Below are 113,803 nucleotides of genomic sequence, written 5' to 3' on the forward strand. Positions count from 1 at the left end.
GACGTGGCGCTCATCACGAACAACGTCACGTCGTCGATCAACGTCTTCCACGCCGCTCGTCAGGCGCGCATCAAGAACGTGGTGTGGGCGTCGAGCGAGACCCTGCTCGGCATCCCGATGGGCGAACACCACCCGCCGTACCTGCCGGTCGACGAGGAGTTCCCGGTCCGCCCGCAGTCCTCGTACTCGCTCGGCAAGGCCGTCGAGGAGGAGATGGCCCGCCACTTCACCCGGTGGGACCCGGAGCTCAAGATGATCGGCCTGCGGTTCTCGAACGTGATGGACGAGACCGACTACCCGTCCTTCCCGTGGGACGCCACCCCGGAAGCGAAGACCTTCAACCTGTGGTCGTACATCGACTCACGGGACGGCGCCCAGGCGGTCCGCCGTGCGCTCGAGGCCGACCTGACCGGGTTCGAGGCGTTCGTCATCGCGAACACCGACACCGTGATGGACACCCCGACCATCGAGCTCGTCGAGCGGTTCGTCCCGGACATCGAGCGCCGGAGCGACATCGACGGCGTCAGCTCGCTGCTGTCGAGCGAGAAGGCCCGCGAGTTGCTCGGCTTCGTGCCCGAGCACAGCTGGCGCGACCACCGCGCCTGAGCCGCCGGCCGCTCGGTTCGGACACGCCGGGCGGGTCCCGACGATCGGCCGAGCTCCGGCGGCCCGCCGGGTCAGGCCGGCAGCAGCAGCCCGTCGAGGACGAGGTCCCGCGCCCGCGGCAGCAGGTCCGCCGTGAGCGCGGCCTCGTCGACGCCGGTGATCTGGGCGATCGCGCCGACGATGGCCGCGACCGAGAGTTCGCCGTCGCACGCCCCGACGAACGCGGCGAGCGCCGTGTCCGCGTCGACCCGACGGCCGAACCCACCACCCTGCACGAGGGTCATCACGGTCGGGTCGTCGTTGCCGGGCCAGTAGGCGCGCTCCTCGGTCACGTCGCCCGCGACCCGGAGGTGCGCCGCGGCGAGCGCGGCGTCGTCGTGCACGGCGAGCCAGGCGGCCGCGTCGAGGGCGCGCGCCACGGTGGCGCCGAGCCCGGCGGGGTTGGACCCGAGCGTCTCGGGGACGCGTTCGAAGCGGCGGAGGTGGGGTGTGCCTCCCGGCACGTCGGTGTCGTGCGGAGCACGGCGCACCACGACGTAGCCGAAGCCGACCCCCGTGACCCGACGGTCCCGGAAGTCGTCGAGCCAGGCGTCGACGAGCTGGTCGAACTCGGCCGTGCCGGGCTTCGTCCCGCCGTCGCGGATCCACGTCTCCGCGTAGGCGGGCGGGTCCTCGCGCTCCCGCTCGACCACCCACGCGTCCAGGTCGGTGTCGGCGAACCAGGACCGCACCCGGTCGAGGCCGTCGGAGCCCCAGCGGTACTCCCAGTTGCCGAGGAGCTGCGCGGTCCCACCGGGCTCGAGGTGCTCCCCCAGGCCGCGCAGGACGGTCTCGACGAGGGCGTCGCCGACCATCCCGCCGTCCCGGTACTCGTACGACGGGACGCCCTCGCGTCGCGGCGTGATGACGAACGGCGGGTTCGACACGATCCGGTCGAACCGCTCCCCCGCGACCGGCTCGAAGAGCGACCCGTGGCGCAGTTCGATGCCGTCGAGCCCGTTCAGGGCGACGTTGAACCGGGCGATGTCGAGCGCGCGGTGGGAGATGTCGGTGGCGACGACCTGGTCGGCGAACCGGCGGGCGTGCATCGCCTGGATGCCGCAGCCGGTCCCGAGGTCGAGCACGCGGTGGACCCGCACGGGGAGCTGCAGGCCGGACAGGGTCGTCGTGGCGCCCCCGATGCCGAGCACGTGCTCCTCGCCGAGCGCCGTGCCGAGGGCGAGCTCGCCGAGGTCGGACACGATCCACCAGCTGCCCGCGCCGAGGTCGTCGACGAACGCGTAGGGGCGGAGGTCGACCGTCGGGTGGACGAGCACGTCCGCGACGTCGAGCGGGAGCCCGGAGTCATCGGAGCTCGTCGGGTCGAGCCGCAGGAGTCCCGCGGCGACGACCCGGTCGACACCGGCCGTCGGGAACGCGGCGTCGGCGTGGGCACGCGAGACGGGCAGCCCGAGGACGAAGAGCGTGGCGAGCGTGGCGAGCGGCGACGACTCGCGCGACGCCAGTGCACGCAGCGCGGCCACCCGCGATCCGCGGTGGAGCGACGCGGCGGCCTCGGCGCCCCAGAGCGAGTCGAGCCGCTCGACCGTGAAGCCCGCGGCGTCGAGGTCGGCGGCGATCGCGGTCACTCCGGGCTCGGTCGCGATCGTGGGCAGACGGTGGGTCGTACGCGGCTGGCGGGGCGACGGACCGACCGGGCTCCCGTGGCTCGTGGGGCTCCCCTGGCTCCCGTGGCTCGCCGGGCTCCCCTGGGTCGCCGGGGTCACGGGGCGACGTCCTCGCGCATGAGGGCGGCGGGGACCTCCCACGCGACCACGAGGTCGAGCAGGCCGGGGAACCGCTCCTGCACGTCCTCGATGCGCGCACGGCTGGACCGGACCAGACCCTCCTGGTGCTGTTCGAGCAGCCCGGCCTCGCGCAGGACGCGGAAGTGGTGCGTCAGCGTGGACTTCGGCCGGTCGACGCCGACCCAGCCGCAGCTCCGCACGCCGCCGGCCGCGTCGACGAGGTACCGGTGGAGGATCGCGAGCCGGATGGGGTCGCTGAGGGCGTCGAGCACGACGGGCAGGTCCATCTCGGCGACGGTCGGCTGGGGCAGCCGCTCCGGGGCATCGACGTTCGCGGGCATGCACGAGACGGTAGCACCGTTCCCCTCCCTGTACGACTTGCATCGTACAGACGGCTGCGGTACGAATGCAGTCGTACAAGACCTCCTCGGAAGGGTGCTCATGCAGCAGTCAGCTCGCTCGGTCGCCGGGTTCTGGATCCTGGCCGCGGTGCTCCTCGCCGCGATGGCGTCGTCCTCGGTCCCGTCGCCCATCTACCCCGTCTACGCGGCCGAGTGGCACCTCACGCCGCTCATGCTCACCGCGGTGTTCGCGATCTACGTCGCCGGGCTCCTCGTGACCATGCTCGTCGCCGGGCGGCTCTCGGACCACGTCGGCCGGAAGCCGGTGCTGTTCGCCGGCGGCCTGCTGCTCGTGCTGTCGCTCGGGCTCTTCACCGGCGCCGACGGCCTCGGCGCGCTCGTCCTCGACCGCATCGTGCAGGGCGTCGCGGTCGGTCTGCTGATCGGCGCGCTCGGTGCCGCGCTCATCGACCACTCGCTCGAGCGCTTCCCCGCGCTCGCGGGCGTCCTCAACGGAGCCGTCCCGCCGTTCGCCCTCGCGACCGGCGCACTGTCGAGCGGCGCCCTCGTCGAGTGGGGCCCCGCACCCGAGCAGCTCGTCTACGTCGTGTTCGGCGCGCTCCTCCTCGTGCTCGTGGTGGCGCTCGTCGTCGTCCCCGAGCGGGTGACCCGCCGCCCCGGGGCACTCCGGTCGCTCCGACCCACGGTGTCCGTGCCGCGGGCGTCGCGCACCCTGTTCCGGAGCGTGGCCGGCTCGCTCGTCGCCAGCTGGGCGCTCGGCGGCCTCTTCCTGTCCCTCGTGCCGTCGGCACTCCGCAGCGTGTTCGGCATCGAGGACCACTTCGCCGCCGGTGCCCTCATCGCGGTCGTCACCGGCGTCGGCGGGCTCACGGGCCTGGCGATCCAGCGGCTCGACACCCGCCGGAGCCTGCTCCTCGGGCTCGTCGCGCTCATCATCGGTCCGGTCGTCACCGTGTCGTTCGTCTTCGCGCACTCGCTGCCCGGCCTCGTCGTCGGCAGCGCGATCGCCGGCGTCGGGTTCGGCGCCGGCTTCCAGGCCCCGCTCCGCATGCTCCTCGCGACCGCCGCCCCGACGCACCGCGCCGGCCTGCTGTCCACCGTCTACATCGTCAGCTACCTGGCGTTCGGGCTCCCCGCGGTCGTCGCCGGGCTCCTCGAGCCGACGTTCGGGTTCGTGCCCGTGCTCGCCGGGTACGGCGCCTTCATCGTGCTCGCCGCGGCGGTCGCCCTCGTGCTGCAGCTCGGCTCACGCCGGCGTGCGGCGGTCGAGGAGCAGGCCGCCGAGGTCGTCGAGCGGACCGCCACCGGCTCCGTCCGGACGTGCCCGGACCGGGGCGCCGCGACCGCCGACTGAGCTCGCCGCCCGTCGGGCCGCTCAGTGCCCGGGGCGGGGGTGCTTCGGGGCGCGGGCCTGCATGCCCATGTTGCGGTGGGCGTCCGCGTGGGCGGCGTCCACGTCGGCCTTGCCCCGGTCGGCCGCCTTGCGGAGCCACCGCGGGCCCCGGGCCTTCGCCCAGTCCCAGAACCGGTGCAGCCGGGCCCGGAGCCACGTGATGATCCGGTGGAAGAAGTGGAACTCGCTGGCGAGGATCGTCAGGCCGATGAACACCACGAGCCAGCCGGGCCCGGGCAGCGGCACGAGGATGAGCCCGATGACGACCACGAGTCCGCCCACGACCCCGACGAGCACCTTGTAGACGAGGTGCACGTGCGGGCGCGCGTGGATCCACGCGCGGAGGTCGCGGAACCACTGGAAGCGGTGCCGGGCCGTCGCGGGCTCGACGGCGCCGGGCTGCTCGGCAGCGTCGGGTCGCTCGTCGGGTGTGCGGTCCATGTCGGCAAAGTAGGGCCCGCGGCTGGGAAAGTGCGCCGTGGCGGACGGCAGGGACCTGGACGGCGCACCACGGGCCTCCCGGCCCGCGTCGTCGTCAGCGCCCGCCCGGGAGGCCCGTCACGCGTGCGCGACGCAGGTCGCCGCCCACGGGACGGCGGCCAGGCGCGCCTCGGGGATCGGCTCCCCACCGACCGCGCAGCGGCCGTAGGTCCCGGCGTCGAGCCGCGCGAGCGCGGCGTCCACCAGCCGGATCCGTTCGCGGGCGTCGTCCCGGACCGCGCCGAGCGAGCCGCGCTCCCACGCGAGCGTCGCTCCCTCGGGGTCGTGCTCGTCGTCGGAGTTCGCGTCCTGCCGGGAGTCGCTGACGTCGCGCATGCTCTGCTCCACGCCGGCGAGGAGGCGCTCGTTGCGGTGCCGCTCGGCAGTGAGCGCGGCGCGTGGGTCGTCCATGGCGGACCACCGTAGTCCGGCCGGAATGGTCTCGCGCTCGGATGCGTTCGCATCGACATGACCAAGATCGGGTTCCTGTCGTTCGGACACTGGCGTGACGTGCCGGGGTCCAAGGTGCGCAGCGCGCGCGAAGCTCTCGTGCAGGCGATCGACCTCGCCGTCGCCGCGGAGGAGGTCGGAGTCGACGGCGCCTACTTCCGCGTGCACCACTTCGCGCCCCAGCAGGCCGCACCGTTCCCCCTGCTGTCCGCGATCGCCGCAAGGACCAGCCGCATCGAGATCGGCACCGGTGTGATCGACATGCGGTACGAGAACCCGCTCTACATGGCCGAGGAGGCCGCTGCCGCCGACCTCATCTCCGGCGGCCGGCTGCAGCTCGGCGTCTCCCGGGGGTCACCCGAGACCGCTCTCGCCGGTTACCAGCAGTTCGGCTACGTGCCCGACGCGGCCGACACGAACGGCGGGGACCTCGCCCGGTCGCACACGAACGTCTTCCGCCGCGCGATTGCCGGGGAGCCGATGGCGAACGCGAACCCGCAGATGACCGGCACGACCGGCTCGCTCCCGGTGTTCCCCCTGTCGGACACGCTGCCCGACCGCATCTGGTGGGGTGCCGGCACCCGGGCCACCGCCGAGTGGACCGCCGAGCAGGGCATGAACCTCATGTCGTCGACGCTCCTCACCGAGGACACCGGTGTGCCGTTCGACGAGCTGCAGGCCGAGCAGATCGAGCGCTTCCGGTCGACGTGGGAGCAGATGGGGTGGGAGCGCACCCCGCGGGTCTCGGTCTCCCGGAGCATCATCCCGATCGTCGACGACGAGTCGCGGCACTACTTCGGCGTCCGCGCGCAGGTCGAGGGACAGGACCAGGTCGGGCACCTCGACGGTGGGCTCGCTCGCTTCGGCCGCTCGTACATCGGATCGCCGGAGGAGCTCGTGGCCGAGCTCGCCGCCGACCGGGCCGTCCGTGCTGCCGACACCGTGCTCGTCACCGTGCCGAACCAGTTGGGCGTCGACTTCAACGCTCGGCTGCTCGCGGCGGTGAAGGACGTCGTCACGGAGGTGGACGCGGCGCCGGTCCCGGCCTGAGCGCAGTGGTCCCCCTTGTTGCCGACACCCGCTTTGGGCGTGCCTGCGGTCCGTGGCCTGCCGTAGCGTCGAGGAGCACCATCCGAACTCCGTCTCCTCGAGGAGGACCCCGTGACGCTCCCGGCCGCTGGCTGGTTCCCCGACCCGCAGGACGCATCCCGTCTGCGGTGGTGGGATGGGCGCACCTGGGGTGAGGGGACGCGTGCCCTGCCCGCCCGGGCCGAGGCGGTCCTGCCCGTGGCTGTGGCCCCGGTCGGGCCGTCGTTCTCGGTGGGGACCGCCGCCGTCCGCACCCGCCCGTGGGCGTCCGGCGCCGGCACCGCCCGTCGACTCTGCGCAGTCACGCTCGTCGCCGCGATCGCCGCCGTGGCGTCCGTCGTCGTCAACCCGTTCGGGCTGTGCAGTCTCGTCGCGCTGCTCGCCGGCCTGTTCGCGGTGATCGCGCCGCGGGCCACCGGTGGCTGGCGGGTGCTGTCGCGGAGCATCGCGGCGAGCGCCCTCGTGGTCGCGGTGGCCACGGCCGCGGTCGCCGCGTCGGCGCAGTTCCGCCTGTTCTGAGGGGCCGCGCGCCGACCGCGCTCCCGGCGCCGACCGCGCTCCCGTTCACGGCGCCGACCGCGCCCCCGGCTCCGACGTCGTTCGCGCCGACGTCGACCGCGCCCCCGTTCACGGCGCCGACCGCGCCCCCGGCGCCGACCGCGCCCCCGGCGCCGACGTCGTTCGCACAACCGAAGACCATCGGCACCGCGCGCTTCCGCGGTGCCGACGGACTCCGGTTGGGCGCTGACCCTCCACACAACGCAACGCAACGCGCGGGGTGCACGGGCGCCCGGCCGCGCGCCCCGCGCGCCCGCTACCCCCGCCGCGCCCGCGGGTGCGCCGTCTGGTACACGTCCCGGAGCATGTCCGCCGTCACCATCGTGTAGATCTGGGTCGTCGCCACACTCGCGTGTCCCAACAGCTCCTGCACGACCCGCACGTCCGCACCACCCTCGAGCAGGTGCGTCGCGAACGAGTGCCGGAACGTGTGCGGCGACACGTGCGCCTCGAGCTCCGCCGTCGCCGCTGCCGCCTGGATCACGAGCCACGCACTCTGCCGGGACAGCCTGGCCCCACGAGCGCCGAGGAACAGCGCCGGCGTCGACGGACCCCGCGCGGCGAACACCGGCCGCGCCCGCACCAGGTACGCGTCGATCGCTGCCCGGGCGAAGCTCCCGAGCGGAACGATCCGCTGCTTGTTGCCCTTGCCCGTCACGCGCACGACGGAGACCCCGGACTCGTCCTCCGTCTGCACGTCGTCCACGGACAGCCCCACCGCCTCGGAGATGCGCGCCCCCGTGGCGTACAGCAGCTCGAGCAGTGCCCGGTCCCGCAGCTGCACCGGATCGTCCCCGACGACCGCGCCGAGCAGCCGCTCCATGTCGTGCACGGAGATCGCCTTCGGCAGCCGCATCGGGGCCTTCGGCGGGCGGACGGCGGTGCCCGGGTCGAGCGGTAGCCACCCCTCCCCCGCCGCGAACGCCGTGAAGGACCGCACGGAGCTGAGCATCCGGGCGATCGACCGCGCCGCGAGCGGTTCCGGACGGGTCGCGAGGTGCTCGACGAACCCGGCGACGTCCGCCCGGGCCAGCCGTCCGACGTCGTCGACCGCAGCAGCTCCCCCGGCTCGGTCCGCGCCCGCGGAGTCGACGACCGGAGCGTCCGCCAACCACGTGGCGAACACCGCGAGGTCGCGACGGTAGGCGGCCACCGTGTGCTGCGACAGCCCGCGCTCGATGGCGACGTGTCGCAGGTACGACTCCGTGGCCTGGTCGAGCGCGATCACCCGGTCACCGTGACGATGCGCACGCTACCGCCGGGCTGCGGCGTCCGCGGCCAGCACCGCCACGACGAGCCCGGAGTTGTGCAGCCGTCCGTCGAGGATCGCGGCGACGAGCTCCTCGCGGGGCACCCACCGCTTCACGATGTCGGCCTCCTCGGCCTCACGCTCGAACGCCGACGCGGTCGCACGGATCCCCCGCGCACGGTAGACCTCGAGGAACTCGTCGCTGCCGCCCGAGGACGTGTTGTACGTGACGAGGTGCTCCCACTCGTCGGCCTCGACGTCGGCCTCTTCGGCGAGCTCGCGCTTCGCCGCGACGAGGTGGTCCTCGCCCGGGTGGTCGAGGAGTCCCGCGGGTAGCTCCCAGTCACGCACCCGCACCGGGTGCCGGTACTGCTGGATGACGAGGACGCGCCCCTCGTCGTCCTCGGCGTACACGGCGACCGCGCCGGTGTGGTCGATGTACTCGCGCACCATCGAGCCGTCGCCGTACGCGACGGTGTCCCGCTTGACGTTCCACACGACACCCTCGTACACGACCTCGGAGTCGGTGACGTCGAAGGAGATGGGCTCGTCTGCGATGGGTGCGTCGGTCACGTGGTCAATCCAAGCACGCCCGTCCGGCAGGGACGCAACCCCGCAACGGACGGGAGGCGCGGTGCCGGCCGGCACCGTCTTCCCTCGCAGGCTCGGTCGGCGCGCCCCGCGCGACGCTTCGCGTCGCCGTCGAGCGGGGCGCGCCCGTCCGCTCGTGGCTACGTCAGGCAGCCGACTCCTGCGGGTCGAACAGGCTCGAGGCACCCGCACGCTCGATCGCCGCACCGACGAGCCCGGCGAACAGCGGGTGCGCGTTCGTCGGACGCGAGCGGAGCTCCGGGTGCGCCTGCGTGGCGATGTAGAACGGGTGCACCTCGCGGGGCAGCTCCACGTACTCGACGAGCGTGCCGTCGGGCGAGGTGCCCGAGAACACCAGGCCGGCGTCCGCGATCTGCTCGCGGTACTTGTTGCTCACCTCGTAGCGGTGACGGTGCCGCTCGGACGCCTCCGGGGCACCGTACAGCTCGGCCGCCAGCGACCCCTCGGTGAACTTCGCCGGGTACAGGCCGAGGCGCATCGTGCCGCCGAGGTCGCCACCGGCGATGATGTCCACCTGCTCGGCCATGGTCGCGATGACCGGCGTCGTGGTCTCCGGGTCGAACTCGGTGCTCGACGCGTCGGTCAGGCCGGCCTCGTGGCGGGCGTACTCGATGACCATGCACTGCAGGCCGAGGCAGAGGCCGAGCGTCGGGATCTGCTGCTCACGCGCGAAGCGGAGCGCGCCGAGCTTGCCCTCGATGCCCCGCACGCCGAAGCCACCCGGCACGCAGATGCCGTCGACGTCGCCGAGGTGCTTCGCGGCGCCCTCGGGCGTGGTGCAGTCGTCGGACACGACCCACTTGAGCTTCACGCGGGCGTTGTGGGCGAACCCACCGGCACGGAGGGCCTCGGTGACCGACAGGTACGCGTCCGGGAGGTCGATGTACTTCCCGACGAGGGCGATCGTGACCTCCTTCTTCGGCTCGTGCACCGCGTCGAGGACCGGCTTCCACGCGGTCCAGTCGACGTCGTGCGCCTCGAGGCGGAGGGCGTCGATGATCACCTGGTCGAGCCCCTGGTCGTGCAGCAGGCCCGGGAGGTCGTAGATCGAGGGCACGTCGACCGCGTTCACCACGGCGTCCTCGTCCACGTCGCACATCAGCGCGATCTTGCGCTTGTTCGAGTCCGAGACGGGCCGGTCGCTGCGGAGGACGAGCGCATCCGGCTGGATGCCGATCGAGCGCAGGGCCGCGACGCTGTGCTGCGTCGGCTTGGTCTTCTGCTCGCCGGACGCGTTCATGAACGGCACGAGCGAGACGTGCACGAAGAAGACGTTGTTCCGGCCGAGCTCGTGCCGGACCTGGCGCGCCGACTCGATGAACGGCTGCGACTCGATGTCGCCGACCGTGCCGCCGACCTCGGTGATGATGACGTCGGGCTGCGGGTCGTTCTCGGCCTGCTCGCGCATCCGACGCTTGATCTCGTCGGTGATGTGCGGGATGACCTGGACCGTGTCGCCGAGGTACTCGCCGCGACGCTCCTTGGCGATGACGCTCGAGTAGACCTGCCCGGTGGTGACGTTCGCCGCCTGCGAGAGGTTGATGTCGAGGAAGCGCTCGTAGTGCCCGATGTCGAGGTCCGTCTCGGCGCCGTCGTCGGTCACGAAGACCTCGCCGTGCTGGAACGGGTTCATCGTGCCCGGGTCCACGTTGAGGTAGGGGTCGAGCTTCTGCATGACGACCTTGAGGCCGCGCGCCGTGAGCAGGTTGCCGAGGCTCGCCGCAGTCAGGCCCTTGCCGAGAGACGAGACGACCCCGCCGGTCACGAAGATCTGCTTCGTCACCTTCGGGGTCTCGTTCGAAGATTGTGTTCCGCCGCTGTAAGTGTCCGCCACGGGCTTCCATCTTACGTCAGATCGGACGGGAGGCGCGACCCGCGTTCGCCGCGGGCGTTGCGCGGGTGGATGGCCGGTGGCCGGCCCGCCACGTGGCGCGACCGGCGAGGCAGGCCAGCCACGGGCCTCCAGGCCGCGGTCAGGCGGACTGCCCGGCCACCTCGAGGAGTTCGCGCGCGTGCTCCATGCCGCTCGTACTGTCGCCGAGGCCGGACAACAGGCGCGCCATCTCCTGCAGCCGTTCTTCGCCCTCCAGCCGACGCACGCTCGACGAGGTCACCGCCCCGCTGGCGTCCTTCACGACGTTGAGGTGGTTGTTGGCGAAGGCCGCGACCTGCGCGAGGTGCGTCACGACGATCACCTGCGTCCGCTCCGCGAGCTGCGCCAACCGTCGACCGATCTCGATCGCCGCGGCACCGCCGACACCGGCGTCGACCTCGTCGAAGACGAACGTCGGCACCGTGGTGCTGCCGGCCATCACGACCTCGATCGCGAGCATCACGCGGGAGAGCTCGCCGCCGGACGCCCCCTTGCCGATCGGTCGCGGGTCGGTGCCCGAGTGCGGCTGGAGCAGGATCGCGACCTGGTCACGTCCGTGCCGGCGGTACTCGCCCGCGTCGGTGACCTCGACCACGAGGGTCGCACCGGCCATCGCGAGCGACTTCAGCTCGGCCGTCACACGCTTCGCGAGGTCTCCCGCGGCCTTCGTGCGTGCGGTCGTCAGTGCGGCGGCGGCGTCGGCGAGCCGTTGTTCGTCCTGCTCGACCGCCTGCTGCAACGCGGCGATCCGGTCGTCGTCGCCGTCGAGCTCGAGGAGTCGCTCCCCGGCGCGCTGCCCGTAGGCGATGACGTCGTCGACGGTCTCGCCGTACTTGCGGGTGAGCCCGGCCAGCAGTGCCCGGCGTTCGTTGATGAGCTCGAGGTCGTGCCCCGCGTCCGGCTCGAGCGATCCGAGGTAGCTCGACAGGCTCGCCGAGGCCTCGGTCGCCTGGATGCTCAGCTCGGTCAGCTGCTCGAGCACGGGTTGCAGCGCAGCGTCGGACGCCGCGACCCGCTCGATCGCACGCCGGGCGGACTCGACGAGCCCGACGACGTCCGGGGCGCCCTCGAGCGACTCGCTCGACAGGGCCTCGTGCGCGAGTCCCGCCGAGAGCCGGAGCTCCTCGAGGTTCCCGAGGCGTTCGGCGCGCTCGGCGAGTTCGGCGTCCTCGCCCGGCTGGGGGTCGGCTGCCTCGATCTCGTCCGACGCGGCACGGATCCGTTCGGCCTCGGCGACCCGGTCGTCGCGGTCCCGGGTGAGCGTCTCGAGCTCGCCGGCGTGCTGTTGCCAGGCGTCGTAGGCGGCGATGTAGGCGCCGAGCGCCTTCTGCAGCTTCGGGCCACCGAACCCGTCGAGCGCGGCGCGCTGTGCCGCAGCGGAGGTCAGGCGGATCTGGTCCGACTGCCCGTGCACGGTGACGAGCTGGTCGGCGAGCTCGCCGAGGACCGCGACCGGAGCACCGCGGCCGCCGACCGTCGCACGGCTGCGCCCCTCGGCCGACACCGTGCGGGTCAGGATGAGTTCGCCGTCCTCGACGGCACCCCCGGCGTCCTCGACGCGTTCGGCGACGGCGTCGAGGTCGGGGACGTGCCAACGGCCCTCGACGACCGCGGACGACGCACCCCGGCGGACGGCACCGGCGTCGGCACGGGCACCGAGGAGCAGTCCGAGCGCGGTGACGATCATCGTCTTCCCGGCGCCTGTCTCGCCAGTCACGACGGTGAAGCCGGGACCGAGCTCGAGCGTCGCTCCGCCGATGACGCCGAGGTCGCTGATCGAGATCTCCTCGATCACCGGTCGACCTCGTCCTCGCGCTGCGGGCCACGCCACCCCGTGACGGGGAGCCGGAACTTGGCGACCAGGCGATCGGTGAACGGGGCGTCCTTGAGCCGTGCGACCCGGACGGGCTCCGGCGATCGGTGCACCTCGACGCGGGCGCCCGGCGGGAGGTCGTGCGCCCGGCGGCCGTCGCACCAGAGGACGCCGACGCCGCTGGTCCGGCGGAGCACCTCGACGGCGAGGGTGCAGTCCGGGCCGACGACGATCGGACGCGAGAACAGGGCGTGGGCGCTCAGCGGCACCATGAGGATCGCGTCGACGTCGGGCCACACGATCGGGCCGCCGCCGGAGAACGAGTACGCGGTCGAGCCGGTCGGGGTCGAGATGACCACGCCGTCGCACCCGAAGGACGACAGCGGACGGCCGTCCACCTCGGTGACGACCTCGAGCATCCGCTCCCGCGACGCCTTCTCGATGGTGGCCTCGTTGAGCGCCCAGGAGGAGTAGACGGTCTCCTGGCCAACGACGACGTCCACCTGCAGCGCCACGCGTTCCTCGACGTGGTACTCGCCGCGGAGGGTGCGCTGGACGGTCTCCTCGAGGTCCGGTCGCTCGCTCTCGGCCAGGAAGCCGACGTGCCCGAGGTTCACCCCGACGATCGCGGCGCGGGTGCCGCGGACGAGCTCCGCCGCCCGGAGGATCGTGCCGTCGCCGCCGAGGACGATGACGATCTCGAGCTGCTCCGCCTGCACGTCGACGCCGAGGATGTCGACCTGCCCGACCGAGGCTTCGGCCCGTCGCACGTCGGCGTACTCGTCGAACGGCATCACGGGGTTGAGGCCGGCCGCGTGCAGGATGTCGCAGACCTCGACCGCTGCGTCGATGGAGTCCTGCCGCCCGGTGTGCGAGACGAGCAGGATGTGCCGTTCGTCGCTCATGCCACCCCTTCCGCCAGGTCCGTCGCCCGGTCGATCCATTCTGTCGGATTGGTACCGACACCACGCTGGAAGCGCGCCAGGTACTCGTGGTTGCCGTGCGTCCCGACGATCGGCGAGGCGGCGAGCCCGGAGGTACCGAGCCCGACGTCCCAGGCCGCCCAGAGCACGTTCATGAGCGCGTCGTTCCGGAGTCCAGGGTCGTGCACGATGCCTTCGCGCACCCCGCCCCGACCGACCTCGAATTGCGGCTTGACCAGGAGCACGAAGTCGTCGGAGGGCACGGCCTCGGCGAGCGCGGGCAGGACGATCCGCAGCGAGATGAACGACAGGTCACCGACCACGAGCGAGGTCTCCCCCGCCGCCGGGTCGAGCGCCGCGTACGACTCGGCCGTCAGGTTCCGGGCATTGCACCCCTCGACCACGGCAACGCGGTCGTCGAGCGCCACCACCGGGTCGAGTTGGCCGTGTCCGACGTCGAGCGCGACAACGCGGCGCGCACCGCGGGCGAGGAGCACCTGGGTGAACCCGCCGGTGCTCGCGCCGACGTCGAGGGCGACCCGGCCGGCGGGGTCGACCCCGAACGCGTCGAGCGCACCGACGAGCTTGCGGGCGGCGCGGGACACCCACTCGTCGCCGGAGTCGACGACCACGGCCGCGTCTGGACGGGTGGGGTGCGACGGCTTGACCACCGCGGTCCCGCCGACCGTCACCCGACCGTCCTGGATGAGCTTCGCGGCCGCCGTGCGGGAACGCGCGAGTCCGCGCTCGGCGACGAGCGCATCGAGACGGACGGTGCCGCCGCGTGCGTCCACGGGTGCACCGGTGGCGTCAGGCACTCGCCGTGCCGCCGCTCTCGAGCCGGGTGCGGAGTTCGTCGTGCAACGCGGCGAAGGCGTCCGCGCGGTCCGTGAGCTCGAGCCCTTCGGCCGCCGCGGTCCGTGCGGCGAAGTCCTCGTGGTCCCGCTCGGACGTCGGCGTCCCGACCACGCCGCCGGGCCGCGGCCGTGGCGTGACGTCGCCGGGCTGCGGCGGCGTCGGGCGGTCCTCGTTCGGCACGTCCGTCACGCTACTCGCCGCCGTACAGCTTCGGGTCCACGTCGAGGCCGTAGATCGCGAGCCCGGACTCCCAGATGATGGTCGCGCCGGCACGCAGCCGGTCGATGTCGTCCCCGTCGTCGAGCACGCGGACCACGTGGCCCCGCATCGCGACCGTCGCACCGCCGACCGTGACGTACCGGGTGCCGTCCTCGTCCTCGCGCCGGACCGTGCGCGGGTACGGGCTCGACAGCCCACGGAGGTCGTCGAGGATGTACGTCGGCCGCGACTTTTGGTCGGCCGCGAGGACCTGCTTGGCCTGGTCGATGCCCGTCAGGACGAGCACGCTCGGGATGCCGGCGTCGTTGGCGCCCTTGATGTCGGTGTCGAGCCGGTCACCGATGAACAGCGGGTGCTCGCCGCCGAACCGGGCGAGGGCGGCGTCGAAGATCGGCCGCTCGGGCTTGCCCGCGACGACCGGCATCCGGCCGACGGCCTGGTGCACGGCGGACACGAGCGTCCCGTTGCCGGGCGCGATACCGCGCTCGACGGGGATCGACCAGTCCATGTTCGTCGCCACCCAGGGCACGGACGGGTCGGCCAGGGCGAAGGACGCCTCGGCCAGCTCCGTCCACCCGAGGTCGGGCGAGAAGCCCTGGATGACCGCGGCCGGCGAGTCCTCCGCGCTGTTCGTCACGGTGAACCCGGCTTCCTCGACGATGCTCGTCAAGCCGAGCCCCCCGGTCACGAGGACCGTGGAGCCGGCGGGCACGAGCGTCGACAGGAGGCGGACGCCGGCCTGGGACGAGGTCACGACGTCGTCGGCCGAGACCTCGAGCCCGAACGCCTCGAGGTGCTCCGCCACGTCGACCGGACGACGGGAGGCGTTGTTCGTGATGTACCCGACCCGGGCGCCGAGGGACGCCCGGGTGAGCGACTCGACGGCGTGCGGGATCGCGTGGCGACCGCGGTACACGACGCCGTCGAGGTCGGTCAGGACCAGGTCGACGCCGTGCGTGGGTGGGACGGGGACGTCAGTCGGCTGCTGATCCGTCGACGTCGACGGGGTTGTCGTCGTCGATCTCGCCGGGTTCGTCCGCGGGTCCGGGCTCGTCGAGGGGTGCGGGGTCGTCGGCTGGCTCGAGTTCGTCGTCGGCGTCCTGCTCGACCGCGGGCTCGTCGAGCTGCTCGTCGTCCCTGTCGCCTGCGCCGTCTCGGTCGTCGTACTCGTCGACTTCGATCGCTTCCTCGACCACATCCACCGTCTCCCAAGCATCCTCGTCAGCGGCCTCGGCGAGTGCCGCGGTCGCGTGATCGACACGGGCCCACCACTCGTCGGCCTCGTCCTGACGGCCGAGCTCCTCGAGCGTGGCCGCGTAAGCACTGTAGAGCGCCGGCGACCAGCTGTAGGCCGTGGACGGGTCGAGCTGTGGAATCTCCAGCTCACCCAACGCCGCCTGTGCATTCCCGAGGTCGAGCCGAGCGCCCGACATCGCGATCGCGAGCTCGACCTGCACCGGGGTGTCCAGGGCAGCACGGTCGACGGAGCGTCCGAGCTCGAGCGCGCGTTCCGGTCGTCCGAGGCCACGCTCGCAGTCGACCATCATCGGGAGCTGGTCGTTCTTGCCGGCGATGCGCCGGTAGGTCCGGAGCTCGCGGAGCGCCGTCGCGAAGTCACCCAGCCGGTACGCGGTGATCGCGGCGGTCTCGCGCACGACGGCCACACGACCGGCTCGACGGGCGGCGCTCAGGGCGTGCTGGTTCGCCGTCTCCGGGTCGACGTCGACGAGGAGGGCAGCGGACACGAGGTGCTTCGCCACCCAGTCGGCGTTGTCCTTGCTCAGGGTCTTGAGCTCGGAACGAGCCGCGGGATCGAGGTCCCGTGCCTGCACCCCGTCCGGGATCTCCGGGTCCTCGTGACGCGGGCGGATCGACTTGGTGCCGTAGGGGTCGCGGTCTTCCCAGTCGTCACGAGCGGCCTCGCCGAAACGGGCTCCCGCGTGTCGGGTGCCGTCCCCGAACCGGCGGCGCTCCTCGCCGTCACGAGCCGGACGGGCGGAGCCACCGCGGAAGGGGCGGTCGCCGTCACGACGGTCGGGGCGATCCGAGCCACCACGGAACGGGCGATCTCCGTCACGACGCTCCGGACGGTCGGAACCACCACGGAACGGACGGTCACCGTCGCGACGAGCGGGGCGGTCTGAGCCACCACGGAACGGACGATCCCCGTCACGACGCTCCGGACGGTCGGAACCGCCACGGAACGGACGGTCCGATCCACCTCGGTACGGGCGATCTCCGTCACGACGCTCCGGACGGTCGGAACCACCCCGGAACGGACGATCCCCGTCACGACGCTCCGGACGGTCCGAGCCACCACGGAACGGACGGTCTCCATCGCGAGCCGGACGGTCAGACCCACCCCGGAACGGACGATCAGAGCCACCCCGGAACGGACGATCCCCGTCACGACGCTTCGTACGATCGGAACCACCCCGGAACGGACGGTCAGAGCCACCCCGGAACGGACGGTCACCGTCACGACGCTCCGGACGGTCAGAGCCACCCCGGAACGGACGGTCACCGTCACGACGCTCCGGACGGTCCGAACCACCACGGAACGGACGGTCAGAGCCACCCCGGAACGGACGATCCCCGTCACGCTGGGGACGGCCGGCGCCCCGAGGTCCGTCACCACGAGGCGGACGACCGCCCGCGGAGCGGTCGTCCCGCCACGCCGGTCGGTCCCCGCGCTGCGAACCATCACGGAAGGAACGGTCGCCACCGCGGGCACCGCCGTCGCGACGCTCGCCCTCGCGGCGTTCGAAGTCGCGCGGGCCGGACGACCAGCGGCCGCCCTGGCCACCGTCCCGACGAGGCCCACGGTCTCCGTCTCGACGCTGCCGGTCCGAGCGGCCTTCGCCATCCCGTCGCTGTTCGTCGTCGTTCGCCACCGTCGCTCCTCGTCTGCGCGCCCGGTCTCCCGAGCTGTCGTCCACTGTGTCGTTGTTGTTGGATGCCGTCCGCGAGCACGACACCGACCCAGTCCATCACGAACCGAGCCGGACGTCGAGGCGCGACGGCCGAAAACAGAAATGGCCACTGGCCGCCGCGAGAGACAGGTTTCCCTGCTCTCGACGGAGGGCCAGTGGCCACGTCTTCTTGCAAAATAAGTCCGGCGGCGTCCTACTCTCCCACAAGGTCCCCCTTGCAGTACCATCGGCGCTGAGAGGCTTAGCTTCCGGGTTCGGAATGTGACCGGGCGTTTCCCTCTCGCTATGACCACCGGAACACCTTCGACCCAGATCCTGGATCAAAACCATTCCTTCAGATCTCGCTGAAGTATTCAGTTTCGTTCCCGATCGTCTGTCGGGAACCACAAAGTGGACGCGAGCCCGTGACACGAAGGCCACGGAAATCAGTGTGTTGTCAAGTCTTCGGCTTATTAGTACCGGTCAGCTCCACGGGTCGTTAGTCCCCGCTTCCACATCCGGCCTATCAACCCAGTAGTCTGCTGGGAGCCTCTCACACTCAAGGTGCATGGAAATCTCATCTCGAAGACGGCTTCCCGCTTAGATGCTTTCAGCGGTTATCCGGTCCGAACGTAGCTAATCAGCGGTGCCCTTGGCAGAACAACTGACACACCAGAGGTTCGTCCATCCCGGTCCTCTCGTACTAGGGATAGATCTTCTCAAATTTCCAACGCGCGCAGCGGATAGGGACCGAACTGTCTCACGACGTTCTAAACCCAGCTCGCGTACCGCTTTAATGGGCGAACAGCCCAACCCTTGGGACCTACTCCAGCCCCAGGATGCGACGAGCCGACATCGAGGTGCCAAACCATGCCGTCGATATGGACTCTTGGGCAAGATCAGCCTGTTATCCCCGAGGTACCTTTTATCCGTTGAGCGACAGCGCTTCCACAAGCCACTGCCGGATCACTAGTCCCGACTTTCGTCCCTGCTCGACCTGTCAGTCTCACAGTCAAGCTCCCTTGTGCACTTACACTCGCCACCTGATTGCCAACCAGGTTGAGGGAACCTTTGGGCGCCTCCGTTACTCTTTGGGAGGCAACCGCCCCAGTTAAACTACCCACCAGGCACTGTCCATGAACCCGATCAGGGTCCTACGTTAGACATCCAGAGTGACCAGAGTGGTATTTCAACAACGACTCCACGAACACTAGCGTGCCCGCTTCACAGTCTCCCACCTATCCTACACAAGCCACACCGAACACCAATACCAAGCTGTAGTAAAGGTCACGGGGTCTTTCCGTCCTGCTGCGCGTAACGAGCATCTTTACTCGTAGTGCAATTTCGCCGAGTTCGCGGTTGAGACAGCTGGGAAGTCGTTACGCCATTCGTGCAGGTCGGAACTTACCCGACAAGGAATTTCGCTACCTTAGGATGGTTATAGTTACCACCGCCGTTTACTGGGGCTTAAATTCAGAGCTTCGCCCAAAGGCTAACCCTTCCTCTTAACCTTCCAGCACCGGGCAGGCGTCAGTCCGTATACATCGTCTTGCGACTTCGCACGGACCTGTGTTTTTAGTAAACAGTCGCTTCCCACTGGTCTCTGCGGCCTTCACCGCTCACGGAGCAAGTCCGGTCACGGTTCCGGCCCCCCTTCTCCCGAAGTTACGGGGGCATTTTGCCGAGTTCCTTAACCACGATTCTCTCGATCTCCTTGGTATTCTCTACCTGACCACCTGAGTCGGTTTCGGGTACGGGCGGCTGCAACCTCGCGTCGATGCTTTTCTCGGCAGCATAGGATCACTGATTTCCCCTCACGGGTACGCGTCGGATCTCAGGCATACAGACGACGGATTTGCCTATCGTCAGCCCTACATCCTTACACCAGGTTCACCTTACGGATACCATCGCCTGGCTCAGCTACCTTCCTGCGTCACACCTGTTCATACGCTAGCCGCACCAGCATGGGGTCGAGCGTTAGACCGGCCCGCATCACCCCGAAGGGATCCGCTGGTCCGGGTTAGGACTCTTAGCACCACTGGATTAACTTGGGCGGTTGTTCGCCGGTACGGGAATATCAACCCGTTGTCCATCGACTACGCCTGTCGGCCTCGCCTTAGGTCCCGACTTACCCAGGGCGGATTAACCTGGCCCTGGAACCCTTGGTCTTTCGGAGGACGGGTTTCTCACCCGTCTTTCGCTACTCATGCCTGCATTCTCACTCGTGTGGCGTCCACGGCTGGATTACTCCGCCGCTTCACTCGCCACACGACGCTCTCCTACCACTCCGCACGACTGAACCACGAAGGCTTATCGAGTGTGCGAAATCTACAACTTCGGCGGTGTGCTTGAGCCCCGTTACATTGTCGGCGCGGAATCACTTGACCAGTGAGCTATTACGCACTCTTTCAAGGGTGGCTGCTTCTAAGCCAACCTCCTGGTTGTCTGTGCAACTCCACATCCTTTCCCACTTAGCACACGCTTAGGGGCCTTAGTTGGTAGTCTGGGTTGTTTCCCTCTCGACGATGAAGCTTATCCCCCACCGTCTCACTGCTGCGCTCTCACTCACCGGCATTCGGAGTTTGGCTGACGTCAGTAACCTGTTGAGGCCCATCGGCCATCCAGTAGCTCTACCTCCGGCGAGAAACACGCAACGCTGCACCTAAATGCATTTCGGAGAGAACCAGCTATCACGAAGTTTGATTGGCCTTTCACCCCTATCCACAGCTCATCCCCTCCATTTTCAACTGAAGTGGGTTCGGTCCTCCACGACGTCTTACCGTCGCTTCAACCTGGCCATGGATAGATCACTTCGCTTCGGGTCTAGGACATGCGACTGAATCGCCCTATTCAGACTCGCTTTCGCTACGGCTTCCCCACACGGGTTAACCTCGCCACATATCACTAACTCGCAGGCTCATTCTTCAAAAGGCACGCCGTCACCCCTACAAGGAGGCTCCGACGGTTTGTAAGCAAACGGTTTCAGGTACTATTTCACTCCCCTCCCGGGGTACTTTTCACCTTTCCCTCACGGTACTTGTCCGCTATCGGTCATCTGGGAGTATTTAGGCTTATCAGGTGGTCCTGACAGATTCACACGGGATTTCTCGGGCCCCGTGCTACTTGGGATACACATCCGGCCATAACACCATTTCGTCTACGGGGCTGGCACCCACTACGGCCCGGCTTTCAAACCGGTTCGACTATGATGCGCTGTAACCGTCCCAGTCCGGCAGAACTGAGCGACGTGTCCCACAACCCCGACCATGCAACGCCCGCCGGCTATCACACATGATCGGTTTAGCCTCATCCGCTTTCGCTCGCCACTACTCACGGAATCACATGTTGTTTTCTCTTCCTGTGGGTACTGAGATGTTTCACTTCCCCACGTTCCCTCTACCCGCCCTATATATTCAGGCGGGAGTCACCAGGTCGACAAGTCGCCTGGCGGGGTTTCCCCATTCGGAAATCCTCGGCTCACAGCTCGATTATCAGCTCCCCGAGGCTTATCGCAGATTTCTACGTCCTTCTTCGGCTCCAGATGCCAAGGCATCCACCGTTTGCTCTTAGAAACTTGACCACAAAGATTAAAATTGCGATCGACTCGAACAACAACCAAGCCCGAAAGCTTCGTCATCGTCACGAGCGATCTAAGATGCTCGCGTCCACTGTGTAGTTCTCAACATACGATCGGCACCACACTCCCCCAACACGAACCGTGTCAGCTTCATGCAGCCCACCGAAGAACCCGACCAGAACCCCCATCACAGGAACCCCAGTCACGGCCCACCCCCACCAACCGGCAGGGACCCCGACCATCACAGCCGGGAAGCCTGGTCCCTCAGGACCCAACAACGTGCACCAGTCACCCCGCTTCCCCACCAACCCGTTCCTGACCCGCAAGCAGGCCGTACTAGAGTCGGCAGACGCGCCGACGACTGCACTGTCAATGTTCCACCCATGAGCTACCGGCAACCACGTTCGGGTTGCATCGGCGCCTGGACCCACCCACCCCGAAGGATGAACTGAGCCAGATGCTCCTTAGAAAGGAGGTGATCCAGCCGCACCTTCCGGTACGGCTACCTTGTTACGACTTAGTCCTAATCACCGATCCCACCTTCGACGGCTCCTTCCACAAGGGTTAGGCCACCGGCTTCGGGTGTTACCGACTTTCATGACTTGACGGGCGGTGTGTACAAGGCCCGGGAACGTATTCACCGCAGCGTTGCTGATCTGCGATTACTAGCGACTCCGACTTCATGAGGTCGAGTTGCAGACCTCAATCCGAACTGAGACCGGCTTTTTGGGATTCGCTCCACCTTACGGTATCGCAGCCCTTTGTACCGGCCATTGTAGCATGCGTGAAGCCCAAGACATAAGGGGCATGATGATTTGACGTCATCCCCACCTTCCTCCGAGTTGACCCCGGCAGTCTCCTATGAGTCCCCGCCATAACGCGCTGGCAACATAGAACGAGGGTTGCGCTCGTTGCGGGACTTAACCCAACATCTCACGACACGAGCTGACGACAACCATGCACCACCTGTACACCGACCACAAGGGGGCGACCATCTCTGGCCGTTTCCGGTGTATGTCAAGCCTTGGTAAGGTTCTTCGCGTTGCATCGAATTAATCCGCATGCTCCGCCGCTTGTGCGGGCCCCCGTCAATTCCTTTGAGTTTTAGCCTTGCGGCCGTACTCCCCAGGCGGGGCGCTTAATGCGTTAGCTACGACACAGAAACCGTGGAAAGGTCCCTACATCTAGCGCCCAACGTTTACGGCGTGGACTACCAGGGTATCTAATCCTGTTCGCTCCCCACGCTTTCGCTCCTCAGCGTCAGTTACGGCCCAGAGATCTGCCTTCGCCATCGGTGTTCCTCCTGATATCTGCGCATTCCACCGCTACACCAGGAATTCCAATCTCCCCTACCGCACTCTAGTCTGCCCGTACCCACTGCAAGCCCGAGGTTGAGCCTCGGGATTTCACAGCAGACGCGACAAACCGCCTACGAGCTCTTTACGCCCAATAATTCCGGACAACGCTTGCACCCTACGTATTACCGCGGCTGCTGGCACGTAGTTAGCCGGTGCTTTTTCTGCAGGTACCGTCACTTTCGCTTCTTCCCTACTAAAAGAGGTTTACAACCCGAAGGCCGTCATCCCTCACGCGGCGTTGCTGCATCAGGCTTTCGCCCATTGTGCAATATTCCCCACTGCTGCCTCCCGTAGGAGTCTGGGCCGTGTCTCAGTCCCAGTGTGGCCGGTCACCCTCTCAGGCCGGCTACCCGTCGTCGCCTTGGTGAGCCATTACCTCACCAACAAGCTGATAGGCCGCGAGTCCATCCCCAACCAAAAAATCTTTCCACCACCAGGCCATGCGACCAGTAGTCATATCCAGTATTAGACGTCGTTTCCAACGCTTATCCCAGAGTCAGGGGCAGGTTACTCACGTGTTACTCACCCGTTCGCCACTAATCCACCCAGCAAGCTGGGCTTCATCGTTCGACTTGCATGTGTTAAGCACGCCGCCAGCGTTCGTCCTGAGCCAGGATCAAACTCTCCGTAAAAAATTACAACCAACACCGAAGTGTCAGCGAGTTGATACTGACAAAAAGAACTGTCAACTGACAATTCTGTCTATCCAAAAGGAATTGTCTCCGGACTCACCATCAGATGAGCCACGGGGTCAATAAATTGGCATTGACAATGTGCACGCTGTTGAGTTCTCAAGGACCAGACGCACTCCCCACTCGACCCCGAACACGAGGTTCCGCCAGAGAGGCTTTCGTTCTTGGCTTGACCACCAGCCAGGTCGTGTGACCTGCGTCGGACCAGATGGTCCAGTGGCTCATCCCTGATCGGGAGAGAACCGGTGGAGTAGTCATCCTAGGCGTCGAAGCGATCCAGCGCAAGGCCGGTTCGGAACTTCAGTGCAGGATGGTCCCGCTTGAGGCCGGCAGGCTCTGGGCTCTCGCTCCAGCCGCTCCGCCGCACCTTTGGGGTGACGAGTAAGAACTCTACGTGCGGACCGGGGGGAGCGCCAACCCACTGCACTTCCCGGGCGTGTCGCGTTCTGCAACACAGGCTCCCGGAACGCAGCGACGCCCGGCTCCCACAGGGGAACCGGGCGTCGACGAGCGAGCTCGATCAGGCCAGCGTCACGCCGGCGAGCGTCTTCTTCCCGCGGCGGAGGACGACCACTCCCCCGGGCAGTGCGAGGTCCGACAGCCGTGCGGCCGCGTCCTCGACCCGGACGTTGTTCACGGACACGCCGCCCTGGTCGACCGCACGACGGGCCTCCCCGAGCGACTTCACGAGTCCGGTCTCGACGAGCGCCTTCGCCACGTCGGCGTCGCCGGGCAGCGTCGCGGAGCCCGGCAGCTCGGCGATCGCCGACCGGAGGGTCCGCTCGTCGAGGCTCGTCAGGTCTCCGTTGCCGAACAGTGCCGCCCCCGCGTCGATCGCGGCCTGCGTGGCCTCGACCCCGTGGACCACCGCCGTGACCTCGAACGCGAGGGTCCGCTGGGCCTCACGTCGGAAGGGTTCGTCCGCGACGGCCTGCTCCAACCGCTCGATCTCGGCGCGCGTCAGGAACGTGAACTGCCGCAACCGCTCGACCACGTCGGCGTCCGAGGTGTTGAGCCAGAACTGGTAGAACGCGTAGGGCGACGTCATGTCCGCATCGAGCCAGATCGCGTTGCCCTCGCTCTTGCCGAACTTCGTGCCGTCGGAGTTCACGATGAGCGGGGTCCCGAGCGCATGCACGGACGCCCCCTCGGTGCGACGGATGAGCTCCGTCCCCGAGGTCAGGTTGCCCCACTGGTCGGAGCCACCCGTCTGCAGCGTGCACCCGTACTGCAGGAAGAGCTCGCGGTAGTCGAGGCCCTGCAGGATCTGGTAGCTGAACTCGGTGTAGCTGATGCCGGCATCGGAGTTGAGCCGCGCAGCGACCGCGTCCTTCTTGAGCATCGAGTTGACTCGGAAGTACTTGCCGATGTCCCGGAGGAAGTCGATCGCGGACAGCGGTGCCGTCCAGTCGAGGTTGTTCACGAGCCGGACGCCGTTCTCGCCGTCCGGGCTGAGGAACCTCGACACCTGCGCGCGGAGCCGGTCGACCCAGTCGGCGACGGTCTCGGGCGTGTTCAGCGTGCGCTCGGCCGTCGGCCGCGGGTCCCCGATCAACCCGGTCGAACCGCCTACGAGCGCGAGGGGCTTGTGCCCGGCGAGCTGGATCCGCCGCAGGGTCAGCAGCTGCAGCAGGTTGCCGCAGTGCAAGGACGGCGCGGTCGGGTCGAAGCCGCAGTAGTACGTGATCGGCTCGCCGTCGAGGGCCTCCTTGAGTGCGGTCTCGTCGGTCGAGACGTGCACCAGACCACGCCAGCGCAGTTCGTCCCACACCGAGGCGAAGGTGGGATCGTTCTGCTGGCGCGTCAGGACATCGAGCGCGGTATCACTGGACACCAGGCAATCGTAGCGGCCGGGAGGCGCGGGTCGCCCCCGCTAGTCCAGGGCACCCTTGTGCCGTCGGTACGTCGAGACCGTCGGGTCGCCGGTCAGCCAGAACCGCCAGGGGAACCCCGCGCCGCCGGCGATGCCGCCGACGCCGGTGCGCGGTCCGCGCGAGATGCGCGGGACGTCGTCCACGCCGGTCTCGGCGAGGAGTTCCTCGACGACCGCGGCCGGCGGGGCGGAAGCGAGCCGTGCCTCCAGGCCGGGTGCCAGGGTGAGCACGAACGGGCCGGACCCGTCGAGGAGCGACGTGCCGTCGTCGGTGCCGAGCGCGGCGCCCAGAGCCACACCGATGTTCCCCGGTCCGCGGGCGAGCGCGACGTCCGCGGGTCGGGGGCCGCGACGATCGCGCGCTGTGGCCAGCCCGTCGACGACCTCACCGCCGCGGAGGAGCGTCCCGGCCGAGACGCCCTCGGGGCCGCTCACGACGTTGACGCAGGTGTGGATGCCGTACGAGCGGTAGGCGTAGAGCGTCCCCGGCGGACCGAACAGGTGGCGGTTGCGCTCGGTCATGCCCCGATGTCCGTGCGAGCCGGGATCGGTGGGCCCGTGGTAGGCCTCGACCTCGGTGATCCGGATGCTGACGCCGCGCCCGGTGATGGTCGCGCCGAGGAGTGCCGGCGCGGACACGGGCGCCGGCTCCGCCAAGAGCCGCCGGATCGCGTCCGTCATCGCGTCCGTCATCGCGTGAAGGGCGCGCCCTCCGCCAGCTCGCGGACGCGCTGCGTCAGGGAGGTCAGCTGCTCGGCGACGCGGTCGGGAGCGGTCCCGCCGGCACCGGAGCGAGATGCCACACTGCCCTCGATCGTGAGGACCGAACGCACTTCCGGCGTGAGGTGCTCGGACACCGCTCGGTACTCGTCGTCGGTCGGGTCGTCGAGCTCGATGCCGCGCTCCTCGCAGTGGCGGACGAGAGCACCGGAGACCTCGTGGGCGTCGCGGAAGGGCACGCCCTGGCGGACGAGCCACTCGGCCACGTCGGTCGCGAGCGAGAAACCCTGCGGCGCGAGCTCGGCCATGCGCTCGGTGTCGAACGTCAGCGTCGCGACCATGCCCGTGAAGGCCGGCAGCAGGACCTCGAGCTGCTCGACCGAGTCGAAGACGGGCTCCTTGTCCTCCTGCAGGTCGCGGTTGTACGCCAGGGGCAGGCCCTTGAAGGTCGCGAGGAGGCCGGTGAGGTTGCCGAGCAGTCGACCGGACTTGCCACGGGCGAGTTCGGCGATGTCCGGGTTCTTCTTCTGCGGCATGATGCTCGACCCCGTGGAGAACGCGTCGTGGAGCCGGACGAAGCCGAACTCCTTCGTGTTCCAGAGGATGACCTCCTCCGCGAGGCGCGAGACGTCGATGCCGATCTGCGCGAGGACGAAGGCGAACTCCGCCACCACGTCACGGCCGGCGGTCGCGTCGATCGAGTTGTCCGCGGGCCGGGCGAAGCCGAGCTCGAGGGCGATCGCCGTCGGGTCGAGCCCGAGCGAGCTGCCGGCGAGGGCACCGGCACCGTACGGGCTGACGCTCGCGCGGGTCGACCAGTCGCGGAGGCGCTCGAGGTCGCGCACGAGCGGCCACGCGTGGGCGAGCAGGTGGTGTGCGAGGAGCACGGGCTGCGCGTGCTGCAGGTGCGTACGGCCCGGCATGATCGCGCCGGGGTGCTCGTTCGCCTGCTGGCTGAGCGCGTCCACGAGGTCGATGACGAGGTGCCCGATGCGCCGCGCGTGGTCGAGCATGTGCATGCGGCCGAGCGTGGCGATCTGGTCGTTGCGGCTCCGGCCGGCGCGGAGCTTGCCGCCGAGCTCGGGTCCGACGTCGGCGATGAGCAGGCGTTCGAGGGCACCGTGGACGTCCTCGTCGGAGTCGTCCGGCTGCAACTCGCCGGTGGCGTGGGCGTCGGCCAGCCGATCGAGCCCCGCGAGCATCCGCTCCAGCTCGTCCTCGGTCAGGTATCCGGCAGCGTTGAGCGCGCGCGCGTGCGCGCGGGAGCCGGCGATGTCGTAGGGCGCGAGCTGCCAGTCGAAGTGCGTCGACTTGGAGAGGGCGGCGAGCTCGGCGCTCGGGCCGTCCGCGAAGCGGCCGCCCCAGAGGGCGCCGGTGTTGGTGGCGTCGGTCTTGGCGGGCGGGGTCGCGTCGGTCATGTCGTCCTGCTGGGGTGTCGGCGGTCGTGCGGTGCGTGGCGGGGGCGGGTCGCGCCTCCCGGCCGGTCCGCGGTCAGGCGGACGCGGTGGCGGGTCGTGCCTCCTGGCCGGTCCGCGGTGGGGCGGGACCGACCGGTCCCGCCCCACCGCGGGCGACTAGTTGGCGGCGTCGCGGCGTGCCGAGATCTTGCTCGGCAGCGACCACAGCTCGATGAAGCCCTTCGACAGGGACTGGTCGAACGTGTCGCCGGTGTCGTACGTCGCGAGGTCGAAGTCGTAGAGGCTCTGCTCCGACTTGCGCCCCGTGACCGTCGCGCGACCGCCGTGCAGCTGCAGGCGGATGTCACCGGAGACGTGCTGCTGGGTGTGGTCGATGAACGCGTCGAGGCTGCGCTTGAGACCGCCGAACCAGAGGCCGTCGTAGACCAGGTCGGCCCACTCGGACTCGATGCCGCGCTTGTAGCGGTTGACGTCACGCTCGAGGGTGAGGCTCTCGAGCTCCTCGTGCGCGGCGATCAGCGCGATCGCGGCCGGGGCCTCGTAGACCTCGCGCGACTTGATGCCGACGAGGCGGTCCTCCACGACGTCGATGCGGCCGACTCCGTGCTTGCCGGCGAGGGCGTTGAGCTCCTGCACGATGCGGAGCACGCTGAAGCGCTGTCCGTCGATCGCGACGGGGACGCCCTGCTCGAACGTGATCGTGACCTCGTCGGCGTCCCGCGGGACCGTGGGGTCCTGCGTGTACGAGTAGAGGTCCTCGATCGGGGCGTTCCACGGGTCCTCGAGGAACCCGGTCTCGACCGCGCGGCCCCAGACGTTCTGGTCGACCGAGTACGGCGACTTCTTCGACTGCTCGATCGGCAGGTTGTGCTCGTTCGCGTAGACGATCGCCTTGTCGCGGGTGAGCGCGAGGTCGCGGACCGGGGCGACGCTCGTCAGGTCGGGCGCGATCGCGGCGACCGCGGCCTCGAAGCGGACCTGGTCGTTGCCCTTGCCGGTGCAGCCGTGCGCGACGCTGTCGGCGCCGAGCTGCTTCGCGGTGAGGGCCAGGTGCTTCGCGATGAGCGGGCGGCTCAGCGCGGACACGAGCGGGTAGCGCTTCTGGTACAGCGCGTTCGCCTTGAGGGCGGGCACGAGGTAGTCGTCGGCGAACTCGTCCTTCGCGTCGACGACGACCGACTCCACCGCGCCGCAGTCGAGCGCGCGCTGACGGATGGCGTCCATGTCCTCGCCGCCCTGGCCGACGTCGACCGCCAGTGCGACGACGTCCTTGCCGGTGGCGTCCTTGAGCCAGCCGATGCCGACGGAGGTGTCGAGGCCTCCGGAGTACGCCAGTACGACGCGGTCTGCCATGTGGTTTCTCCTTGGGGTGGGGGTGTCAGTTGGTGGTGGCCGGCTCGGCCGTGGCCTCGGCCGGTTCGGCTGCGTTCGATGCAAGGAGCCAGGCGAGGAGCGCCTTCTGGGCGTGGAGACGGTTCTCTGCCTCGTCCCAGATGATGCTGCGCGGGCCGTCGATGACCTCGGCCGTGACCTCGTAGCCACGGTCGGCCGGCAGGCAGTGCATGAACACGGCGTCGTCGGCGGCGTGCGCCATCAGCTCGTCGTCCACGCGGTACCCGGCGAAGGTGTCCAGCCGTGCCTGCTTCTCGTCCTCCTTGCCCATCGACACCCACGTGTCGGTGACGACGACGTCGGCGCCGGCGACCGCGGCGACCGGATCGGTGACGACGAGGACCGAACCACCGGTCAGCGCTGCGCGGTCCTCGGCGTCGGTGACGACCCGGGCCGCCGGCGCGAAGGACTCGGGTGCGGCGACGCGGACGTGCATGCCCGCGGTCGCGCCGGCGAGCAGGTAGGACTGCGCCATGTTGCTGGCGCCGTCGCCGACGAACGCCACGGTCTGCCCGGCGAGCGTGCCGCGGTGCTCTCGGATGGTGAGCAGGTCCGCGAGGAGCTGGCACGGGTGGAAGTCGTCCGACAGGGCGTTGACGACGGGGACCCGCGTACCGGCGGCCATCTCCTCGAGGCCCGACTGGGCGTAGGTGCGCCAGACGATCGCCGACACCATGCGCTCCAGGACCCGGGCGGTGTCCGAGGGGGTCTCCTTGCCGCCGAGCTGGCTGTTCGCCGTCGTGATGACGAGCGGGCTGCCGCCGAGGTCGGAGATGCCGACGTGGAAGGACACCCGGGTCCGTGTCGAGGACTTGTCGAAGATCACCGCGACGGACTGCGGGCCCGCGAGGGGCTTCGATCCCCAGCGGTCGGCCTTCATCTGCGCCGCGAGGTCGAGGATCGCGGACTGCTCGGCCTGGCTCAGGTCGTCGTCGCGGAGGAAGTGGCGGGTCATGCGGACGTCTCCTGGGTGGTGGTGCCCTGCGCGGCCGCGACCGCTGCGAGGCTCTCGCCGAGGATCGACACGAACTCGTCGATCTCGGCGTCGGACACGATGAGCGGCGGCGCGATGCGCAGGCTCGACTCGTTCGGTGCGTTGATGATGAGGCCGCGCTCGAGGGCGGCCTGGTTGACGGCGGGGCCGACCGCTGCGGTCAGACCGACGCCGATCAGGAGTCCCGTGCCGCGGACCTCCGCCACGAGCGGGGAGCCGAGCGACGCGATGCCCGCACGGATCCGCTCGCCCTTGACGACCGCGCCGGTGACGAGGCCGGCCCGTTCGATCTCCTCGAGGACGGCGTTCGCGACACGGGTGCCGAGCGGGTTGCCGCCGAAGGTCGAACCGTGCTGGCCCGCCGAGAACAGGTCGGACGCCCATCCGAAGGTCACGAGGGCACCGATCGGGAAGCCGCCCGCGATGCCCTTCGCGATCGTGATGGCGTCCGGCGTGAACCCGTGGCCCTGGTAGGTGAACCAGTTGCCCGTGCGCCCGACACCGGTCTGGATCTCGTCGAGGATCAGCAACGCCCCGTGCTCCTCGGTCAGGCGCCGAGCAGCGAGCAGGAAGCCCTCGGGGAGGTCGACCACGCCGGCCTCGCCCTTGATCGGCTCGAGGATGAGCGCCGCCACGTGGTCGTCGAACGCCGCCTCGAGCGCCTCGAGCGTGGAGTCGACGTGCTCGACTCCTGGGACCATCGGCAGGAAGTCCTCCTGCAGGGCCGGCTTGCCGGTGAGCGCGAGCGCTCCCATCGTCCGGCCGTGGAACCCCTGCTTGAGCGCGAGGATGCGGGTCTTGCCGCCGTCCGCGCCCTTGTTCAGGCGCGCGAGCTTGAACGCGGCCTCGTTCGCCTCGGCGCCGGAGTTGCCGAAGTACACACGACCGGCGTCGCCGGCACCGGTGATGCGCTTGAGCCGCTCGGCGAGCTCGAGCTGCGGCGGCGTCGCGAAGTAGTTCGAGACGTGCACGAGCTTCGCGGCCTGGTCGGACACCGCGTCGACGAGGGCCGGGTGCGCGTGCCCGAGCGAGTTGACGGCGATGCCGGCGAGGAAGTCGAGGTACTCGTTACCGTCGACGTCCCAGACGCGGCAGCCCTGCCCGCGCTCGAGCATGATCTTCGGCGGGGTCAGCGATCGCATGAGCGACGCCCCGAACCGGTCGTTCCAGGTCTGGGTCTGCGTCTCGGTGCTCACTGCTCGTGCCCCTTCTCGATCGTGGCTTCGTGCTTGCCGGTGGTGACGGCGTGCCCCGCCGCGCTGGCCGAGGCCGACGCTGCGACCCGACGGCCGATCTCCGCGTGGGTCATCTGGTTCTCGGTCCGGCGGCTCGGGTCCGGGATCACCTCGGTGCCCGCACCGCGGAGGGTGAAGACCTCGAGGAGGATCGAGTGCGGGATCCGGCCGTCGATGATCGTCGCCCCGCCGACCCCGCCGACCACGGCGTCGAGGCACGCGGTCATCTTCGGGATCATCCCCGACTCGAGCGACGGGAGGAGTTCGCGCAGTTCCTCGACGGCGATGAGGTCGACGATGGAGTCGCGGTCCGGCCAGTTGCGGTACAGCCCGGGGACGTCCGTCAGCATCATCAGCTTCGCGGCCTTCAAGGCGATCGCGAGGGCGCCGGCCGCGGCGTCGGCGTTCACGTTGAGCGCCTGGTCGGGGTGCGCGTCGTCGATCGCGATGCTCGACACGACCGGGATCCGGCCGGCCTCGATCGCCGCGAGCACCCCGGACGGGTCGACGTGCGTGATGTCGCCGACGTGTCCGAGGTCGAAGTGCTCGCCGTCGACGACGACGCCCTTCTTCTCACCGGTGAACAGCGAGCCGCCGTCGCCGAAGACGCCGACCGCGAGGCCGTCGCCGTGCTCGTTGACGAGGTCGACGATCTCTCGGTTGACCTCGCCGGCCAGGACGTCACGGACGACCGTGATCGCCTCGGTCGTGGTCACCCGGTAGCCGCCACGGAACTCGGACTCGATGCCCTGCTCCTTGAGGGCGGCCGAGATCTGCGGCCCACCGCCGTGCACGACGACCGGGTGCAGGCCCGCGTAGCGCAGGTAGACCATGTCCTCCGCGAACGCCCGCTTGAGGTCCTCGTTGATCATCGCGTTGCCGCCGAACTTGACGACGACGACCTTGCCCGAGAACCGTTTCAGCCAGGGCAGGGACTCGATGAGCGTCGCGGCCTTCACGGCGGCGAGCTCGTGCTCTTCTTCCTTGGTCAGGTCGTGATCGCTCATCAGCTGGAGTACGCGCTGTTCTCGTGGACGTAGTCGTGCGTGAGGTCGTTCGTCAGGATCGTGGCTGCGTGCGGTCCGACCCCGAGGTCGATGAGCACGTGGGTCTCACGTCCGGTCAGGTCGACCGCGTCGCTCGGCTCGTCCGGCGCGCCGGCGTGGCAGACCCGGACGCCGTTCATGCTGACGTCGACCGCGTACGGGTCGAACTCGGCGTCGGTCGTGCCGATCGCCGCGAGCACCCGGCCCCAGTTGGGGTCGTTCCCGAACACGGCGGCCTTGAAGAGGTTGTTGCGGGCGACGCTCCGGCCCACGGCGACCGCGTCGTCCTCGCTCACGGCACCGACGACCTCGATCGCGATGTCGTGGCTCGCCCCCTCGGCGTCCTGCTGGAGCTGCTTGGCGAGGTCGGCGCAGACGGCGGTCAGGGCCTCCTGGAAGTCGCCGACCTCCGGCGTGGTGCCGCTCGCACCGGAGGACATCAGGACGACCGTGTCGTTCGTCGACATGCATCCGTCCGAGTCGACGCGGTCGAAGGTCACCCGGGTCGCCGCGCGGAGCGCCTGGTCGAGTTCGTCGGACGTGAGGAGCGCGTCGGTCGTGATGACGACGAGCATCGTCGCGAGACCCGGTGCGAGCATGCCCGCACCCTTCGCCATGCCGCCGACGGTCCAGCCGTCCTCCGTCACGACGGACTGCTTCGGCTTGGTGTCGGTCGTCATGATCGCCGTCGCGGCGTCTGGACCACCGGTCGGGGACAGCGCCGCGGACGCGAGGCCGACGCCCTTGAGGACGTTGTCCCGGAAGGTCTGGTCGCCGACCCCGATCAGCCCGGTCGAGCACACGACCACGTCGCCGGCACCGACGCCGAGCGCGTCCGCGACCGCCTCGGCCGTGAGGTGGGTCGTCTGGAACCCGAACGGACCCGTGAAGCAGTTCGCGCCTCCCGAGTTGAGGACGACGGCGCGCGCGATCCCGTCGCCGACGACCTGGCGGGACCAGATGACGGGGTGCGCCTGCGCGCGGTTGCTCGTGAAGACGGCGGCGACCGCCGCCTCGGGGCCGTCGTTGACCACGAGGGCCACGTCCGGCTTGCCGCTCGTCTTGAGTCCGGCGGTGACGCCCGCGGCACGGAACCCCGCTGCTGCGGTGACCCCCTGCGCGGTCGTCCCGGCCTGGAGGCCCGCCCCGGCTCCGTCGTGCTGGCTCGCGTCGTGCTGGCTCGCGTCGTGCTGGTCCGCGTCGTGCTGGTCCGCGTCGGTCACGGTGCGACTCCGTCCACGCTCAGGCCCAGGGTCTCGGGGAAGCCCAGGGCGATGTTGGTGGACTGGACCGCTGCCCCGGCGGTGCCCTTCACGAGGTTGTCGAGCACGCTCACCGCGACGACCCGGCCCGCGGCCTCGTCGACCGCGATGCCGACCAGGCAGGTGTTCGCGCCGGTGGTGTCCGCCACCCGGGGGAACTCGCCCTCGGGGAGGAGGTGCACGAACGGCTCGTCCGCGTACGCCTGCTCCCACGCGAGGCGGACGTCGCGGGCGCTGACGCCCGGCGTGAGCTTGGCGGTCGTCGTCGCGAGGATGCCCCGCGACATCGGCACGAGGACCGGCGTGAAGGAGATCGTGACGTCCGCCGCGCCCGCGACCGCGAGGTTCTGCTGGATCTCGGGGACGTGCCGGTGGGTCCCACCGACGGCGTAGGCGCTCGCGGACCCCATGATCTCGGAGGCGAGGTAGGTCGTCGCGAGCTTCTTGCCGGCGCCGCTCGGACCGACGGCCAGCACGGCCACGATGTCGTCCGACTCGACGAGTCCGGCCTGGATCCCCGGTTGGATGCCGAGCGTGACGGCCGTCACGTTGCAGCCGGGCACCGCGATCCGCTTCGTGCCGACGAGTTCGGACCGCTGCCGACCCTGCGCCTGGATGTCGTCCTCGTCGCGCCACTCCTCCGCCGACCCCGGCTTCGGGGCCGCGTGCAGCAGTTCCGGCAGGCCGTAGGTCCACGCGCCGTGGTACTCGCCGCCGTAGAAGGCTTCCCACGCGGCCGGGTCGGTCAGCCGGTGGTCCGCGCCGCAGTCGACGACGAGTGCTTCGTCGCCGAGCTCGGCGGTGATCGCACCGGACTGGCCGTGCGGCAGCGCCAGGAACACCACGTCGTGTCCGCGGAGGTTCTCCGCCGTCGTCGCCACGAGGGTCAGGTGGGCCAGCGAGCGCAGGTGCGGTTGCATGGCGACCAACGGCTGTCCGGCGTTCGAGAACGCCGTCACCGTCCTGACGTCGAACTCGGGATGGGCGGAGAGCACGCGCAGGAGCTCACCACCCGCGTAGCCGGAGGCTCCCGCCACGGCGACGGATACGGACATGGGATTCCACCTTAGGTCGGACTGGTCGTCGAGAGAGTCGGAGGCGGCGGCCCCGGGCGGTGATCCTGGAGGATCAGTCGCGCAGGGTCGCCCCGAATCGCTCGCCGGCACGTCGGACAGCGCCGTCACGGGCCTCGGAGGCCTCGGCAGCGGTCAGCGTGCGGTCCGTGGCACGGAAGCGCAGCGCGAACGTCAGGGACTTCTGTCCCTCGTCCACGCCGGTGCCCCGGTAGTCGTCCACGAGCCGAGCATACTCCAGGAGCTCTCCGGCACCAGTCCGGACGGCGTCGAGGACGTCACCGGCGGGGACCCCGGCGTCGACCACGAGCGACAGGTCCTGCGTCGCGGCCGGGTACGACTCGATCGGTGCGACCGACACGAGCTCCGGTGCAGCGGCGACCAGGGCGTCGAGGTCGAGCTCGACCACGGCGACGACGCGCGGGAGCACCGCGGCCTCGCTGAGCTCGGGCAGCAGCTCACCGGCGATGCCGACGACCGCACCGCCGACGAGGAGCGACGCCGCGCGCCCCGGGTGCAGGGACGGGTGCGTCGTCTGCACCACGGTCAGCTCGACACCGACCGCCCACGCGATCTCGCGCGCGACGTCGAGCGCGTCCGCGATGCCGTACGGCTCCGCGGCGACGCCCGGCTGCTTCAGGACCCGGTGGCCGGTCAGGAGCGCCGAGACGTGGAACGGCTGCGGCGGCAGCGAGACGTCCAGGGCGGCGAGGGTCGCACGGTCGGGCAGCGCGGCGCCCGCGGGGACGTCGGCCGTGCCGAGCTCGTGACCGGTCGCCGGCAGGAAGACCCGGGAGGTCTCGTACACGGCGACGTCGACGAGTCCGCGGGAGACGTTGCGCCGTGCGACCTCGACGAGCGCCGGCAGACCGCTGCGGCGGAGTCGGTTCTGCTCGCTGTCGAGGGCGTTGGCGAGCACGACGCTCGGACCGCCGTCGCCGTCGATGCCCGGGTAGGCCGCCTGCGTCGCGGCGGACACGAACGGCGCGGTGACCACCTCGACCAGACCGGCGGCCGCGAGGGCGTCGGCGACACGGCGACGGGCACGCTGGTGTCCGGTCAGTCCGCGTCCGGGCGGGGCCACGGGGAGCACGCTCGGGATCCGGCCGTAGCCGACGATGCGCGCGATCTCCTCGACGAGCGTGGTGTCGTCGACGAGGTCCGGACGCCAGGTCGGCGGCGTCACCGAGAGCAGACCGCCGTCGACGTCCACCGTGGCACCGATCGCGCGCAGGGTGTCGACGACCTCGGCGTCGGTGTACTCGACGCCGATGAGTTCGGCGGGACGGCCGATCCGCATGGCGACAGCGGGACGCGGGGTCGTGTCGACCACGGTCGAGCCGAGCGCGTCGGCCGTGCCCCCGGCGAGCTCGACCAGGAGCTCGACGGCGCGGTTCGCCGCGGCTTCGGACACGAGCGGGTCGACACCGCGCTCGAAGCGTCGGGACGCCTCGCTCGGCAGTTTGTGGCGACGGGCGGTCCGGGCGATCGACACCTGGTCGAAGACCGCGGCCTCGATGAGGACGTCGGTCGTGGTGGCGCTGATCTCGGTCCGGGCCCCACCCATCACCCCGGCGAGGCCGACCGGGCCGTCACCGTCGGTGATGACGAGGTCTTCCGGGTCGAGCTTCCGGGTGACGTCGTCGAGCGTGACGAGGGTCTCCCCCGCCGCCGCCCGGCGCACGCCGAGCCCGCCGACGACCTTCGCGAGGTCGTACCCGTGGAGCGGCTGGCCGAGCTCGAACATGACGTAGTTGGTGATGTCGACCGGCAGCGAGATCGAGCGCACCCCTGCGAGCGCCAGCCGTGACACCATCCAGGCCGGTGTCTTCACGGTCGGGTCGATGCCGCGGACGACACGGGTCACGAAGGTGGTCGCACCCTGGCGACCACGGATCGGCGCCCGGTCGTCGATCGTGACGGAGAAGCCGTCCGCATCGCGTGGGGCGACCCGCGCGGCCGGGTCGTGGAAGCTCGCGCCGGTGGCGTGGGCGTACTCGCGGGCGACGCCGCGCATGCTCAGGGCGTAGCCGCGGTCCGGCGTGACGTTGATCTCCACCGCAGCGTCGTCGAGGCCGAGCAGGGCGATGGCGTCGGCGCCCACCTCCGGCTCCATGCCGAGGTCGGCGAAGCGCAGGATGCCGTCGTGCTCGTCACCGAGTCCGAGCTCGCGCGCCGAGGCGATCATGCCGTCCGACACGTGTCCGTAGGTCTTCCGGGCGGCGATCGGGAACGGACCGGGGAGCACCGCTCCGGGGAGGGTCACGACGACGAGGTCGCCCGCGACGAAGTTGTGGGCACCGCAGACGATGCCGCGGGGCTCCGGCTCGCCGACGTCGACCTGGCACCAGTTGATCGTCTTGCCGTTCTTCTGCGGCTCGGGCTCGAGCGACAGGACGCGACCGACGACGATGGGCCCGGTGAGGTCGTAGGTGTGGACGTCTTCTTCCTCGAAGCCCACCGACACGAGTGCCGCGTGGACGTGCTCGAGGGTGACGTCCTCGGGGAGGTCGACGGACTCGCCGAGCCAGCGGAGTGGGACGCGCATCAGACCACCGTTCCGAACTGCTGCGAGAAGCGGATGTCGCCCTCGAGGAAGTCACGCATGTCGTTCAGGCCGTTGCGGAACTGCAGCGTCCGCTCGATGCCCATGCCGAAGGCGAAGCCCTGGTACTCGTCCGGGTCGATGCCGGCGGCACGCAGGACGTTCGGGTTCACCATGCCGCAGCCGCCCCACTCGACCCACCGGGCGCCGCCCTTGGCGTTCGGCTGCCAGACGTCCATCTCGGCACTCGGCTCGGTGAACGGGAAGTAGTTCGGGCGCAGGCGGATCTGCGCTTCGTCGCCGAACATCTGGCGCGCGAAGTGCTCGAGCGTGCCGCGCAGGTGCGCCATCGTCAGGCCCTTGTCGATCGCGATGCCCTCGACCTGGGTGAAGACCGGCAGGTGCGTCGCGTCGAGTTCGTCCGCCCGGTACACGCGCCCGGGGGCGATGACGTAGAGCGGGAGGTCGCGGCTCAGCAGGGAGCGGACCTGCACGGGCGACGTGTGCGTCCGCATGAGCAGGTGGCGGTCGACCGGCTCGACGAAGACGGTGTCGGCCATGGCGCGCGCCGGGTGGTCCTGGTCGAAGTTCAGGGCGTCGAAGTTGAACCACTCGTGCTCGAGCTCGGGGCCCTCTGCGACCTCCCACCCCATGCCGACGAAGATGTCGGCGACGGCGTCGTTCAGCAGCGAGAGCGGGTGGCGCGACCCGGGGGTGCGGCGGGACGGCAGGGCGGTGACGTCGACGCGCTCGGCCTCGAGGCGCGCACGCTCCTCGGCCACGGCCAGGACGGACTCCTGCGCTGCGATCGCCTGGTTCACGGTGCCGCGCGCCTGCCCGACGAGCTTGCCCGCTGCGGCCTTCTGCTCCGGCGGCACGCTGCGCATCGACGCGTTCATGCGCGCGAGCGGCGACTGCTCACCGGTGTGCTCGGCCCTGGCCTGCTTCAGCTCGGCGACGGTCGTCGTGGCGCGGACGGCCGCGAGGGCGGCGTCCACGGCGGCGGCGACGGCCGGTTCGCTGATCTCGAGGTGTTCTGACACGAGGCCCAAGCCTACCGGCCCGTGGGATACCGCCGTCCTGTACCCGTCGGACGGTGGAGGGACGCGGGCCGTCAGCCGGCTGTGGAGGAGGCGGCGGCCCGCTGTGCGAAGGCGCTCTCGTACAGGCACACCGAGGCCGCGGTCGCGAGGTTCATCGACTCGGCCTGCCCGTAGATCGGCACCTTCACCGCGCGGTCGACGAGCGCGAGGTCCTCGTCGGTCAGCCCGCGGGCCTCGTTGCCGAAGACCCACGCCGTCGGCCCGTCGAGCATCCCGTCCGCCCGGACCGCCGGGAGGTCGTCGCCCGACACGTCGGCGGCGAGCACCGTGTAGCCGAGTGCCTTCGCCCGGGAGACCGCGTCGGCCAAGGTCACGCCGACCGACACCGGCACGTGGAACAGCGACCCGGTGGTCGAGCGGACGACCTTCGGGTTGTACGGGTCCACCGAACGCCCGGTGAGCACCACGGCGTCGGCACCGGCGGAGTCCGCGGCGCGGATGATCGTGCCGGCGTTGCCGGGGTCGCGCACCTGCTCCAGGATCGCGACCAACCCGGGGAGCGAGCCCTCCGAGGCGGACGCGTCCCGCGCCTCCAGGCCGTCTGCACCGGGATCGGGGAAGACCGCCCGGACCGACGTCGGGAACTGCTGGCAGACGGCGACGACACCCTGCGGCGTCACCGTGTCGGCCATCGTGTCGAGCACCTGCTCGGTCACGAACCAGGTGTCGACGGGCGCGTCGTCGAGCGCGTAGCGGGCGGCCGCGGTCGGCGTGACGTACAGCTCGCGGAGCAGCTCCGGGCGGTACTCGAGCGCCTCCCGCACGGCCTGCGGCCCCTCGAGCAGGAACAGTCCGGTGTCGGCACGGACGTCCTTCTTCGCCAGGGCTGCGACGGCGCGGACCCGGCCGGCCTTCGGGTTCTCGAGGAGATCGCTCACGGACACCAGTCTAGGAACGCGACGAAGCCCCCGCTCCGCGGACGGAACGGGGGCTTCGGGTGCAGCAGGCGTGACTACGCGGCCTTCGGGGCCGAGGTGTCGGCCGGCAGGGCCTTCTTGGCGGTCTCGACGAGCGCCGCGAACGTTTCGGGGTTGTTCACCGCGAGGTCCGCGAGGATGCGACGGTCGACCTCGACGCCGGCGAGGCCGAGGCCCTGGATGAGGCGGTTGTAGGTCAGGCCGTTCGCACGCGACGCAGCGTTGATGCGCTGGATCCAGAGGCGACGGAACTCGCCCTTCTTGGCGTGACGGTCCCGGTAGGCGTAGACGAGGGAGTGGGTGACCTGCTCCTTCGCCTTGCGGTACAGACGCGAACGCTGACCGCGGTAGCCCTCGGCGCGCTCGAGAACGACGCGGCGCTTCTTGGCGGCGTTGACCGCCCTCTTTACTCGTGCCATTGATCTATTCCTTTACGTTCCGCCGGCTCAGTGGCCGAGAAGCTTCTTGACGTTCTTCGCGTCGGCCTTCGCGAGGACCTGGTCCTCGTTGAGGCGGGCCTTGCGCTTGGCGCTCTTGACCTCGAGGTTGTGACGCATACCGGCCTGCTGCTTCATGATCTTGCCGCTGCCGGTGACCTTGAAGCGCTTCTTCGACCCGGAGTGGGTCTTCTGCTTGGGCATGGAGGTGCCTTTCCGTGGGATGGGGATTGGGGGCCGCGCCGTTGCGGTGGTGCGCACTGCGCGGGGTCGGTCGCGGGGACCTACTCGGCCGGTGCGGCCTGCTGCTCGGAGCCGGCGGCGGGGGTCTCGTCGCCGGACTTCGCAGCGTGCTCCGATGCGCGACGCTCGGCCTTCTGCGCAGCACGCTTGGCGTTCTGCTCGCCCTTGACGTCGGACTTGTTCTTCAGCGGAGCGATGATCATCGTCATGTTGCGGCCGTCCTGGGTCGGACGGGACTCGACGACGCCGAACTCGGCGATCTCCTCGGCGAACCGCTGCAGGAGGCGGACGCCCTGCTCCGGACGCGACTGCTCGCGACCACGGAAGAGGATCATGGCCTTCACCTTGTCGCCACCGAGGAGGAAGCCCTCGGCGCGCTTGCGCTTGGTCTCGTAGTCGTGCTTGTCGATCTTCAGGCGGAACCGGACCTCCTTCAGGTCCGTGTTCACCTGGTTGCGACGCGCTTCCTTGGCCTTCTGCGCAGCCTCGTACTTGAACTTGCCGTAGTCCATGATCTTGGCCACGGGCGGCTTCGAGTTCGGGGCGACCTCGACCAGATCCAGTTCGGCTTCCTGCGCGAGACGCAGGGCCATGGCGATCGGGACAACGCCGACCTGCTCACCCTGGGGGCCGACGAGTCGGACCTCGGGAACGCGGATTCGGTCGTTGGTGCGGGGATCGGTGATGCGGAGCTCCTTCAATCAGGTGGTCTGCCGTCCGGGACATCTGCCCTGGACGACGGCACGAGAGAGGAGTTCTGACGCACGGATCACGACCCGCTCGACAGCCGCCCGACACCGGACCCGCAGGTCTGGTCGACCGGCGCGGACGCCGGCGGAGCGGTTGGGACCCGGTAGCCTGGTGGTGCACGGCCGCGGGTGGGAGAGACTCCTCTTTCACGATGAGTCCGACCGCCCGAAGGCGCACGGATGCATCTGCCGCGACAGAGTCTAGCAGAGGAGCACCGTGACCGACACCCCGCCGAACGAGCCCACCGGCGCCGACGAGGCCCGCGACATCGCCGAGGTGCCGGCCGTCGAGCTCATCAACACCGTCGCGGTGCACCTGCTCAGCGCCGCCGCCGTCAAGGTCGGGCTGGCCGACGACCCCCAGGAGCAGACCGACCTCGACGAGGCCCGGAAGCTCATCACCGCGCTCGCCGGCCTGGTCACGGCGGCCGCGACGGAGATCGGTGACCACCACGCCCGGCCGCTGCGCGACGGGCTCCGGTCGGTGCAGCTCGCGTTCCGCGAGGCCTCGTCGATCCCGGACGCCCCGGGCAGGGGCCCCGGGGAGAAGTACACCGGCCCCGTCAACTGACCCGCGGGTCGCGGACGCGACCCGACGACGGCCGGGAGGCCCGTGGCGGCGCCGTCACGGGCCTCCCGGCCGTCACGTGGCCGCGGCAGGCCGCGCTGGGCGGGCGGTCCTCTGAGCCCACGGCACGCGTGCGGACCCGTCAGGCGGCGCTGCGCGCCGCGAGCCGCGAGACGGCCGCAAGCGGGATGGCCACCCAACCCGGGCGGTTCCGCGTCTCGTAGACGACCTCGTACACAGCCTTGTCGAGCTCGAACGCGTCGAGGACCTCGCGGTGGGCGTGGAGGTCCGCGCCGATCCCCTCCTCGTACCCGGCGAGGAACGCCACGCGCGCGTCGTGCGCCCAGGTGCCGGTGTCGACCGGGTCGGCGTCGCGGGCGAGCGCACCGGCGACGTAGTCGAAGGACCGCAGCATCCCGGCGACGTCGCGCAGGGGGACGTCGGGGACGGAGCGTTCGGTCAGGGGGCGGAGCGGCTCACCCTCGAAGTCCAGGAAGACCCAGCCACGCTCCCCCGGCACGGCGAGCACCTGTCCGAGGTGCAGGTCGCCGTGGACGCGCTGCAGGTCGGGCCACACGGCCTCGGCTGCGCGTGCGTACACGGCCCGGACGGCCTCCGCGTGCTCCGCCACCGCCGGCGCCTCGCGCTCCGCCGCGGCGAGCCGGGCGTGCATCGTCGCGAGGGCCTCCCGACGGCGCTCGTCGGTCGCCGGGGTGGTCGGCAGGACCTCGGCCAGCGTGCGGTGCACCTCGGCGAGCGCCGACCCGAGCCGCCGCGCGTCGTCGGCGAACGCCACGCCGGCGCGGGCGTCGTCGAGGGCCACGCGCCAGGCGTCGCGGGTCCCCGGCAGGAACTCCTGCGCGACGGCGAGGTGTCCGGAGGCGGTGCCCTCCCGGCGCCCGCTGTCCGGCCAGCTGCCCCGGAGCGCCCCGTACACCGCCGGCACCCGGCTGCTGCCCGCGGCCGAGAGGGCCAGCTGGGTGGTCACGTCGGGGTTGTCGCCGTGGTGCAGGACGCGGAACACCTTCACGATGACCTGCTCGCCGGCCTCGGTGTCGCAGATGACCGAGGTGTTCGACTGCTCGCCGGAGAGCACGCGGGCGGCCGTCACGGTGCCGATCGGTCGGAGCGACTCCGGGTCGGCGTCGATCCGGGCGGCGAGTCCGCGGACCCAGTCGAGGTCGCCGGTGGCGTCGGTCACGGTGCCGTCCCGGACCACGACGGGTGCCTGGTAGAGGACCGCCCCCGTGGCTGCGTCGTCGAGCACCAGCCGGGTGTCGTCATCGGTCGACAGCGTCCGGAGGGTCGGGCCCGAACCGCCCTTGGCGGCGTACCAGCGCTGTGCGGCGATCCACGGGGCGAGGTCGTGGTCGGTCGGAGCGTCGCTCATGCCGCGGAGGCTACGCGCCCGGCGCTGGGGAGGTGGGGGACGGGGGTGCAGTCGCGGTGCCGGGACCGCTCCTGCCCGTGGGCGGGGTGGATCCGTGCGGTGCGAGGATGGCACGGTGCCGCACTACCTCGAGGACCTCGCCGCCGGACAGACGTTCACCACCCCCGGGCGCACGATCACGGAGGCCGACGTCGTCTCCTTCGCCTCGTGGACGAACGACAACAACCAGGTGCACACCGACGTCGAGTTCGCCGCACGGACCCGCTACGGGCAGCGGGTCGTGCACGGCCTGCTCGGCACGTCGCTGTGCCTCGGGCTCATCGCGCGGACCGGGGTCTTCGAGGGCTCGGCCGTGGCGCTGCTCGGCATCGACCGGTGGCGCTTCGTCGCCCCGGTGTTCATCGGCGACACCGTCACCTGCGAGGTGGAGATCCTCTCGACGCGGCTGACGAGCTCCGGGACGACGGGCATCGTCGAACGGACGGTCACGCTGCGCAACCAGCGCGGCGAGGTCGTGCAGCAGGGACGCATGGACGTGATGGTCCTGACCCGTGACGCTGCCATCGCTTGAAGGCGGCGTGCTCCCGATCCTCGACCGCGCCCTCTTTACAACGATGTACGCGACGGTCCAGCATGGACGCATGAGCACGCTCGCCGGCAACGACGCCGCCCCCACCGCCCTCCCCGTCGCGACCGAGCAGGACGGCACGTACCCGCGCCCGCAACTCCTCCGGTCCGCATGGGCCGACCTCGACGGGACGTGGGCGTTCCGGAACGACGGGGACGACCCCGCGTGGCGCGCCGGGTTCCCGGACGCGCGGGACATCACCGTGCCGTTCCCGCCGGAGTCGGTCGCCTCGGGCATCGACGAGCCGGGCTTCCACCCCGTCGTCTGGTACGCGCGGGAACTCACGGCCGACGACCTCGCGGCGGCCGGGTACTCCCCGTCGCAGCCGCGCCTGGTACTGCACTTCGGCGCGGTCGACCACCGCGCTCGGGTCTGGATCGACGGGCAGTTCGTGGGCGAGCACGAGGGCGGGCACACCCCCTTCTCGTTCGATGTGACCGAGGTACTGGGGGCCGACCCGGAAGCCGCGCACACCCTCGTCGTCCGGGCCGAGGACGACCCGCTCGACGTCACGCAGCCCCGCGGCAAGCAGGACTGGCACGAGGAACCGCACGCCATCTGGTACCGCCGGACCACGGGCATCTGGCAGACGGTCTGGCTCGAAGCCGTGCCGACCGTGTCGATCGCGGCCCTGCGGTGGACGAACGTCGACCACGCCACGGTCCGGCTCACCGTCCGGCTCGCCGGCGTCCGATCCGGCGGCGAGCGCCTCCGCGTCGAGGCGTGGTGGGCCGAGGAGCACCTCGCCACCGTCGAGACGAACCTGCCGGACGCCGGACGGTCGAGCGCGATCGACAGCGAGGTCGACGTCGTGCTGCCGATCACCCGGCAGACCAACGGGCAGGCCGAGGACGAGCTCGTCTGGACGCCCGAGACCCCGCGGCTCGTCGATGCCACCGTCACGCTGCTCGACACCGACGGCTCGGCGGTGGACGCGGTCGCGAGCTACTTCGGGCTCCGCACGACGGGCACCGGGCAGGGGGCGTTCCTGCTGAACGGCCGTTCGTACGACGTGCGCAGCGTCCTCAACCAGGGCTACTGGCCCGAGTCGCACCTCGCCGCGCCGTCGCGTGCGGCCCTCCGCCGCGAGGTCGAGCTCATCAAGGAGCTCGGCTTCAACGCCGCGCGCAACCACCAGAAGGTCGAGGACCCGCGCTTCCTCTGGTGGGCGGACAAGCTCGGGCTGCTCGTGTGGGGCGAGATGCCCGGCGCGTACGCGTTCTCCCCGCTCGCGGTGCAGCGGCTCGTGCGGGAGTGGATGGACGCGGTCGAGCGCGATGCCTCCCACCCGTCGGTAGTGACCTGGGTGCCCGCGAACGAGAGCTGGGGCGTGCAGCACATCGCCGTCGACCCCGCGCAGCAGGCGTACGCCCGTGCGCTCGCCGACGTCGCCCGCGCGCTCGACCCCACCCGACCCGTGATCTCGAACGACGGCTGGGAGCACCCCGCGTCGGACATCATCACGATCCACGACTACGAGGGCGACGGCGCCGTGCTGGCCCGCACCTACGCCGACGACGAGGCCCGCGCGGCCCTGTTGCGCGGGACGGGTCCGGCGGACCGGCGGATCCTCGTCGGCGGGGCGGTCGACGAGGGGCAGCCCGTGATGCTCACCGAGTTCGGCGGCGTGAACTACCAGCCCGGCGTCCAACGCGAGGACGGGTGGGGCTACACGTCGGCATCCGACGGCGACGACTGGATCGCCCGCATCACGGGGCTCTACGACGCGATCCGCGCCAGCACGTTCCTCGCCGGCTCGTGCTACACGCAGCTCACCGACACGATGCAGGAGACGAACGGACTGCTGAACGCCGACCGCACGCCGAAGGTGCCGATCGAGCAGATCCGGCGGGCGGTCACCGGACGGTGACCGCGGCCGCCCGGCGGGCGGGGGCGGCCCGCCCGACGGCGACGACCGCGCTGCGGCGCCGTGGGAGGATCGTGCGGTGACCGACGTGGCGGAGGCGAGCCGTGCCTCCCGGCTGCGATCCGTCCTGGAGGCACGCCACAGCGCGTGGTCCGCTCCCCTCCTGCTGTGGCTGGCATCGCGTGCGTTCAGCACGCTGCTGCTCGGCACGCTCTTCGCGCTCGCGACCGCGAACGGCTGGCCGTTCGCGTCGTACCGGCGCGACCCGTCGTTCTTCAGCTTCTCCGGCTCGTGGGACGCGTCGTTCTACCGGACCATCGCCGAGCACGGCTACCCGGCGACGATCCCGGTCGACGAGGCCGGGCACGTGCTGCCGAACGCATGGGCGTTCCTGCCGGTGTTCCCGTGGGTCGCCCGTGCCGTGGAGCCGCTCGTCGGCGGCTCGTTCTGGGTGGCCGGGGTCCTCGTCGCGACCGCAGCCGGTGCCGGGGCGTGCGTCGTCCTGTACCGGCTCATCCGGGCCGTCCGCGATGACCGGGCGGCCCGCTGGGCGACGGCGCTGTTCGCCTTCGGGCCGACGGGGTTCCTGCTGCAGGTCGCCTACGCCGAGAGCCTGTTCCTGCTGCTGGTGCTCGGGGCGCTCCTCGCGCTCGTCCGCCGGCGGTACTGGGTGGTCGCGCCCCTCGGGGTCGTCGCGGCGTTCACGAAACCCGGCGTGCTGGCACTCGCCGTCGCCCTCGCGGTGCACCTCGTCGTGCGGTGGGTGCAGGACGGGCCGCGTTTCCGGTGGCGTGACCGCGTCGTGGTCGTGGTGTCCGGGTTGCTCGTCGCGGCGGCAGGGCTGGCGTGGCCGGTGCTCGCCTCCGGCGTGACCGGGCGTCCCGACGCGTACCTCGACACCGAGCTGTCGTGGTGGGTCGGGTTCGTCGGCCGCCAGCACTTCGTCCCGTTGACGCCCTGGTTCACCATGGCCGGGACGTGGCTCGGCCCGGCGGGGATCGTGCTCGTGGTGGCGGTGCTCGCCGGGGCCGTCTGGTTCTGGGGCCGGCGGAGCGTGCGGGCACTGGGCGTCGACGTGTGGTCGTTCACGGCGGCGTACGCGCTGTACCTGGTGGCGGTCTTCCTGCCGCAGCAGTCACTCCCGCGGTTGCTCATGCCGACCGCACCGCTGCTCGGGTCGGGCGTGTTCGTGGGGTCGCGGCGGCGGGCGGTGACGTGGCTCGTCGTCGGGATGTGCCTGCAACCGGTCGCGGTCGTGCTGCTCTGGTTCCTCGGGTACCCCTGACGGCGCAGCGGCGGGCGGGGCGGTGCTGTGCAGGATGGGGGTGCGGTGCGGTGCACGATGGGGTGCGGTGCGCAGTGCTGGCTGCGTCCGCACAACCAAAGGCCGTTCGAACCACGCGATTCCCCGGTGCGGACGGACTTTGGTTGTGCGCAGGCACGATGCGCCGCGCGGCGGCCTGCCGACTAGCCGCGGATGGGCCTGCCGTTAGGCGTCGAAGGTGTGAAACCAGGCCGTGCCGCCCGGGTGCTGCACCGTGATCATCTCGTCGAGGTCGCGGTACGGGCCGTCCTGGTTGTGGCTCGCCGACTTGATGCGCACGGTGCCGTCCGGCTCGGTGAAGACCTCCGACACGATCGTGGTGTGGTCCGGCGAGTCGTTGTCGTTCCAGTCGAAGAACACGATGTCGCCGACCCGCACCTTGTCGCGCTCCTCGAGCGATCGCCGGGTGAGCCCGAACTCCGACGCGTGCTCGCTCAGCCACGGGTCCATCGCGGGGCAGTACGTCCACGTGGCGGAGTGCGCGGCTCCGGCGTCGCGGCTGTACCAGTCGTCGCGCTGCTCCCAGCCCCGGGCGACGAGCGTCTGGCTCACGTAGTTGGCGCAGTCGCCACCGATCGGGTTCATCGTGCCGTACTCGGCGAGGTTGTAGTCCTTCCAGTAGCGCATCGCGTACTGGAGCTGCCGGTCGACCGCGGTGAGGGCCGCGTACGCCAGGGAGGTCGTCGCGACCGCCGCGGAGGCGTCCGGCGTCGGCGCCGTCGTGGGCGTCGGGGTGGCACTCGCGGAGTCCTGCGTCGCGCCGGACTGTCCGTCGTTGGCGTTGCTGCCGTTGCCGTCGGAGGACTGGTTCGCGGACGGGGACGGCTCGACCGACTCGGTGAACAGTGCGACGTCGGCGTCACCCGCGGTGTACATCGCCTGGTGCGGCGCGGTGAAGGTGACCTTCGTCGCAGTGGCCCGGACGTCGCGTGCCGCGATCCCGCCGACGGTCACGCCCCTGACGGCCGCGAGACCGGCCCCGCTGACCGTCACCGTGACCCCGCCGGCGAGGGGGACCTGCGCCGGCTCGACCCCGGAGGCCTTCGGCTTCGCGGTCGGTGTCGCGGAGCCGCCCGAGCGCCCGGTCGCGGACGGCTTCGCCGGGTCGCCGGACGAGCATGCGGCGACCGCGAGTCCCACACCGGCGACACCGGCGAGCGAGAACAGGGTGCGGCGGGTGTACGAGGCAGTCATGACACCTCCAGGGTAGGCGACACCCCCGACCGACGGCCCGGTGCCCCGCTGCGCGCCCGGCGAACCGGCAGGATCGAGCCAGGAGCAGTCGATCGAGAGGACCCCGCATGCCCGCGAGCCACGACTTCTTCGTCGCCAGCGATCCCGGCACGGCTCGAATCCGGACCGCGGACGCACTCGTCCGTCTGGGCTACGCGGTCGACGGTGCCGAACAGGGCGGGCTCCGCGCCACGCGCGGGAGCTTGGCGCTGACGCTGCTCCTTCGGGCATGGGCGTGCGGCCGCTCCTTCCACACCCGTCTCGACGTGCAGGTGATGGTGACCCGGGACGGCCGGTCCGTCGTCCGCCTGCTGCAGAGTTCGGGACCCATGATGGTCACGGGCGGGTTGGTCGGCCTGGCGCGGAGCAACCGGGCCTTCACGGAGGCCGCCAACGCGATCCACTCGGTGTTCGCACAGGCCGGGGAGCTCATGGCGAGCGTGCCGAGTTGACGCGCTGCGCGGGATGACGGACAGCGCGCCGCGCGGAATGACGGACGGGAGGCACGGTGCGGGTCCGCACCGTGCCTCCCGTCCTTCAGCGCGTCAGCTGCAGGACCAGTCGCGGTCGATGTCCCCCGACCCGAACGCCGTCACGTACTGCGTCATGGCGACCTTCCCGCCCGCGAAGCCCGCGCTCGAACACGCAGCCTGCGCCTGGTCGAGCCGCCCCGGACCGATCGCCAGCCAGCTCGGCAGGCCACGAGCCGGGCTCCCCGAGGGCACGGTCCCCATGATCTCCGGGAAGTTGCTCGGCGTCGAGTAGATCCCGACACGGGTGACCCCTGCAGCGCGCACCGCCGCGATCATGCCCTCGAGTGCCGCGAGGTTGTAGGAGGTGGTGCGGGTGTGCGAGAGACCGGTCTCGACGTCGAGCCACCAGCGGTACTGCGAAGGATCGGTCACCCCGCGCTGCGTTGTCGCCTCGTACGCGCGGGCGTACCCGTAGACGTACGAGCAGGCGTTCGTGGTCACCCACGTCGACTGCGCGGAACCCGACTTCTGCGGCTTGCACGTGCCGTACGCGGCGGACGGTGCCACCACTCCGGACGCGACCGTGTTCGACTGCGGCCAGACCGACGCCTTCGTCGCCCCCGGGTTGGTGAACAGGGAGTACAGCTGGACGGTCGGCTGTACGGTCCCGCCCGCGGAGGACTGCGCCCACGCGAGTTCCTGCGCGAAGCAGCTGTTGTCGGTGTTGGCGAGGGCCCCGTTGACCCCGACGACCGCGAAGGACTGGTCCGTCGGGACCCGGCTGGCGGCGAAGTTCGGCGAGCCCGCCGCCGCGCACTGCGGGTAGGAGACGTCGACCCCCGTCCCCGACCCGGAGCTCCCGTCGAGGAAGTACCCGACGACGTCGACGTACGCCGTCGCCGTCCCCGCGGAGACCTTCGCCGAGATCCGTCCGCCGGACGACAGGGGTGCGATGAGCGCGTTGCCGATCGTCTGCCCCTTCGCGTACACCTGCGTCGGCACGCTGCTCGCGAGTCCCGCACCCACGACGCGCAGCGATCCGCCGACGCTCCCCTTGCCGACCTTGGCGTTGATCACGGCCGCGGTCGCGTTCCGCGGCACCCCCGCGGTGCCCGCGACCGTGATGTCCTTCGCCGTGGTGGTCGTCGCCACGGTCGCGGCGCGGACCGGGTAGCTCGGGACGAACACCGAGCCGGAGTCGTCCGGCGCGTAGTACCCGACGACGTCGGCGAGCGACCGGGCCGTCCCGGTGGAGACGACCGCCTGCACGGCGCCGCCCGAGAGCCCCACGGTCACGGTGTTCGCGATCGTGGTGCCCTTCGAGTACATCAACGAGACCACGCCGGCGGTGTTGCCCGCCGGCGTGATGCGCATGCGGCCGCTCGTGGCCGGGCGTGAGACGTCGGCCTGCAGCACGACGGCGGTCGCGTTCTCGGGAACCCCGGCGACCCCGGCGATCGGGATGCGGGTCGGCGTGGTGCTCAGCGTGCCGTCGAGCACGTTGGTCGGCGCCAACGGCGTGTAGGTCGAGCCGGTGGAGGACGTGCCGTACCAGCCGGCGACGTCGAGGGAAACCGTGGCCGAGCCGGCCGAGACCTTCACCTGCGCCTTGCCCGAGGTCAGTCCGACCGTCGTCGTGCCGGAGATCGGCTGGCCCTTCGCGAAGTTCTGGATCGCCGGACTGGAAGCGCTGCCGGCGGGCGCGACGCTGACGTAGCCGGCGGCGGTCGGAGATCCGACGGTGGCGGTGAGCACCACCGCCGTGGCGGTCGACGGGATGCCGTTCCGACCGCCGAGCGTCACCGTGGTGGCCTTCGACGTCGCGGTCCCGGACCAGGCCCGTGCCGGCGCCACCGGGGTGAACCGGCCCGTGGTGGGCGCCGCTGCGGACGCGCTCTGGACGGGTCCGGCGGTCACGACCCCCGCGACCACCGCCAGTGCCAGTCCGATCGACATGACAGCGTTCCTCGTGCGCATCCGTCCCCCTCGTTCATCGCGCCGGTGCGTGCACGGGGAGTCTAGGGGCACCCGTTGCACGACGCACCACCCCTGTGGAGAACGACGGACGACCCTCGGCGGGTGGCCGCCCGGCAGCAACGACGAAGGGCCACCCGATCAGGTGGCCCTTCGTGTCTGGTGGAGCTAAGGGGATTCGAACCCCTGACCTTCTCATTGCGAACGAGACGCGCTACCAACTGCGCCATAGCCCCAAGGACTCGACAACCCTAGCACCACGGCCCTCGGGAACAGAAATCCTCCGCGCCGGTCCGGGCGTGCCGCACCGACGTCAGACCGCGCGCCGCCGACGCATGATCGCGTCGAGGTCGGCCTGCTGGTAGTCGTCCTCCGCGATGACGCCCATGCCCGCCCACTTGCTCGGCGGAGCGGGCTCGACGGGCGCGGCCGGGACGGACGCCTCGGAGACCGACTCGGCGGAAGCGGAAGCGGAAGCAGGTGCGGGCGCCGGTGCACGGAGCCCCAGCCGTTCGGCGAGCCGACCCTGGTCGTGCGAGGACAACGACGCGGCGGCCTCCTCGACGTCGGGGCGCATCCGTGAGACGGTCGCGAGCGACGGGTCGGTCTCCCCCGCACGGATGGCCGCTGCCTCCGCGTCGGCCTCGGCCTTCGCCTCGGCGACACGCTCGCGGAGCCGCGCCGCCAGCGTCGCGGACGACTCCGGGCTCGCCTTCGGCGCGGCCGGGCGCTCGACGTAGAGCGGCTTCGGCACGTGGTTCGGGGTCCAGCCCCGGTCGCGCGCGGCCTCCGCCGGTGCGTCGGTGGGAAGCGGAGGCGCCGGGTCGACCCACGCGGTCGTCGGCCGGGAGGCGCGGCTCGCGTCCGGCACGGCGGCTGCGGCACGCGCCTTCCGTGCTTTCGCGACCTGGTGCAGCTGGGCGAGGACGGCCGCGGACCCACCGGCGGCGACGAGTCCGGCCACGGCGATGAGCCAGAGTGCGGGCGCGGCCACGAGGACCACGAGGGCGACGACCAGCCCGAGCGTGCCGAGCAGCGTCGCGCCGAGTCGGGATCGGCGCATCCGCATCGCGGTGAGTGCCGGGACGCTCGAGGCCCGCTCGAGCACGGGCGCCTGCTCGGCGAGTCGACGCGTGATCTCCCGCTGGCGGGCGGCCTCGTGCGCGCGGACGATCGCGGTGCGCTTGGCCTCCTCGGAACGGGCGACCCGCTGCGCCTCGGCGAGGGACTTCGCGTTCATCTCGACACGGACCTCCTCCGGCAGCTCGGCGGTCTGCGCGAGGATCCGGAGGGTCTGCTGCAGTCGGATGGCGTTCCGCTCGGTGGCGAGGTACTGCCGTCGCGCCGCCCACGAGGGCATCAGGTAGACGAGCCAGAGCACCGCGGCCAGGAGCAGCACGATGCCGCCGCCCCAGGAGCCGATACCTGCCATGCGCCAACGGTAGGGGCCGCGGAACGCGCGGTCCGTGATTGCCGGACGCGTGTTGCGCGTGTCGTGGCCGAATCCGCCGGGGCCGAGCCGTGCCTCCAGGCCGACCAGACCGGGCTGTGTACCGGCGGCGACCCGATCAGAGGCGGGGTGTGGTGTGGATCGGCATCGCGGCTTCGTCGCGGGCGGCGAGCGGCACGCTGCCGACACCCGGCGGGACGCGTCCCTGGACCCAGCGCTCGAGGACGCCCTCGCGGACCTCCTCGGCGACGAGCGCGAAGCAGAAGTGGTCGCGCCAGTCACCGTTGATGTGGATGTAGCGACGACGGAGCCCCTCGTACCGGAACCCGAGCTTCTCGACGACGCGGAGGCTCGGGGCGTTCTCGGGGCGGATGCAGATCTCGATGCGGTGCACGCCGACCTGCCGGAAGCAGTGGTCGACGGCGAGGGCGACCGAGATCGGGGTGACGTTGTGTCCGGCGGCGTCCTCGACGACCCAGTAGCCGATCGACGCGCTCGCGAGCGACCCGTAGGTGATGCCGGACACGTTGAGCTGGCCGACGAACCGACCGTCGAGCTCCATCGCGAAGGGGAGCCCGAGCCCGGCCCGGGCGTTCGCCTGCAGGGCACGGATGCTGCCGCGGACATCGGTCGAGACGTGACCGGAGGGGTTGGTGGCCTCCCACGTCCGCAGCCAGCCGCGGTTGGAGGCGAGGGCGACGTCGAGGTCGCGGGTGTCCCGGAGCCGGAGCGGCCGGATGGTGACCCGCCCGTGGGACAGGGTCGGGATCGTCGTCATCGGTGTGGTTCCTCCGGATGCGCCGAACGGGCCCGGGGGAATCCCCCGGACCCGTTCCGCGACGGGTCGACTATTCGCCCGCGTTGAACTCCTTGAGCCAGGACTTGAGGTCCGGCCCGAGGTCATCGCGGTCCGAGGCGAGCTGCACGATCGCCTTGATGTAGTCGAGTTTGTCACCGGTGTCGTACCGACGTCCACGGAACACGACGCCGTACACGCCGCCCGTCCATTCCTCGGCGCCGGCCATCTTCATGAGGGCGTCGGTGAGCTGGATCTCGCCGCCCTTGCCGGGCTCCTGCTTCTCGAGGACGTCGAAGACCTCGGGGCGGATGACGTAGCGGCCGATGATGGCGAGGTTCGAGGGGGCTTCGCCCTGCGGGGGCTTCTCGACCAGGCCGGTGATCTTCACGACGTCGTCGGTGTCGGTCGGCTCGACCGTCGCGATGCCGTACATGTGGGTCTGCGACTCGGGGACCTCGAGCAGCGCGACGATGGTGGCGTTCTTCTGACCCTGGACCTCGATCATGCGCTTGAGCAGCGGGTCGCGGGCGTCGATGATGTCGTCGCCGAGGAGGACGGCGAACGGCTCACGGCCGACGTGCATCTTGGCGCGGAGCACCGCGTGGCCGAGGCCGAGCGGGTCGCCCTGGCGGACGTAGTGCATGTCGGCGAGGTCCGTGGACTGGTTCACCTTCTGCAGCTTCTCGTGGTCGCCCTTCTTCTTCAGGGTCTCCTCGAGCTCGGCGACGTGGTCGAAGTGGTTCTCGAGCGCGTTCTTGTTGCGGCCCGTGATCATCAGGACGTCGGTCAGCCCGGCGTCGACGGCCTCCTCCACCACGTACTGGATGGCCGGCTTGTCGACGACCGGGAGCATCTCCTTCGGCATCGCCTTGGTGGCGGGGAGGAAGCGCGTGCCCAGGCCGGCGGCGGGGATCACGGCTTTCGAAATCTGGAAGCCCATGCCTGTGAACGTACCGGACGACCCATGGAAGGCACATGTCGTCGCTGTGGAGGACACGGCATCGCGCGCGCCGCGGCGGGAAGCCGCAACGGGGCCCTCGGTAGACTCCCCGGCATGATCCCCGACCGAGGTGTCGAGAAGCGTGCGCTGCGGGCCGAGCTCCGGCAGCGACGGCGCACCAGGACCACCACCGAACGCGACGCCGACAGGGCCGCCCTCACCGGGACGCTCCAGCGCTTCGTGGAGGAACGGCAGGTCGAGTCCATCGCGCTGTACCTCTCCGCCCCCGACGAGCCGGACGTCCGGCCGTTCCTCGACTGGGCGCACGAGCGGGGCATCCGCGTCCTCCTGCCGATCACCCGCGAGGACGGCCTGCTCGACTGGGCGGTCGGCGACGGGGCCTCGGAGCGGGAGGGCCTGTTCGGGATGCCGGAGGTCGTCGGCGAGGTGCTCTCCCCGCTCGCGCTCGGTGACGTCGACGCGATCCTCGCCCCGGCTGCGGCGGTCGGGCACGACGGCGTCCGGATGGGCTGGGGTCGCGGCTACTACGACAAGACCCTCGGGTCCATGGCGAACCGTCCGCCCGTCTATGCTGTGATCTTCGACGCGGAGTACCTCGACGAGGTCCCGCGCGAGCCCCACGACGAACCCGTCGACGGCATCATCACGCCGTCGCGCATCATCACCTTCCGGAGCTAGCGTGCCCACCTACTCGTACCGCTGCACCGAGTGCGACAACGCCTTCGACATCAAGCAGTCCTTCTCGGACGACGCCCTCACCGAGTGCCCGGTGTGCGGCGGAGCGCTCCGCAAGGTGTTCTCGCCCGTCGGCGTGACGTTCAACGGCGGCGGGTTCTACCGCACGGACTCGCGGGCGAAGCCTGCGGGCAGCGGCTCCGGCGGCGGTTCGTCCGACTCCGGCTCGTCGTCGTCCGGCTCCTCCGGCTCGTCGTCGTCCGGCTCCTCCGGCTCGTCGTCGTCCGGCTCGTCGTCGAGCGCTCCGGCGAAGTCCGAGTCGAAGAAGCCGGCCGCGTCCTGACGAACGCTCGCCCTCCTCGGTAGCGTTGGGGTCCATCGACCCCGACCCGGAAGGAGGCCCACGTGAAGGGCTTCAAGGAGTTCCTGCTCCGCGGCAACGTCATCGACCTGGCCGTCGCAGTCGTCATCGGCGCCGCGTTCACCGCGATCGTCACCGTCATCGTCAACTCGATCATCAACCCGGCGATCGGCGCGGTGTTCAACGCGTCGAGCCTCGACGACGCGCTCAAGGTCGACATCCCGACCGTGGCCGGGGGCAAGCCGGCGACCCTCCTGTTCGGCGCGGTCATCGGCGCCGTCATCAACTTCGTCATCGTCGCGGCTGTCGTGTACTTCGCGCTCGTCCTCCCGGTGAACCACCTCAAGAAGGTGGCGTTCGAGCGGGTCAAGAAGAACGAGGAGCAGACGCCGCAGGACGTCCCGCCGACGGACGTCGAGGTGCTGCTCGAGATCCGCGACCTGCTCCGTTCCCAGGGCGGTGCCGCGCTGCCGGCCGGCGGTGGAGCCCACGTGGCGCCGTCCGACGCTCCCGAGGGCCCGGGGATCGCCGGCTCGACGAAGCTGTAGCGGGTGCGCCTGCGGAGCACCGCACCGCTCCGCTCCGCACCGCACCGCACCGCACAACCAAAGTCCGTCCGAACCACCCTTGCACGTGGTTCGGACGGACTTTGGTTGTGCGCAGACGAACGGCACCGAGGCGCGTACCCGCCCGTCGAGTCGCCTGGCGCCCGCCGCGCGGCGGCTCAGGCTGCGGCGACCGCGCGACGCTTCCGGACCATCGCGACGGCGTACTGCGCCCCCGCGAGCACGTGCCCGACGGTCCCGAGGTACACGAACACGAGGGCGACGGACCGCACCCACGGCGCGTTCTCGTCGACGGTGTGCACCGCTGAGAAGAGCAGCACGGGCAGGCCGACGAAGAGCAGCGCCGAGCGGATCTTGCCCGTCCACGTGACGTCGAGGTCCGGGTTGCCGTGGAACAGCACGCTCGAGAGCACCACGAGCACCAGGTCGACCGCGACGACGACGATCACGACGAACAGCGGCAGCAGCCCGGTGAGGACGAGTGCCAGCACGATCGCGATGATCGCGAGCCGGTCGGCGACGGGGTCGATGGCCTTGCCGAGCTTCGAGCCCTGGTCGTAGCGGCGGGCGATGAAGCCGTCCGCCCAGTCGCTCACCCCGATGACGACGAGCGACACGAGCGCCCAGCCGGGGTGACGGGCGACGACGAGCCCGACGAACACCGGGATCAGCAGCAGGCGGAACAGCGTGATGAGGTTCGGCCACGTCTGCCAGTCGGGGCGCTGTCGCGCGGTGTCAGTCATCGCGTGCAAGGCTACCCGGCCTCACCAGTGCGGTGGGACGTCCCGTCGGAGCTGCTCGTCGTTCTCCCCGTCGCGGTGCCGCGCCGGTTCCGGCGGCGCGGCCGGGTCGTAGCCCGGCACCGGCTGGGTGGTGACGCGCCTGCGGCGGCGGGGCGTGCCTCCCGGCTGCTCGTCGGTCGCGTCGTCCGCGGTGGCCGCGGGACGGACGGGAGGCGCGGCAGCCGACACGTCGTCGGCTCGCGTCCACGCCCCCACCAGTTGGTCCGTCCCGGGCGTGACCGGCCCCGCGGGCCGGCTCGCCCGACGGCTCATCGGCGGGCGGGGCCCGTCGTGGGCACGCGGGGATGGCGATCGTGCGTGCTCATCGGCGGGCGGGGCCCGTCGTGGGCACGCTGGGACGGCGATCGTGCGTGCTCATCGGCGGGCGGGGATCGGTGGGATCGAGATCTCCTGCGTGGCACCGCGGTCGACGCCGAGCACCGCTGCAACGGTGTCGGCCACCCGGTCCGGGTCGGAGAACAGCTGGAACGCGTGCACGCGCACGTAGTGCCACCCGAGCCGCCGGAGCACCTCGGGCCGGAGCCGCAGCGACTCGCGCAGCGAGCCCTTCACGAGCGATGCGTCGGTCTCGATGGTGACGCACACCCCGCCGTGGGCCGCGACGAGCCCGAGCTTGCCGCGGTGGCCGAGCGCGACCGGGATGCCGCGCATCTCGAGCCGGCGGGCGAGGTCCACGAGCAGCGGGTCGGAGTCGTCCGGCACGTACTCGGCGCTGGTGCGGGCGCGCACCTCGGCGAGGATCTCCGCGAGCGCGACGGTGCCGTGGCCCATCCGCTCGGCCTCGATGTCCGACGGCTGGAAGCACGTGACGATGACCATCGATCGGCGGGCGCGGGTCATCGCGACCGCGAGCAGGCGCTCCCCGCCGGGCTTCCCGAGCGGACCGAAGTCGCGGAGGACACGACCGTGCGGGGTCCGGCCGTAGCCGATCGAGAAGACCACCCGGTCGCGGCTCTGCGCGACCGACTGCTCGAGGGTGGCGACGATGAACGGCTCGGCGCGGTCGCCGATGACGAACTCGGTGAGGTCCTTGTGCCCCTGGGCCGCGGTGAGCACGGCCTGCTCGACGCGGACGGCGTGCTTCGCGGACGCGGTGATGACCATGAGCGACTCGGTGGGGCGGGTGCGCGCGTGCTCCATGACGAGCCGCACGACGCGGTCCACTTCGGCGTCGACGCTCTCGACGGCGCCGGAGTCGGGGTCCGGCACGGCCTTGCCGTCGCTGACGTAGTCGAGCGCGATCGATCCGTGCCCGAGGAACGAACCGGCCCAGGGCAGCGACTCGATCCGGCCGCCGTAGAAGCGGCGGTTCACGAGCTCGGCGAGGTCCTCGCCACCGGCCCGGTACGAGCGGGTGAGCGACAGCGTCGGCAGGAGGGTCGACAGCTTCGCCAGCGCCGAGTCGGCGTGGAAGGCATCGAGGGTCTGCTCGTCGACCTGGAGCGCACGGTGGTCGGGGTCCACGGCGATGCGGAACGGCGAGGGCGTCTGCGTCACCGGGTCACCGAACACGACCGTCTGGCGGGCACGGCGGACCGCACCGACCGTCTCGGCGATCGTCACGGCACCGGCGTCGACGAGGATCACCGTGTCGAACGGCATCGTGTCGGCGATCTCGGCCACCTCGTACGGGCTCGCGAGCCACACGGGCGCGATCGACCGGGACAGGTGCGGGGCCGAGTCCTGCAGCAGCCGCGAGGTGATCGCGCCGTCCTTGAGCTGCGTCTTCAGCGCGCTGGCCTCGTCCGGCCAGTCGACGAGTCCGACCTTCCAGTTCTCGGCGAGCTGCCACGCGAGGCCCTGCGAGACGCCGGCCGCGTGGGCGTCGTCGACGAGTCGGAAGTCGGCCTCCACCCGGTCGAGCATGTCGGTGTTCGCGCCGAGGAGCGCCCGGTCCGACTCGAGCATCGACTCGAGGGCGGACTGCCACCATGCGAGCTCCAGCTCGGCGGGCACCTGGGTGTCCGGCACGTGCCGGTTCGCGAGGTCGGTGATGAGCGGCTCGAGCTGCAGGTCGCGGAGTGTCTGCATGAGCTCGGTCCGCTCCTGCAGGTTGTGCAGGACGTCGGACTCGGCGGCGAGCTCGTGGACCGTCGGGACGAGCTGGTCGACCGGGAGGTTCGCGAGCTGGTCCTCGCGGGCGGTGCGCCCCAGGGGCTCGTCGAGGCGCGCGAGGTCCTCGACGACGTTCGAGAAGAGCACCTGCACGTCCGCGATGCCCGTGGGCACCTCGGGGTTCACACCGGCCGCGACGTAGCGCTGCCAGAGGACGCGCTGCTGCTGCACGCGGGTCAGGGCCTCGTGCAGGTCGGACACGTGCACGCCCGGGCGGACGTACTCGCGCGCGAGCTTCTTCAGGCGCCGGCGGTTGGTCGACGACATGGGTGCGCCCTCACCGCGCGGGGCGGTCGCGGCGACGAGCTCGGACACCGAGCGGTCGAAGACGACGGGCAGGAAGCGGTCGAGGGTGTCCCGGATCTCGGTGAGCAGGCGGAGGTAGATGCCCAGCTCGTTGATCGTCGTGAACTGCCGCATGTGGGTGGTCGCGACGAGGTCGTGCGCGCGGCGGAGCAGCGTGGGCAGGCCGTCGGTGTCGAGGTCCTTCGCGGTCTTGTGCGCCCGCTGCGCACCGTCGCTCGAGGCGAACTTCGCGCCGTACCAGGGCGAGTCGTCGGGGCCGTAGCGGAACTCGCCCAGGTTCGCCGCGCTGACCATGGTCTCGGCGACGCGGGAGCGCCCCTCCACCATCGACGCGACCGACGCCTTCGACAGCCTGGCGGTCGTCGACGGCGGCACCGGCAGGAGCGAGAGTCGCGAGAGCTCGACCAGGCAGTCGAGCACGGACACCCGGAACGACGGATCCACGCGCGTGAGCGCACCGCGGTAGTCGATGAGGACCTTGCGGAGCCGGACGAGCGCGTCGTCGACCTCGCGGAGGTTCGGGCGCTGGGCCTTCTCGTTGCGCGCGATGCCCCGGACGACGTCGCGGCGCAGCGTCGCCGGCGTGACCGCGACCCCGGGCAGCTGCACCTCGCCGAAGCGGGCGGCGATCCCGCGCAGGGTCGCGCGGCGCGGGCTCACCACGAGCACGCGCTTGTTCGCGGCGACGAGGCCGCCGAGCGCGTTGACGATCGTCTGCGTGCCACCGGTGCCCGGCAGGGTCTTCACCACGATCGAGTTGCCGGCCGTGATCTGGGCGATCACGTTCTCCTGCTCGTCGTCGGCGTCGAGGAGGAGGGTGTCCGTCTCGGGGCTGCGCTCGTCGGACGGCGTCTGCTCGACCGGCCGGTAGGACTGCTCGACCTGCCACTTCGCGCTCGGGTTGCCGGCGAGGGCGTCGAGCACCGGGTGCGACAGGTCGCCGGTGTCCTCGACCATGCCGGTGGCGACCTCGGCGAACGTCGACACGACGAGCCGGGCGTGCACGGAGAAGCACGGGATGTGCGCAGTCAGGCCGCGGAGCCGGTCGATGACGGGGTTCGGCGTGAACGAGCCGTCCTGCTGCGCCAGCGCCACGAAGGACTGCGCATCGAGGATGACGCCGTACTGCTCGTGGAGCGCGTCGGCCAGGCCCGGGTTGAGCACGGGCTCACCGAGCAGCCGGACCTCGAAGTCGCGCCCGTGACGGCGGATCGCGAGCGGTCGGAGCAGCACCGGACCGCGGAACTGCTCGTCGCCGTGCTTCCAGTCGGCCATGCCGATGCCGAGCTTCACGGCGTCGATGCCGCGCACCGTCGCGAGCTCGGTGCCCTTCGCCTCGACGTGCGCGGCGGCGATGCGGGCCGCGCGGAGGGCGACCTCGTCGCGGATCAGGCTCGACAGGAGGGTCGTCTTGCCCGTGATGAACTGTGCGAGACCGCCCGGGTGCGTCGTCGACAGCTCGATGCGTGCGCGCGGGTGGTCGGAGAAGTGCGTGAGCGGGCTGGTCCCGCCGACCCCGGTGAGCTGCTTCCGCCATGCGTCCCACGCGGGCTCCGCCGCGTTGCCGGCCTGGAGGCGCGGATCGCCGAGACTGATCGCCTGCGGGCTCGTGAGCTGCAGTTCCGGTCGCAGGGTCCGGTCCGGCGCATCCGCGTCGGCTCCCTCGACGGGTCGACCGACACCGGTCGTCCGGCCGTCACGCCCGGGCGCCGCCCGGTCATGCCCGGGTGCCGCGTCCGACTCCTGCTGCTCGTCTTGCGGGCGCGCGTCGGCACCCTCGACGGGGACGTCGTCGTTCACGTCGTCCCCACCGTCGGTCACCCTGTCCGCTCGCCACACATCGGACACTGTAGGCGGAACCGGACCCAGCCTCCTGCAATGAACCGGAGGTTTCCGGATTCACCGCCCGAGACACGCGGGCCGGAGGTCACGGTGTGGTACCAACGTGGACATGGCCATCGACGACCGAACCGCTCCGCACGCCCCCGCTCCGTCCCGTCGTCGGGTGGTGGCTCCGGACATCTCGAGGTCGTGGCTCCTCGTCTCCGGCAACCACGCGGACCGGTTCGACCGGGCGCAGCGGTCGCGGGCGGACCAGATCATCCTCGACATCGAGGACGCGGTCGACCCCGCGGCGAAGCCGGGTGCCCGTGCGACCGTGGCCGCCTGGCTCGCGGGCGGCGGCGAGGCCTGGGTGCGCATCAACGACGTCACGACCGACTTCTGGGCCGACGACGTCGAGGAGCTCCGAGGGCTCCCCGGGCTGCAGGGCGTCATGCTCGCGAAGACCGAGTCGCCCGCACAGGTCACCGACACGTGGCACCGGCTCGGCGGGCAGACCCCGGTGATCGCACTCGTCGAGTCGGCACTCGGCATCGAGGAGGCGACGAGCATCGCGAAGGCACAGGGGGCGTTCCGGCTCGCCTTCGGCTCCGGCGACTACCGCCGCGACACCGGCACGAGTGCGGACACCCTCGCGATGGCGTACCCGCGGTCCCGGCTCGTCGTCGCCTCGCGCGTCGGGGACCTCCCAGGCCCGATCGACGGCCCGACCGTCGGGTCGGCACACGCCATCCTCCGCGAGCAGTCGCAGATCGCGGTGTCGCTCGGCCTGACGGGCAAGCTCTGCCTCGACACCGAGCAGCTCCCCGTCATCAACGAGGTCATCTCCCCCACCCCGACGGACGTCGCGTGGGCACAGGACTTCCTCGACGACTTCGAGGCCCGCGGCCGCGTCATCCGCGACGGTTCGGACCTGCCGCGCCTCGGCCGGGCGCAGAAGATCCAGAAGCTCGCCCAGGCGTTCGGCGTCGAGGCGCGGTAGGACTGGTGCCATGACCTGGTCGAACGTGCCCGGAGGGCCGCCGGCGCCCACTCCCGGCGAGCAGCAGCGCGCCGCGACGTGGGAGCGTGGCGGGACGACCCTGTTCCCCGCGGGACGCATCGCCGACCGGGTGTCGACGGTGCTCCTGCTCGCGTTCGGCGCCCTGATGACCGTCGTCGCGGCGGTCGTCGGCGTGATCGCGGTGGTCTCGGCGACGGTGTCCTGCGACGCCGCGGCCGGCTGCACCCCGGGCGGCTACGTCGGGGGCGTGGCGATCGCGGTCGGCGGGTCCTTCGTCGTCGGCGTCCTGACGGTCGTGCTCGCGGTCCGTGCCTGGCTCCGACGACGGTCCTCCTGGTGGATCGCCGCGATCGGGTTCGTCCTCGCGGTCGCCTGCCTCACCTGGGGCGGGGTCGTGTTCACGCAGGCCGCCGACGCGACGACCGGGTCCTCGTCCGTCGGGACCGCCTGACGGGCCGCAGCCGGCGCACCGGGACGGCACCGCGCCTCCCGGCCGGGTGTCCGTCGCCGGGCGTAGCGTCCGCACCATGGTGACCACACGGCGGACCACCGCGGCGGTGGTGGGCGGCGGCCCCGCGGGCGTCGTCCTCGGGCTGCTGCTCGCTCGCGCCGGTCTCGACGTCGAGGTCGTCGAACGCCACGACGACTTCAACCGTGACTTCCGGGGCGACACCGTCCACGCTTCCACCATCCGGCTGCTCGACGAACTCGGGCTCGGCGACGCGTTCCGGGCGCTGCCGCAGTCCCGCCTCGACGACTTCTCGCTGCCGATGCCCGACGGCTCCCGGCTCCTGCTCGGCGACTTCTCCCGGCTGACCCCGCCGTACGACCACGTCGCGATGGTGCCGCAGTGGGACCTCCTCGACATGCTCGTCACCGCGGCCCGGGCGGAGCCGTCGTTCGCGATCACGATGGGTGCGGCCGCGACCGGGCTGATCGTGGAGAACGGCGTGGTGGCCGGGGTGCACCTCGCTCCACGGCACGACGACGGCAGCGACCCGGGCGAGCGCACCGAACTGCGGGCCGACGTGGTGGTCGCCTGCGACGGACGGGGCTCGACGCTCCGCGCCGCTGCCGGACTCCGGCCCGCCGCGACCCCGGTGCCGTTCGACACGTGGTGGTTCCGGCTGCCGCGGCACGAGGGCGACACGGCGAGCGCGCTCGTCCCCGCCTTCACCGGGCACGACGTGCTGCTGAGCTTCCCGCGGCCGGACTACCACCAGGTCGCCTACTTCGCGCCGAAGGGTTCGGACGCGCGGCTCCGGGCCGAGGGCGTGGAGGCGTTCCGTGTCCGCGTCGCACGACTCCGGCCGGACTTCGCGGACCGGGTGGGCGCCATCGGCTCGATGGACGACGTGCACGTGCTCGACGTCCGGATGGACCGGCTGCGGCGGTGGTGGCGACCGGGCCTGCTCTGCATCGGGGACGCCGCGCACGCGATGTCCCCGGCGGGCGGGGTCGGCATCAACCTCGCCGTCCAGGACGCCGTCGCGACCGCGGCCGTGCTCGCGCCGGCGCTGCGGGCAGGTCGGCGTGGTGCCGCACTCGACCACGACCTCGCTCGGGTGCAGCGCCGCCGCACGCCGCCCGCGGTGGTCGTCCAGGCAGCGCAGGCGGTGCTGCACCGGGTCGTGTTCGAGCGGGCGTTCGCCGGGAGGTTGCAGGACGGGCCGCCGTTGCTGCCGGTGCTGCTCGCGCGGTACGTGCCCCCGGTGCGCGGGCTGTACGCGCGCGGGATCGCGTTCGGGCCGTTGCCGGAACACGCGCCGGGGTGGGCGCGGCGCTGATCGCGGTGGCTGCTCCGGCGGCGGTGCTCCGGCGGCCGTGCGCCGGCGGCCGTGCCGCTGTGACACGACGTCGCCGCTGTCGTGCGACAACGAGGACGTCGTCCTGCACCGACGCCTCGGCGGCTCAGTCGTAGCCGAGCACCACGATCGCCGAGGTGCTGGTCGTCGGAGCCGGTTCGGCGCGGGCCGCCGCTCGGTCGGCGCGACGTCCCGGAGCACCGCCGCGCCCGACGCCCCGCTGCTCGGCGGCCCCGGATCCTGACCCGCCCCCGAGGTTGGACCCGTGCTGGGCAGTCCGGGCGGTCACGACGCGCTCGTCAGGTCGTAGAGGGTGACGCCGTCCACCGACCGGGACGCGAAGTGGGCGGTGACCCACGCCGTGATCTGCTCGGCGCTCGTCCCCGAGCTGCTGGTGCCCCCGCCGGTGGACCCCGCGATGAACCAGTGCACCTTGCCCGCGGCGACGAGGGCCTTGAACGCGGCGAGCGTCGGTGCCGGGTCGGTGCCGTTGTACCCGCCGATGGCCATCACCGGGTCGCGGCTGGCCAACTGGTAGCTCGCCGCGCTGTTCGACCCGACCGTCGCGGCCACCCAGGTGTACTCGCCGGAGTCGGCGGTCAGCAGGGACACGACCTCGTCCGACACCGCGGTGGAACCACCGAGGAGGGAAGCGCCGCCGCCACCGGGCGCTGCGGCCTGACCGCCGGCCGTGGCTCCCGGCGCGCCGGCCTGTCCGCCGGTCGTGGTGGCACTGCCGTTCGAGGCGTTCCCCGGCCCGACCGCGTTGCCCTGTCCACCCCCCTGGGTGCCCGGGCCGCCCGCCTGGCCGCCCGTGCCGCCCGCCTGCCCGCCCGGGCCGCCGCCACCGGGGCCGGTCCGGGTGGTCTGGGGACCGGCCGACGGCAGTGCCCCGGTGTGCGCGACCGTCGTCGTCTGCACCGAGAAGGCCGTCGGTCCGAGGAGCGCGGCCACGAGGACCACGGCGACCGTCGCCCCGGAGCGGAGCCTGCCCCGCGGCGGCAGGAGCACGAGGACCGTCCCGACGGCCGTCGCGGCGAGGACGACCCAGCGGATCCACGGCTGCCAGGACGACACGTCCGCGAGCAGCTCGAACGCCCACGCCCCGGTGCCCGCCACGACGACCGCGGCCACGATGCGCCAGGCCAACGCTCCGCTGCGGGCCCGGAGGAGCCCTGCGCCGATGCCGACGAGGCCGGCGATGTACGGAGCGAGCGCGACCGTGTAGTACGGATGGAAGATCCCGCCCATGAAGCTGAACACGAGGCCCGTGACGAGGAGCGACCCCCCGAGCACCAGGACCGTCGCCAGACGTGGATCGGTGCGTCGGCGCAGGCCCACGAGGACGAGCGAGACGACGAGCAGCACCAGCGCCGTCGGCAGGAGCCAGGTGATCTGCGAGGCGAACTCGGAGCCGAACAACCGGGTCAGCCCGGTCGACCCCCAGGAACCCGCTCCCGTCGTGGTGCCACCACCCGGGACGACGCTGCCGGTCTCGTCGCCCGTGACCCGACCGAGCCCGTTGTAGCCGAAGGTGAGCTCGAGGAAGCTGTTCGTCTGGGACCCGCCCACGTACGGTCGCGCCGATGCCGGGACGAGCTCGACGATGGCGACCCACCACCCCGCCGACACGACGACCGCGACGGCTGCCGCCACCAGGTGCCCGAGGCGTCGGGCGAACGGACGGGGCGATGCGACGAGGTACACCCCGACCAGCGGGGGCAGGACGAGGAACGCCTGGAGCTGCTTCGTCAGGAAGCCGAACCCGATGAGCACCCCGGCCCAGACCACCCACCGCATCCGGCCGGACTCGACCCCGCGGAGCGTCAGCGCGATCGCCCCGACGGTGAGCAGCACGAGCAGCGCGTCCGGGTTGTCGTAGCGGAACATCAGGGTCGCGACCGGTGTGGTCGCGAGCACCGCCCCGGCGACGAGGGCGGACCCCGCCGAGAAGCGCCGCCGCACGGTCCGGTACAGGATCGCCACCGACGCCACACCCATCAGGGCCTGCGGCACGAGGATCGCCCAGGAGTTCAGCCCGAACAGGCGCACGGAGATGCCGATCACCCAGAGGAACGCTGGCGGCTTGTCGACGGTGATCGCGTTCGCCGCGTCGGACGATCCGTAGAAGAAGGCCTCCCAGCTCTGGCTCCCGGCCTGCACGGCCGCCGAGTAGAACGCGTTGGCCCACCCGTTCACCCCGAGGTTCGCCACGTAGAGCACGCCGGTCAGGAGCAGGAGCCCGAGGAACGCCGGACGCTCCCACGCCGCCGTGGTACTGCGACCCCGGACGAGTCGGACGAGGCCGTCGACGACCAGCCGCCTTAGGCCGCGGGGTGTCCGTGGTCCGGTCGAGGGTCCGGTGAGCACGCTCGGGGACGCGTGCGGCGCTGGAGTGGTCATCCGACCAGCGTGCGGACGGCACATCCAGGGTCCCCCTGTCGTCGCTGTGGCTGCCCTAAGCGATCGGTCACCGCGCCGAGCACGCGCTGGACGCGCAGCCGGAGTCCCGGAGCATGCTGGGCCGATGAAGCAACGAGTCATCGGAGACCAGTCCGTCAGCGCGATCGGCCTCGGCGGCATGCCGATGTCCATCGAGGGCCGACCCGACGAGCGCCAGGCGGTCGCCACGATCCACGCCGCGCTCGAGGCCGGCGTCACCCTCATCGACACCGCCGACGCCTACCACCTCGCCGCGCACGACGAGGTCGGCCACAACGAGTCCCTCATCGCCAAGGCGGTCCGCGAGTTCCACGGCGCGACCGACGACGTCCTCATCGCGACGAAGGGCGGCCACCTGCGCCCCGAGCCCGGCGCCTGGGCGCAGAACGGCAACCCGGAGTACCTCAAGGAGGCGGCGAAGGCATCGGCGAAGCGCCTCGGCGTCGAGGCGATCGGCCTGTACCAGTTCCACCGTCCGGACCCGGCCGTCCCGTACGCGGACTCGGTCGGTGCCCTCGCGGACCTCCTCGACGAGGGCGTGATCCGGATGGCGGGCATCTCGAACGCCGACCCCGACCAGATCAGGACCGCCAACGAGGTCCTCGGCGGCCGACTGGTCTCGGTCCAGAACCAGTACTCGCCGCGCTTCCGGTCGAGCGAGCCGGAGCTCGAACTGTGCGACGAACTCGGCATCGCGTTCCTGCCCTGGAGTCCGCTCGGCGGCATCACGAACGCGGCTGACCTCGGCACCGCCTCCGAGGACTTCGCGACCGTCGCCCGGGACCACGGCGTGAGCCCGCAGGTCGTCGCACTCGCGTGGGAGTTGGCGAAGAGCGACGTGGTGATCCCGATCCCCGGGGCGTCGCGACCGCAGTCGATCCTGGACTCGGTGACCGCCGCGACGGTGAAGCTGCGACCCGAGGAGGTCGCACGGCTCGACGCCGCACAGCCGGCAGCCTGACCGATCCCGATCCGGGCGCGGGGCCGACGATGCTGTGCGTCGTCGGCCCCGCGTCTCACTTCGCGGGGCAGTCCGCCGAGATCGCGGTGAGGGACTGCTGGACCTTCGCCTCTGCGGCCGTGACCGCGTCGGACGTCGTGCTGCCGCTGCTCTCGAGCGCGTCCGCGTAGCCCTTCGCCGCCTTCGTGAACGCCTCGAAGTCGGTCTTGACCTCGGCGTTGCCGACCTTCGGGAGTGCGGCGTCGATCCGGTCGGTGAAGCCGTCGACGACCTCGGCGCGACTCTTCGGGTCAGCCGGTGCCGACGTGGACATCTGCTCGCTGACGAACGACCGCAGTGCGTCCTCGAGTTGGTCGCACGCTTCCTGCTTCGTCTGCGACGGCGCTGCCTGCGCGGTCTTCGTGGCGGCGGTGTCCGTCGCCGCCCCACCGCCCCCGTCCCCCGACCCCCCGCCGGAGCAGCCGGCGAGGAGTGTGACGGCGATCACCGCGGTCGTGATGGTCGTGATGGTCGTGATGTGCTTGCGCATGCTGCGTTTCCCCCTTCGACGTCCGCACGCCCCCGTGGGTGCGGACCGCGTCCGAGCGTACCGTCGAGGACATGCGAGCGATCTCACACGACGACGGCACCCTGACCCTGCGCGAACTGCCCGACCCGGAGCCCGGTGCCGGCGAGGTCCTCGTCGAGGTCACTGCCGCCGGGGTGAACAACGCCGACCGCCAGCAGGTCGCCGGGAACTACCCGCCGCCGCCCGGCGCTTCCCCGATCCTCGGGCTGGAGGTCTCGGGCACCGTCCGCGCACTCGGGCCCGGCGTCACCGACTGGTCGGTCGGCGACCGCGTCTGCGCTCTGCTGGCCGGGGGCGGCTACGCCTCCCTCGCGGTCGTGCCGGCGACGCAGGTGCTGCCCGTGCCGGAGTCGCTCGACCTCGTCTCCGCGGCTGCGCTGCCCGAAGCCGCCTGCACGGTGTTCTCGAACGTCGGGATGCTGGCCGGACTCCGTCCTGGGCAGACCCTCCTCGTGCACGGCGGGACCGGCGGGATGGGCTCGCATGCCGTCCTGTGGGCCAAGGCCCTCGGCGCGACGGTGATCACGACGAGCGGTGGCGCACGGAAGGTCCAGGCGTCACGGGACCTCGGCGCGGACCTCGCGATCGACCACCGCACCGAGGACTTCGTCGCCGCCGTCCGCGAGTACACCGGCGGTCGCGGCGTCGACGTGGTGCTCGACGTCGTGGGTGCCGACTACCTCGGTCGGAACCTCGAAGCCCTCGCGCCGAACGGGCACGTCGCGGTGATCTCGTCGAGCAGCGGCCGGGTCGGCGAACTCGACCTCGGCGCGATGATGGCGAAGCGCGCGACGATCAGCGCGACGACCCTGCGCGCCCGACCGCTCGACGAGAAGGCCGCGATCGTCGCCGCCGTCCGCGCCGACGTCTGGCCGTTCGTCGAGGACGGTCGCGTCCGTCCGGTCGTGGACTCGGTCCTGCCGCTCGCCGAGGCCGCGGAGGCACACCGCCGGATGGCCGACGGCGAGCTCATCGGCAAGGTGCTGCTGACGCCCTGACCGGCAGGTCGCGCTGCGCGCACTCCCGGAACCCGCCCCGGACGCCCCACTCGCCCCCGCCGCGCCGCCGCGCCGGCACTCAGGCACGCCGGCACGCCGGCACGCCGGCACGCCGGCACGCCCTGCGCACAACCAAAGTCGTCCCGAACCACGGCGCCCCGCGGTTCGGGACGACTTTGGTTGTGCGGAAGCGAACGGCACCGCCTCGCACGAACGGATCGCGTGCGGTGCGGAAGCGAACGGCACCGCCTCGCACGAACGGATCGCGTGCGGTGCGGACCGTGCCGTCCGGGGTCAGGCGTGCACGCGGGCGAGGAACTCGACGAGCGCCGGGTGCGTCGGACGGTCGAGGACGTCGGCCGGTGCGCCCTGCTCGACGACCTCGCCCCGGTGCAGGAACACGATCCGGTCGGCCACGTTCCGCGCGAAGGACATCTCGTGCGTCGTCATCAGGATCGTCGAGCCCTGTCGCTTCAGCTCGGTGACGAGGTCGAGCACCTCCCCGACGAGCATCGGGTCGAGGGCGCTCGTGACCTCGTCGAGCAGGAGCAGCTCGGGGTCGGAGGCGATGGCCCGGACGATCGCGACGCGCTGCTGCTGGCCACCGGAGAGCCGGTCCGGGTAGGCGCCGGCGAAGTCCGCGAGGCCGATGCGGTCGAGCAGGCGCTTCGCCGTCGCCTCGGCTTCAGCCCGTCCGATGCCGTGCACCCGCCGCGACGCGAGGGTCACGTTGTCGAGCACGCTCATGTGCGGGAAGAGGTTGAACTGCTGGAAGACGACACCGATCCGCGCACGCGTGGCGTCGACGTCGGTCCGCGGGTCGGCGATGTCGGTGCCCTGGAGCAGGACCTCGCCGTCGTCGATCCCCTCGAGGAGGTTCACCGTCTTGAGGAGCGTCGACTTCCCGGAGCCGGACGCCCCGATGACGCAGATGACCTCGTGGCGGTGCACCGTCAGGTCGATGCCGCGGAGGACCTCGTGCTCGCCGAACGACTTGCGCAGGCCGCGCAGCTCCAGGACCGGAGCCGACGTCGGCGGCTTGCGCCGTGCCTCCTGGCCGTCGTCCTGCCTGGAGGCGCGACCCGCGCCCGCCCCGCTGCCACCGTTCCGTGCGACGTCGCTCACACCGTGCCCCCGATCTGCTCGCGCTGCTGCTGCCGGCGCGCGATCGCGTCGGTGACCCGGATCAGCGGCAGGCTGATGACCACGAACAGCAGACCCGCGACGAAGTACGGCGTGAAGTTGTAGCTCTCCGCTTGCGCGATCTGCGCCGACCGGACCGCGTCGACGGCGCCGAGGATCGAGACCAGCCCGACGTCCTTCTGCATCGAGACGAAGTCGTTCATGAGCGCTGGGGTGACCTTGCGGATCGCCTGCGGCAGCACGACGAGACGCAGGGTCTTCGCGTGCGAGAGGCCGAGCGACCGGGCGGCGAGGCGCTGCGAGGGGTGCACCGCCTCCATGCCGGCGCGCAGGACCTCCGCGACGTACGACGAGTACGTCAGCACGATCGCGATCGTGCCCCAGAACTCCGCGGGGAGCCGTGGGAACACCCCGAGTCCGGGGATGCCGTAGCCCACGAGGTACAGCACGATGATGAGCGGGAGCCCGCGGAACAGGTCCGTGTACCCGGTGGCCAGTACCCGGAGCGGGAAGAACACCGGGCTCCGCAGGCCCCGGACGACGGCGAGGAGCGTGCCGAACACCGCGACGCCGATGCTCGCGAAGAACAGGATCCGGACGTTCAGCCACAGTCCGGCGAGGATCGCGGGGAACGACTCGACGGCGGTCTGCGGGTCGAAGAACGACTGCTGGACGGCGGCCCAGCCCGGGGTGTTGACCACACCGAAGTAGAGCAGCGCCACGACGACGAGCGTCGACACGATCGACACGGCGGTCGAGCGGCGTCCGCGCTGCCGGCGGTACCGGCGCCGCTCCAGCTCCACCTGACTCGGCGCACCGGCGACCACGGGGGTGCCGGCGCCTGCGGGGACGGTCACGCGCGCTACTTCAGGACCGGGGTGCCGGTCTCGGACGAGAGCCACTTCGTCTGCAGGCGCTCCAGGGTGCCGTCGTCCTCGAGCTTCCCGAGCGCGGTGTCGACCTTGCTCGTCAGTGCGGAGCCCTTCGGCAGCACGAAGCCGAACTGGTCGCCCGAGCCGTCGGCCGGGAACTGGGCCGAGACCGCGCCGTCGTCGAGCTGCGCGGAGGCCATGTAGAACGCGGTCGGCAGGTCGGTGACGATCGCGTCGATCTGGCCGGACTCGAGGGCGAGCACCGCGTCGTCGTTCGAGTTGAACACCTGCGGGGTGACGCCGAGGACGTCCTTGACGCTCTGGATGCTCGTCGACCCCGCCGCGACGCCGATCGCGTCCTGCTTCAGGGCGCTGATCGTGGTGGCGTCGGCGGCCTTCGAGGACTTCGTCGTCACGACGGCCTGGGTCGTCGTGTAGTACGCGGTCGACATGTCGACCGCCTTCTTGCGCTTGGCGTCGATCGAGAACTGCTGGATGTTGAGGTCCCAGTCCTTCGGGCCCGGTGCGATCGCGCTGTCGAACGTGCTGCGCTTCCAGACGACGTCGGACTTCGCGTAGCCCATCTCCTTCGCGACCGCGTAGGCGACGGCGGCCTCGAACCCCTTGCCGGACTGCGGCTTGTCGTCCTCCACCCACGGCGCGTACGCCGGCTGGCCGGTCGCGATCGTCAGCTTGCCGTCCGTGACGGTGCCGTCGGCGCTGCTGCTGCCGGCCGAGCAGGCGCTCAGGGCGAGCGCGGCGACGGCTGCGGTGGCGACGGCGAGGGTGAGGCGGAGGGATCGGGTCACGGGCGGGCCTTCGCTCGAGGGGTGGGGGCGATCAGATCGTACGCGGAACTGGTACACCACCGCGAGTCAGCGCGACCCGCTCCGTCACGGTGGCGGACGGGAGCCGGATGCGAGACGGGTCCGGGCCGGAAGCGATCCGGGTCCGAGCCGGATGCGGCTCGGTGCGGCGCGGTGCGAAAGCCGCAATCGATGGACACGAATCGGTCACGACGGCCTCGCCGGCGTGTTCTTCGTGCATGATCGGTCCCGCAGCACGTTGCTCCGGCGGCGGGTGGCGGACAACGGCGTCCGTCACCCGCCCCGGCAATGCTGCCAGCGGGGCCGCGAGGCGCGCGCCGATGCTGTCCGGGGCCGCGAGGCACGCCGATGCCGGCCGGCCGCCGCCGCGAGCCGCCTCAGTCGGCCAGCGAGAAGTCCTCGAACGAGAACCCGGGCGACACGAGGCAGCTCAGCAGCACCTCGCCGTCCTGCGGGAGCGTCCGCTGCCAGACGCCACCGCGGACGAACGCCTGCGCGTCGTTCACCCGGTCGCGCCCGGCATCGGGTCCGAGCGTGATCGTCGCGCCGGGCACCGGCTCGTCCCCGTCGCCCCCGAGCTGGAGCTCCACCGCGTCGGGCCCGTGCCACATCCAGATCTCGTCGTTGACCACGCGGTGCCAGGCCGAGGCCTCGCCCGGCGGGAGCAGGAAGTGGATGAGCGTGGCCGCGGGACGGTCACCGGCCGGGGTCGACACCGTCGCCGGCGAGGTCCACGTCCGGACGTACCAGCCGCCCTCGGGGTGCGGTTCCATGCCGAGGGCCACGGCGCGCTTCGGGACGTCGAGCCACTCGACGAGCTCGCCGTCCACGCTGCGTCGGGCGGCCATGCCGGGTCGGGGTGCGGTCTCGGTCATGCGGGTTCCTCCAAGTGGGCGGACGACGGGCGGGATGACGGGTGGGGCGACGGGTGGGGCGACCGGTCTGACGGATGGTCGGACGACGGGTCGGGCGAGGGACCGGACGAGCGACCGGACGATCGGGAGTCGTGCGACGTGGCCGGCTCGACGACGGCGCCGTCCAGCGCCCGGACCCGACCGCGCACGATCGTGGCGACGGCCCGTCCGGAGCCGTCCTCCACCAGTTCGGCGAGCGCGTCCGGCACCGTGCGCGCGTCGACGTCGAAGACCGCGAGGTCCGCCCGGGCACCGACGGCGAGGTGCCCGGTGCGGTCCGGCCCGACCGCGAGCCCCATCGCGTGGGCGCCGCCGAGGGTCGCCGCCGCGAGGAGCCGCTCGTGCAGGTCGTGGCCGCGGTACCCCTGCGCCCGGGCGATGCGGTGCAGCGCGGTGACGTCGGCCATCAGGTCGAGCGACGGCGACGAGGACAGCGAGTCGGTGCCGATGGCGATCGGGCTGCCCTCGCGGAGGTAGTCGGCGACGGGCGGCGGGTCGAGTCCGATGACCGCGTTCGACCTCGGGCAGAGCGCGACGGCCGTGCCCCGGGCGCGCAGCAGTGCCCGGTCGGCCGCGGTCATGTACACCCCGTGCGCGATGTGGCAGTCCGGCCCGAGCACGCCGAGCCGGTCGACGAACGAGGTCGCGCTCGCGCCGAAGCCCAGGGCCCGCATCGCGCGGAAGGACGGCACGTTCGCGAGGTGCCAGTCCGCTCCGTGCCCCACGCCGACGACGCCGTCGAGCCCGGGGACGGGTTCGAGCGCGGTCCGCTCCCCCTCGAACGCGGCCTCGCCGAGGTGCAGGTGCAGGCGGAGTCCGCGCTGCCGCACGATGTCCGGCAGTTCCAGGAGCGGCGCGACCTCGAGCGAGTACGGGGCGTGCGGGGACAACCCCGCGCCGGGCGCCGCCGGGATGCGGGCGAGCTCGCCGAGCACCTGGTCGCGCCCGTGCTCCTGCCAGGCCGCGTTCTCCCAGTCCATCACCTCCCAGTAGGCGATCCCGCCGAGTCCGTGGTCCTCGAGCGCGGTGGCGGCCTCGATGTCCGTCACCACGTCCGCGACGCTCGTGACACCGGCGGCCAGCGATGCCCGTGCCCCCGCCGCGGCTTCGGCGGCCCAGTCGTGCGGCTGGGCGTAGTCGGTGTTGAACGCTGCGGCCCAGTCCTCGAATCCCCCGTACTGACCGCGGCCGACACTGGCCATGCCGGTGTACTGCAAGTGGGTGTGCGCGTTGACGAGGCCGGGCAGGAGCGCGCCGCGCCACCGTCGCTCGGTGAACGGCACACCGTTCGCCGACAGTTGGTCGACGACCCACGTGCGGTCGCCGACGTGGAGGATCCGGCCGTCGCGGACCGCGACGGCGCCGTCCGCGATCGGCGGCGCCGTCATCGGGACGACGACCCGGGCTGCGTGGACGACGACGCCGCTCACGACGGGTCCCCGAAGCGGTGCGTCCGGACGTCGGGCTCGCGGTCCGCCGGCTGCTCGGCGACACGGCCGGGAGGCGCGGCTCGGCTCCCGAACGCGGCGAGCGCCGCGCGGGCGGTCGCGTCGTCCACCGCGGGGTCGATCGGCACGACGCCACGGTCGAGCTCGTCGCCCCGCTCGAGGAGCATCCGCACGGCGCCGAGCTGCGCCGCGAAGGAGAGGTCCATGATCTCCACCGGGTTGCCCTCGGCGGCGGTGACGTTGATGCAGCCGCCGCGGTCGAGCACGACGACGTGGTGCCCGTCCGGGAACGTGAAGCGCTCGACCGCCGCGGCCTCGGCGGTGGGGACGGCTCCGGCGGCGAGGGCGTCGTCCACCGCGACCTCCTGCTCGACGCCGCCCGCGACCGACACGACCGCGCCCGCCGCGGCCGCCCGGAGGACCTCGAGCGAGATCGTGTCCCGCACACCGGTCGCGCTGACCACGAGGTCGGCGTCGCGGACGGCGTCGACCAGCGGTGCGACGGCGTGGCCGGCGAAGACGGCCTGCAGCGAGCGGACCGGGTCGATCTCGGCGACCACGACCCCGAAGCCGAGCGCGCGGAGGACCATCGCGACCCCCTCGCCGACCGGACCGAACCCGGCGACGACGGCCGTGCCTCCCGGGCGGACCCGGTGCGCGCCGGACGCGAGCCGGTCGACCAGGTCGAGCGTCGCGAACACGGTGGACTGTCCGGTGCCGTACCGGTTGTCGAAGAAGGTCTTGGTGCGGGCGTCGTTCACGGCGACGACCGGGATCCCGAGGGTGCCGCGCTCGGCCATCGCGCGCAGGGGTCGGAGGCCGCTCGTGGTCTCCTCCGCGGCTCCGAGCATCGTCGGGAGGAGGTCCGGGCGCTCCTGGTGCACGAGCCGGATGACGTGCGCGCCGTCGTCGAGGACGATGTGCGGCGCCGTGTCGAGCATCGCCAGCGCGAGCTCCTTCTGCTCCGCGAGGGTCACGCCCGCGCGGGCGAAGACCCGCAGGCCGGCAGCGCGCAGGACATCGGCGACGGCGTCGTCGGTCTCGTCGCCGTGGGCGTAGACGACGACCTCGGCCCCGGCGTCGCGGAGCAGCAGGGCGAGCACCGCGGTCTTCGGCTCGAGCACCATGGCGACCGCGATCCGGCTGCCGCGGAGGAGCCCGCCGGCCCCGAGCTCGCCGGCGACCGAGCGGCACACGGGCATCCAGCGGCGTGCCCAGCGGACGCGGGCCTCGGCGGCGGGATCGGTCTCCGGGTCGCGCCCGGTCGACACCAGGTGCACGTCGTCGGACAGCAGCGGGACCCCGAGCACGCCGGGCCGGACGGGGGCGACCGGCCCGAAGGCGTCCTCGTCGACGGCGGGGACGTGGCGGCCGGCGTCGACCACGACGAGCGCGGCACCGCGGGGTCGGTCGGCCTCGCGTTCGATCGCGGGCGTGGTCTCGGCCGGGTCGCCGAGGCACCAGAGGTGGTCGACGGGTTCCTGTTCTCCCGCCGGCCGGGCGCCGAGACCGGTCAGCAGGGCGTGGAGCACGGCGACGTCGGCTGGGTCGCCTCCCACGATGCGGAACCGGCGTGCGGCGACGAGCAGGTTCGTGGCCGCGGCGAAGCGACGGACCGCGGCGGAGGCCCAGGCGGCCCGGGCGGGGTCGGGTCGCTGCGGCATGGGGACATCGTAGAGCGCGGGGGCGACGGGCCGGTGCCGCGTCCGGGTCGGTGCCGGGGGCGGGTCAGTGCGCGTGCGGAGGTGGCGTCCGCTCCCAGGTGGAACTGTCGGTCCGGGCGTCGTCCGCGCCGACGAGCCATGCGGGTGGCACGACGCGCTGCGGATCGGCCTCGACGGCAGCGGCGAGCGCCCGGTCGGTCCGCCGGTGCCGCACGAGGACGCTCACGAGCACGGCGACGCCGATCGCGGTCACCACGGCGAGGCCAACGACGTAGAGGGTCGTCGAGAGCGTCGCGACGTCCGCGGGCACGAACTGCCCACGCGCGGCGGAGAAGGGCGTCCCGGTGAACACGAAGGCGAGCAGCGTCGCCAACGTCGAGTTGCTGTCCCAGAGGCCGTGCAGGAGCGACACCCCGACGTAGGCCACGAGCACCGTCCACGACCAGCGCAGCCGCACCCCGCCGCGGGCGGCACCGAACAGGACCGCCCCGAGGACCGCCGTCCAGAGCACGTGCCCGACCGGGGAGAGGATCGCCCGCACCACCTCGGTCTGGAGCAGCGAGACGAGGTCGATGCCCCGCGAGGTGATCGCCGCGTTGAAGGCGTAGCCGGCGGACTCGAACGCCGCGAAGCCCGCACCGACCGTGGCGCCGAGGAGTGCACCCTGCCGTGCCGACTTCGGCCGGACCCGCCAGGCGACGACGACGAGCAGCACGCCCTTGACGAACTCCTCGACGAAGCCGACCGCGATGTACAGCAGCGCGTCCTGCCGCAGGTTCGCCTCGAGCAGCGAGGCGCCGAGCACGCCGAGGATGCCGCCGACGAAGAACGCCGTGACGAGCTGCATCGTGCTGATCGTGCCGGTCACGCGCTCGATCACGAAGAGGACGACGGTGAAGGGGACGAGGAAGCTCCCGAGCAGGATGATCGTCGGGACGAGGTTCGTGTTCTGCGTCACCACGGTCACGACGATCGTGACGACCCAGAGGAGGAACCCGGAGAGCAGCGTCTTCCACCACCACCCGTGACGGTGGTGGGGGTGGACCGCGGCGACGTGGAGGCTCATGCTCCGATGGTGCTCCGCCCGGCCCGGTGCGGCTCGGGAATGTACGGGAGGCGCCCGGCGTCGTACCCCGCATGGCTGAGACGACGTTCGACAAGGTGACCATGTTCGGCGCTGACTGGTGCCGCGACTGCCGGCGCTCGAAGGCGCTGCTCGACGGGCTCGGGATCGACTACGACTACGTCGACGTCGAGGCGGACCTGTCGGCGGCCGACCGTGCCGAGGCGATCAGCGGACGGAAGAACATCCCCGTGGTCGTGCTCCCGAACGGGAAGCACTTCGTGGAGCCGTCCGACGCGGAGCTGCGCGGCGAGCTGGAGGCCTCCGGGATCGTCTGAGCCGGGCGTCCGTCGGGCTGAACGGCGTTCCTGGGAGCGCGCTGATCCACCGGGGTGTTGTGTCTGGTGCTGAATCCACCTCGGTACCCCACCGAGCGGGACGAACCCCACACAAGGAGGCACATCGTGCTCGGTCTCATCATCAGCCTGATCGTCATCGGACTCATCGCCGGCGCGGTCGCGCGTCTGGTCATCCCCGGCAAGCAGAACATCGGCATCCTCATGACGATCATCCTCGGCATCGTCGGGTCGTTCGTCGGGGGCTTCCTCGGCTACCTGATCTTCAACCACGACGCCTCGGGTGGCTTCTTCCAGCCGGCCGGCATCATCGGGTCGATCATCGGCGCCATCATCGTGCTCTTCATCTACACGCGGTTCGCCGGTCGGGGCGCCCGCACCCGCTAGGGGCACCAGCGAGCAACACACACGGGAGGCACGGTGCGCGTCGGACGCGCACCGTGCCTCCCGTCCGTGTCGGGCTGGTGACCGCCTGGCCCACGGGTCACCCCGCGGCCAGCCTGCCCATCTCGGACACCACGGTGCGCAGCCGCTCGGCGAGGTCCTCCCGCGACGTCACCGCGAACCGGTGCGCGACCTCGATCATCGCCGCCATCACGAGCGTGACCGCGGTCCGCGCGCGCCCGTCGTCCGCGCGCTCCGTCGCCGCCGCCACGATCTCGATCCGGGCGTCCGCCATCCACTGGAGCATCGTCGGGACCATCTCCGGCCGGGCCTCCACGAGGGCCTTCATGCGCCGGCGGTCCTCCGGCAGGGTCACGGTGCTGGCGACGAGCTCGCACAGGTCCGCGACGAGGGGACCCCGAGCGGCGGTGAAGGCCGCGCGGGCGTCGGCCGGGACGGTCGTGGCGGGCAGGCCCAGCGCCGCGTGACCCTTCGACGGGAAGTAGTTGAAGAACGTGCGGGACGAGACGCCCGCCGCCCCGCAGATCTCCTCGACGGTGACGCCGGCCAGCCCGTGCGCGGTGACGAGGTCGAGCGCGGCGCCGTGGATCGCGGCGCGCGTCTGCTGCTTCTTCCGCTCGCGGAGCCCGCACTCGGGTCCGGCGACGACGGGGCCGGGGCCGCCCGCGGGAGTGCGGGCGGCTCCGGTCGGCTCAGTCGCCCGAACGGCCGTGCTGGACACGGATCGACCCGGTGGTCGGAGCGGTCGGCGAGCCCATGGTGTCCGCGGCAGCGACCGCCTGGAGCTCGAGGTCGTCCGCGGTGCCCGCCGTGTCGGCCTGCTCCTGGAGCGCCGAGCTCTTCCGGAGCGGCGGCGCCTTGAAGAACCAGCTGAGGACGAAGGCGAGGAGGATCACCGCGAAGCCCACCCAGTAGACGGTCACGGCCGACGTGTTGAACCCGGTCATGAACGGCCGCGTGAGGGCTGCGTCCGCGCCGTTGAGGTACGAGGTGTCGCTCGTCTCGGAGCTGCTGCTCGAGCTGTTCGCGTCCGCCCGGTCCTCGATCGTGCTGGAGAGCTTCGGGGTGAGCTGGTCGACCCAGTACGAGCGCTGGGAGGCGTTCGACCAGTCGACGGAGACGGTGCCGTCCTGGACGGTGGCGTGCGCCTCGTCCGCGACGGCGGCGAGGGCCTGCTGCTCGGCGGCGGGGGTGGCCGCGGCGACCTGCTGGTCGATGACCTGCTGCGCTGCGGCGGCGGGTACCGCGCCCGCGGCGACCTGCTGCTGGACGGCGGCGGTCACCTGCTTCGTGACCGCGGCGTCGGCGGCGCCCTTCGCGTCGGAGGACGCCGTGTCCAACTGCTGCTGCACGGACTTCTGGACCGGCTCGATGATCGGGTTCCAGATCTGGTCCATGACGCCCTGGTTCGCCTTCGCCGACGCGACGGTCGGGTTCAGCGCGGCGTCGAGCGCGGACGACAGGTTCGCCTTGTCCGCGGTGGCCTGCAGGATGTTCGTCGGCATGATCGAGAACAGCACGGAGAGCAGCACCGCGGTGCCGAGTGTGCCGCCGATCTGGCGGAAGAACGTGGCCGACGACGTCGCCACACCCATGTCCCGGGGCTGCACCGAGTTCTGCGACGCCAGGGTGATGCTCTGCATGAGCTGACCGAGGCCGAGCCCGATGAGGAACATGCCGATCATGAGGAACCAGAGCGGCTTGTCGATCGTCATGAACGTCAGGACGACGTACCCGAGGGAGACCAGCGCGGTGCCGATCACCGGGAAGATCCGGTACTTGCCGGTGCGGGCGACGATCTGCCCCGAGGCGATCGACGCGATCATCAGACCGCCGATCATCGGGAGCGTGGCGAAGCCGGACTCGGTGGGGGTCAGCCCGGTGACGATCTGCAGGTAGAGCGGAATGGTCAGCATGGCGCCGAACATCGCGAAGCCGACGAGGAAGCCCAGGCCGGTGGCCATCGAGAAGACGCCGGAGCGGAACAGCTTCAGCGGGATGATCGCGTCGTCCTTCATGAGCGACTCGATCACCAGGAACGCGACGAGTCCGACGCCGCCGAGCACGTAGCAGGCGATGGCGCCGACCGAGCCCCAGCCCCAGGTGCGGCCCTGCTCGGCAACGAGGAGCAGCGGCACGAGGGTGACGATCACCGACGTGGCGCCCCACCAGTCGATGCGCGGCTTCGCCTTGGCGTCGCCGAACTTCGGCAGGTGCAGGAACGCGATCACCATGATCAGCGCGCCGACGCCGATCGGCACGTTCACGAGGAAGACCCAGCGCCAGCCGGTGATCCACAGGATCTGGTCCGCGCCCGAGAACAGGCCGCCGATGAGCGGGCCGATCACGGACGAGATGCCGAACACGGCGAGGAAGTACCCCTGGTACTTCGCACGCTCGCGGGGGGCGAGGATGTCGCCCATGATCGCGAGCGGGAGGGACATGAGCGCCCCGGCACCGATGCCCTGGAACGCACGGAAGGCGGCGAGCATGATCATCGACGTCGACAGGGTGGACAGCAGTGACCCGAGGATGAACACCGCGATGCCGAAGATGTAGAGCGGCCGCCGACCGAACACGTCGGAGAGCTTGCCGTAGATCGGCGTCGAGATGGTCGACGCGATGAGGTACGCGGTGGTCACCCAGGCCTGCTGGTCGAGCCCGTGCAGGTCGTCACCGATCGTCCGGATCGCGGTGCCGACGATCGTCTGGTCGAGCGACGACAGGAACATGCCCGCCATCAGGCCGTAGATGACGAGGAGGATCTGCCGGTGCGACATGATCGGCTTCGCCGGCGCAGACGCCGACGCGACCTGCCGCCCGCGCTGCACCTCGACCGGTGCGGTGGCAGTGGACATGCGGTTCCCAACTCTCAAACTTGCAGATCACGCAACTTTACACCCTCAGCACCTTTGCTACCAATGCATGTTTGCCATCATGCACCGTCTGTGTACGGCTTCTCAGCTAGCGTGACGGCATGGGGCGGATGACCTGGCACGAGATCCCGAGCAGCCTGCGCGCGCGGATCGAGGACGCACTCGGCGCTCCGGTCGTGCAGACCGAGAGCCAGGCGTCCGGGTGGTCTCCCGGCAGCGCCGACCGTGTCGTCACCACCGACCGGCGTCGCGCGTTCGTGAAGGCCCTCGCTCGGTCGCGGAACGGCGACGGCATCGACCTGCACCGTCGAGAGGCGCGCGTGGTGGGCGCGATCCCGCCGGGTGTGCGGTCCCCCGGGCTCGTCGCCGTGTTCGACGAGGTGCACGACGGCGACGAATGGGTGGCGCTCGTCCTCGACGACGTCGACGGCCACCACCCCGGAGCCGACCGGGACGGGCGCGACACCACGGCGGTGCTCGACGCGCTCGCCACCCTGCCACGTGCGACGGGCGTACTCGCGTCCCTCCCCCGGATGACGGACGAACTCGGCGACGAGTTCGGCGCGTGGGACCGGATGCTCGCATCCGGCCTGCCGAGCGTCGTCCCGTCCGCCGTCGCGTCCGCCGCGGAGCGGCTCGCGGACGCCGCCCGCGGGGCCGTCGCCCTCGTCGACGGGGACCACCTCGTGCACGCCGACTGCCGCGCGGACAACCTGCTGGTCGACCGGGAGCGGCGGGTGTGGATCGTGGACTGGCCGTGGGCGGGCGTCGGTGCGCGCTGGCTGGACCCGCTCACCTACCTCCTCGACGTCCTCGTCCGGGGCGAGGACGACGACGTCGACCACCACCTGCTCACCCACCCGGTGTTCGCGGGCGTCGACGCCGCGGCGGTCGACGCCGTGCTCGCCGCGCTGGCGGGGCTCTTCCTCGAGAAGGCGGCGCGTCCGGCTCCACCGAACATGCCGACGATCCGTGGGTTCCAGCGCCGGGAGGGCGTCGCCGCCACCGAGTGGGTCCTGCGACGGTGGGCGCAGCACGACGGTGCGGGCGCCGAGGGGGACGACGCACCCAGGGTCGGCGCACCCCGGGGCGTACCGTCCACGCCATGACCGACGAGCACCAGGCCACCCGTCCCGAAGACGACGCCGCACGCCTCGGGCTCGTCGTCGTCGGTGAGGCAGCAGCGCTGCACGCCGGCGACGACGCTTCCCTCGACGCGAGCGAGCAGAACATCCGCGAGACCGTCGACAGCATGGTCGACGAACCGCTGACGGACCGGCAGGAGGAGGTCGTGGAACGCCTCGCCTCCGCCGGGGGCACGCTCACGGCCGGTCTCGGCGGGGCCCTCGCGGCCCGGTCGGACCGGAGCGTGGACGACGTGCTCGCGGGGGCGGCCCGGAGCGTGGTCCAACAGCAGCGCCTGTCGCAGGAGCGCGAGGACGCCGACCACCAGGAGCGCCACCGTGAGGACGCCGACCACCAGCAGCGCGAGGACGCCGGTCACCAGCAGCGCGACCGCTCGGACGACGAGGGGCGCGGCGAGGCCTGAACCCCACCGCGCCCGTCGGCGCGCGGCTCACTCGGCGGCCGCGGTCTCCTGTTCCCGCGCCACGGCCCGTGCTGCGGCCTGACCCGTCGTGGTGCTCTTCACGATGTCGCTCAGCGTGAAGCCGGCGGTCGTGCCGAGCAGCGCGTCGACCTCGCTGAACTGGCTCACCACGCTCTTCGACAGCGACCCGGCACCGTCGGAGGAGACCACGGTCAGCTTGTCGATGTTGCTCATCGGAGCGGCGAGCTCGCGGGCGATGCTCGGCAGCGTCTCGATGGCCTTGACCCGGAGGACGGCCTCGGAGTGCTGCGCCAGCGCGTCGGCCTGGGCCTTCGTCGCGTCGGCCTCCGCCTGACCCTTGGCGCGGATCGCGTCGGCCGCTGCTTCGCCCTCGGCTCGGGAGGCGTCGGCGGCGAGCTTGCGGGCGTCCGCCTCGGCCTTCGCCTCCGCCGCGACGGCCTCGGCGGAGATCCGTCGGGCCTCCGCCTGCGCACGTGCGGTCTCGACCTGGGCACCGGCGGCCGCTTCGGCCTCGAGGCGGGTCTTGCGCGCAGCGGCCTCGGCCACGGCGGTGACCTCCGACTCGAGTTCGGCGCGGCGGAGCTCCGCACGCTTCTGCGCGGTCAGCTGCTCCTGCTCCACGACGCCCTGCGCGGCACGGGCGTGGGCGAGCGGACCGGCGGCGGCGGCCTCGGCCGCGGCGCGGTCGGAGTCGAGCTGGAGCGCTGCCCGTCGGATCGCGAGCGCGTTCTCGGCCTCGGCGATCGCCTGGTCGGCGCGGGCGCGGGCTTCGCGGGCCTCACGGTCGGCCTGCGCCTCCGCGTTCTCGGCCTCGAGCCGCACCCGTGCCCGCTCGGCACGGCCGAGGTCGCTGATGTACTCGTTGCGATCCGAGATGCCCTTGATCTCGAACGAGTCGACGTCGAGCCCCTGGCTGTGCAGCGCGTCCTTCGCGACGTCGAGCACGGCGACCGTCAGCTGGTCGCGGTTGCGGATGATGGTCGACACGTCGGTGGCACCGATCGAGGCGCGGAGCGAACCCGACAAGACCTCCCGTGCGAAGTCGTCGATCTTCTTCTCCTGGCCGAGGAAGCGCTGCGCCGCGGCCCGGATGGACGCGTCGGCTTCGCCGACCTTGACGAGCGCCACCGCTTCGACGTCGATGGTGACGCCGCGGGAGTCCTGCGCGTTCACGTTGATGTCGATGGCCCGCGAGCTGAGGGACAGCTTCGCGACGCGCTCGAAGAACGGTCGGACGAGCACGCCGGCGCCGAGGACGACCTTGATGCCGGACTCGACGGTCTCGGTGCCGTCGGCGTTCTTCACCTTGCGCGACCGTTTGCCGGTGATGATGAGCGCTTCGTCGGCGCCGGCGTTGCGGTAGACGAGCTTGGCGTAGACGAGCGCGACGACCGCGACGACGACGACGCCCACGATGACCAGCGGGACCGCTCCGAGTGCGAACAGGACTTCCATGGCTCCCCCTCGCGGATCCGCTCGGCGGGTGCCGGACCGAGATTCCGCATGTGTTGTTCTGTCCGCTCAGCCTACTGGTCGGCACCGACGGACGGGAGGCACGGTGCCAGCTGGCACCGTGCCTCCCGTCCGTCAGGTGGGCGCGTCTAGCGCGCGTCGACCGTGGCGCGCCACCAGTCGTCGAAGGGAGTCGCCGGCACCGCGCGCTTGTGCGCGGTCGCGCGGTACCGGGACTCGATCGCCTCCGCGACCTCGTCCGGCACGTCGTGCCCCTGCAGGTATGCGTCGATCTCGGCGTAGGTCAGCCCGAGGTTGGCCTCGTCGGTCTGGCCGGGGAGGTCGTCGAGGAGGTCCGCGGTCGGGGCCTTCTCGTAGAGGCGCGCCGGCGCGCCGAGGTGCTCGAGGACCTGCCGGCCCTGGCTCTTCGTGAGTCCGGTGAGCGGGGTGAGGTCGACGCCGCCGTCGCCGTACTTCGTGAAGAAGCCGGTCACGGCCTCGGCGGCGTGGTCGGTCCCGACGACGAGGAGCCCGCGCTCCCCGGCGACCGCGTACTGCGCGACCATCCGCATCCGGGCCTTGGCGTTGCCCTTCACGAAGTCGCTCAGCTCGACGCCGGAGGCCAGGGTGTCCTGCACGACGCCGTCGACGCCGTGCTCGATGTTCACCGTGATGCCGGGCTCGGCGCCGATGAACTGCAGTGCGAGCTGCGCGTCCTCCTCGTCGGCCTGCACCCGGTACGGCATCCGCACGGTGGTGAACGTCGCGTCGTGCCCGTCGGCACGCAGGGACTCGACGGCGAGCTGCGTGAGCTTGCCGGCGAGGGTGGAGTCCTGTCCGCCGCTGATCGCGAGGAGGTAGCCCTTCGCGCCGGTGGTCAGCAGGTAGTCGCGCAGGAACCCGACCCGGCGGTCGATCTCCTGCTGCGGGTCGATGGTCGGCTGGACGTCGAGGTCCGCCGCGATTTCTGCTTGGAGTTCACGCACGCTGCCAGTATCCCCCCGGACCGCCCTCAGCGGACAGGGGTCGTCCGGCCGGGGTGGATGGTGTTCTCGTGGTCGGCGCCGATCGCGCACGTGCACACGACCGACAGGGTCTCGGACGGCTCGCGTGTCAGTCGGAAGCGTTCGACGTGGGGCGGCCCGACGTGGCGGTCGAGCGGGTGGGTGTCGTGGTCGTGCACGGTGCTCCTCACGGGTGCGGTTCGATGGTGCGACGAGGTGGCCGACGACGAGGCCGGGGTCGTGTCGTGGTGCCGGCCGGACCGCCGTGCCGGGGCGTCGGCCGGACCGGCGTGCCGGCGTGCGGGGGCGCAGGGCGGACCGGAGTTCCGGGGCGGTGCGCCGGTGCGGCGGTGATGTGGTCACCGCCGCACCGTCGCGGGCGTGGTGACGATGCACGCCCCGCCACACCGGTGTGGGAGGCGGCGACCCGAACACGCCGCCTCCCGGGAGGGCGTGGGTGCCGGTCCCCCGACCGGCACCCACGCGGGTCGGACGTCGGTCAGGCCGTGTGGCGCAGCCGGCGTGCGAGGAGCGTGCCGCCGCCCGCGGCGAGCAGCAGGCCGGCGATCACCATGATCGGCAGGAGCTCCGCGCCGGTGTAGGCGAGCGATCCACCGGGACCGGTACCCGCACCGCCGCCGGTGCCGGGGCCGCCGGCGCCGCCGTCACCGGGGCCGCCCGGGGTGCCCGGGGTGCCAGGGTCGGTCGGGTCGGTCGGGTCCGTCGGGTCCGTCGGGTCGACCAGGGCTGCGGCGACCACGAAGGTCACCGAGTCCGGGTCGCTGGTGAGCCCGCCGATGGTCTCCACCGCGACGGCCTCGTGGTCACCGACGGCGACGTCCGGGAACGTCACGGTCCACGTGCCGTCCTCGTCCGTGACCGTCGACTGCGTGCCCGCGTCATCGCCGTCGAGCGTGACGTCGACGTCCGAGCCGGGCTCCGCGGTGCCCGTCACCGGGACGTCCGTGGTGTCGTCGGCGGTCGGGACGGTGGTGGAGCTGCCGTCCTCGGGGTCCGTGATGGCGATCCCGGCGAACGGGTCGGCCTGGACGGTCGCGGTCGCGATGTCCACCGTCGCCGCGTCCAGGGCGGGGAGGAGCGCGATGCGCACCGCGCGCACCGTGGTGGCGCCGGTCGCGTCGCCGTCCGGGTCGCTGAACGCCGGGGCGGTCTGCGAGTTGATCGTGATCGCCACGAGCTGGTTCAGCGCGTCGAGCAGCGGGTCCAGTGCGGTGACGACGTCCTCGAGCGTGGTGAGGAGCGTGGCGACCGTGTCGGACACGAAGTCCTCGGGGACCGCACCGCCGACCACCGTGGTGATCGCCGGGAGCACCCCGTCCGTCACGACCGCGTCCAGGGCGGCCGTGAGACCGAGCGTGTCCAGGGCCTCGAGCGCGCCGGTCCCGGTGATCGCGACCTCGGGGTCGGTCGTCGACGTCCCGAGCAGCGCGCCGACCGTGGTGTCCACGGTGATGTCGAGCCCGGCAGTCGCGAGGACGACCGTCGCGTCGGTGCTGATGTCCACGGAGACCGTCGCCGCGTCGAGGGCGTCGGTCAGCGCGGTCGTCAGCAGGGCGGGCACCTGGTTCGTCAGGATGTCCGCGATCGACGCCTCGATCTGCGCGTTGATCGTCTCGCTGGCGAGGAGGCGCGTGTTCGGCGCGAGGTCGTTCAGCGTGTAGAGGTCGGCGAGGTCGATCGTGACCGTCCCGGTCGAGAGGTCGATCGTGACCGCGCCGGAGGTGAGCGGGGCCGCGGTGACCGAGGACACCGCCTGTGCGAGGTCGACGTCCGCCGTGACGGTGGCCGTCGTGTCGCCGACCGTGATCCCGGGGACGATGCCCAGCGCGTCGGCGAGGTCGTCGGCGACCGCGCCCGTGAGGCCGGCCGTCACACCGTCGGCGCTCAGCGCGGCTTCGAGTGTGGTGCTCGAGGCGTCCAGGGCCGTGTCGAGCTGACCGACGAGCGCGGCGACCGCGGGGCTCACCACGGACACGTCCGCGCTTGCCACCTGGTAGTCGGTCGTGACGTCGGCGCCGTCGAAGGTGCGGGTCGCCTCGGCCCGGGCGGACAGTGCGCCGAGGTCGACCGAGGCGTCGCTGACGACACCGTCGAGGTCGAGCCCGTCGAGCAGCGGCGTGAGGTCCACGCTCGCCCCGGTGCCCGGCGCGCCGACCTGGATCGCCCCGTCGCCGGTGATCGCTCCGGCGGATGCGACGGCGTCGGTCGTGGAGGTCGCGGAGTACTGCCCGGCGACCCCCACGTCCACGAGGCCGTTGGACCCGAGCAGCTGGATGCCGTTCGGCGCGTTCACACCGATGCTGTTCAGGACGGTGAGGTCGAGCGGGTTCGACCCGCCGTCGGCCGGGCCGCCGGGAGCGGTCGCCGCGTAGGACCCGGCGAGCGCCGCGATCGTGTCGAGGTCGACGGTGCCGCTGCCCGCGAGCAGTCGGCCCTCGGCCTGGGTGGCGTCGGTGGCGGCGGCGTTCGCGGGGAGCGCCGCACCGCCGATGATGACCGCGGCCACGGTGGCCGTGGCGCCCGCGCGCAGCGCGAAGCGTGTTGCTGTGGATGGCATTGTGCCTCTTCCTCCGGCGGATCCCTCCGCCGCTGATCCATCCCCGGTCGGTTGGTCCGGGGATCCGACGAGACCGCTGGTTGGGCGGTCCCGGAGTCACGTGTGCGCGTCGAGCTGCGCGCGGACGGGCTACCGGAAGGCGTCACCCCCGTGGACGGGGAGCGGGATGCCGGCGCTCACGCTGGAACGCGCGCTGTGCGCGGTCGCGGAGTCGTTCCGGTCCATCCCTGATCCCCCTCGGGTGAGCACGGCGACGCCGTCGTGCTGAGGACTGAGCGCGGGTGGTTGGTCCGCGTTCCTGAACAACCTACAAGGCATCACCGTGCACCTGGCGATACCCCCGTTCGGGGGCCGCGGGTGAACGGTGCGGGATCGACGACGGCCGTCGCGCGTCGTCGAGCCGGCGACCTGACCACCGGACGGGAGGCGCGGGACGGCGCCGCCAGGAGCCTCCCGTCGGACGGTGCGCGCATGGGCGCGGGGTGCTGCGTGATCGGTTGCGCGGTCTGCGGTGCGCCCGGCGCTCAGCGCAGCGGCGGCTGGGTCGCGACCGAGACGCCGACCGCGGACGCGACGGTCCGGACGACCTGGTGGAGTTCCTCGCCGCGCAGGTGCTTCGGGAACCCGAACACGACCCGGTAGGCGGGGACGTCGAAGGACACCGGCGCGTTCGGGTCGCCCGCGAGCACCCGGATCGCGTCCACGCGGCCGAACGCGTACCGACCGACGGCCTTCGCGTCCCCGCTCGCCACCGAGACGAGCGCGGGACGCGGGATGCCGAGCAGGAGCGTCGGCGTGGACCCACCGGAGTAGAGCCCGATGCCGTTGCCGTCCGCGACGAGCGTGGCGTACCCGCGCCGGGGCACCGCCGTCTGCGGCAGCCCGAGCGCGCCGGCCGCCCAGGCGATCTGCTTGCCGAGGTCCCTGCTCAGGAGCACCGGGACGAGGTGCGCTCCCGGGTGCCGGGCGGCCAGGGCCTGCTCACGACGCCGGGTGTGTGCGTGGTAGCCGAGGTTGACCAACTCGACGATCACGAAGGCGAGTGCTGCGAACCCGAGCAGGCTCAGCACGATGCCCTCGGTGCTCATCCCCTCCTCGTGCTCCCGGTACGCCAGGAAGCCGAAGCGCAACACCAGGTAGCCCACCAGGACGACCACACCGATCGCGCCCCCACGGCGCCGTCCGTTGTTCCCCATCGGGCCAGACTAGGGCGATCGCGAACCCGGTCCCGGGTTGCTGCACGGTCCCTCAGTCACGGCGGACCCGGAGCCCGTCGAGGAGCACACGCACCATCGGGTTCGGCGCGCCGTCGGCCGCGGGCACTCGGTGGCTGAGGTCGCCGATCGCCTGCAGGAGCTCGACCGCGTCGACGTCGCTGCGGACCTCCCCCGTGGCGATCGCCGCGTCGAGGAGCTCCCGCACCACGTGCCCGAGCCGGTCGACGAAGTACCCCGGCAGGGCGTCGAACGCCGCATCGCCGGAGTGCAGCGCCGCCGAGAGCCCCTGCTTCGTCGCCACGAACCGTGTGAACCGGGCGACCCAGCGGTCGAGGGCCTCCCCCGGCGGGTACTCGGCGCGCAGCCGGTCGGCCTCGGCGGCCGTGTCGTCGATCTCCGAGGTGAAGACCGCGGCGACGAGGTCCGCGCGCTGCGGGAAGTGCCGGTAGAGCGTGCCGACGCCGACGCCGGCCTCGGCGGCGACCTCGCGCACGGGAGCGTCGACGCCGGAGCGGGCGAACACCGTGCGGGCAGCGTGCAGGATCGCGTCCACGTTCTGGCGGGCGTCGGCCCGGAGGCGTCGCGGTTCGACGGTCGGCACTGCGCACCCCTTGCGTAAGCGGAACAACGTTCCGTACAGTCCTCAACAGCGGAACAACGTTCCGGATACGAGACTACAGGAGACGGCCACGCAGTACCGCACACTCGGGCGCACCGGCATCACGGTGACGCCCTACGCACTCGGCGCCATGATGCTGGGCCGGTTCGGCAACCCCGACCGGAGCGAGGGCGTCCGGATCATCCACCGGGCACTCGACGCCGGCATCAACGTCATCGACACCGCGGACCGCTACGCCGACTCCGAGGAGGTCGTCGGCGAAGCACTCGCCGGACGACGCGACCAGGTCGTGCTCGCCACGAAGTTCCACGGGCCGGTGGACGACGACGTGAACCACCGCGGAGCCTCGCGCCGGTGGATCGTCCAGGCCGTCGAGCGGTCACTCCGGAACCTCCGCACCGACCACATCGACCTCTACCAGCTGCACCGCCCCGACCCGGCGACGGACATCGACGAGACCCTCTCGGCGCTCACCGACCTCGTCCGGCAGGGCAAGGTCCGCGCGATCGGCAGCTCGTCGATGCGCGGATCCGAGATCGTCGAGGCGCAGTGGGTGTCGGAGCGACGCGGGTTCGAGCGGTTCCGCACCGAGCAGCCGAACTACTCGATCCTCGATCGCGAGATCGAGCGCGAGGTCCTCCCCGTCGCCCAGCGGTACGGCATGGGGACACTCGTCTACAGCCCCCTCGCGGGCGGCTCGCTCACCGGGCGGTACCGTGCCGGGCAGGCGAACGACGAGTTCCGCGCGGGCACCGGCATGCGGCACTTCCGCGATGAACGACGACTGGCCGCGATCGAGCAGCTGATCGCCTTGGCCGACGAGACCGGCATCCGGCTGACGCACCTGGCGATGGCGTTCACGATCGCGCACCCGGGGGTGACGTCGGCGATCGCCGGGCCCCGCACGATGGAGCAGCTCGAGGACACCCTGGCCGGGATGGACGTGGTGCTCTCCGACGAGGTGCTCGACCGGATCGACGCGATCGTCCCGCCGGGCGAGAGCATCGGCGCGATGGACATGGTGTACCGCGGGCCCGAGGTCGGTTCCCCTGCGATGCGCCGTCGGCCCGAGGCCGAGCGAGCCGCCGCCTGACACTGACCCTGGTGCTGGTGGTGCCCCTGGAGGGACTCGAACCCCCAACCGTTTCCTTAGGACGGAACTGCTCTTCCATTGAGCTACAGAGGCTGGCGCGACCACTCTAGCGGCAGTCGCCACACGGCGGACGGGAGGCGCGGTGCCAGCCCGCACCGCGCCTCCCGTCCGTCTGCTGCGACAGCAGCGTCCGCCGCTACGCGGCCATCAGGAACTCGTCCCAGTCGGCCTGCGGCCGCTCGATGCCGCGCACCACCCACGATGCCCCGTGCGGTGCCTTCGGTCGGAAGCGCAAGTGCCACCCCATCTCCTGCGGGGTGCGGTCGCCCTTGGTGTTGTTGCACGCCAGGCAGCAGGCGACGAGGTTCTCCCACGAGTCCTGCCCGCCGCGGGACTTCGGCTGGACGTGGTCGATCGTGGTGGCGTGCCGGTCGCAGTAGGCGCAGCGGTTGGCGTCACGGCGAAGGACACCGCGACGCGAGACGGGCACGAGTCTGGAGTGCGGGATGCGCACGTACCGCGTGAGGACGATGACGGACGGTCGGTCGTAGGTCGACGTCGACCCCGTCACCGGGTGGTCGAGGTCGGCGGCGACGATGGCGGCCTTCTGGTTCATGACCAGCACGAGGGCCCGTCGGAACGAGATCACCGCGAGGGGCTCGTAACCGGCGTTGAGGACGAGAGTGCGCATGGGTTCCCTTCCGACGTGCCTGGACGGCTTCCAGGCGGTGCGGGTGCGCCGGACCAGGGCGTCGCGCAGGTGACCGTCGCTCGCGCGCACGGCCCCGGAACCACGAAGAGCACCACCCGGATGGGCAGTGCTCTCGTCATGACGGGGCGTGCTCGTGCACGCAGGCGGTGGTCGACCATATGTCGACGTGCGCGCGCCGACCCATGGTGCGGGTCGTGCGGAACGCTGACATGAGGTCTCCCTGCTCGCAGCCGAAGGGCCGGTGCAGCGTCAGGATACGTCGGAAACCGGCCCGGCACGAGGGTGTGCGGGCCGGTTCCGGCGATGTTCACGGGTTCGACGCACGGGCGTCGCCCGGGGTGGGGTACAGCGGAGCGTGCGCCGGCGTCAGATCCCGAAGCGGACGATGTGGTAGTCGCTGGTCCAGATCGGACGGATCGAGACGGACCCGCCGGGCTTCGGCGCGTCCATGATCATGCCGTTGCCCATGTAGAAGCCGTCGTGCGCCTCGTTGTTGAAGATGACGACGTCGCCGGGCTGCGCCTCGGACTCGGGGATCGTGGTGCCGGCCTGGTCCTGGAGCGGGACCGAGTGGGCGAGGTTGATGCCGTACTGCGCGTACACGAACATGACGTAGCCCGAGCAGTCGAAGCCCGACGGGTCGGCGCCGCCGAAGACGTAGGGGGTGCCGATGTACTGCTTCGCGGTGGCGACCACGGCGGGCAGGGAGAACGGCGTGTCCGCGGCGGTCGAGCTCGCGACGTAGTCGGCAGCACTCGGGCCGGAGTAGGAGGCGTACTGCGAGGCGGTCGCGGCGCGGGCCTTCTCCGTCGCGGCGGCCTGCTTCGCGGCAGCGGCTGCTTCGGCGGCGGCCGACGCGGCAGCCTCGGCCTCGGCCTTCTGGTCCGCCTCGGCGTCGAGCGTCGACTGGGCGGTGGCGCCGAAGCCGTCGCGGCTGGTGCCGGCGAGGGCGACTGCGTCGGACACCGAGAAGTTCTGCTCGCCGGTCGTGCGCGCCTGCCGCTGGGCGGCGGCCGCGGCGTCGGCGGGTTGCTGGGTGGAGGCGAACGCGGCGGGGACGGCCATGGTGCCGAACATCCCGGCGGCGACGGTCAGGACGACCGGGGCGAGGAAGCGGCGCTTGCGGGCGCTCGAGCTGGCCTTCGCGCGGTCGGCACGAGCGGCCTCTTGGGCGGCACGACGGCCGCCGGGGAGCGGGGCGGTCTTGACCGACTGCGGGGCAGCAGCACGGCGCGTCGGCTGCGGGGCGGCAGCGGCGCGGGTCGACCGTCGGGTGGCGAGGGCGTCAGCGGTGTTCGTCGGGTTCGCGGTCTGGTCGTCCGCGGCGGAACCGTTCAGCGTCAAGGGTGGTGTCTCCGGCGCCTCGTCACCACCGTCCGGCAGTGGCCGGACCGTGGAACCCCATCCGTTCGTCATCGTTTCCGATCGAGGCAGGAGACGGGCTCGAGACGTCCTGCCACGGGTTCCCGGGTTCGGTGTCAGCCCGGGGACTCGACGAGTGTACGTGGCCGTCGTTACCTTGTCGAGACGAAACCGCCCCTTTGTAACGAATCGGTAAAGACGAGTTCCGGTCAGCCGTCGCTGCGCTCGATGTACACGTGCTGCGCGACCTCGCTCGGCAGCTCGATGCCGGAGTCCTCGCCGTCGACGCGGACGGCCACGTAGGCGCCGGCGCGCTGCACGCTCGCGACCCGACCGGGCATCACCCCGGCGGTGCGCAGCTGGTGCAGGAGTTCGGGCTCGAACTGGACGGGCTCGCCCAGGCGTCGAATCGTGCCCGTGGCGACCGCGTCGGTGCCCTCCGTCGCGGCGACGATGTTCTGCACACCGTCGAGGAAGCCGCCGGCGTCGGGGCCGCCGATCTCGGCGAGACCGGGGATCGGGTTGCCGTACGGCGACTCGGTCGGGTTGCCGAGCATCTCGAGCAGCCGGACCTCCACCTGCTCGCTCATGACGTGCTCCCAACGGCAGGCCTCGTCGTGGACGAACGCCCAGTCGAGCCCGATGACGTCGGAGAGCAGCCGCTCGGCGAGCCGGTGCTTCCGCATGACGTGCGTCGCGCGGGACCGTCCCTCGGTCGTGAGCTCGAGGTGGCGGTCACCCGAGACAACCACGAGGCCGTCGCGCTCCATGCGGGCGATGGTCTGCGAGACCGTGGGACCCGAGTGGCCGAGGCGCTCCGAGATGCGGGCGCGCAGCGGGATGATCGCTTCTTCCTCGAGGTCGAGGATGGTGCGCAGGTACATCTCCGTGGTGTCGACGAGATCGGTCACGGTCCGCCTCTCATGTCCGGGTCCAGCCACCCTACTTGTTCACGGTGACACGGAGGGACCAACGCTTGCACGGGTCAAGGAATGCCCTGGGATACCGCGCCGGTAGGATCGCTCCATGGCAGACATCGTCATCCCAGCCGACCTCCTCCCGACCGACGGACGCTTCGGCTGCGGCCCGTCCAAGATCCGTGGCGCACAGCTCGAGTCCCTCGTGACGCGGGGAGCGACGATCCTCGGGACCTCCCACCGGCAGAAGCCCGTCAAGGACCTCGTCGGCAGCGTCCGGCAGGGCATCGCCGACCTCTTCCAGGTGCCCGACGGCTACGAGGTCGTCCTCGGCAACGGCGGGTCGACCGCGTTCTGGGACGCCGCCGCGTTCGGGCTGATCGAGCGTCGCGCCGAGAACCTGTCGTTCGGCGAGTTCGGGTCGAAGTTCGCCATGGCCGCTGCCGCTCCGTGGCTCGAGGCACCGCACGTCGTCGAGGCGCCGGGCGGGTCGCTCGCCGCGCTCGAGCCGTTCGAGGGCGTCGACGTCTACGCCTACCCGCACAACGAGACCTCGACCGGCGTCATGGCACCCGTGGTCCGCGCGGACGGCGACCCCGGCGCGCTGACGGTGGTCGACGCGACGAGCGCCGCCGGCGGTGCCGCGTTCGACGTCGAGGCCACGGACGTGTACTACTTCGCGCCGCAGAAGAACTTCGCCTCGGACGGCGGGCTCTGGCTCGCGCTGTTCTCCCCCGCCGCGATCGAGCGGGTGGAGCGCATCGCCGCGAGCGACCGGTACATCCCGGAGTTCCTGTCGCTGCAGAACGCCGTCGACAACTCCCGGTTGAACCAGACGCTGAACACCCCGGCGCTCGCGACCCTGCTGCTCCTGGACGACCAGGTCCGCTGGATCAACGAGTCGGGCGGCATCGCCTGGGCCGACGCCCGGACGAAGCAGTCCTCGGGGACGGTCTACGACTGGGCGGCCTCGGTCGACTTCGCGACGCCGTTCGTGAGCGAGCCGTCGCACCGGTCGCAGGTGGTCGCGACGATCGACCTCGACGACGCGGTCGACGCGAAGGCCGTGGCCGCGACGCTCCGCGCCAACGGCATCGTCGACACCGAGCCGTACCGGAAGCTCGGGCGCAACCAGCTGCGCATCGCGACCTTCACAGCGATCGAGCCGGGCGACGTCGCGCAGCTCACCAAGGCGATCGAGTACGTGGTGGGCGAGCTGTCGCGCTGACGCACGGACGGGCGGGAGGCGCGGTGCCAGCTGGCACCGCGCCTCCAGTCCGTTGCCGGTCCGGTCAGGACCGGTGGTGGTCCGGGTCGACCTCGCTCGCGTCGAGCCGGTCGACCTCGAGGTCCTCGTGCGGGTCGACGGGGTGGACCCGCTGCGCCCGACGCCGCCGCGCGCGCGGCGGTGCGACCGGCTCCGGCTCCGGCTCGTCCTCGTCGGCCGTGTCGTCGAGCTCGTCGACGTCCACGCCGTCGAGGTCGTCGTCGTCCGACTCGCTGAGGTCGTCCTCGTCGGCGTCGAAGTCGTCGTCATCGTCGTCCGACTCGTCGTCGTCCGCGTCGTCGTCGTCCGGGTCGTCGTAGTCGGCGTCCTCGTCGAGGTCGTCGTCGTCCGACTCGTCGTCGTCCGCTTCGTCGTCGTCCGCTTCGTCGTCGTCCTCGGGCCCGTCGGACTCCTGCGCCGCGCGGTACTCCGCCAGGCGCTCGGACCACGGCACCCACTCCGGCGCGACGAGCGAGCCGTCGCCGGGCATGAGCTCGACCTCGAGCACCGTCGGGTCGTCCTCGCCGATCTTCGCCACCGAGACGGTCCAGCGCCAGCCGGGGTAGCCCGGCATGCGGTTGGCGAAGCGGAGCGAGACCGTGTCGTCGCCCTCGTCCACGGCGTCGACGAACGCACCGACGGTCGAGTCGGGCGTGACCTCGAGCAGGGCGGTGCGCGCCAGGCGCTCGTACTCGTGCGTGGGCATCAGGCGTCCAACTGGTCGGCGACGTGGCGGAGGATCGCGGCGAGGCGCTCGCCGTTCTTCGGGTAGCGACCGTGCCGGAGGTCACCGCTGATGCGATCGAGCTCCTTCACGAGGTCCTCGACGATCACGGCCATGTCGTCGGCCGAGCGGCGGGACATCTTCGCGAGCGACGGCTGCGGGTCGAGGAGCCGCACGGACAGCGCCTGCGAGCCCTTCTTGCCCTGGACCACGCCGTACTCGAGCCGCGAGCCGGCCTTCACCGTGGTGACGCCGTCCGGCAGCGAGGACGCGTGCAGGAAGACCTGGTCACCGTCGTCGCCGGTGATGAACCCGAACCCCTTCTGGTCGTCGTAGAACTTGACCTTGCCGGTGGGCATGCGTGGACTCCTCGTGGTCGTGGAACGGCCGTGGTGCGTCGGATATCCTGGGTCGATGGCCAAGCCGACCCGATCCACCGGGACCCCCCGCGCCGCAGCGGACCCCTCGGTGACGTTCAATCGTACCGAACGCGTACTCGGGTTCATGGTCGGGGGCATCTTCATCGCAGCCTTCCTGTGCCTCGCCGCCGTGATCGTGATGTGGCTCACGGTTCCCAGCGCGGGAGCGTCGATGCCGTGGCCCGTCGTCATGGCGATCCCGCTGGTCGGTCTGCCGATCGGCATGCTGCTCCTGTTCGTGCTCCTCGGCGTCGTCTGGACGCGTCGGGCCCGCGAGAACCGGACGTCTCGCTGAGGACCCGGACCCGGCACGGAGCGGACGGACGATGACGACCACCGCCGACCTCGCCGCCCGCCTGCGGGCGATGCCCGACGACGCCCTCGAGCGGCTCGTCGTGGCCCGTCGACTGCCCGCGGCGGCCCTCGCCGAGTCCGGTCCGCAGCACGTCGCCGACTTCTTCGACCTGGCGGAGGCGCTCCGCACCGACGACGCGGTCGACGCGGCCATCGAGCACCTGCCCCGTGCGGCCCTCCTCGCGCTGCGCGACGGCGGTGACCCAGCGGCGCTCGCCCCGGCGGTCGAGCTGGGTCTCGCGGACGCGGACGGCGGCGTGGACGACGCGGTGACGGACCGCCTCGCGGCCCACCCGGACGTGGTGGACGCGGCGGACCGGCCTGGAGGCACGCCTCCTGCCCGCCCCGCGGCGCCCGTCGACGACGACACGGCCCGGGCGACCGGCGCGGAGCACGCCTTCTCGACGATGACCGTGCTCGCCGAGCTCCTCCACGCCGTCGACGCGGGCGAGGTCCGCGAACTCGTCAAGGGCGGTATCGGCACCCCGCTCGCGAAGACGCTGGGCGAACGCCTCGGCACCGCACCCGAGGTGGTGTCGGACCGACTGGCGCTCCTCCGGCGCACGGGTCTGGCGTCGCTCGACCAGGGCACGTGGAGCGTGTCCGGACCGGGCCACGCCTGGCTCGTCGCACCGTGGCCGGACCGGTGGACCACGATGGTCGCCGCCTGGCGCGCCTCGCTCGACCCCGCCGTGGGCGAGGTCCTCGAGCTGGCCGGGCCCGACTGGCACGACCTCGTCGCGACCGGCCGCTGGGCGTACCCGGCCGGGGCGCGGTGGCTCGACGCCGAGCTCCTCACCGTCGCCGGCACGGGCGCAGTGCTCGGACTCGCGGTCGACGGCGTCCTCACCACGACCGGCGCCGCGCTGCTCGCCGGTGGCGCGGACGCCGGCGCTCGGGCGGCCGCCGACCTGCCCGACACCGTCCCCGGGGTGTACCTGCAGCACGACCTCACCGTGATCGCACCGGGGCCGCTCGCACCGGCCGACGACGCGGAGCTGCGGGCCGTCGCGACCCTCGAGGCGCCGGGGCTCGCCGCGCGGTACCGGATCTCGGAGGAGTCGCTCGCCCGGGCGTTCCGGGCCGGCCTCGACCGCGACGCCGTGCTGGGGAGCCTCGAGCGGCTCTCCGTGTCCGGCGTGCCGCAGCCGCTCGCCTACCTCGTCGACCAGGTGGCCGAACGGGACGGCAGCATCGTGGTCGACCTCGGCGTGGGCGGCGTCGGTTCCGTCGTCCGCGGCACCGCCGACCAGCTCGACCTGATCGGCGTGGACGCCGAGCTCCGGCAGATGTCGTGGGACCGGCCCGACCTCACCACGCTGACCACCCGCTACCCGGCGCAGGTGGTGCACACGGCGCTCCGCGACGCCCGGTACCCGGCCGTGCTGACGACCGCAGCCCAGGCGACCGTGGCGGCCGCGCCTCCCGTCCGCCGCGCAGCTGGACGCGACCCGCGTGACGCCGCACGGGCGCTCGTGGAGCGGCTCCGCCTCACCACCGAGCGCGCGGAGGGCGAGCCCGAGCAGGAGTGGCTCGGTCGCCAGATCGACCTCGCGGTCCGCGGCCGGACCCCGATCCGGCTCACGGTGCGCATGCCGGACGGGACGGAAAGACCGTTCTCGATCGTGCCGACGTCGGTGGCCGCCGGTCGGGTCCGCGGCAAGGACACGACGGTCGACGTCGAACGGACCCTGCCGCTCTCCCTCGTCGTGGCTGTGGAGAGCGACGCCTGATCCACACCCCGGCCGGCGCGCAGGCGGAGCGCCTAGGCTGATCCGTCATGAACGGACCGCTGATCGTGCAGAGCGACCGCACGGTGCTCCTCGAGGTCGCGCACCCCGACGCGGAGGACGCGCGCCACGAACTCGCCGTCTTCGCGGAGCTCGAACGCGCGCCCGAACACGTGCACACGTACCGGATCACCCGGCTCGGCCTGTGGAACGCCCGCGCGGCCGGACACGACGCCGAGGCGATGATCGACACGCTCGAGCGGTTCGCGAAGTTCCCGGTCCCGCAGAGCGTCACGGTCGACATCCGCGACACCGTCTCGCGGTACGGGCGACTCGTCATCCGCCGCGAGGAACGACCGGACGCCCCGGCGATCGCGAACTCCCCGGGCGAGGAGCTCGAGCGCCAGCCGATGTTGCTCCTCACGGCGACCGACCCGACGATCCTCGCCGAGGTCACCCGGTCCAAGCGCATCAAGCCGCTCCTCGGCGACCAGCGCTCCCCGAACGAGATCGAGCTGCAACCGTGGGCCCGCGGACAGGTGAAGCAGGAGCTCGTGAAGCTCGGCTGGCCCGCGGAGGACCTCGCCGGCTACACCCCCGGGCAGCCGCACGCGATCGACCTCGAGACCGCCGACTGGCACCTGCGGCCGTACCAGGAGCAGGCGGTCGACACGTTCTTCGCGCAGGGCTCCGGCGTCGTCGTGCTCCCCTGTGGTGCCGGCAAGACGCTGGTCGGAGCCGGGGCGATGGCGACCGTCAAGGCCACCACGCTCATCCTCGTCACGAACACCGTGTCGGCGCGGCAGTGGCGCTCGGAGCTGCTCCGCCGCACCACCCTCACCGAGGACGAGATCGGCGAGTACTCGGGCTCGGTGAAGGAGATCCGCCCGGTCACGATCGCGACCTACCAGATCCTCACCGCGCGCCGGAGGGGCGAGTACACCCACCTGTCGCTGCTCGACGCCCTCGACTGGGGCCTCATCGTGTACGACGAGGTCCACCTGCTGCCCGCGCCGGTGTTCAAGCTGACCGCGGACCTGCAGGCCCGCCGCCGCCTCGGGCTGACCGCCACCCTCGTCCGCGAGGACGGGCGGGAGGGCGACGTCTTCTCGCTCATCGGCCCGAAGCGGTACGACGCCCCGTGGAAGGAGATCGAGGCGCAGGGCTACATCTCCCCCGCCTCGTGCTTCGAGGTGCGCATCGACCTCCCGCACGGCGATCGGCTCGAGTACGCGGCGTCCGGCGACGACGAGCGGTACCGGCTCGCCGCGACGACCCCGGCGAAGACCCCGGTCGTCCGTGAGCTCATCGAGAAGCACCGCGGCGAGCAGATCCTCGTGATCGGCCAGTACATCGACCAGCTCGACTCGCTCGCCGAGTCCCTGGACGCGGCCGAGATCACCGGAGCGACCCCGGTCGACGAGCGCGAGCGGCTCTTCCAGGCGTTCCGCACCGGGGCGATCGACGTGCTCGTCGTGTCGAAGGTGGCGAACTTCTCGGTCGACCTGCCCGACGCGACGGTGGCGATCCAGGTGTCGGGGTCGTTCGGCTCCCGGCAGGAAGAGGCACAGCGCCTCGGGCGACTCCTCCGGCCGAACAAGGACGGCCTGCCTGCGTCGTTCTACACGCTCGTCACACGGGACACCGTCGACCAGGACTTCGCGCAGAACCGACAGCGGTTCCTCGCCGAGCAGGGCTACTCGTACACGATCCTCGACGCCGACCAGGTCGCTGCGGCCGCGTAGCGGCCACGTCGCGACGGCGATCGATCGACGGCCTGGAGGCGCGGTGCGAGCCCGCACCGCGCCTCCAGGCCGCCCCGTGCTCACGTACGCACCGCTCACAGCAAAGCCACAAGGAACGGTCAGAAGATGGGCTCATGAGCGATGGCCCCAAGATCCTGATCGTCGATGACGAGCCGAACATCCGCGACCTGCTGACGACCTCCCTGCGCTTCGCCGGTTTCGCCGTGCGTGCCGTGGGCAACGGTGCGCAGGCCATCTCCGCCGTGCTCGAGGAAGAGCCGGACCTCATCATCCTCGACGTCATGCTCCCGGACATGAACGGCTTCGGCGTCACCAAGCGCCTCCGGTCGTCCGGCTACACCTCGCCGATCCTGTTCCTCACCGCGAAGGACGACACCGAGGACAAGATCACCGGCCTCACGGTCGGCGGCGACGACTACGTCACCAAGCCGTTCTCGCTCGACGAGATCGTCGCCCGGATCAAGGCCATCCTCCGTCGCACCATGAACGACGAAGAGGACGCGATCATCCGCGCCGGCGAGCTCACCATGGACCAGGACACGCACGAGGTCACGATCGGCGACGCGCAGATCGAGCTCTCGCCGACCGAGTTCAAGCTGCTCCGCTACCTCATGCTCAACCCGAACCGGGTGCTCTCCAAGGCGCAGATCCTCGACCACGTGTGGGAGTACGACTTCAACGGCGACGCGGGCATCGTCGAGTCCTACATCTCGTACCTCCGCCGCAAGCTCGACCAGTACTCGGCCGAGCCGGTCATCCAGACCAAGCGCGGGTTCGGCTACATGCTCAAGGCGGCCAAGGCCTCCTAGGCGCAGTTCTTCACGGCGGCCGTCCGGTTTCACCGGGCGGTCGCTGTCTATCGTTGGGGCAGCATGCACACGCGAATGAGCCGCTGGTGGGACGGGATCTCCCTCCGCACCAAGATCACCGGGATCACGGTGCTCCTGGTGGCGCTCGGGCTGCTCGTCGCGGGGCTCGGCACGATGACCGTGCTCTCGACCTACCTCATGCTCCAGCTCGACAACAGCGTCAAGCAGACGACGGAGCAGCTCGAGGGTCAGAACATCAGCGACGGCGAGCAGTACTGCAAGGTCTCGGTCGTGCTGTCGCAGAGCGTGTACGTGGCCGCGTTCGACGACTCCGGCAACCAGATCTGCCAGACGAAGGCGTCGAGCCGGCCGGCGATCACCGGGTCGGAGCTCGCCCGGGCCGCGCAGAGCTCGGACCGCATCACCCTCTACGACGCCCAACACGACCACGAGTGGCGCGCGCAGGTCATCCCGGCGTCGCTGCAGAACCGCTCGGACGGCGTCACGAACACCGGCTACGTGCTCGTGGCGGTGTCGAGCGCCACGGCGGACCAGACGATCCTCCGCTTCACGGTCATCTTCCTGTTCTTCGGCATCGCGGTGATCCTGCTCGGCGCGATGCTCACGCGCCTGCTCGTCACCGCGACGTTCGACCCCTTGCGCGACGTCGAGGACACTGCTGCGCGCTTCGCGGCCGGCGACTTCAACCAGCGCCTCGAAGCGGACACCCCGAACACCGAGGTCGGGCGTCTCAACCGCTCCCTGAACGCCATGCTCGAGCGCATCGACACCGCGTTCGAGGACCGCGAGCGCACGATCGACCAGATGCGTCGGTTCGTCGGGGACGCCTCGCACGAGCTCCGGACGCCCCTGGTGTCCCTCCGCGGGTACGCCGAGCTGTACCGCATGGGCGCCCTCCGCAAGGAAGAGGACGTGGCGCAGGCGATGGAGCGCATCGAGAAGGAGGCCCAGCGCATGGGGCTCCTCGTGCAGGACCTCCTGCAACTCGCGCGCATCGACGAGTCGAAGCCGCTGGAGCTCGGTCCGGTCGACCTCGTGTCGATCGCCCGCGACTCGGCACTCGACACCATGGCGTCGAACCCCGACCGCGAGATCCAGGTGCTCGTCGAGGACAGCGTGACCGGCGAGAGCGTGCCGCAAGTGGTCCGGCCGGCACCCACGTCCCCGGGCTCGCCGTTCGGGGAGACCGGGGAGGTCCCGGAGGCCTCGGGGCCGAGCTCCGCGAACACGACCGGTCCGATCGCGTTCTCCCGCCAGACGATCGCGCGACTCCGGGCTCGACGCAGCCGGGCCATGAGCTTCGACGCGGCACCGAGCGACGAGACGACACCGCTGCCCACGGTCGTGCTGCCGAAGCGCCCGCCGATCGTCCTCGCCGAGGAGAACAAGATCCGGCAGGTCGTCACCAACCTCATGGGCAACGCAATGCGCTTCACGCCGTCGGACGACCCCATCGAGCTCGGCATCGGGGTCGACGAGGAGCGCGGGATGGCGAACATCGACGTCATCGACCACGGGGAGGGCATCCCCCCGCAGCTCCGCGACAAGATCTTCCAGCGGTTCTGGCGGGCGGACACCTCGCGAGCGCGGGACACCGGCGGCTCTGGGCTGGGGCTCGCGATCGTGTCGGGCATCGTGCAGGCGCACCACGGGTCGGTCGAGGTGTTCGACACCGAGGGCGGCGGCGCCACCTTCCGGGTGTGGCTCCCCCTGCTCCCCCGCGACTGGACGCCCCCGGCGCCCGAGGACGCCGCCCCCGCCGCCTGACGCGCTGCCGCGGCAGCGCTGCCGCGGCCGCGCTGCCGGCGCCCGCTGCGCTGCCGACGCCCGAGCGGTCACGACACCCCGCGCCGAACCGCCGCGCGGTCACGAATCGTCGCTGTGGATGAGCCGAAGCGACCGAACGTGACCTCTTGCCCGCTGCCACGCGGTGCGTCGTGACCGCTGCGGAACGGCAAGCGATCTCGATCACAGGGCGGCACCCTTCGCGACGAACGCCTGCCGTAGTCGTTCGAACAACACCGCGGGCCGGACCGCATCGGCCGCCGTCGCGTGGATGACGGTCCAGTCGTTCACGACGAACCCGTTGTCCCGCCGCTGATCGTGCTGGAAGACGTCCCGCTCGCGATGATGCTCGCCGTCGTACTCGAGCGCGATCCTGAGTCGCGGCCAAGCGAGGTCGACTCGCCCGAGGAAAGCACCCGTGGCGTCGTGCACGTCGATGTTGAGTTCCGGCTCGGGGAAGCCTGCCTCGATGACAGCGATCCGCATCCATGTCTCCATCGGCGACTCGCAGCCCACCCGCACCAGTTCGACCGCACGTCGAGCCGCGACAGCGTGCGGGCTGCCCGGACGGATCGCGCGTCGGAGGTCGTCGATCGTGGCCAAGCCCGCTCGTCCGACCATGTGATCGCCGACCGCGACCAGCGCCATGCGATCGATCACGCCAGCACACTCGAACCACGCGGACGCGGGAGCGCTCAGACGGAGGCCGTTCAGGACACGCACCTCCGCGGACACAGCTCGATGCGCGACGACACCGGGGCGCCGCATCCGGAGCGTCCCGACGGTCGTCACGTGCACGCGTCGATCGTCCTGCACCGCGCGCGGGAGCGGAGCACCCCACAGTCGTGCCGCGGTGACGTGGCTGAAGTGCTGATCGTCTCGCATGACGATCGCGATCGCCGACACGAAGTCGTCGGAGCCGGCGGGCGCGCGGACACCCCGAGTCGGCCGCTCGAGGTCTGATCGCCGGAGACGTTCACTGTTCACGCCCGCGGCGAGGGCGTCACCGGTGCGGAAGACTGCCGCATCGAATTCTGGTGGGAGTTGTCGAGCTCGGCGCATGTTCCGATGCTCACGAGTTCGCCGACCAGTCGAGCGTGCCTGCCTTCCGGTGTGGAGAACGACCGTGCTTCTCAGGGATGTGCAGGAGCCAGACTGCTTGGTGCCCGAGTTCTGTCCGCCAGCACGGGGTCGCGACTCCCCGGGTGGATCGTGTCGCTCGGTCACGAACAGTCGCTCGGGGCGCGCGATACCGACACTTCGTGACCGACGGCGGAAGGCGTACGGGGTGTCGTGACCTTCCGCCGCCCGCACGCCCCCGCCCGCGCCGCACGCCCCCCCCGCACGCGGAAGGGCCCCGCACGCGCTTGCGTGCGGGGCCCTTCCGTGTCAGGACCGGATCAGAAGTCCATGCCACCCGTGGGGTCGCCGGCCGGCATGGCCGGGGCCTTCTCGGGCTTGTCGGCGACGACGACCTCGGTCGTGAGGAACAGACCGGCGATCGACGCGGCGTTCTGCAGCGCCGAGCGCGTGACCTTGGCCGGGTCGATGATGCCCGCGGCGACGAGGTCGACGTACTCGCCGGTCGCGGCGTTGAGGCCGTGACCCGACTCGAGCTCGCGGACCTTGGCGGCGACGACGCCCGGCTCGAGACCGGCGTTCAGCGCGATCTGCTTGAGCGGCGCGTCGATCGCGACGCGGACGATGTTCGCACCGGTCGCCTCGTCACCCTCGAGGGAGAGCGAGTCGAGCGCGACGGACGCCTGGATGAGGGCGACGCCACCACCGGCGACGATGCCCTCCTCGACAGCGGCCTTCGCGTTGCGGACGGCGTCCTCGATGCGGTGCTTGCGCTCCTTGAGCTCGACCTCGGTCGCGGCACCGGCCTTGATGACCGCCACGCCACCGGCGAGCTTCGCGAGGCGCTCCTGGAGCTTCTCGCGGTCGTAGTCGGAGTCGGTCGCCTCGATCTCGGAGCGGATCTGACGGACGCGGCCCGCGATCTGCTCGTCGTCGCCGGCGCCCTCGATGATCGTGGTCTCGTCCTTGGTGATGATCACCTTGCGGGCCTTGCCCAGCAGGTCGAGCGTCGCGTTCTCGAGCTTGAGGCCGACCTCCTCGGAGATGACCTGGCCGCCGGTGAGGATCGCGATGTCCTGCAGCATGGCCTTGCGGCGGTCGCCGAAGCCCGGGGCCTTGACGGCGACGGACTTGAAGATGCCGCGGATCTTGTTCACGACGAGGGTCGCGAGGGCTTCGCCGTCGACGTCCTCGGCGATGATGAGGAGCTGCTTGCCCGCCTGGATCACCTTGTCGACGACCGGGAGCAGGTCCTTGATGTTCGAGATCTTCGAGTTGACGATGAGGATGTACGGGTCCTCGAAGACGGCCTCCTGGCGCTCCGGGTCCGTGACGAAGTACTGCGACAGGTAGCCCTTGTCGAAGCGCATGCCCTCGGTGAGCTCGAGCTCGGTGCCGAAGGTGTTCGACTCCTCGACGGTGACGACGCCTTCCTTGCCGACCTTGTCGATCGCCTCGGCGATGAGCTCGCCGATGGTGGTGTCGGCGGCCGAGATCGACGCGGTCGCGGCGATCTGGTCCTTGGTCTCGATGTCCTTCGCGTTGGCGAGGAGCTGGTCGGAGACGGCGGCGACGGCCTTCTCGATGCCGCGCTTGAGCGACACGGGGTCGGCACCGGCGGCGACGTTGCGGAGGCCCTCGCGGACGAGCGCCTGGGCGAGCACGGTCGCGGTCGTCGTACCGTCACCGGCGACGTCGTCGGTCTTCTTCGCGACCTCCTTGACGAGCTCGGCGCCGATCTTCTCGTACGGGTCGTCGAGCTCGATCTCCTTGGCGATGGAGACACCGTCGTTCGTGATCGTGGGGGCGCCCCACTTCTTCTCGAGGACGACGTTGCGGCCGCGCGGGCCGAGCGTCACCTTCACGGCGTCGGCCAGGGTGTTCAGGCCGCGCTCGAGGCCGCGACGGGCCTCCTCGTCGAAAGCAATGATCTTAGCCATGTGAGTTTCTCGTCCCTCCCGGACGTCGTCATGGGGGTCGTGCTGGCACTCAGCGTGAGCGAGTGCCAACGCCGATTCTGGCACTCGACGGGTGCGAGTGCAACACAGCCGGGAGGCTCGGCTCGTCTTCCCGGGTCGTGCCCCGTCACGCAGGCCCCACACCACACGACGAACGCGCCGCCCCCGGCGGGGACGGCGCGTTCTGCGGAGTGCAGTGGTTCAGGCGGGGCGGACGCTCTCTGCCTGCGGACCCTTCGAGCCGGTGCCGACGTCGAACGTGACCGCCTGCCCCTCCTCGAGGACCTTGTAGCCCGACATGTCGATGGCCGAGTAGTGCACGAACACGTCCTGGCCACCCCCATCGACGGTGATGAAGCCGAAGCCCTTCTCGGCGTTGAACCACTTGACCGTTCCGTTGGCCATGATTGTTGCTCCCTGCGGTGGTGCTGCTGCGATCGGCGGCGCCGTCGGTGCGGCACCTCGCCAGCGACTCTCGCGCACGGAATCGGTTTCGACAAGGGGTGTGACGTTGTTTCACGCCCGTTCCGTGCAATCGCAACGAGCCGGAAACACGTTCGTCACGAATGCACGCCGGAATGCGTGTCAGCCGGTGTAGTCGGCCCCCAGGACGACACTCACGTCGGCGTTCGGGAAGGCCGCGGACTGCTGTACCGCGGTCGTCCCGAGCGACTTCGCGATGCCCTGCGCGACCGCGGCGGACGCGGCCGAACGGTAGTAGACGATCGTCTGGGTCGTCCCGGTGGTCCCGGCGTCGCCCGTCGAGGTGATCCTCCACCCGGCGCCGCTGAGCGCGGTGCTCGCGCGACCGGCGAGGCCGGTCGTGTTCGTGCCGTTGAGCACGACGACCGTGGTGGTGCCCTGCTGCGCCGACGTCGCCGCGGTGGCACCGGAGGACGATCCGGTGCCGGCGGAGGACGAGGACGACGACGACGAGGACGGCGACGAGGACGGCCGGCCCGACGCGGAAGCCGTCGGCGACGACGTGGTGGTGGTGCCCGACGTGCTGTCGAAGGAGTCCCCACCGGTCGCGAGCCCGAGCGCGAGCACGCCGATCCCGACGAGGACCCCCGTGGCGAGCGCAGCCCACGCGAAGACGATCCAGCCGCGGCCCCGACGCTGGGGGCCGCGGTGCGCGCCGACGCGCGGCCCGTCGGTGACGTCGTCGAACCGGTCTCGGGGGAATCTCTCGGTCATCGGTCCTCTTCGCGGGGTTCTGGTGCGCCTCCGGGGAGCGCGAAGCTGCGCCCCGCCCGCGCCGTGACACGGGCGTGCCGGAGTCGTTGCAGCCGGGTGACCAGCTGCGGGTCGTACGCGAGCGCCGCCGGTGAGTCGATCACGCGGTCGAGCACCTGGTAGTAGCGCGCGGGCGACATGTCGAACTCGACCCGGATCTCCGCTTCCTTGGTCCGGTCGTGCCGCGCGCGGTCGTGCTCGAAGGTGAGCACGTGCAGGTCGAGCTCACTGAGCGCGTCTGCGGGGGTGGCGGTCACTGCGGGTCCGATCGCGGGGCTGGGCACGGGTCTCGGTCATCGTAGGGGTGCGGTCCTGCCGGACCCTGGCACGGTGCTGGACTGTCGCGAACCCGGGTCACAGGTTCGGGTCGCGGAGCCACCGCACCCGGGTGCCGAACGGGTCCGAGACTGCCATGGCCACGCCGTCCAGCGAGGCCGTCGCGAACGCGTCCGGGTCGGCCGGGTCGACGCCGGCGGGCAGCGTCGCCGCGACGCCGGACAGGATGCCGGTGCGCTCCAGCGCGATCCAGTGCACGCCACGCTCCTCGATGCGGTCGACGACGCGCTGCCGGTCCGCGCCAGGCACGTACACGAGCGTCCCCGTGGTCAGCACCACCGGTTCGCAGTGGTCCGGCAGGTGGTCGAGTGCGCGGTCCAGGTCACCGGGCAGGCTCCCCCGCAGCCGGACGGGAGGCACGGCGAGCGCCGCCGACGCCGCCTCGCGCATCAGGGCGGTGCGGTCCGTCGCCTCGGGCGGGACTGCCTCGACGAGTCGGTCGAACGCGCCCGGCTCGGCGAGGTCGATCGGGTTCGGGTCGAGTGCGACCCGCGCGCCGATGACGATCGGGCGGTCGGCCGGCGCCGGGACCGTCCCGGTGGCCTCGGCGACGAGGTGGACGGCGGGAGCTCCGACGGCGGTGTGCATCCGGAGTCGCTCGGACCGCGCCCCCGGACCGACTTCGCGGCCCCGCACACCGGGGCGCGGTGTGCGCCCGTGGGCGCGGAGCTCGGCGCCGTCGGGCCGTCCGGGGACGACGTAGTCGAGCGTCACGCGGTCCGGGACCGAGCAGAGCCCCGCCGCGGCACCCGCGTCCACGAGGCCGAGCGGGCGCCCGATCCGCGCGGCCAGCGCCGCGACGAGCGGGACGACCGGGGCGAGCCGACGTGGGTCGTTGGCCTGCACCGTGGCGGACCGGAGATGCTCGACCAGGGCGGGTCGTGCCTCCCGGCCGAGTGCGCGGAGCGCGTCCGGATCCGTCGGGTCGGCGCCCAGCCGCCGGGCGACCGCGAAGACCAGCTCCGGCTGCCGCTGCTGTTCGGGGACCTCGTCGAGGAGCGCGACGAGGCCGTCGTCGAGCGACCGTGCCCACGCGGCGTACGTCGGGGACACCCCGGCGATGCGGTCCGCGTACGCGCTGTAGCGGTCACGGGTGGTCACGGCCGGTGCATCCCCACGTGCCGGATGCCGGCCTCCTCGTAGGGCTCGCCGAACCGGACGAAGCCGTGACGCTCGTACAGTCCGGCGACGTACTCCTGGGCGTGCAGCACGAAGGGCTCGTCGCCGTGCTCGTCGAGGACCGCGGCGACGAGGCGCCCGGCGATCCCCCGCCCGCGGTGCGCCGGGTCCGTCGCGACCCGGCCGATCACCCACGCCGGCGGGACGGCGCCGTCCGGGTGCGGCTCGCCGGGGGCGGGTCGGACCAGCCGGAGGTACCCCACCGCTCGGGTGTCGGTTCCGAACCACCAGTGCTCGGTGTCCGGCTGGCGGTCACGGCCGTCGAAGTCCTCGGCGGTGACCCGCTGCTCGAGGGCGAAGACGCGGTTCCGGAGCACCACGATGCCGTACAGTTCGTCCGTCGTCAGACGGCCCCAGCGGGCGCGGTGCACGGAATGCTCGGACATCGGCGCGAGTTTACTGAAGGTGGCCGTCCACAGCGGCGACAGGAGCAGGAGGAACACATGGCATACAACGTCGACAAGTCCGACGCCCAGTGGCGCGAGGAGCTCTCCCCGGACCAGTACGCCGTCCTGCGTCAAGCCGGCACCGAGCGGCCGTGGACCGGTGAGCTCCTCGACGAGGAGCGCGCCGGCGTCTACACGTGTGCGGCGTGCGGCGCGGAGCTGTTCAAGAGCGGGACGAAGTTCGACTCCGGCTGCGGCTGGCCGTCGTTCTACGAGTCGGTGCGGCCCGAGGCCGTGCAGCTCATCGAGGACAACTCGCTCGGGATGCAGCGCACCGAGGTCCGCTGCGCGAACTGCGGGTCCCACCTGGGGCACGTGTTCCCGGACGGGTTCGGCACGCCGACCGGCGACCGCTACTGCATGAACTCGCTGTCGCTGAACTTCTCGGCGTCCGAGTGAGTCCCGACGCGTCCCGCTAGAGTGGGCGCGTCAGCCGGCATGGCGCAATTGGTAGCGCACCGTACTTGTAATACGGGGGTTGTCGGTTCAAGTCCGACTGTCGGCTCGAAAACACCAGGTCAGGCCCCGGATTGCTTCGGCAGTCCGGGGCCTTTCCGTCGTTCTGAGCACGGAAACGTACCGCTAATCGCCGAGGCGCTCGAGGATGTCGCGCACGTCGGGCCCCGTGTGGATGTGCCCGGTGTAGTGGTCACGGGTCCACCGGGTGTCGACGTGTCCGAGCTGCTGTGCAGCGGCGTCGAGGTCCTGGCCGTCGCGGATCATCGTGGCCACGGTCTTCCGGCACGTGTAGGGCACGAGCCAGTCCGGGTAGTCGAACGCGTCGCGGAACACCCGCCACTGCGTGCGCATGTTGTTCGGCGATCGCAGCGTGCCGACGGACGAGGGGAACACCCACTGGCTCGTCGCGGTCGAGGCGCGGCGGACGAGCATGCGCACGGCGAAGGGCGGCAGCGCGAGCGTTCGGAAGCCCGCGGCCGTCTTCGGCTTCGGCTGCCGCTGCAGCCCCTCTCCGCGCACGTGCACGGCGGTGCCGGTGATCGTCACCGTCTTCACCTCGGAACGCAGGTCGACGTCCTCCCAGCGAACGGCGAGAACCTCGCCCGTCCGGACGCCGGTCGCGATGAGCATGTCGAAGACGTCGGCGAGGTCAGTGAGACGCTGCCGGCCGCCGCGGCCCTTCGCGGCATCCCACTCCTGCAGCTGCGAGCGGAGGAGGACGACCTCCTCGCGGCTGATCGTGTGGATCTCGCCGGGCTCGGAGTTGACATTCTCGGTCTCACGGACCGGGTTCATCGCCGCTGCGCCGTGTCGCACGGCCAGCGAGAACATGCCCATCAGGACGACGCGGCAGAGCGCAGCCGTCGCCTTCCCGATGTTCTCCTCGACGGCGACGAGGTGCCGGTCGATGACGGGCACGGTGGCTTCGCGGACCCGCAGCTCGCCGAGCGCCGGCGTGACGTGGTTCTTGATCGTCCGGCGGTACACGTCGAGGGTGCCGGTAGCCCGCTTCCCGAGGAGGGTGTCGTACCAGCGGTCGGCGAGCACCGACACCTTCGTCTCGGCGCTGAGGTCGGCGCCGTGGAGGCGCACACGGTCGCGGAGGTGCTCGACGAGCGCGTCCTTCGCCTTCTGCCTGCTCGTGCCGGTGCGCCGGACCTGGCGAGTGACGCCGTCGAAGTCGCGGAATCGCGCGGCGGCGGACCACGCGCGGCCCTTCCCCGTCGTGCTGATGTTCCCCCAGGTACCGAGGACGAGCGGTGGCCGCGCCATCAGGCGGTCACGAGCCGGTGGCCGGCGTACGTCCGCTGGCCGAGGCGCTGCAGGACGTACCGGCGGAAGTCGTGCACGATGCGCGGGGTCACGTTGAGCTCCTCGGCGATGTAGTGGACGTCTGGGCTGATCTGCTCGAGCTCGGCGTAGTCCTCGGGGTGCACGAGCAGGGTGGCGGCGTAGGTGTCCGCCTGCCGCTCGAGCGGGCTGTGCGGACCCTCGTCGCACGTGTGGCCGTAGTAGACGTGCCCGAGCTCGTGTGCGAGGACCGATCGCCGCTCGGACGGTGTGAGGCCGAGGTCGAGGTAGATGCGGTCCTCGACCGGGCTGTAGCCGCCGAGCAGGCCGTCAGGCATATGGGTCATGACGACGCGCACGCCGAGAGCGGCGGCGCGGTGGAGCAGTTCCTTCAATCGGTCCCCCGGTAGGCACGGTCGGTTACTCCGCGTGCGGCTGGTCAGACTTGCGACGTCCACGCTTCGCGGCGAGGGCGACGTCGTTGCGGCTGAGGTGCGCCGTGTCCAGGTCGACGTCGATGTCCTCGTCCGCGATGCCGCCATCTTCGGCGACGGGTGCGACATTGCGTCGCGCAACCGTCTCCTCGGCGTCGATCAGGATGGCGCGGAGGTCGGCGTCGAGGAAGTCGGTCGCTCGTGAGAGCTGGTCGATGTCCCAGTGCTTCCCGCCGGCGAGCATGCGCGACATCTGCGCAGGGGACACGCCGACTGCGGCAGCGAGGTCCTGCTGCTCGTGGCCGCGGCGCACCATCAGTCCCTTGATGATGGCGGCGACCTCCTTGGTCAGGTCGCTGGGCTCGGGGCGCGCACTTGCTGGCATGAGGCAGAAACTACCAGTTTTGGAAAGTTGGGCGCAATACCCCCTGTCTGAGTTGCCATATGGAAATCCACGTGGCACGCTTTCCATATGGCAACCACGACACCGGCGTCCCGAACGGTGGCCGATGAGGTACTCGCCCACCTGGGGCGAACCCGTCAGTCCCGCACGTGGCTCTCCGCCGCAACCGGCATCCCCATCGCGACCCTGTCGCGCCGCCTCAACGCACAGTCTGCGTTCACGATCGACGAGCTCGTGAGCATTGCCCAGGCGTTCGAGGTCCCTCTGTCCGAGATCATCGCTCCCCTCGCTGCAACGGCGGTCGCCGCATGAGCAGCTGGACGGAGCCAGTCGACCTCCGCGTCGTCGACCCGCGCACCGCTGAGAACCGGGCGCGCAACGAAGACGGCGCCCGCCGCGTCATCACCGAGCAGCTCGGCGCCGAGAGCACCGACATCCTCGCGATGCTCGCACTGGGCAGTGCCGCATGAGGACGGCCGGCGCACTGCTCTACGCGTGCTTCGTCGTCGCGGTCTTCGCGTCCTGCCTTGACCGCGCCCAGCCGCTCTGGCTGGTCCTCGCGTGCCTCGTCGTCGTGCTCTTCGTCGCGGCGCTCACCCGGATCCACGCGGTGGTAAACGCACCCAGGAGCCCCGAGTGATCGGGCACGGCGTGCTCTGTGGTTGCGACGCCTGCTGGACGACCGACGACCTCGAGGACGACCGACTCGGCAAGGCCATCGCCCGGGCCGCCGAAGTCGACGACCCCACCGACTGCGACTGACCGCACCCCACTTTCTCCGCGCCTCTCCCAGACGGCGCGCCATCAACCGAACCCACAGGAGCCATCGTGACCACCACCATCCCCGACGTGCCGCTGCGTGTCCTCGAGCTTCGCGCCGAGAACTACAAGCGCCTCACGGCGGTCCAGATCAGGCCGGACGGGAACGTCGTCCTCGTCGGCGGCCGCAACGCCCAAGGCAAGACGTCCGTCCTCGACGCGATCTACGCCGTTCTCAAGGGCGGCGCCGCAGCCCGTGAGACGGTCCAGCCGATCCGCGACGGTCAGGACACCGCCGTTGCGCGCCTCGACATCGGCGGCGACGACGGCAACGTCGTCCTCGTCGCGACCCGTCGATGGACGAAGGACGACGCCGGCAGCCTCACCGTCGAGTCGTCGGACCACGCGCGGTTCTCGTCCCCGCAGAAGCTCCTCGACGGCTTGCTCGGCAGCATCAGCCTCGACCCGCTGGCGTTCACCCGCATGGACGCGAAGAAGCAGCTCGCCACCCTCGTCGACGCGCTCGGCGACTCGCTCGAGTTCGACCCGATCCAGCTCGACGCCGAGCGCAAGGGGGTCTACGACCGCCGCACGGAAGTCGGTCGCAAGGTCACCGAGCTCGAGAGCCGCCTCCGCAGCTACCCGGAGCCGGACCCGAGCGTGCCCGCCGAGGAGGTGTCCGCTGGCGACCTCATCGCGAAGGTCGACGAGATCACCCGCCGGAACCGCGGCATCGACGCGGCGATCGGGGTCGCGAAGCAGGCGCGCGCCAACCGTGAGCATGCCGCGGCAGCGCTCGAGGCAGCGCAGCAGGCACTCGACGCCGCCGCCGAGAACGAACGAGCTCGCATCGCGGAAGCTCGCTCGGCCGGTGAGCGGGAGGACCCGTCGCCGCTACTCGACCAGCTCGGCGAGATCGACCACCTCAACGACCGCGTCCGGAAGCAGCGCGACCGCGCCGCGGTGGCGGAGGAACTGTCCGACCGGAAGCAGGAGCAGGCACAGCACTCCCTCCGGCTGCAGGAGATCGACAAGCAGAAGGCCGACGGCATCGCTGCGGCGAAGCTGCCGGTACCTGGCCTCGGCTTCGACGCAGACGGCGTGACGCTCAACGGGATCCCGTTCTCGCAGGCGTCGACCGCGGAGCAGGTTCGCGTCTCGACGGCGCTCGCGATGGCTGGCGACCCGAGCATCCGTGTCATGCGCATCGACGGTGGTGAGTCGCTGGACTCGTCATCACTGCAGATCATCGAAGAGCTCGCCGCGGAGAAGTCGTTCCAGGTGTGGATCTCGCGAGTCGACGAGTCACGGTCGGTCGGCTTCACGATCGAGGACGGGGAGGTCGTCGCGTGAGCGCCGCGGAAGCCCGGCAGGCTCTCGCCGAGTCCGACGAGGCCATGAGGAACGGGCAGGAGTACGCGGCGGAGCGTGCCCTGCAGCGTGCGCAGGTGCTCGCCACGATCGCCGTCGCCGAGGAGCAGCGGACCGCGAACCTCATCGCCGCTTTCGAGCGCGACGCGATCCAGCCTCCGCACGAGAGCGGCGCCGCGAACAAGCCGTTCTGGAACACGCTCGCGGTGACCATCACCGAACGGCTGGACCTCGCATGAGCGCGCTGATCGCCCTGTCCGCCGTCGCGGCCGCACTCGTCGTGACCTCCGCCTTGCAGTGGATCGTCGCCGAGACGACCGGCACCCGGATGCAGGAATGGAGGGACCGCTGGTGACCTGGCAGAACCGCATCATCGTCGACGGCCACGACCGCGACCTCTGGCTCGGCGCCCGCCGGCAGGTCATCGGAGCGTCCGACGCGGCGAAGCTCGCGAAGGCATCGAGCGTCGACAAGTACCTCGCAGCGAAGCTCGCCCCGACGACCTTCACTGGCAACGCCTACACCGAGCAGGGGCACCGGTGGGAACCGATGATGCTCGCCTACGCGGGCATCCCGCAGAACGTCGCCCTGATCCACGCGCCGGACGAGCCGGGCTTCGCTGCGACCCCCGACGGGCTCCGGGTGAACGCGGACGGACGCCTCACCCTCGCCGAGTGCAAGGCGAAGCACGGGAAGGTCGTCGACGGTCCGAGCACGGGCGAGTGGCGACAGCTCGCGTGGCAGTTCGAGGTACTCCCCGAGGCCGACGAGATCGAGTTCCTCTGGGCCGAGCTCGTGAAGAACGACCGCGACGAGTGGGACCTCCGCGACGCCCACCACGGCATCCCGCACCGCCTCGTCATCTCGCGCGATCACCCGAAGATCGTCGCCGCCCGGGCACTGATCGTCCCGATCGCAACCGACCTCCTCGCGCGACTCCGCGTCGCGCTGACCTACGAACGGAAAGCAGCATGACCAGCACAGACCTCGTGCTCCCGGAGTCCGTCGACGCGGCGACATGGAACGCGGACACCGCCGCGATGATGGAGTTCGCCGGCCTCACGTGGGTCGTTCCGCAGATGGTCGACGGCGAGCAGCAGCGCGTCCGCATGTTCGCGCCGAACGGCATCGTCGGAGCCTTCATCCAGGCCGTCCGACGCACCGGTCTCGACCCGACGCAGCGACAGATCTACGCCGCCGAGATGGGCGGGAAGTGGACCGTGCTTGTGGGCATCGACGGAATGCGCGTCGTCGCGCTCCGGACCGGCCAGTACGACGGTCAGGACCCGGTCGAGTGGCAGTGGGACGACGAGTCCTGGCACGACGCCCCACCGAAGTCCGGCGCAGTACTCGCCGCCCGCGTGGCCGTCTACCGGAAGGGCATCGGCCGTCCGCTGGTGCAGACCGTGACGATGCGAGAGTTCGGCGGCAAGGGCCCGAACTGGTCAACCCGCCCGGCCCACATGCTCGGCATCCGCGCGGAGTCGCACGCACTCCGCCGCCTGTTCCCGATGGAACTCGCCGGGCTGTACACGCCGGAGGACTTCGAGGGCGCCGCAGACCCAGCTCCGACCGCTCCCTCGCGCGACTGGATCTCGCTCGTCGAGCAGGCCAGTACCCACGACGAGATCGAAGATCTGCTCGACGCCGCGGACGACGCCGGCGAGCGCACGGATCGCCTGCGGACGGCAGCGCTCGCCCGGCACGGCATGCTCGACGACTCCGGCTCCGCGTCGGCCCGGGACGAGGTCGTTGTCGAGCCGGAGCCGGAACACGCCGAGGCGCCCCCGACGCCTGCTGCGGTCTCGCCTGCGGACCTGACCGACGACGAGTGGCTCGCACAGGCCGAGGCGGATGCAGCCGAGCACGAGCGGGCGGCTGACCGATGAGCGCTCAGGACATCGCCCGCATGGACACCGGCGAAATCGTCGAGTACGAGCCGGTGACGCCCCTCGAGCTCGAGTTCATGATCCGCGAGCTCAGCGAGCGCCTCGAGCGGGCGGTGCCCGTCATGAAGGGCCTCTACAAGGCGCGGTACGACGCCGAGCGGGCGCTCATCGAGGAGAAGGCAAAGGCGGTCCTCCGCTCGGGGAAGGCCAGCGTGACCGAGAAGCGCGCCGAGGCGGACCTCGAAACCATGACCTTCCGCCGCGACGTGGACGCCGCGAAGGAGACCCTCCACGCCGCGGAGGAGCTGCAGAAGGCCCTCGCCGCTCGGCTGATGGGCCTGCAGAACATCAACAAGGTGCTCGGCCAGGCGTACGGCGCCTCGCCGCGCTGACCACAGACCACCGGCCGCCCGGCCGGTTCACCCAGGAGAGGAACACCATGCCGAAGGACGAGACGCAGAAGCCCGGGAGCTTCGCCGCGTTCCTCGCGTCGACGAGGCCGAAGACCGACCTCGAGCTGCACGAGGAGCTGACGAAGCTCGTCGCGGCGATCGAGGAGACGGGGAAGGGCGGAACGATCACCCTCACCCTCGAGCTCAAGCCCATCGACGACGCGGTCAGCGCGCTGAAGGTGAACGACAAGATCACCGTCAAGCGGCCCGAGAAGAACCGCCAGGGGTCGATCACGTACGTCGACCGCGACCACACCCTGTCGCGTCGCGACCCGTCGTCGATGCCGCTGTTCGACGACGACGACATCCGCAACGCACCCGCCCACGACCCCGCCACCGGGGAGATCAAGGAGCTCAACGAATGACCGACTACACCGACAACCCCGAGGCCGCCGTCGTCGCGGGCCTCGCCCAGCAGGCAGTCCACCCGGAGGAGCTCGAGACCGGCGTCGTGTACGTCGAGGCCGACGGCTCCGGCGGCAGTCGCATCGTCGACACCGACCGGTACGCCGCGAACCCGCGGCACATCGAAGCGAGCCGAGTCGTCGGCGACGCCGAGTCGTTCGTCCGGTACGTCACGAAGCACGTCATCGCCGGGCACACCGAGGTCTACG

Annotated in this window: 111 protein-coding genes, 3 tRNA genes and 3 rRNA genes (2 of these 117 cut by a window edge); 41 read left to right on the forward strand and 76 right to left on the reverse strand. The window is 71.2% G+C overall.

The genetic code is table 11. The annotated features are described in order from the left end of the window. On the forward strand, nt 1–606 hold the 3' portion of the coding sequence (locus MON03_RS14340) for an NAD-dependent epimerase/dehydratase family protein (RefSeq protein ID WP_022904994.1). The gene continues 258 nt to the left of window position 1, outside the view; 606 of the gene's 864 nt are visible here — the last part of the coding sequence; its start codon lies beyond the left edge, outside the window; it ends in the stop codon at nt 604–606. A gap of 71 nt (nt 607–677) precedes the next feature. On the opposite strand, the gene MON03_RS14345 is transcribed toward MON03_RS14340, so the two are convergent. Together MON03_RS14345 and MON03_RS14350 are read right to left on the reverse strand one after the other, a co-directional pair. Beyond that, nucleotides 678–2,234, reverse strand: a complete 1,557-nt coding sequence (locus MON03_RS14345; RefSeq protein ID WP_242089077.1) for a DUF7059 domain-containing protein — start codon at nt 2,232–2,234, stop codon at nt 678–680. Nucleotides 2,235–2,368: 134 nt separating this feature from the next. Continuing rightward, on the reverse strand, nt 2,369–2,734 hold the full coding sequence (locus MON03_RS14350; RefSeq protein WP_022904992.1) for an ArsR/SmtB family transcription factor: 366 nt from the start codon (nt 2,732–2,734) through the stop codon (nt 2,369–2,371). A 100-nt stretch (nt 2,735–2,834) separates the two neighbouring features. Between MON03_RS14350 and MON03_RS14355 the strand changes: the two genes are divergently transcribed. After that, nucleotides 2,835–4,109, forward strand: a complete 1,275-nt coding sequence (locus tag MON03_RS14355) for an MFS transporter (RefSeq protein WP_242089079.1) — start codon at nt 2,835–2,837, stop codon at nt 4,107–4,109. Nucleotides 4,110–4,130: 21 nt separating this feature from the next. Here MON03_RS14355 and MON03_RS14360 read toward each other — a convergent pair whose 3' ends face one another. Both MON03_RS14360 and MON03_RS14365 read right to left on the reverse strand, forming a co-directional pair. Further along, a complete protein-coding gene (locus MON03_RS14360; RefSeq protein ID WP_022904990.1) occupies nt 4,131–4,589 on the reverse strand; it encodes a TIGR02611 family protein in 459 nt (152 codons plus the stop codon). A 117-nt stretch (nt 4,590–4,706) separates the two neighbouring features. Continuing rightward, a complete protein-coding gene (locus MON03_RS14365; RefSeq protein WP_175328668.1) occupies nt 4,707–5,039 on the reverse strand; it encodes a TraR/DksA family transcriptional regulator in 333 nt (110 codons plus the stop codon). 57 nt (nt 5,040–5,096) lie between these two features. Here MON03_RS14365 and MON03_RS14370 point away from each other — a divergent pair, with 57 nt between their 5' ends. Both MON03_RS14370 and MON03_RS14375 read left to right on the forward strand, forming a co-directional pair. Continuing rightward, complete coding sequence (locus MON03_RS14370) at nt 5,097–6,128, forward strand: LLM class flavin-dependent oxidoreductase (RefSeq protein WP_217504369.1); 1,032 nt, start codon at nt 5,097–5,099, stop codon at nt 6,126–6,128. A gap of 111 nt (nt 6,129–6,239) precedes the next feature. Continuing rightward, on the forward strand, nt 6,240–6,686 hold the full coding sequence (locus MON03_RS14375; RefSeq protein ID WP_242089081.1) for a DUF2510 domain-containing protein: 447 nt from the start codon (nt 6,240–6,242) through the stop codon (nt 6,684–6,686). Between the two features lie 295 nt (nt 6,687–6,981). Here MON03_RS14375 and MON03_RS14380 read toward each other — a convergent pair whose 3' ends face one another. From MON03_RS14380 to infC, 28 genes are all read right to left on the reverse strand, one after another. Then, entirely contained in the window at nt 6,982–7,950 is a 969-nt protein-coding gene (locus MON03_RS14380) for a site-specific tyrosine recombinase XerD (RefSeq protein WP_031273843.1), read from the reverse strand. Nucleotides 7,951–7,977: 27 nt separating this feature from the next. Beyond that, nucleotides 7,978–8,547, reverse strand: coding sequence for an NUDIX domain-containing protein (locus MON03_RS14385; protein WP_175328670.1), 570 nt, complete (start codon nt 8,545–8,547; stop codon nt 7,978–7,980). 163 nt (nt 8,548–8,710) lie between these two features. Next, nucleotides 8,711–10,420 carry a CTP synthase gene (pyrG, locus tag MON03_RS14390; protein ID WP_022904379.1) on the reverse strand — a complete coding sequence of 570 codons (1,710 nt, stop codon included), beginning with the start codon at nt 10,418–10,420 and terminating at the stop codon, nt 8,711–8,713. A 139-nt stretch (nt 10,421–10,559) separates the two neighbouring features. Then, the gene (gene recN / locus MON03_RS14395) at nt 10,560–12,254 is read right to left on the reverse strand and encodes a DNA repair protein RecN (RefSeq protein WP_242089083.1); all 1,695 of its coding nucleotides are present in this window, start codon (nt 12,252–12,254) and stop codon (nt 10,560–10,562) included. Beyond that, nucleotides 12,251–13,177, reverse strand: coding sequence for an NAD kinase (locus MON03_RS14400; RefSeq protein ID WP_022904381.1), 927 nt, complete (start codon nt 13,175–13,177; stop codon nt 12,251–12,253). The genes recN and MON03_RS14400 overlap by 4 nt, the downstream gene beginning before the upstream one ends. Then, nucleotides 13,174–13,989 carry a TlyA family RNA methyltransferase gene (locus MON03_RS14405; RefSeq protein WP_031273845.1) on the reverse strand — a complete coding sequence of 272 codons (816 nt, stop codon included), beginning with the start codon at nt 13,987–13,989 and terminating at the stop codon, nt 13,174–13,176. The genes MON03_RS14400 and MON03_RS14405 overlap by 4 nt, the downstream gene beginning before the upstream one ends. A 16-nt stretch (nt 13,990–14,005) precedes the next feature. Beyond that, entirely contained in the window at nt 14,006–14,233 is a 228-nt protein-coding gene (locus MON03_RS14410; protein WP_242089085.1) for a hypothetical protein, read from the reverse strand. A 10-nt stretch (nt 14,234–14,243) separates the two neighbouring features. Further along, nucleotides 14,244–15,215 carry an HAD-IIA family hydrolase gene (locus tag MON03_RS14415; protein ID WP_277927293.1) on the reverse strand — a complete coding sequence of 324 codons (972 nt, stop codon included), beginning with the start codon at nt 15,213–15,215 and terminating at the stop codon, nt 14,244–14,246. 31 nt (nt 15,216–15,246) lie between these two features. Next, entirely contained in the window at nt 15,247–16,104 is an 858-nt protein-coding gene (locus tag MON03_RS14420; protein WP_242089089.1) for a tetratricopeptide repeat protein, read from the reverse strand. Then, nucleotides 16,053–17,138: a hypothetical protein gene (locus tag MON03_RS14425; protein ID WP_242089091.1), complete on the reverse strand. Its 1,086-nt coding sequence runs from the start codon at nt 17,136–17,138 to the stop codon at nt 16,053–16,055. Before MON03_RS14425 ends, MON03_RS14420 begins: the two co-directional genes overlap by 52 nt. Before the next feature lie 247 nt (nt 17,139–17,385). Then, nucleotides 17,386–17,502: ribosomal RNA gene (rrf, locus tag MON03_RS14430) — 5S ribosomal RNA — on the reverse strand. Between the two features lie 135 nt (nt 17,503–17,637). After that, a 23S ribosomal RNA gene (locus MON03_RS14435) occupies nt 17,638–20,764 on the reverse strand. 465 nt (nt 20,765–21,229) lie between these two features. Next, nucleotides 21,230–22,751 (reverse strand): 16S ribosomal RNA (locus tag MON03_RS14440). Together the 16S, 23S and 5S rRNA genes form the textbook arrangement of a ribosomal RNA operon. A gap of 580 nt (nt 22,752–23,331) precedes the next feature. After that, nucleotides 23,332–24,645 (reverse strand): tyrosine--tRNA ligase, encoded by a 1,314-nt coding sequence (gene tyrS, locus MON03_RS14445; RefSeq protein ID WP_502798675.1) that lies wholly within the window; start codon nt 24,643–24,645, stop codon nt 23,332–23,334. Between the two features lie 39 nt (nt 24,646–24,684). Beyond that, on the reverse strand, nt 24,685–25,365 hold the full coding sequence (locus tag MON03_RS14450) for a DNA-3-methyladenine glycosylase (RefSeq protein ID WP_242089093.1): 681 nt from the start codon (nt 25,363–25,365) through the stop codon (nt 24,685–24,687). Between the two features lie 8 nt (nt 25,366–25,373). Beyond that, nucleotides 25,374–26,822, reverse strand: coding sequence for an argininosuccinate lyase (gene argH, locus MON03_RS14455; protein ID WP_022903530.1), 1,449 nt, complete (start codon nt 26,820–26,822; stop codon nt 25,374–25,376). Between the two features lie 156 nt (nt 26,823–26,978). Next, the gene (locus tag MON03_RS14460; protein WP_022903529.1) at nt 26,979–28,175 is read right to left on the reverse strand and encodes an argininosuccinate synthase; all 1,197 of its coding nucleotides are present in this window, start codon (nt 28,173–28,175) and stop codon (nt 26,979–26,981) included. Nucleotides 28,176–28,200: 25 nt separating this feature from the next. After that, on the reverse strand, nt 28,201–29,169 hold the full coding sequence (argF, locus tag MON03_RS14465; RefSeq protein ID WP_242089095.1) for an ornithine carbamoyltransferase: 969 nt from the start codon (nt 29,167–29,169) through the stop codon (nt 28,201–28,203). Then, entirely contained in the window at nt 29,166–30,404 is a 1,239-nt protein-coding gene (locus MON03_RS14470) for an acetylornithine transaminase (RefSeq protein WP_277927245.1), read from the reverse strand. Before MON03_RS14470 ends, argF begins: the two co-directional genes overlap by 4 nt. Further along, nucleotides 30,401–31,450 (reverse strand): acetylglutamate kinase, encoded by a 1,050-nt coding sequence (gene argB, locus MON03_RS14475; RefSeq protein ID WP_242089097.1) that lies wholly within the window; start codon nt 31,448–31,450, stop codon nt 30,401–30,403. Before argB ends, MON03_RS14470 begins: the two co-directional genes overlap by 4 nt. Then, nucleotides 31,450–32,712, reverse strand: a complete 1,263-nt coding sequence (argJ, locus tag MON03_RS14480) for a bifunctional glutamate N-acetyltransferase/amino-acid acetyltransferase ArgJ (protein ID WP_229727971.1) — start codon at nt 32,710–32,712, stop codon at nt 31,450–31,452. The genes argB and argJ overlap by 1 nt, the downstream gene beginning before the upstream one ends. After that, the gene (locus MON03_RS14485) at nt 32,709–33,806 is read right to left on the reverse strand and encodes an N-acetyl-gamma-glutamyl-phosphate reductase (protein WP_242089098.1); all 1,098 of its coding nucleotides are present in this window, start codon (nt 33,804–33,806) and stop codon (nt 32,709–32,711) included. Before MON03_RS14485 ends, argJ begins: the two co-directional genes overlap by 4 nt. A gap of 73 nt (nt 33,807–33,879) precedes the next feature. Then, the gene (gene pheT, locus MON03_RS14490; RefSeq protein ID WP_242089099.1) at nt 33,880–36,372 is read right to left on the reverse strand and encodes a phenylalanine--tRNA ligase subunit beta; all 2,493 of its coding nucleotides are present in this window, start codon (nt 36,370–36,372) and stop codon (nt 33,880–33,882) included. Continuing rightward, nucleotides 36,372–37,412 (reverse strand): phenylalanine--tRNA ligase subunit alpha, encoded by a 1,041-nt coding sequence (gene pheS, locus MON03_RS14495; protein WP_242089100.1) that lies wholly within the window; start codon nt 37,410–37,412, stop codon nt 36,372–36,374. Before pheS ends, pheT begins: the two co-directional genes overlap by 1 nt. Nucleotides 37,413–37,483: 71 nt before the next feature. Continuing rightward, nucleotides 37,484–38,350: a TrmH family RNA methyltransferase gene (locus MON03_RS14500; protein ID WP_242089101.1), complete on the reverse strand. Its 867-nt coding sequence runs from the start codon at nt 38,348–38,350 to the stop codon at nt 37,484–37,486. 74 nt (nt 38,351–38,424) lie between these two features. After that, nucleotides 38,425–38,808: a 50S ribosomal protein L20 gene (gene rplT / locus MON03_RS14505; protein WP_022903520.1), complete on the reverse strand. Its 384-nt coding sequence runs from the start codon at nt 38,806–38,808 to the stop codon at nt 38,425–38,427. Nucleotides 38,809–38,835: 27 nt separating this feature from the next. Further along, complete coding sequence (rpmI, locus tag MON03_RS14510) at nt 38,836–39,030, reverse strand: 50S ribosomal protein L35 (RefSeq protein ID WP_022903519.1); 195 nt, start codon at nt 39,028–39,030, stop codon at nt 38,836–38,838. A gap of 80 nt (nt 39,031–39,110) precedes the next feature. Continuing rightward, on the reverse strand, nt 39,111–39,770 hold the full coding sequence (gene infC / locus MON03_RS14515; protein WP_022903518.1) for a translation initiation factor IF-3: 660 nt from the start codon (nt 39,768–39,770) through the stop codon (nt 39,111–39,113). 265 nt (nt 39,771–40,035) lie between these two features. Between infC and MON03_RS14520 the strand changes: the two genes are divergently transcribed. Further along, nucleotides 40,036–40,389 (forward strand): DUF1844 domain-containing protein, encoded by a 354-nt coding sequence (locus tag MON03_RS14520; protein WP_242089102.1) that lies wholly within the window; start codon nt 40,036–40,038, stop codon nt 40,387–40,389. Nucleotides 40,390–40,528: 139 nt separating this feature from the next. Here MON03_RS14520 and MON03_RS14525 read toward each other — a convergent pair whose 3' ends face one another. Further along, complete coding sequence (locus MON03_RS14525; RefSeq protein ID WP_242089103.1) at nt 40,529–41,776, reverse strand: phosphotransferase; 1,248 nt, start codon at nt 41,774–41,776, stop codon at nt 40,529–40,531. 115 nt (nt 41,777–41,891) lie between these two features. On the opposite strand from MON03_RS14525, the gene MON03_RS14530 reads away from it, so the two are divergent. The 3 genes from MON03_RS14530 to MON03_RS14540 all read left to right on the forward strand — a co-directional run bounded on the left by MON03_RS14530 (nt 41,892) and on the right by MON03_RS14540 (nt 45,556). After that, nucleotides 41,892–42,347 (forward strand): MaoC/PaaZ C-terminal domain-containing protein, encoded by a 456-nt coding sequence (locus MON03_RS14530; protein ID WP_242089105.1) that lies wholly within the window; start codon nt 41,892–41,894, stop codon nt 42,345–42,347. 70 nt (nt 42,348–42,417) lie between these two features. Further along, nucleotides 42,418–44,274, forward strand: a complete 1,857-nt coding sequence (locus MON03_RS14535) for a glycoside hydrolase family 2 protein (RefSeq protein ID WP_242089107.1) — start codon at nt 42,418–42,420, stop codon at nt 44,272–44,274. 76 nt (nt 44,275–44,350) lie between these two features. After that, nucleotides 44,351–45,556: a mannosyltransferase family protein gene (locus MON03_RS14540; protein WP_242089109.1), complete on the forward strand. Its 1,206-nt coding sequence runs from the start codon at nt 44,351–44,353 to the stop codon at nt 45,554–45,556. A 204-nt stretch (nt 45,557–45,760) separates the two neighbouring features. Here the strand turns inward: MON03_RS14540 and MON03_RS14545 are convergent, their stop codons facing one another. Beyond that, nucleotides 45,761–46,789 carry an amidase domain-containing protein gene (locus tag MON03_RS14545; RefSeq protein ID WP_242089111.1) on the reverse strand — a complete coding sequence of 343 codons (1,029 nt, stop codon included), beginning with the start codon at nt 46,787–46,789 and terminating at the stop codon, nt 45,761–45,763. Between the two features lie 107 nt (nt 46,790–46,896). Between MON03_RS14545 and MON03_RS14550 the strand changes: the two genes are divergently transcribed. Then, nucleotides 46,897–47,280 carry a hypothetical protein gene (locus tag MON03_RS14550; RefSeq protein ID WP_242089113.1) on the forward strand — a complete coding sequence of 128 codons (384 nt, stop codon included), beginning with the start codon at nt 46,897–46,899 and terminating at the stop codon, nt 47,278–47,280. 93 nt (nt 47,281–47,373) lie between these two features. On the opposite strand, the gene MON03_RS14555 is transcribed toward MON03_RS14550, so the two are convergent. The 5 genes from MON03_RS14555 to galU form a co-directional block, all read right to left on the reverse strand. Continuing rightward, nucleotides 47,374–49,257, reverse strand: coding sequence for a glycoside hydrolase family 25 domain-containing protein (locus MON03_RS14555; protein WP_242089114.1), 1,884 nt, complete (start codon nt 49,255–49,257; stop codon nt 47,374–47,376). A gap of 178 nt (nt 49,258–49,435) precedes the next feature. After that, a tRNA-Ala gene (locus MON03_RS14560) sits at nt 49,436–49,511 on the reverse strand. A 77-nt stretch (nt 49,512–49,588) separates the two neighbouring features. Continuing rightward, nucleotides 49,589–50,707: a hypothetical protein gene (locus MON03_RS14565; RefSeq protein ID WP_242089115.1), complete on the reverse strand. Its 1,119-nt coding sequence runs from the start codon at nt 50,705–50,707 to the stop codon at nt 49,589–49,591. A gap of 136 nt (nt 50,708–50,843) precedes the next feature. Then, nucleotides 50,844–51,503, reverse strand: coding sequence for a GNAT family N-acetyltransferase (locus MON03_RS14570; RefSeq protein WP_175327333.1), 660 nt, complete (start codon nt 51,501–51,503; stop codon nt 50,844–50,846). A gap of 70 nt (nt 51,504–51,573) precedes the next feature. Then, nucleotides 51,574–52,464 carry a UTP--glucose-1-phosphate uridylyltransferase GalU gene (galU, locus tag MON03_RS14575; RefSeq protein ID WP_031273395.1) on the reverse strand — a complete coding sequence of 297 codons (891 nt, stop codon included), beginning with the start codon at nt 52,462–52,464 and terminating at the stop codon, nt 51,574–51,576. A gap of 114 nt (nt 52,465–52,578) precedes the next feature. On the opposite strand from galU, the gene MON03_RS14580 reads away from it, so the two are divergent. The 3 genes from MON03_RS14580 to mscL all read left to right on the forward strand — a co-directional run bounded on the left by MON03_RS14580 (nt 52,579) and on the right by mscL (nt 54,069). Beyond that, nucleotides 52,579–53,163 (forward strand): 5-formyltetrahydrofolate cyclo-ligase, encoded by a 585-nt coding sequence (locus MON03_RS14580; RefSeq protein ID WP_022903509.1) that lies wholly within the window; start codon nt 52,579–52,581, stop codon nt 53,161–53,163. Between the two features lies 1 nt (nt 53,164). Continuing rightward, nucleotides 53,165–53,503, forward strand: a complete 339-nt coding sequence (locus MON03_RS14585; RefSeq protein WP_242089116.1) for an FmdB family zinc ribbon protein — start codon at nt 53,165–53,167, stop codon at nt 53,501–53,503. Nucleotides 53,504–53,565: 62 nt separating this feature from the next. Continuing rightward, nucleotides 53,566–54,069 carry a large conductance mechanosensitive channel protein MscL gene (mscL, locus tag MON03_RS14590; RefSeq protein WP_022903508.1) on the forward strand — a complete coding sequence of 168 codons (504 nt, stop codon included), beginning with the start codon at nt 53,566–53,568 and terminating at the stop codon, nt 54,067–54,069. Between the two features lie 176 nt (nt 54,070–54,245). Here the strand turns inward: mscL and MON03_RS14595 are convergent, their stop codons facing one another. The 3 genes from MON03_RS14595 to MON03_RS14605 form a co-directional block, all read right to left on the reverse strand. Continuing rightward, nucleotides 54,246–54,830: a CDP-alcohol phosphatidyltransferase family protein gene (locus tag MON03_RS14595; RefSeq protein ID WP_242089117.1), complete on the reverse strand. Its 585-nt coding sequence runs from the start codon at nt 54,828–54,830 to the stop codon at nt 54,246–54,248. A 21-nt stretch (nt 54,831–54,851) separates the two neighbouring features. Next, on the reverse strand, nt 54,852–55,085 hold the full coding sequence (locus MON03_RS14600) for a hypothetical protein (protein ID WP_022903506.1): 234 nt from the start codon (nt 55,083–55,085) through the stop codon (nt 54,852–54,854). Nucleotides 55,086–55,244: 159 nt separating this feature from the next. Next, a complete protein-coding gene (locus tag MON03_RS14605) occupies nt 55,245–58,943 on the reverse strand; it encodes an AAA family ATPase (protein ID WP_502798701.1) in 3,699 nt (1,232 codons plus the stop codon). A 319-nt stretch (nt 58,944–59,262) separates the two neighbouring features. Here MON03_RS14605 and MON03_RS14610 point away from each other — a divergent pair, with 319 nt between their 5' ends. From MON03_RS14610 to MON03_RS14620, 3 genes are all read left to right on the forward strand, one after another. Beyond that, entirely contained in the window at nt 59,263–60,135 is an 873-nt protein-coding gene (locus MON03_RS14610) for an HpcH/HpaI aldolase/citrate lyase family protein (RefSeq protein WP_242089119.1), read from the forward strand. Between the two features lie 10 nt (nt 60,136–60,145). Continuing rightward, complete coding sequence (locus MON03_RS14615) at nt 60,146–60,607, forward strand: DUF6264 family protein (RefSeq protein ID WP_022903503.1); 462 nt, start codon at nt 60,146–60,148, stop codon at nt 60,605–60,607. Nucleotides 60,608–60,683: 76 nt separating this feature from the next. After that, nucleotides 60,684–61,943, forward strand: coding sequence for an FAD-dependent oxidoreductase (locus tag MON03_RS14620; RefSeq protein WP_242089120.1), 1,260 nt, complete (start codon nt 60,684–60,686; stop codon nt 61,941–61,943). Between the two features lie 124 nt (nt 61,944–62,067). Here MON03_RS14620 and MON03_RS14625 read toward each other — a convergent pair whose 3' ends face one another. Both MON03_RS14625 and MON03_RS14630 read right to left on the reverse strand, forming a co-directional pair. Then, nucleotides 62,068–62,250 carry a hypothetical protein gene (locus MON03_RS14625; RefSeq protein ID WP_022903501.1) on the reverse strand — a complete coding sequence of 61 codons (183 nt, stop codon included), beginning with the start codon at nt 62,248–62,250 and terminating at the stop codon, nt 62,068–62,070. Further along, nucleotides 62,247–64,175, reverse strand: a complete 1,929-nt coding sequence (locus MON03_RS14630) for a glycosyltransferase family 39 protein (protein WP_242089121.1) — start codon at nt 64,173–64,175, stop codon at nt 62,247–62,249. The genes MON03_RS14625 and MON03_RS14630 overlap by 4 nt, the downstream gene beginning before the upstream one ends. A 313-nt stretch (nt 64,176–64,488) precedes the next feature. Between MON03_RS14630 and MON03_RS14635 the strand changes: the two genes are divergently transcribed. Beyond that, nucleotides 64,489–65,364: an aldo/keto reductase gene (locus MON03_RS14635; protein ID WP_175327341.1), complete on the forward strand. Its 876-nt coding sequence runs from the start codon at nt 64,489–64,491 to the stop codon at nt 65,362–65,364. A gap of 55 nt (nt 65,365–65,419) precedes the next feature. Here the strand turns inward: MON03_RS14635 and MON03_RS14640 are convergent, their stop codons facing one another. Continuing rightward, the gene (locus tag MON03_RS14640) at nt 65,420–65,893 is read right to left on the reverse strand and encodes a hypothetical protein (protein ID WP_242089123.1); all 474 of its coding nucleotides are present in this window, start codon (nt 65,891–65,893) and stop codon (nt 65,420–65,422) included. A 71-nt stretch (nt 65,894–65,964) separates the two neighbouring features. On the opposite strand from MON03_RS14640, the gene MON03_RS14645 reads away from it, so the two are divergent. Beyond that, nucleotides 65,965–66,930 (forward strand): NAD(P)H-quinone oxidoreductase, encoded by a 966-nt coding sequence (locus MON03_RS14645; protein WP_242089125.1) that lies wholly within the window; start codon nt 65,965–65,967, stop codon nt 66,928–66,930. A 294-nt stretch (nt 66,931–67,224) separates the two neighbouring features. Here MON03_RS14645 and MON03_RS14650 read toward each other — a convergent pair whose 3' ends face one another. The 7 genes from MON03_RS14650 to MON03_RS14680 all read right to left on the reverse strand — a co-directional run bounded on the left by MON03_RS14650 (nt 67,225) and on the right by MON03_RS14680 (nt 74,864). Then, a complete protein-coding gene (locus MON03_RS14650; protein ID WP_042726586.1) occupies nt 67,225–67,947 on the reverse strand; it encodes an amino acid ABC transporter ATP-binding protein in 723 nt (240 codons plus the stop codon). Nucleotides 67,948–68,051: 104 nt separating this feature from the next. Then, nucleotides 68,052–68,930, reverse strand: coding sequence for an amino acid ABC transporter permease (locus tag MON03_RS14655; protein WP_022903494.1), 879 nt, complete (start codon nt 68,928–68,930; stop codon nt 68,052–68,054). A gap of 5 nt (nt 68,931–68,935) precedes the next feature. After that, nucleotides 68,936–69,754, reverse strand: coding sequence for an ABC transporter substrate-binding protein (locus MON03_RS14660; RefSeq protein WP_242089127.1), 819 nt, complete (start codon nt 69,752–69,754; stop codon nt 68,936–68,938). 395 nt (nt 69,755–70,149) lie between these two features. Continuing rightward, nucleotides 70,150–70,647, reverse strand: coding sequence for a cupin domain-containing protein (locus MON03_RS14665; protein WP_022903492.1), 498 nt, complete (start codon nt 70,645–70,647; stop codon nt 70,150–70,152). Continuing rightward, on the reverse strand, nt 70,644–72,116 hold the full coding sequence (locus MON03_RS14670) for an amidohydrolase family protein (protein WP_022903491.1): 1,473 nt from the start codon (nt 72,114–72,116) through the stop codon (nt 70,644–70,646). Before MON03_RS14670 ends, MON03_RS14665 begins: the two co-directional genes overlap by 4 nt. Beyond that, complete coding sequence (locus MON03_RS14675) at nt 72,113–73,798, reverse strand: adenosylhomocysteinase (RefSeq protein ID WP_242089129.1); 1,686 nt, start codon at nt 73,796–73,798, stop codon at nt 72,113–72,115. The genes MON03_RS14670 and MON03_RS14675 overlap by 4 nt, the downstream gene beginning before the upstream one ends. 64 nt (nt 73,799–73,862) lie before the next feature. After that, nucleotides 73,863–74,864, reverse strand: a complete 1,002-nt coding sequence (locus tag MON03_RS14680; protein WP_242089131.1) for a PrsW family intramembrane metalloprotease — start codon at nt 74,862–74,864, stop codon at nt 73,863–73,865. Nucleotides 74,865–74,935: 71 nt separating this feature from the next. On the opposite strand from MON03_RS14680, the gene MON03_RS14685 reads away from it, so the two are divergent. Together MON03_RS14685 and MON03_RS14690 are read left to right on the forward strand one after the other, a co-directional pair. Further along, a complete protein-coding gene (locus tag MON03_RS14685; protein ID WP_022903488.1) occupies nt 74,936–75,199 on the forward strand; it encodes a glutaredoxin family protein in 264 nt (87 codons plus the stop codon). A 126-nt stretch (nt 75,200–75,325) separates the two neighbouring features. Further along, a complete protein-coding gene (locus tag MON03_RS14690; protein WP_022903487.1) occupies nt 75,326–75,604 on the forward strand; it encodes a GlsB/YeaQ/YmgE family stress response membrane protein in 279 nt (92 codons plus the stop codon). A 97-nt stretch (nt 75,605–75,701) separates the two neighbouring features. On the opposite strand, the gene MON03_RS14695 is transcribed toward MON03_RS14690, so the two are convergent. Both MON03_RS14695 and MON03_RS14700 read right to left on the reverse strand, forming a co-directional pair. Beyond that, a complete protein-coding gene (locus MON03_RS14695; protein WP_242089133.1) occupies nt 75,702–76,343 on the reverse strand; it encodes a TetR/AcrR family transcriptional regulator in 642 nt (213 codons plus the stop codon). Further along, the gene (locus tag MON03_RS14700; protein WP_242089135.1) at nt 76,315–78,480 is read right to left on the reverse strand and encodes an MDR family MFS transporter; all 2,166 of its coding nucleotides are present in this window, start codon (nt 78,478–78,480) and stop codon (nt 76,315–76,317) included. Before MON03_RS14700 ends, MON03_RS14695 begins: the two co-directional genes overlap by 29 nt. 119 nt (nt 78,481–78,599) lie before the next feature. On the opposite strand from MON03_RS14700, the gene MON03_RS14705 reads away from it, so the two are divergent. After that, nucleotides 78,600–79,607, forward strand: a complete 1,008-nt coding sequence (locus tag MON03_RS14705) for a phosphotransferase (protein ID WP_242089137.1) — start codon at nt 78,600–78,602, stop codon at nt 79,605–79,607. Beyond that, nucleotides 79,604–80,047, forward strand: a complete 444-nt coding sequence (locus tag MON03_RS14710) for a hypothetical protein (protein WP_242089142.1) — start codon at nt 79,604–79,606, stop codon at nt 80,045–80,047. The genes MON03_RS14705 and MON03_RS14710 overlap by 4 nt, the downstream gene beginning before the upstream one ends. A 27-nt stretch (nt 80,048–80,074) precedes the next feature. Here the strand turns inward: MON03_RS14710 and MON03_RS14715 are convergent, their stop codons facing one another. The 6 genes from MON03_RS14715 to MON03_RS14740 form a co-directional block, all read right to left on the reverse strand. Beyond that, on the reverse strand, nt 80,075–81,523 hold the full coding sequence (locus MON03_RS14715; protein ID WP_022903483.1) for an SPFH domain-containing protein: 1,449 nt from the start codon (nt 81,521–81,523) through the stop codon (nt 80,075–80,077). A 146-nt stretch (nt 81,524–81,669) separates the two neighbouring features. Next, the gene (nadE, locus tag MON03_RS14720) at nt 81,670–82,506 is read right to left on the reverse strand and encodes an NAD(+) synthase (protein ID WP_242089144.1); all 837 of its coding nucleotides are present in this window, start codon (nt 82,504–82,506) and stop codon (nt 81,670–81,672) included. Between the two features lie 26 nt (nt 82,507–82,532). Continuing rightward, a complete protein-coding gene (locus MON03_RS14725) occupies nt 82,533–82,703 on the reverse strand; it encodes a hypothetical protein (RefSeq protein WP_175327286.1) in 171 nt (56 codons plus the stop codon). A gap of 320 nt (nt 82,704–83,023) precedes the next feature. After that, the gene (locus tag MON03_RS14730) at nt 83,024–85,102 is read right to left on the reverse strand and encodes a choice-of-anchor G family protein (RefSeq protein WP_242089145.1); all 2,079 of its coding nucleotides are present in this window, start codon (nt 85,100–85,102) and stop codon (nt 83,024–83,026) included. Between the two features lie 524 nt (nt 85,103–85,626). Beyond that, nucleotides 85,627–86,298, reverse strand: coding sequence for a hypothetical protein (locus tag MON03_RS14735; RefSeq protein WP_175327288.1), 672 nt, complete (start codon nt 86,296–86,298; stop codon nt 85,627–85,629). A gap of 52 nt (nt 86,299–86,350) precedes the next feature. Then, nucleotides 86,351–86,920 carry a TetR/AcrR family transcriptional regulator gene (locus tag MON03_RS14740; RefSeq protein ID WP_022903476.1) on the reverse strand — a complete coding sequence of 190 codons (570 nt, stop codon included), beginning with the start codon at nt 86,918–86,920 and terminating at the stop codon, nt 86,351–86,353. Between the two features lie 148 nt (nt 86,921–87,068). Here MON03_RS14740 and MON03_RS14745 point away from each other — a divergent pair, with 148 nt between their 5' ends. Further along, nucleotides 87,069–88,031: an aldo/keto reductase gene (locus MON03_RS14745; protein ID WP_242089148.1), complete on the forward strand. Its 963-nt coding sequence runs from the start codon at nt 87,069–87,071 to the stop codon at nt 88,029–88,031. 18 nt (nt 88,032–88,049) lie between these two features. Here the strand turns inward: MON03_RS14745 and MON03_RS14750 are convergent. The 4 genes from MON03_RS14750 to MON03_RS14765 form a co-directional block, all read right to left on the reverse strand. Then, nucleotides 88,050–88,124, reverse strand: a tRNA-Arg gene (locus MON03_RS14750). Nucleotides 88,125–88,227: 103 nt separating this feature from the next. After that, nucleotides 88,228–88,722: an HNH endonuclease gene (locus tag MON03_RS14755; protein ID WP_022903474.1), complete on the reverse strand. Its 495-nt coding sequence runs from the start codon at nt 88,720–88,722 to the stop codon at nt 88,228–88,230. Nucleotides 88,723–89,109: 387 nt separating this feature from the next. Continuing rightward, nucleotides 89,110–90,087: a C40 family peptidase gene (locus MON03_RS17390; protein WP_175327290.1), complete on the reverse strand. Its 978-nt coding sequence runs from the start codon at nt 90,085–90,087 to the stop codon at nt 89,110–89,112. Between the two features lie 227 nt (nt 90,088–90,314). Further along, nucleotides 90,315–91,016 carry an iron-dependent transcriptional repressor DtxR gene (locus MON03_RS14765; protein ID WP_175327291.1) on the reverse strand — a complete coding sequence of 234 codons (702 nt, stop codon included), beginning with the start codon at nt 91,014–91,016 and terminating at the stop codon, nt 90,315–90,317. 115 nt (nt 91,017–91,131) lie between these two features. Between MON03_RS14765 and serC the strand changes: the two genes are divergently transcribed. After that, on the forward strand, nt 91,132–92,250 hold the full coding sequence (gene serC, locus MON03_RS14770) for a phosphoserine transaminase (RefSeq protein WP_242089150.1): 1,119 nt from the start codon (nt 91,132–91,134) through the stop codon (nt 92,248–92,250). Between the two features lie 64 nt (nt 92,251–92,314). On the opposite strand, the gene MON03_RS14775 is transcribed toward serC, so the two are convergent. Together MON03_RS14775 and MON03_RS14780 are read right to left on the reverse strand one after the other, a co-directional pair. Beyond that, nucleotides 92,315–92,995: a DUF3027 domain-containing protein gene (locus MON03_RS14775; protein WP_242089152.1), complete on the reverse strand. Its 681-nt coding sequence runs from the start codon at nt 92,993–92,995 to the stop codon at nt 92,315–92,317. Further along, nucleotides 92,995–93,372 carry a cold-shock protein gene (locus MON03_RS14780; protein ID WP_022903469.1) on the reverse strand — a complete coding sequence of 126 codons (378 nt, stop codon included), beginning with the start codon at nt 93,370–93,372 and terminating at the stop codon, nt 92,995–92,997. Before MON03_RS14780 ends, MON03_RS14775 begins: the two co-directional genes overlap by 1 nt. A 55-nt stretch (nt 93,373–93,427) precedes the next feature. Here MON03_RS14780 and MON03_RS14785 point away from each other — a divergent pair, with 55 nt between their 5' ends. The 5 genes from MON03_RS14785 (at nt 93,428) to MON03_RS14805 (ending at nt 99,879) form a co-directional block, all read left to right on the forward strand. Next, on the forward strand, nt 93,428–93,727 hold the full coding sequence (locus tag MON03_RS14785; protein WP_242089154.1) for a hypothetical protein: 300 nt from the start codon (nt 93,428–93,430) through the stop codon (nt 93,725–93,727). Between the two features lie 31 nt (nt 93,728–93,758). Further along, nucleotides 93,759–95,519 carry a helicase-associated domain-containing protein gene (locus MON03_RS14790; protein WP_242089156.1) on the forward strand — a complete coding sequence of 587 codons (1,761 nt, stop codon included), beginning with the start codon at nt 93,759–93,761 and terminating at the stop codon, nt 95,517–95,519. Nucleotides 95,520–95,566: 47 nt separating this feature from the next. Further along, nucleotides 95,567–97,261, forward strand: coding sequence for a DNA repair helicase XPB (locus MON03_RS14795; protein ID WP_242089159.1), 1,695 nt, complete (start codon nt 95,567–95,569; stop codon nt 97,259–97,261). A gap of 134 nt (nt 97,262–97,395) precedes the next feature. After that, nucleotides 97,396–98,091 carry a response regulator transcription factor gene (locus tag MON03_RS14800; protein ID WP_022903465.1) on the forward strand — a complete coding sequence of 232 codons (696 nt, stop codon included), beginning with the start codon at nt 97,396–97,398 and terminating at the stop codon, nt 98,089–98,091. 75 nt (nt 98,092–98,166) lie between these two features. Continuing rightward, complete coding sequence (locus MON03_RS14805) at nt 98,167–99,879, forward strand: sensor histidine kinase (protein WP_242089161.1); 1,713 nt, start codon at nt 98,167–98,169, stop codon at nt 99,877–99,879. A 201-nt stretch (nt 99,880–100,080) separates the two neighbouring features. Here MON03_RS14805 and MON03_RS14810 read toward each other — a convergent pair whose 3' ends face one another. The 7 genes from MON03_RS14810 to MON03_RS14840 all read right to left on the reverse strand — a co-directional run bounded on the left by MON03_RS14810 (nt 100,081) and on the right by MON03_RS14840 (nt 106,072). Continuing rightward, nucleotides 100,081–101,124, reverse strand: a complete 1,044-nt coding sequence (locus MON03_RS14810) for a hypothetical protein (protein ID WP_242089163.1) — start codon at nt 101,122–101,124, stop codon at nt 100,081–100,083. A gap of 173 nt (nt 101,125–101,297) precedes the next feature. Then, a complete protein-coding gene (gene groL, locus MON03_RS14815; protein WP_022903462.1) occupies nt 101,298–102,917 on the reverse strand; it encodes a chaperonin GroEL in 1,620 nt (539 codons plus the stop codon). Between the two features lie 219 nt (nt 102,918–103,136). After that, on the reverse strand, nt 103,137–103,340 hold the full coding sequence (locus tag MON03_RS14820; protein WP_022903461.1) for a cold-shock protein: 204 nt from the start codon (nt 103,338–103,340) through the stop codon (nt 103,137–103,139). 180 nt (nt 103,341–103,520) lie between these two features. After that, the gene (locus MON03_RS14825) at nt 103,521–104,132 is read right to left on the reverse strand and encodes a LytR C-terminal domain-containing protein (RefSeq protein WP_242089165.1); all 612 of its coding nucleotides are present in this window, start codon (nt 104,130–104,132) and stop codon (nt 103,521–103,523) included. Further along, nucleotides 104,129–104,428, reverse strand: a complete 300-nt coding sequence (locus MON03_RS14830; protein WP_022903459.1) for a DUF3263 domain-containing protein — start codon at nt 104,426–104,428, stop codon at nt 104,129–104,131. Before MON03_RS14830 ends, MON03_RS14825 begins: the two co-directional genes overlap by 4 nt. Before the next feature lie 97 nt (nt 104,429–104,525). After that, entirely contained in the window at nt 104,526–105,608 is a 1,083-nt protein-coding gene (locus MON03_RS14835) for a DUF2332 family protein (RefSeq protein ID WP_242089167.1), read from the reverse strand. Then, nucleotides 105,605–106,072: a GNAT family N-acetyltransferase gene (locus tag MON03_RS14840; RefSeq protein ID WP_242089169.1), complete on the reverse strand. Its 468-nt coding sequence runs from the start codon at nt 106,070–106,072 to the stop codon at nt 105,605–105,607. The genes MON03_RS14835 and MON03_RS14840 overlap by 4 nt, the downstream gene beginning before the upstream one ends. 57 nt (nt 106,073–106,129) lie before the next feature. Here MON03_RS14840 and msrB point away from each other — a divergent pair, with 57 nt between their 5' ends. Both msrB and MON03_RS14850 read left to right on the forward strand, forming a co-directional pair. Then, nucleotides 106,130–106,531 carry a peptide-methionine (R)-S-oxide reductase MsrB gene (msrB, locus tag MON03_RS14845; protein WP_022903456.1) on the forward strand — a complete coding sequence of 134 codons (402 nt, stop codon included), beginning with the start codon at nt 106,130–106,132 and terminating at the stop codon, nt 106,529–106,531. Nucleotides 106,532–106,564: 33 nt separating this feature from the next. Further along, nucleotides 106,565–106,637 (forward strand) — tRNA-Thr (locus MON03_RS14850). Nucleotides 106,638–106,714: 77 nt separating this feature from the next. On the opposite strand, the gene MON03_RS14855 is transcribed toward MON03_RS14850, so the two are convergent. The 3 genes from MON03_RS14855 to MON03_RS14865 are packed head-to-tail and all read right to left on the reverse strand — an operon-like array spanning nt 106,715 to nt 108,700. After that, the gene (locus MON03_RS14855; protein WP_242089171.1) at nt 106,715–107,863 is read right to left on the reverse strand and encodes a tyrosine-type recombinase/integrase; all 1,149 of its coding nucleotides are present in this window, start codon (nt 107,861–107,863) and stop codon (nt 106,715–106,717) included. Further along, nucleotides 107,863–108,339, reverse strand: coding sequence for an ImmA/IrrE family metallo-endopeptidase (locus tag MON03_RS14860; RefSeq protein ID WP_277927246.1), 477 nt, complete (start codon nt 108,337–108,339; stop codon nt 107,863–107,865). Before MON03_RS14860 ends, MON03_RS14855 begins: the two co-directional genes overlap by 1 nt. Beyond that, nucleotides 108,302–108,700 (reverse strand): helix-turn-helix domain-containing protein, encoded by a 399-nt coding sequence (locus tag MON03_RS14865; RefSeq protein ID WP_242089175.1) that lies wholly within the window; start codon nt 108,698–108,700, stop codon nt 108,302–108,304. Before MON03_RS14865 ends, MON03_RS14860 begins: the two co-directional genes overlap by 38 nt. 87 nt (nt 108,701–108,787) lie before the next feature. On the opposite strand from MON03_RS14865, the gene MON03_RS14870 reads away from it, so the two are divergent. The 11 genes from MON03_RS14870 to MON03_RS14915 form a co-directional block, all read left to right on the forward strand. Then, entirely contained in the window at nt 108,788–109,030 is a 243-nt protein-coding gene (locus MON03_RS14870; protein ID WP_242089177.1) for a helix-turn-helix domain-containing protein, read from the forward strand. Beyond that, on the forward strand, nt 109,027–109,188 hold the full coding sequence (locus MON03_RS14875) for a hypothetical protein (RefSeq protein ID WP_242089178.1): 162 nt from the start codon (nt 109,027–109,029) through the stop codon (nt 109,186–109,188). The genes MON03_RS14870 and MON03_RS14875 overlap by 4 nt, the downstream gene beginning before the upstream one ends. Further along, nucleotides 109,185–109,358, forward strand: coding sequence for a hypothetical protein (locus MON03_RS14880; protein WP_242089180.1), 174 nt, complete (start codon nt 109,185–109,187; stop codon nt 109,356–109,358). The genes MON03_RS14875 and MON03_RS14880 overlap by 4 nt, the downstream gene beginning before the upstream one ends. Further along, nucleotides 109,355–109,480 carry a hypothetical protein gene (locus tag MON03_RS17395; protein ID WP_277927247.1) on the forward strand — a complete coding sequence of 42 codons (126 nt, stop codon included), beginning with the start codon at nt 109,355–109,357 and terminating at the stop codon, nt 109,478–109,480. Before MON03_RS14880 ends, MON03_RS17395 begins: the two co-directional genes overlap by 4 nt. 66 nt (nt 109,481–109,546) lie before the next feature. After that, the gene (locus MON03_RS14885) at nt 109,547–110,830 is read left to right on the forward strand and encodes a DNA replication/repair protein RecF (protein ID WP_242089182.1); all 1,284 of its coding nucleotides are present in this window, start codon (nt 109,547–109,549) and stop codon (nt 110,828–110,830) included. Further along, nucleotides 110,827–111,087: a hypothetical protein gene (locus MON03_RS14890; protein WP_242089184.1), complete on the forward strand. Its 261-nt coding sequence runs from the start codon at nt 110,827–110,829 to the stop codon at nt 111,085–111,087. The genes MON03_RS14885 and MON03_RS14890 overlap by 4 nt, the downstream gene beginning before the upstream one ends. Nucleotides 111,088–111,199: 112 nt before the next feature. Further along, entirely contained in the window at nt 111,200–111,823 is a 624-nt protein-coding gene (locus MON03_RS14895) for a YqaJ viral recombinase family protein (RefSeq protein ID WP_242089187.1), read from the forward strand. Continuing rightward, a complete protein-coding gene (locus MON03_RS14900) occupies nt 111,820–112,737 on the forward strand; it encodes a recombinase RecT (protein WP_242089189.1) in 918 nt (305 codons plus the stop codon). Before MON03_RS14895 ends, MON03_RS14900 begins: the two co-directional genes overlap by 4 nt. A 20-nt stretch (nt 112,738–112,757) precedes the next feature. Next, nucleotides 112,758–113,129, forward strand: a complete 372-nt coding sequence (locus tag MON03_RS14905; protein ID WP_242089191.1) for a hypothetical protein — start codon at nt 112,758–112,760, stop codon at nt 113,127–113,129. Nucleotides 113,130–113,176: 47 nt separating this feature from the next. Further along, the gene (locus MON03_RS14910; protein WP_242089193.1) at nt 113,177–113,554 is read left to right on the forward strand and encodes a YfdP family phage-associated protein; all 378 of its coding nucleotides are present in this window, start codon (nt 113,177–113,179) and stop codon (nt 113,552–113,554) included. Beyond that, nucleotides 113,551–113,803: the beginning of a DUF2303 family protein gene (locus MON03_RS14915; RefSeq protein WP_242089195.1), read on the forward strand. Its footprint extends 614 nt past the window's final position; only the first 253 of its 867 coding nucleotides appear in the window; the start codon lies at nt 113,551–113,553; its stop codon lies off the right edge, out of view. The genes MON03_RS14910 and MON03_RS14915 overlap by 4 nt, the downstream gene beginning before the upstream one ends.

The sequence above is a fragment of the Curtobacterium sp. DN_7.5 genome (assembly GCF_022655355.1).
GTDB lineage: Bacteria > Actinomycetota > Actinomycetes > Actinomycetales > Microbacteriaceae > Curtobacterium > Curtobacterium luteum.

Bases quoted from the DNA above. Each gene is read 5' to 3' on its own strand.
- MON03_RS14675 (WP_242089129.1), bottom strand. From the start codon at position 73,798: ATGCCGCAGCGACCCGACCCCGCCCGGGCCGCCTGGGCCTCCGCCGCG.
- MON03_RS14355 (WP_242089079.1), top strand. From the start codon at position 2,835: ATGCAGCAGTCAGCTCGCTCGGTCGCCGGGTTCTGGATCCTGGCCGCG.
- MON03_RS14785 (WP_242089154.1), top strand. From the start codon at position 93,428: ATGGCCAAGCCGACCCGATCCACCGGGACCCCCCGCGCCGCAGCGGAC.
- MON03_RS14525 (WP_242089103.1), bottom strand. From the start codon at position 41,776: ATGAGCGACGCTCCGACCGACCACGACCTCGCCCCGTGGATCGCCGCA.
- MON03_RS14555 (WP_242089114.1), bottom strand. From the start codon at position 49,257: ATGTCGATCGGACTGGCACTGGCGGTGGTCGCGGGGGTCGTGACCGCC.
- MON03_RS14905 (WP_242089191.1), top strand. From the start codon at position 112,758: ATGGACACCGGCGAAATCGTCGAGTACGAGCCGGTGACGCCCCTCGAG.
- MON03_RS14820 (WP_022903461.1), bottom strand. From the start codon at position 103,340: ATGGCCAACGGAACGGTCAAGTGGTTCAACGCCGAGAAGGGCTTCGGC.
- rplT (WP_022903520.1), bottom strand. From the start codon at position 38,808: ATGGCACGAGTAAAGAGGGCGGTCAACGCCGCCAAGAAGCGCCGCGTC.
- MON03_RS14745 (WP_242089148.1), top strand. From the start codon at position 87,069: ATGATGCTGGGCCGGTTCGGCAACCCCGACCGGAGCGAGGGCGTCCGG.
- MON03_RS14635 (WP_175327341.1), top strand. From the start codon at position 64,489: ATGAAGCAACGAGTCATCGGAGACCAGTCCGTCAGCGCGATCGGCCTC.
- MON03_RS14680 (WP_242089131.1), bottom strand. From the start codon at position 74,864: ATGAGCCTCCACGTCGCCGCGGTCCACCCCCACCACCGTCACGGGTGG.
- MON03_RS14580 (WP_022903509.1), top strand. From the start codon at position 52,579: ATGATCCCCGACCGAGGTGTCGAGAAGCGTGCGCTGCGGGCCGAGCTC.
- MON03_RS14570 (WP_175327333.1), bottom strand. From the start codon at position 51,503: ATGACGACGATCCCGACCCTGTCCCACGGGCGGGTCACCATCCGGCCG.
- MON03_RS14855 (WP_242089171.1), bottom strand. From the start codon at position 107,863: ATGGCGCGGCCACCGCTCGTCCTCGGTACCTGGGGGAACATCAGCACG.
- MON03_RS14400 (WP_022904381.1), bottom strand. From the start codon at position 13,177: ATGAGCGACGAACGGCACATCCTGCTCGTCTCGCACACCGGGCGGCAG.
- MON03_RS14790 (WP_242089156.1), top strand. From the start codon at position 93,759: ATGACGACCACCGCCGACCTCGCCGCCCGCCTGCGGGCGATGCCCGAC.
- MON03_RS14450 (WP_242089093.1), bottom strand. From the start codon at position 25,365: ATGACGGACGCGATCCGGCGGCTCTTGGCGGAGCCGGCGCCCGTGTCC.
- MON03_RS14840 (WP_242089169.1), bottom strand. From the start codon at position 106,072: ATGTCCGAGCATTCCGTGCACCGCGCCCGCTGGGGCCGTCTGACGACG.
- argF (WP_242089095.1), bottom strand. From the start codon at position 29,169: ATGACCCGCCACTTCCTCCGCGACGACGACCTGAGCCAGGCCGAGCAG.
- msrB (WP_022903456.1), top strand. From the start codon at position 106,130: ATGGCATACAACGTCGACAAGTCCGACGCCCAGTGGCGCGAGGAGCTC.
- MON03_RS14365 (WP_175328668.1), bottom strand. From the start codon at position 5,039: ATGGACGACCCACGCGCCGCGCTCACTGCCGAGCGGCACCGCAACGAG.
- MON03_RS14425 (WP_242089091.1), bottom strand. From the start codon at position 17,138: ATGGCGAAGGCCGCTCGGACCGGCAGCGTCGAGACGGAGACCGTGGGC.
- groL (WP_022903462.1), bottom strand. From the start codon at position 102,917: ATGGCTAAGATCATTGCTTTCGACGAGGAGGCCCGTCGCGGCCTCGAG.
- MON03_RS14880 (WP_242089180.1), top strand. From the start codon at position 109,185: ATGAGGACGGCCGGCGCACTGCTCTACGCGTGCTTCGTCGTCGCGGTC.
- MON03_RS14775 (WP_242089152.1), bottom strand. From the start codon at position 92,995: ATGCCCACGCACGAGTACGAGCGCCTGGCGCGCACCGCCCTGCTCGAG.
- MON03_RS14610 (WP_242089119.1), top strand. From the start codon at position 59,263: ATGGCCATCGACGACCGAACCGCTCCGCACGCCCCCGCTCCGTCCCGT.
- MON03_RS14730 (WP_242089145.1), bottom strand. From the start codon at position 85,102: ATGCCATCCACAGCAACACGCTTCGCGCTGCGCGCGGGCGCCACGGCC.
- MON03_RS14910 (WP_242089193.1), top strand. From the start codon at position 113,177: ATGCCGAAGGACGAGACGCAGAAGCCCGGGAGCTTCGCCGCGTTCCTC.
- rpmI (WP_022903519.1), bottom strand. From the start codon at position 39,030: ATGCCCAAGCAGAAGACCCACTCCGGGTCGAAGAAGCGCTTCAAGGTC.
- MON03_RS14615 (WP_022903503.1), top strand. From the start codon at position 60,146: ATGACCTGGTCGAACGTGCCCGGAGGGCCGCCGGCGCCCACTCCCGGC.
- argH (WP_022903530.1), bottom strand. From the start codon at position 26,822: ATGACCGACGCGACCCCGCCCGCCAAGACCGACGCCACCAACACCGGC.
- serC (WP_242089150.1), top strand. From the start codon at position 91,132: ATGGCAGACATCGTCATCCCAGCCGACCTCCTCCCGACCGACGGACGC.
- MON03_RS14900 (WP_242089189.1), top strand. From the start codon at position 111,820: ATGACCAGCACAGACCTCGTGCTCCCGGAGTCCGTCGACGCGGCGACA.
- MON03_RS14700 (WP_242089135.1), bottom strand. From the start codon at position 78,480: ATGTCCACTGCCACCGCACCGGTCGAGGTGCAGCGCGGGCGGCAGGTC.
- MON03_RS14875 (WP_242089178.1), top strand. From the start codon at position 109,027: ATGAGCAGCTGGACGGAGCCAGTCGACCTCCGCGTCGTCGACCCGCGC.
- MON03_RS14645 (WP_242089125.1), top strand. From the start codon at position 65,965: ATGCGAGCGATCTCACACGACGACGGCACCCTGACCCTGCGCGAACTG.
- MON03_RS14640 (WP_242089123.1), bottom strand. From the start codon at position 65,893: ATGCGCAAGCACATCACGACCATCACGACCATCACGACCGCGGTGATC.
- MON03_RS14350 (WP_022904992.1), bottom strand. From the start codon at position 2,734: ATGCCCGCGAACGTCGATGCCCCGGAGCGGCTGCCCCAGCCGACCGTC.
- MON03_RS14735 (WP_175327288.1), bottom strand. From the start codon at position 86,298: ATGGGGAACAACGGACGGCGCCGTGGGGGCGCGATCGGTGTGGTCGTC.
- MON03_RS14870 (WP_242089177.1), top strand. From the start codon at position 108,788: ATGGCAACCACGACACCGGCGTCCCGAACGGTGGCCGATGAGGTACTC.
- MON03_RS14715 (WP_022903483.1), bottom strand. From the start codon at position 81,523: ATGGAAGTCCTGTTCGCACTCGGAGCGGTCCCGCTGGTCATCGTGGGC.
- MON03_RS14460 (WP_022903529.1), bottom strand. From the start codon at position 28,175: ATGGCAGACCGCGTCGTACTGGCGTACTCCGGAGGCCTCGACACCTCC.
- MON03_RS14795 (WP_242089159.1), top strand. From the start codon at position 95,567: ATGAACGGACCGCTGATCGTGCAGAGCGACCGCACGGTGCTCCTCGAG.
- MON03_RS14565 (WP_242089115.1), bottom strand. From the start codon at position 50,707: ATGGCAGGTATCGGCTCCTGGGGCGGCGGCATCGTGCTGCTCCTGGCC.
- MON03_RS14780 (WP_022903469.1), bottom strand. From the start codon at position 93,372: ATGCCCACCGGCAAGGTCAAGTTCTACGACGACCAGAAGGGGTTCGGG.
- MON03_RS14595 (WP_242089117.1), bottom strand. From the start codon at position 54,830: ATGACTGACACCGCGCGACAGCGCCCCGACTGGCAGACGTGGCCGAAC.
- pheT (WP_242089099.1), bottom strand. From the start codon at position 36,372: ATGCGCGTCCCACTCCGCTGGCTCGGCGAGTCCGTCGACCTCCCCGAG.
- MON03_RS14545 (WP_242089111.1), bottom strand. From the start codon at position 46,789: ATGACTGCCTCGTACACCCGCCGCACCCTGTTCTCGCTCGCCGGTGTC.
- MON03_RS14485 (WP_242089098.1), bottom strand. From the start codon at position 33,806: ATGTCCGTATCCGTCGCCGTGGCGGGAGCCTCCGGCTACGCGGGTGGT.
- MON03_RS14370 (WP_217504369.1), top strand. From the start codon at position 5,097: ATGACCAAGATCGGGTTCCTGTCGTTCGGACACTGGCGTGACGTGCCG.
- MON03_RS14535 (WP_242089107.1), top strand. From the start codon at position 42,418: ATGAGCACGCTCGCCGGCAACGACGCCGCCCCCACCGCCCTCCCCGTC.
- MON03_RS14705 (WP_242089137.1), top strand. From the start codon at position 78,600: ATGGGGCGGATGACCTGGCACGAGATCCCGAGCAGCCTGCGCGCGCGG.
- MON03_RS14800 (WP_022903465.1), top strand. From the start codon at position 97,396: ATGAGCGATGGCCCCAAGATCCTGATCGTCGATGACGAGCCGAACATC.
- argB (WP_242089097.1), bottom strand. From the start codon at position 31,450: ATGAGCGATCACGACCTGACCAAGGAAGAAGAGCACGAGCTCGCCGCC.
- MON03_RS14620 (WP_242089120.1), top strand. From the start codon at position 60,684: ATGGTGACCACACGGCGGACCACCGCGGCGGTGGTGGGCGGCGGCCCC.
- MON03_RS14685 (WP_022903488.1), top strand. From the start codon at position 74,936: ATGGCTGAGACGACGTTCGACAAGGTGACCATGTTCGGCGCTGACTGG.
- MON03_RS14825 (WP_242089165.1), bottom strand. From the start codon at position 104,132: ATGACCGAGAGATTCCCCCGAGACCGGTTCGACGACGTCACCGACGGG.
- MON03_RS14805 (WP_242089161.1), top strand. From the start codon at position 98,167: ATGAGCCGCTGGTGGGACGGGATCTCCCTCCGCACCAAGATCACCGGG.
- MON03_RS14360 (WP_022904990.1), bottom strand. From the start codon at position 4,589: ATGGACCGCACACCCGACGAGCGACCCGACGCTGCCGAGCAGCCCGGC.
- MON03_RS14550 (WP_242089113.1), top strand. From the start codon at position 46,897: ATGCCCGCGAGCCACGACTTCTTCGTCGCCAGCGATCCCGGCACGGCT.
- MON03_RS14665 (WP_022903492.1), bottom strand. From the start codon at position 70,647: ATGACCGAGACCGCACCCCGACCCGGCATGGCCGCCCGACGCAGCGTG.
- MON03_RS14710 (WP_242089142.1), top strand. From the start codon at position 79,604: ATGACCGACGAGCACCAGGCCACCCGTCCCGAAGACGACGCCGCACGC.
- MON03_RS14865 (WP_242089175.1), bottom strand. From the start codon at position 108,700: ATGCCAGCAAGTGCGCGCCCCGAGCCCAGCGACCTGACCAAGGAGGTC.
- galU (WP_031273395.1), bottom strand. From the start codon at position 52,464: ATGGGCTTCCAGATTTCGAAAGCCGTGATCCCCGCCGCCGGCCTGGGC.
- MON03_RS14755 (WP_022903474.1), bottom strand. From the start codon at position 88,722: ATGCGCACTCTCGTCCTCAACGCCGGTTACGAGCCCCTCGCGGTGATC.